We start from the raw sequence: 109,663 nt of genomic DNA, 5'->3' as shown, positions 1-109,663 counted from the left end.
TGTTCCTGGACCGCTTCTTCCGACCGAAACCCGCCCAGATCGCTGGCCGCGCGCTGTACTCGGCCGTGGTCGCCCAGTCGCGGACGCCGGCCCTCTATCTGGAGCTCGGCGCGCCGGACACGCCGGTGGGCCGGTTCGAGATCTACTCCCTGCATGTGGTCCTGCTGCTCGACCGCCTGAAGCGCAACGGCCCCCAGGCCGCGGACACGGCCCAGGCCCTGTTCGACACCTATGTCCGCTCCCTCGACGACGCCCTGCGCGAGCTGGGCGTGGGCGACCTGTCGGTGGGCAAGAAGATGCGCAAGCTGGGCGAGGCCTTCTATGGCCGGGTGAAGTCTTACCAGGACGCCTTTGCGCTCCTGCCGGCGCAGGACGAGCTGCGCGATCTGCTGGCCCGGACCGTGTACGCCGAGACAGAGGCGACGGCCGAACCCCAGCTGCGGGCCTATGTCCTGGCCCAGCGCGCCGCCCTTGAGGCCGCGCCGCTGGAGGACCTGCTGGCCGGCAAGGTGGCCTGGACCTCGGAGGTCTCGGCGTGAGCTGGTCGCATCCGCTGTCGCTGGCCGAACTCAGCCGCGGCGCCCTGAACGTCCGGCTCGAGCCGGATGAGGCCCAGCGCAAGGTCCTGGCCAAGTCGCTGGGGCTGGTCAGCATGCCGTCCATGAGCATCCAGCTGACCCTTCGGCCCTGGCTGGACGGGGCGGAGATCACGGGGCGGCTGTCCGGTGTGGTGGAGCAGGTCTGCGGGATCAGTCTCGATCGCTTTGAACAGCCTCTCGAGGCGGAGTTCGATCTGCGAGTCGTCCCGGCCGGCAGCCCGAATGCGCCGTCTGAGTCGGGGGCAGGGGAGATCGAGCTGGACCTGGACGCCCCCGATCCGCCCGATGTCCTGGAGGGCGACGTCGTCGACCTCGCCGCCGTGGCCGCCGAGCAGCTGTCCCTGGCCGTCGATCCCTTTCCCCGCAAGCCCGGGGCGACCTTCGAGTACGTGCCGGACAAGCCGGAGGAGTCACCCTTTGCGGTGCTGCGCAAACTGAAGGGTGAGGGGGAGTGATCCCCGGTTGGTTTGCAAGGCGGGACGGCGCCTGTATCGTCCCGGCGCGCACAAAGGCGGGGCTGGACGTAAGCTTGTGACCCGAACTCAGGTCCTCTCGATCGATATGATGGGCGGCGATCACGGCCCGCCGGAAACCGTCCCGGGCGTGGCCCAGGCCGCGGAGGCCCTGCCGGCGGCGCGCTTCCTGCTGCACGGGGACGAGGCCAAGATCGGCCCGGAGCTCGAACGCCATCCGGGCCTGAAGGCTCGCGCCGAGATCCGCCATACGGACAAGTCCATCGCCTCGGACGAAAAGCCCGCCGTCGCCCTGCGGCGCGGCAAGGGCTCGTCCATGTGGAACGCCATCGAGGCGGTGAAGGCCGGCGAGGCGGACGCCGCCATCTCCAGCGGCAACACCGGCGGCCTGATGGCCATTTCGAAGCTGGTGCTGCGCATGAGCATCGATTTCGACCGCCCCTGCCTGGTGGCCAGCTGGCCGGGGGCGAAGGGCCTGACCACGGTGCTCGACGTGGGCGCCAACATCGACTGCGACGCCGAACGGCTGGTGGAGTTCGCCATCATGGGCGAGGCCTTCCACCGGGCGGTCCACGGGGTGGCGCGACCGACCGTCGGCCTGATCAATGTGGGCTCCGAGGACGTGAAGGGCCACGAGGAGGTGCGCGAGGCGCACGCCATCCTCAGCTCCGGAAAGTTCGACCTGGACTATCGCGGCTTCGTCGAGGGCGACGACCTGTCGAAGAACACCGTCGACGTGGCGGTCACCGATGGCTTCACCGGCAACATCATGCTGAAGACCGCCGAGGGCACCGGGCGCTATGTGGAGCAGGCGCTGAAGGGCGCCCTGACCAGCTCGCCTATCGCCATGCTGGGGGCCATGCTGGCCCGCGGCGGCCTGCTGCAGTTCCGTGAAAAACTTAATCCGCCCCGCGCGGCGCCGCTTCTTGGCCTCAATGGCGTGGTGGTGAAGTCCCATGGCGGGGCCAAGGCGCGCGACTTCCGGGACGCTGTGCTGATGGCTTCGGGGTTCGCCCAGAGCGACTTCGCCGCCGAAATCGAGCGCAACATGAAGCGGCTCAGCGCCGCCCTGGCCGAGAGCCAGGCGTCCACCGTCGAGGAGCCCTCCTGAGTGACCCAGGTTTTGCGTAGCGTTGTCACCGGCGTCGGCGGCTATCTGCCCAGCGAGGTGGTGACCAATGACGATCTGGCCAAGGTCGTCGAGACCAGCGACGAGTGGATCCAGGAGCGCACCGGCATCCGTCAACGCCATCGCGCGTCGCCCGACCAGGCGGTCTCCGATCTGGCCGTAGAGGCCGCCCGCCAGGCCCTTGAACGTGCCGGCCGCACGGCGGCCGATGTCGACCTGATCATTGTGGCCACCACCACGGGCGACCTGACCTTCCCGGCCACCGCCACCATCGTCCAGCGCAAGCTGGGCGCGCCGGTCGGGATCGCCTTTGACGTCCAGGCGGTCTGCTCGGGCTTTGTCTACGCCCTGTCGACGGCCGACGGCTTCGTGGCCCGCGGCCGCTCCAAGTGCGCCCTGGTCATCGGCGCCGAGACCATGACCCGGCTGATGGACTGGACCGACCGCGGCACCTGCGTGCTGTTCGGCGACGGGGCCGGGGCCGTGGTGCTGGAGCCGCAGGCCGGTCAGGGCACGATCGACGACCGCGGCCTGCTGGGCTTCGCTCTGCGCGCCGACGGGACCAAGCAGGACCTGCTCTATGTGGACGGCGGGGTCTCCACCAACGGTCAGATCGGTCACCTGCGCATGCAGGGCAACCAGGTGTTCCGCCACGCCGTGGTGAACATCTCAGAGGCCGTGATCGCCGCTGCCGCCGACGCTGGGGTCGAGGTGTCCTCCGTCGACTGGTTCATCCCGCACCAGGCCAATAGCCGTATCCTCGAAGGCGTCGCCCGGCGGCTGGGGATCGACGAGGCCAAGGTGATCTCCACCGTGGCCGAACACGCCAACACTTCCGCCGCCTCCATCCCCCTGGCCATGGCCAAGGGCGTCGAGGATGGTCGGATCAAGCCGGGCCAACTCCTGCTGCTGGAAGCCATGGGCGGGGGCCTGACCTGGGGCGCCTGCGTGCTGCGGCTTTAGGCGTTCGCACAATCTAGGCCTTGAAGTCTTTGACCTGATGCGACAATCAGGTCATGAGAAGTATCCGAGACCGGACATATCGAGCCGGGCCGGATCGAGTTCCAGGTGGGGCAGGGGCAGGTATGAAGGGCGCGACGGTTACGCGGGCGGACCTTTGCGAGGCGGTTCACGAAGAGGTGGGGCTGACCCGCCAGGATTGTTCCGAGCTTGTTGAGCGCACTCTGGAGCTGGTTGCGACCGCCCTTGAGAAGGGCGAGCAGGTCAAGCTTTCCGGCTTCGGCGTCTTCCAGGTCCGCGCCAAGCGCGCCCGCATGGGGCGCAATCCCAAGACCGGCGAGCCCGCCGCGATCGAACCCCGCCGGGTGATCGGCTTTCGGGCCTCCCAGGTCATGAAGGCGCGGGTCGACCGCGCCCTGTCGCGGTGAGGCCGCTCTAGTCCGTGAGCAAGGGCCCGGACGCCTTTCGGACGATCTCGGAAGCGGCCGATGAACTGGACGTGCCTCAACACGTCCTGAGGTTCTGGGAGACCCGGTTCTCCTTTATTCGCCCCATGAAGCGGGCTGGCGGGCGTCGGTTCTATCGCCCCCAGGACATCGCGGTGCTGCGCGGGGTGAAGACCCTGCTGCACGAGGACGGCTACACCATCAAGGGCGTGCAGAAGCTGCACAAGGACCTTGGCCTGAAAGGGCTGCTGTCAGCTGGAACCGGCGAGCGGCCCAAGCCCGCGCCTGTGGCCGGCGGCTTTCCGTCCCTATCTGACGTCGCCCTCGATGAAGCGGGCCGCGCGCGCCTCGGTTCGGCCCTCGACGACCTCGTCGCCGCCAAGGCGCGGCTGGACGCCCTGCTGGGCAGATCCTGATTTTCTAGGAAATCCGCCGATGGTCGGAGCGGCGGGATTCGAACCCACGACCCCTTGACCCCCAGTCAAGTGCGCTACCAGGCTGCGCTACGCTCCGACATCGGCGGAGCGCCCTTCTAACGCCTCCCGGCGCGCGGGCAAGCGCAAATTCGCGGCGTCTACTTTCCGCGGTTCATCCAGCTCAGCAGCGGCAGGATCGGCACGCCCCAGCCCACGCCAGCGACGGCGAAGAACACCAGTTTGAGGGCCATGTTGTCGGGCAGGCGGTCGGAAATCGCCGTCGCCGCCCAGACATAGGCGGCCAGGAAGGCCATCAGTCCGATCCCACCGATCAGCTTACGAATGCGTGCGCTCATGGGCTCCGCTTACAGCCTGGGCCCCTGGGCTGTCATCCTCGGCGAACGATGGCGAGCACGGCCAGCAGGAACAGGGCGCCCAGGGTCGCCACCACAAGGCCGCCAAGCAGGCCCACAAAGCGCAGGTCCAGGGCCTCGGCCACCCAGGCCCCCAGCATGGCCCCCACCAGGCCGACCAGCAGGTTGGCGAACAGGCTCTGGCCGCGGTTCAGCACCCGCTTGGCGATCCAACCCGCCAGCAGCCCGACCAGGAGCACCCCGAACAGTCCGATGCCCAACATGGTCGAATGACAAGCCCTGTGGAATTGACGCCCTGGCGAACCTTCACCACTTCAGCCGACGCGCGCAAGCGTGGACGTTCGGCTCCAAACGGAGTAGCGGAACCTCGCGTGTGTTCTGAAGGAAATGCAGTCACCCCCATGACCTCCTTCCTCCGTTCTGACCGGTCGCAACCGGTCGCGATCTGGCTTTTCGTGGTCACGGCCCTGGTCCTGGCCATGGTGGTGGTGGGCGGCGCGACGCGCCTGACCGACTCCGGGCTTTCGATCACCCAGTGGAAGCCGGTGTCCGGCGCCCTGCCGCCGATGAACGCCCAGGACTGGGCGGACGAGTTTGCGCGTTACAAGGAGATTCCCCAGTACGCCCAGCTGAACGCCGGCATGAGCCTGGAGGCGTTCAAGGCCATCTACTGGTGGGAGTGGGGCCACCGGCTGCTCGGGCGGATCGTCGGCGCCGCCTTCTTCCTGCCCTTCGTCTACTTCCTGGTCCGTCGGGAGCTGCCGAGGCGGCTGATCGTGCGCTGCGCCGGGCTGTTCGTGCTGGGCGGCCTGCAGGGCCTCGTCGGCTGGTGGATGGTCGCCAGCGGCCTTTCGGACCGCGTCTCCGTGGCGCCGGAGCGGCTGATGACCCATCTGGGCCTGGCCTTCATCCTCCTGGCGGCCCTGGTCTGGACCGCGCTGGACGCCTGGGCCGGCGCGCCGCGGGTGACGGTGCCCAGTCCGTGGACCCGCCGGGCCTTCGCCTTCATGGGCCTGATCTACGTCCAGATCCTGCTGGGCGCCCTGGTGGCCGGCAATGACGCCGGCCTGGCCTATAACGACTGGCCGCTGATGAACGGCGCCCTGTTCCCCAAGGACTATGCGGGGGCGAGCTTCTGGGCGACCGTCGCCCACAGCCAGGCCGCCGTGCAATTCCATCACCGCATCCTGGCCTACGTCGCCCTGATCGCCGCCATCGCCATGGGCGTCGCGGCGCGGCGGTCGACCTATCTCTCGCCCCAGGCCAAGGGCCTGGCCCTGGTCATTGTCGGCGCGGTTGTCCTACAGGCCCTGCTGGGGATCGCCACCTTGATGATGCATGTTCCCATCGGCCTGGCGATGGCACACCAAGTGCTGGCCGCCATCGTGCTCGCCCTGGCCACGGCCTTCGCCTGGCGGGTTCGCCGGCCCTAAGCCCTGAACTTCGCCCAGGGGCCGGTGATCGCCAGGGTCACGCCCGGCATGTAGATGTTGACGAACAGGGTCGTGCCGTCCGGCGAGAAGCAGACGCCGGCCAATTCCGAATTGCCGCCGACATCGCCGGCGCCCGCGGCGGCGTTGCGGCCCAGGGTGTAGGTCTTGCCCTCAGGCGTCACGCCACGCAGGTAATTGATCCCGCCGACCTTGTCCTCGCACACCATCAGGTGGCCCCAGGGCGAGATCGCCAGATTGTCGCACATCTCCATGACCCTGGTGTCGGGCTGCTCCACGAACAGCTGGAGGCGACCAGGCTGGGACGCTTCATCCGACTGACCCTCGCGGGGGCTGGGGACATAGCGGAAGATCTGGCCGCCCTTCTGCAGGCCGCCGCTGGTGCAGGTGAAGTAGAGTTCCCCCTGACCGAAATGGATGCCCTCGCCGCGGGCGAACCAGGCCGCGCCCTTGGCGTGCCCCCGATAGCGCAGGTCTTCGTAAGGGTTGTCCACGCCGTCGAGATCGACCCAGTCAACATTCCGCCAGTCCCCAGGCTGCCAATAGGCCTCTTCCCAGTTGCGGGGATCGGCCTCGGCGCCCTCCGGCAGGGCCAGGGCCTGCAGGCGGCCGCCGGCCAGCAACTTGGTCCGGTCATGGGGCAGGTAGCGGTAGAACAGGCACAGGCCGTCGCCCACGTCCTCGGTCAGATAGACCACGCCCGTCCGGGGATCGATGCAGGCCGCCTCGTGGCGGAACCGACCCATGCCGGTGATCGGCAAGGGATCCGCAACGCCCTTGAGTTGGGACGGCACCTCGAACACCCAGCCATGATCCTTCTGCGCCTCCTGGCCCTTGGCCTGGGTGGTCTCCTCGCAGGACAACCAGGAGCCCCAGGGTGTCACGCCGCCGGCGCAGTTGGTGGAGGTGCCGGTCAGGCTCAGGTGCGACCGCTCCAAGGCGCGCTTGCGCAGGTCATAGACCAGGGTGGTCGTGCCTCCGGTGGCGGGCAGGTTCTCGTCGTCGAAGTCATAGACCCGGTCCGCGGGCATCTTGGCCGCCAGCTTCCGCTCCGGGCCATAGGCGGAGCGCTCCACGTCGCGCGGCTTCAACTCGTGGTTCCGCACCAGGATCACCTGGTGATCATCCAGCGGGAAACACCCCATGCCGTCGGCCTTGTAGGGGGTCACAAAGCCATCGCTCATCGGCTCTCCGGCCCGCGAAAAGGCGGTGTAGGAAAAGCCTTCCGGCAGGTCGAACAGCCGCGCCGGATCGGACCGCAGAGGTCCGTAGCCGTAGACCTCGCTGCGATAGGCGTCCGCCTCGATCTCGGCGGCGCTGGCCTGGCGCGCGCGGTCCTGGGCGCTGGCGTAGCGGGCCAGGCCGGAGAAGGCGAGGGTGGCGGAGGTCCCCTGGATGAGGCGGCGGCGGGAGGTGAACATTCTGGGAGCCTGGGGTGGGAGGAGGTCGCAGGACTTGCACCATAGTTCCGTGACGGTCCGTTGACGCGGTATCTGGATACCTATATCGACAACGCCTTATCGGATAAGGGTTTGCGAGATTTTTGGCTCGACAGTGATTGACAGTGTCTTGGGAGTGTCGTACCTGCGCGCCCTCTGATCGCGGGCGCCGCCCGTGACGACTAACGTACGGATCGTTCCTATGATGAAGACGACGGCTTCGCTGAAGCCCGCCGACGTCGAGAAGAAGTGGATCGTGATCGACGCCGAGAACGCCGTGGTCGGCCGCCTCGCTTCGTTCATCGCCATGCGTCTTCGCGGCAAGCACCGCCCTGACTACACCCCGCACGTCGATTGCGGCGACTATGTCGTCGTGATCAACGCCGACAAGGTGAAGTTCACCGGCAAGAAGCTGACGGACAAGGTGTTCTACTGGCACACCGGCCATCCGGGCGGCGTCAAGGAACGCACCGCCGGGCAGATCCTGGGCGGCAAGCATCCCGAGCGCGTCCTGCAAAAGGCCGTCGAGCGCATGCTGCCGAAGGAAAGCCCGCTGGCCCGCAAGCAGATGACGCACCTGCGCATCTACAACAGCGCCGAGCACCCGCACGAAGCGCAAGCCCCCGAGACCATCGCGTTCGCCTCGCTGAACGCCAAGAACGTGCGGAGCCTGTAAGACAGATGTCCGAACCTCAAGGCTTCGAGGCCCTGCAAAGCCTCTCCTCGAACCCGCAGTCTGAAGCTGTGGTGCGCGAGCCGAAGATCGACGCCCAAGGCCGCGCCTATGCGACCGGCAAGCGGAAGAACGCCGTCGCCCGCGTGTGGATCAAGCCCGGCAAGGGCCAGATCACCATCAACGGCCGCGACCAGGAAGTCTATTTCGCCCGTCCGGTGCTGCGCATGATGATCGCGCAGCCGCTGGAAGTGGCGGATCGCCTGGGCCAGTTCGACGTCATCGTCTCGGTGGAAGGCTCCGGCCTGTCCGGCCAGGCGGGCGCCGTGCGTCACGGCATCGCCAAGGCTCTGACCTATTACGAGCCGGGTCTGCGTCCGGTCCTGAAGCCGCACGGCTTCCTGACCCGCGACCCGCGTGTCGTCGAGCGTAAGAAGTACGGTAAGGCCAAGGCCCGCCGTAGCTTCCAGTTCTCGAAGCGCTAACCCGCGCGCGACACCTCGCGTTTGGAAGGGGCGCTTCGGGCAACCGAGGCGCCCCTTCTGCTATCTGGCTTACGAATTCAGGATCAGGACCATGACCCACAAGGTGTTCATCGATGGCGAGGCCGGCACGACGGGCCTGCAGATCCGCCAGCGCCTGGAGACCCGCACGGACCTGACCGTGGTCTCCATCGATCCGGCCCTGCGCAAGGACTCTGCCGCACGCGCCGAGCTGCTTAACAGCGTCGATGTCGCGATCCTGTGCCTGCCCGACGAGGGCGCCAAGGAAGCCGTCAGCCTGATCACCAATCCGGATGTGAAGGTGGTGGATCCCTCCACCGCCCACCGGGTCGATCCCAACTGGGTGTTCGGCTTTCCGGAATGGAAGCCGGGCCATCGCGAAGCCATCCAGGCCTCCAAGCGGGTCAGCAATCCCGGCTGCTGGTCGACGGGCTTCATCGCCCTGATGGCCCCCCTGGTGCGCGCCGGCCTTGTGCCCGCCGAACAGCCCCTGTCGGTCCACGGGGTGTCCGGCTATTCCGGCGGCGGTCGCGGCCTGATCGAAGAGTTTGAACTACAGCCCCAGCCCGCGGGCCGGCAGGACGCCTTCCGCGCCTATGGCCTGAACCTAGCGCACAAGCACCTGCCGGAGATGTCGGCCTATACGGGCCTCAGCCACGCGCCGCTGTTCTCCCCGGCGGTCGGCCGTTACGCCCAGGGCATGCTGGTCGAGATCCCGCTGCAGACCTGGACCCTGCCGGCCAAGCCGACCTCGGCCCAGCTGCGCGACGCCTTGGCCGAGGCCTATGCCGGCGAGACCTTTGTGGGCGTGGCCAGCGCCCAGGCCTGCGCCGACCTGCAGAAGGCGCGAGCCGGCGCCGGCGGCTACAATGAGGTGCTGGACCCCGAGGCGCTGAATGGCACGAACCGCATCGAACTCTATGTGTTCGGCAATGATGATCGTCAGCAGGTCCGCCTCGTCGCCCTGCTGGACAACCTGGGCAAGGGCGCTTCGGGCGCCGCAGTTCAGAACCTGAACCTGATGCTGGGCCTGCCGGAAGGCGCTGGCCTGTGATCCTGAGGCGCGCGAGCCTCGCCGACGCCGGCGAGATCGGGCGCCTGCATCACCGCACCATGCGGACCTCGCTGCCTTTCCTGCCGGACCTGCATACGGCGGCGGAGACGGAGGGCTTCATCGCCAACGTCCTCATGCCCGCCTGCGAGCTCTGGGTCGCCGAGGGACAAGGACGCATCCTGGGCTATATCGCCTTCAAGCCCGGATGGATCGATCAACTCTATGTCGCGCCGGAAGCGCAGGGCAGGGGCGTTGGGCCGGACCTGCTCGCCAAGGCGCTGGCGGACGGTTCTGAACGCAGGCTCTGGACCTTCCAGAAGAACGCCCGCGCCCGCGCCTTCTACGAGCAGCGCGGCTTCCAAATCGAGACCATGACCGATGGTCAGGACAACGAAGAGCGCGAGCCGGACGTGCTCTATGTCTGGCGCGGCGAAAATCCTGCGTCATGATGTAACCAGACGGCGGTCGGGACCGTATCTGGAGACATGAGCACGCCAAACATCGATCGCCGCCGCCTGCTGGGGGCCACCGCCTTCGCCCTGACAGCCCTGACCTCGGCCGAGGCCCTGGCCGCCGACGCCTATGCCTCATCGCCATGGCGCAGGATCGCCGACGCCGACTGGCGCAAGCGGCTGGATGGGGACAGCTATCAGGTGCTGCGCCGAGAGGCGACGGAACGCCCGGGCACGAGCCCGCTCCTGAAGGAGCATCGCAAGGGCGTCTTCGCCTGCCTTGGCTGCGGTCTGCCGCTGTTCAAGTCCGACTGGAAGTACGAGAGCGGCACCGGCTGGCCGAGCTTTTACCGCGCCATCCCCGGCGCCCTGGGCACGAAGACCGACTTCAAGATCGGCGTCCCGCGGACCGAGTATCACTGCGCCCAATGCCTGGGCCACCAGGGCCACGTGTTCAATGACGGTCCCCGGCCCACCGGCCTGCGCTACTGCAACAACGGTCTGGCGTTGAAGTTCGTCGCGGCCTGAGCGATTGCCCCACGCGGCCCCTGGCCCTAGGTTCCCCTCCGATTTCGGGGCGGAGGCCGGCTTGGGCAGGGTGCTAGGCAGAATCGCGGTCGTGCTGGGCCTGGCCCTGCTCCTGGCGGGCTGCAGCAAGCTGCAGGCCGAACCCGATGCCGACCGGCTGGGCCGCCGCTTCATCGACGCGGTCCAACGTGACGACTGGCCCGCCATCGACCCCGCGCTCAGCGCCGGCTTCATGGCCGACCCGGATCACGCGCCAAAGATCGTCCTGGTCCGCGACCTGTTCCCCAAGGAACCGCCGTGGCGGATCAAGCTGATCGAGTCGGAACGCACTCGCCCGCCGCTCCTGGGCCGTGAGACTCAAGTCGAGCTCAGCACCCTCCGCTATCTCTATGGCTTCTCCGGCCGCGAGGTGGCGGTGGATCTCACAGTGGAACTGGCCGGGACCAAGCGGGTCTATGACCGCGGCCAGAAGCTGACCGGCAAGGACCCGTTCCGCGAAGTGAAGCTCTATCGCGTGGTCGCCATCACCGCCCAGCCGGTGACCTCGGCCGCAGTCAAGGCCAATGGCTTCCTCGCGCCTGGCAAGGGTCTCGTCCATCTGGCCTTCCTGGTGGGGCTTGTTGGCTCGCCGGTGATCATGGTGCTGACCGCCGTCGCCGCGGCGCGCAGCCCGGGCCTGAAGTTCAAGTGGTGGTGGGTGCTGGGCGCCTTCGTGGGCGTCGGCACGGTCTGGATCAACTGGACGACCGGGGCGCTGGGCGCCCAGTGGCAGGCGGTCAACCTGTTCGGCGTCGCGGCGACCAAGGGCCAGTCACCCCTGGCGCCCTGGATCTTCCATTTCGCCCCCCCGATTGGGGCCCTGGTCGTCCTGCTGCGGCTCAAGACCCTGCCGCGCCAGAACCAGCCCTAGGACACCACCTTCACATAGCTGCCCGGCGCGTCTTCCAGCGGGGGCAGGGGCCCCTTGGTCGGATCGCGAGCCGGCACCATTGGACCTGACTTGGCCTTCAGCCACTCGGCCCAGTTCGGCCACCAGGAGCCGGGCGTCTCCTTGGCTCCGGCCATCCACTCTTCGACGGTCGGCGGCAGCTCGGAATTGGTCCAGTGCTGGTACTTCTGGGCGACGGGGGCGTTGATCACCCCGGCGATGTGACCCGAGCCCGCCATCATGAAGGTCACCGGGCCACCGAACAGTTTTGCGCCGCGATACACCGAGCGGGCCGGGGCGATGTGGTCTTCCTTCGAAGACTGCACATAGACCGGCGTCTTCACCTTCCCAAGGTCCAGCGGCACGTTGTCCAGAACCAGTTCGCCCTTGGCCAGGGCGTTCTCGCCGTAGAACTTGCGCAGATAGAACAGGTGCAGGGTCTTCGGCATCCGCGTCTGGTCGGAATTCCAGAACAAGAGGTCGAAGGGCTTGGGCTCCTTGCCCATCAGGTAGTTGTTCACGAAGAACGACCAGATTAGGTCGTTGGACCGGAGCACATTGAAGGTGTCGGCCATGTCCTTGCCGGGCAGCACGCCGCCGCCGGCGTCCATCCGTTGCTCCAGATCCTTCAGCCAGTCCTCGTTGGTGAACAGCAGCAGGTCCCCGGCCTCGGCGAAGTCCTGCTGGGCCGCGAAGAAGGTGGCCGAATTGATCCGGGTGTCGCCCCGGGCCGCCATGTGGGCCAGGGTCGCCGACAAAAGCGTCCCGCCAATGCAGTAGCCGACGGTGTTCACCCGATCGACGTCGGCCTGCTTCATCACCGCCGCGGAGGCCTCGTAGATGCCCTCGCGCATGTAATCTTCGAAGGTCTTGGTCGCGAGTTCGACGTCCGGATTGACCCAGGAGGCCACGAAGACCGTGATCCCCTGGTCGCACAGCCAGCGGATCATCGAGTTCTCGGGCCGCAGGTCCAGGATGTAGAACTTGTTGATCCAGGGCGGGAAGATCAGCAGCGGGATCTGGTGCACCTGGGGCGTGGTCGGATTGAACTGCAGCAGCTGCAGGACGTCGTTCTGGAAGACGACCTTGCCCGGCGCGGTGGCGACGTTCTCGCCGATCTTGAACATCTCATAGTCGGTCTGGCTGATGGCCAGCTTGCCGCCGCCGCGGTCCAGGTCTTCGGCGAAGTTCTCCATGCCGCGCAGCAGCGACTCCCCGTGGGTCGCCATGGCCTCGCGCAGGGCCGCGGGGTTGGAGACCAGGAAGTTCGACGGAGAGAAGGCGTCGGTCAGCATCTTCATGAAGAACTCGACCCGGCGCTTGGTCATCGGATCGACGTCGTTCACGTCAGCCACCAGGCCGTTCAGCCAGTTCGAGGTGACCAGGTACGACTGCTTGATCACATCGAAGACCGGGTTCTCGCTCCAGTCGGGATCGGCGAATCGCTTGTCGCCCTTGGCCGGCGTCACGACGGGATCGACGGTCTCGCCCATCGCCCGACGCGCGGCGGACTGCCAGAGCTCCATATAGCGCTGGAAAAGGTCGGCCTGGGCGCGGACCAGCCGATCGGGCTGAGCCGCCAACCGGCCCATGACGTCGGTCAGGGCGGGCCCCACATGCATCGGATCGGGGGACAAGGCGGCCGGACGGTCCGCATTGCGCAGGGCCGCCTCGGCGATGGCGCCTTGGGCGGTGAGGGCGGCGCGGGCCAGGTTGGTGGACAGCTTCTCCAGCGCGGCGCGCTGCTCGGCCGTCAGGCTCGAGGGATCAAGCCCCGGCGGGGCTTGGAACTTCGGCGCTTCCGGCTGGGGCGGCGGCGGGGCGGCGGCCTGGGGTTCAGCGATCTTGGCGGGCTTCTTCTTCGGCGCTTCAGCCTTGGCGGCGGACGTCGCGGCCGCAGGCTTCTTGGCCTTGGCCCCAGAGAGCTTGGCTTCGACGGGCTTGGCTTGGGCCTCGTCCGCCTTGGACTTGCGCCCCTTGCCGCCACGCTTCGACTTGCCGGCCGATTGATCGCTCATGGACGTGTTCTCCCATTGACGAGGCGCTTTGGTCTCCGCGCTCTTTCGCCGAAACCGATCATGGCATAAGACCTGGACGGAAATGAACGCATCGCTTCGACTTTTCGTGACGAACCGCCTGACCCGCCGCGCCCTGCGCGTCGGTGTGGCGCTCGGCTGCCTGTCCGCCGCCGCGGGCGTCGCGGGATGCGCGTCCGGCCCGTTTGCGCCGGCCAGCCTTGACAAGGCCTCGGCGGCGTCCGCCGAAATCTCCACCCTGGCCAGCGCGGCCAAGACCTATCCGACCTTCGCCGACATCCCGCCGCCGCCCGCCGACGTGCGGCCCGACCGCGCCTGGGGCAAGGCCGCGGCAGAGGTCGAGGGGGACGGCGCAGCGCTCGCCGCCGCGACGGCGCCGAGCACCTGGACGCTCTCGGCCACCGACAGCTTCGCCGCGCGGGCCCTGGCCGCCGCCGGTCCTGGGGTCGAAGGACCCGACTCGACAACGGCTGCAACGGAGGCGTTCGCCAAGCAGGCTCGGCAGCGAGCTACACCGCCTCCGCCGCCCAAGAAATAAAAGGGGCCTGCGGAGGCGCAATTTCCATTGAACCTGCTTGGCTGGTCCCCGGTCGGGGGCTATCCATGCGCGACCTCAGCTCCCGTAAAGCCGCGGACGCCGCGGCATGAGCTTAAAATGACCCCCGAATTCCACCGCATCAAACGCCTCCCGCCCTACGTCCTCGAGGAGGTGAACCGCATCAAGGCTCGCCTGCGCGGCCAAGGCATCGACATCATCGACTTCGGCATGGGCAATCCCGACATGCCGACGCCCAAGCACATCGTCGACAAGCTGATCGAGACCGCCAAGGACCCCAAGGCCGGGCGCTACTCGGCCTCCAAGGGCATTGTCGGTCTGCGCCGGGCGATGGCCGGCTACTATCAGCGCCGGTTCGGCGTGACCCTGAACCCGGACAGCGAGGTGATCGCCACCCTGGGCTCCAAGGAAGGCTTCGCTAACCTCGCCCAGGCGTTGACCGCGCCCGGTGACGTGATCCTGTGCCCGAACCCGGCCTACCCGATCCACGCCTACGGCTTCATCATGGCCGGCGGGGTGATCCGCCACGTGCCGGCCGAGAGCCCGGAGGCCTATCTGTCGGGCGTGAGCGCCGCCATGCGCCACTCCAGCCCGGCGCCGAGCGTGCTGATCGTCTCCTATCCGTCCAACCCGACCGCGCAGTGCGTGGACGTGGATTTCTACAAGGACGTGGTGGCGCTGGCGAAGAAGCACGACCTGCTGGTCATCTCCGACATCGCCTATTCCGAGATCTATTTCGACGACAACCCGCCGCCCTCGATCCTGCAGGTCGAAGGCGCCAAGGACATCGCCGTCGAGGTCAACTCGCTGTCGAAGACCTACGCCATGGCCGGCTGGCGGGTCGGCATGGTGGTCGGTAATGACCGGATCTGCGCCGCCCTGGCGCGGGTGAAGTCCTATCTGGACTACGGCGCCTACACGCCGATCCAGGTGGCCGCCGCCACCGCCCTGAACGGTCCGCAGGACTGCGTGGACGAGATCCGCGCCATCTATAAGAGCCGCCGCGACACCCTGGTGGAATCCATGAAGCGCGCCGGCTGGGATATCCCCGCGCCGCCCGCCTCCATGTTCGCCTGGGCCCCGGTGCCCGAGCAGTTCAAGGAAGCCGGCTCGCTGTTGTTCTCCAAGCTGCTGATCGAAGAGGCCGGCGTGGCCGTGGCGCCGGGCGTCGGCTTCGGCGAATACGGCGAAGGCTTCGTGCGGGTCGGGCTCGTGGAGAACGAGCACCGCATCCGCCAGGCGGCGCGCAACGTGAAGAAGTTCCTGGCCAACGCCGACGACATCCTGTCGCGGCATCACAACACCCTGGCGGCGCAATGAGTGAGAAGACCTGGCGTATCGGCGTTGCGGGCCTGGGCACGGTCGGCGCCGGCCTGCTGACCTTCCTGGCGGACCGGCCGGACTTCGCGCCGGCCGGCGGACGCGCCGTGGTGACCGGCGTCTCGGCCCGGTCGCGCTCGCGGCCGCGCCCGTTCGACATCTCGAACCTGCCGTGGTTCGACGATCCGGTGGCCCTGGCCACCTCGCCGGACAACGACGTCTTCGTCGAACTGATCGGTGGCTCCGACGGCCCGGCCAAGGCCGCGGTTGAGGCGGCGCTGAAGCTCGGCAAGCCGGTCGTCACCGCCAACAAGGCCCTCTTGGCCGAGCATGGCGCGGAGCTGGCGGTGCTGGCCGAGGCCAATGGCGCGCCGCTGGTCTTCGAAGCCGCGGTCATGGGCGGCGTGCCGGCCGTGAAGATGATGCGCGAGGCTCTGGTCGGCGACGACGTCAACAGCGTCGCGGGCATCCTCAATGGCACCTGCAACTACATCCTGACCGAGATGGAGCAGGGCGGACGGCCCTTCGCCGAGGTTCTGGCCGAGGCCCAGCGCCTGGGCTACGCCGAGGCCGATCCGACCATGGACGTCGGCGGGTTCGACGCCGCGCACAAGATCACCCTCCTGGCCGCCCTGGCCTTCGGCTGCGCGCCCAACTTCGCCGCCGCCGAGATTGAGGGCATCGACCAGATCGAGCTGCTGGACATCAAGATGGCCCGCGACCTGGGCTATCGGGTCAAGCTGGTGGCCTCGGCCGACCGGTCGGCGGACGGTGTGCTGGTGCGGGTCCATCCCTCGCTGGCTCCGCTCAGCCACCCCCTGGCCCAGGCGGGCGGGGCGCTCAACGCCCTGTTCATTGAGAGCCAGCGCATCGGCCGCATCTTCGTTCAAGGCCCGGGCGCGGGCGCCGGCCCGACCGCCGCGGCTGTGGCCGCCGACATCGCCGATGTGATGACCGGCGCCGTGCGGCCCGTGTTCCAGCGTCCGGCCACGACCCTTCGGCCCTTCACGCCGGTGGATCCGTCCAAGTCCATGAGCCGGGCCTATCTGCGCTTCCTGGTCAAGGACGAGCCCGGCGTCATCGCGGCGGTTTCGGAAACCCTGGCCGAGGCCGGCGTCTCCATTGAGAGCTTCCTTCAGAAGCCCGTGGAGAATTCCGAGGGTGTGCCGATCGTCCTGACGACGCACGCCGTTGCGGAATCCGTGCTGACAGCGGCCATAGACCGCATCGCGAATCTGTCTTCGGTTCTGGATAGGCCTCGTCTTCTGCGCATCGCGCGCATCTGAGAATCCACGGATACTGTCCGGCTAAGCCGGCCACAGGCGGGAGAGTTGCGGATGAGTTCTGAGATTCTGGATCGCGGACTGATTCTGGACGCGGGCCGGGTCACGGAAGCCGCCGCCATCGCCGCCTGGAAGCTCGTCGGCCGTGGGGACGAAATCGCCGCCGACCAGGCCGCCGTCGACGCCATGCGCACGGCCCTGAACAGCCTGGCCATCAATGGTGAGATCGTCATCGGCGAGGGCGAGCGCGACGAAGCGCCCATGCTCTACATCGGCGAGAAGGTGGGCCTGGGAAAAGGCGCCGCTATCGACATCGCCCTGGACCCGCTGGAAGGCACGACCCTGACCGCCAAGGCCATGGCCAACGCTCTGGCCGTCATGGCCTGGGCGCCGAAGGGCACCCTGCTGAACGCGCCGGACACCTATATGGACAAGATCGCCTGCGGGCCGGGCTATCCGGCCGGGGTGATCGACCTCGACAAGTCGCCCGCCGACAACGTCAAGGCTCTGGCCGAGTCCAAGGGCGTCTCGCCGGAGACCATCACCGTCTGCATCCTCGACCGGCCGCGCCATGCCGACATCATCGCCTCGGTCCGCTCGGTCGGCGCCCGGGTGCAGCTGATCACCGACGGCGACGTGGCTGGGGTGATGAACACCGCCGACCCGGCCACCGGCATTGACCTCTATATCGGCCAGGGCGGCGCGCCTGAGGGCGTGCTGGCCTGCGCGGCGCTGAAGTGCGTCGGCGGCCAGTTCCAGGGCCGCCTGGTGTTCCGCAACGCCGACGAGCGCGCCCGCGCGGCCAGGGTCGGGATCACCGACTTCGACAAGAAGTACGACCTGCACGAGATGGTCCGCGCCGACGCCATCTTCGCGGCCACCGGCGTCACCAACGGCGCCCTGCTGGACGGCGTGTCGTTCAAGGACGGCTTCGTCCACACCCACACCCTGGTGATGAATTCGTCCACCCGCGAGGTGCGCGAAGTCCGGATGAAGCGTCCGGTCTGACCCCATGGCGGATGGCTCGACACAAGCGGGCTATCTCGGCGTCTCCCGTTCCCTGACGGGACGGCCCTGGCGGGCGCGTCCGGCCGAGCCCGACCTGGTCCGCCGCCACCAGATGAGCCTCGGCCTGTCGGAGCCGCTGGCCCGCGCCCTGGCCTCCCGTGGCGTGGACGCCGAGGCCGGGGAGACCTTCCTCAACCCGACCCTGAAGGCCCTGTTTCCGAACCCTTCGAGCTTCCAGGACATGGACCGCGCGGCCTCGATCCTGATCGACGCCGTCGAGCGCGACCGGCCGATGGTGGTGTTCGCCGACTATGACGTGGATGGCGCCTCCAGCGCCGCCCAGTTGGTGCGCTGGATGCGCGCCATGGGCAAGGACCTGCCCATCTACGTCCCCGACCGCATCACCGAGGGCTATGGCCCGTCGCCCGCCGCATTCCGCCGACTGCGGGAGGAGGGGGCCGAGCTGGTGGTCACCGTCGACTGCGGCGCGGCCGCCTATGACGCGATCGCCACCGCCGCGGAGATCGGCCTGGAGGTCGTGGTGATTGACCACCACCTGATGCGCGACGGGGAGATGCCGGCCGCCTCGGCCCTGGTGAACCCCAATCGCCCGGATGACACGTCCGGTCAGGGTCGGCTGGCCGCCGCGGGCGTCACCTTCGTCCTGCTCGCCGCCCTCAATCGCGAGGCGCGCCGCCGGGGGATGTTTCAGGACCGTCCGGAGCCCGACCTGAAGCAGTGGCTCGACCTGGCCGCCATGGGTGCGATCTGTGACGTCACCGAGCTCTGCGGTTTCAACCGGGCCCTGGCCACCCTGGGCCTCAGGACCATGTCGGCCTGGCGCAACCCGGGGCTGAAGGCGCTGCTGGACGTGGCCAAGGGGCAGGGGCCGGCGACGGTGTTCCACGCCGGCTTCATCCTCGGGCCTCGAATCAACGCCGGCGGCCGGATCGGTCGCGCCGACCTCGGCGCCCGCCTGCTGTCCACCGACGATCCGCTGGAGGCCGAGGCCCTGGCGGCCGAGCTCGACGGCCTCAACGCCTCACGCAAGGAGGTGGAGCGCGAAGTGATGGAGGCGGCGATCCGCCTGATCGAGCACCAGAGCAACCAGGCCGACGCGCCCATGCTCCTCGTGGCGGCCGATGACTGGCACCCCGGCGTCATCGGTATCGTCGCCGGGCGGCTGCGCGAGCGCTACCGCAAGCCGGTGATCGTGGTGGGCGTCGACCGGCCGGGCAATATCGGCAAGGGCTCGGGCCGCTCCCAGCCGGGCGTCAACCTGGGCCGGGCGGTCCAGGCGGCCTATGAGGCGGGCCTGCTGCTGGCCGGGGGCGGACACGCCATGGCCGCGGGCCTGTCGGTCCGGCCCGACACCATCCCCGAGCTTCGCGACTTCCTCTGCGCCCAGATGGCGGAGGAGGCGCGGGAGGCGGCCGAGGCCGACGCCCTGGACATCGACGCCCTGGTGACGACCGCCGGCGCCGACCGGGCGCTGTATGAAGATTTCCAGCGGCTGGCCCCCTTTGGTCCCGGCAATGTCGAGCCGCTGTTCGCCCTGGCGGACGTGCGGGTCGAGCGCGCCATGGCGCTGCGCGGGGGCCATGTCCGGGTGACCCTGACCGATCGTTCCGGCGGCAAACTCAAGGCCGTCGCCTGGCGCGCGGAGGACACCGAGATCGGCCGTCGGCTGCTCGCCGAGGGCGGCGGACTGCATGTGGCCGGGCGGCTGAAGCCCGACGATTGGCAGGGCCGCCGGGCCGTGGAACTGGAGATCGAGGACGTCGCCGATCTTCGTCGACAAATCTCCTGATCGGCGCTTGCACACCCCGAAGGAGGCGGATATACAGCGCCTCCTTCGCCGACGCGGTCCCTTCGTCTATCGGTTAGGACGCCAGGTTTTCAACCTGGAGAGAGGGGTTCGACTCCCCTAGGGACTGCCAGGCGTGGCGCTCAAGACCTCCCCCATCTTGGCGTCATGCTCGCGAAGACTTCCCTTCCCAGGTGAAGACGCTCCACGCACCTTGATTGTCTTTGGCCCGATCTGAGCGCTGCAGCGCTCGCATGGCTAGAGAACCACACGCCTGGCGTGCGGATGGTTAAAATCCCCCATTGACGGCTCTCCTGATACGAGAACAGTGTTATAGTTGGCCAATATCCGAAAGGATCGGGGGAGACCGGGCCAGAGGGGCAAATGTCTGGTTACGAATACGAGGGAGTCGATTCGCACGGGAGCGCGGTGCGGATCAGTGGTCGAATTAAGTGGTTCGACGCCGGTAAGGGCTATGGATTCATTGTTCCGGACGATCCGGGCCAGACGGATCTGAAAGACGTTCTGTTGCATGTGACTTCACTGCGGAACGCCGGGCGCGAGAGCGCGCTCGAGGGGGCCGTGATCGTTTGTGATGTCGTGCGTCGGCCGAAGGGCTGGCAGGTCTCCGAGGTGGTCAACCTCGATGAAAGTTCCGCCTCTCCGCCCAGCGACCGTCGACGTCAGGACGAGGGCCATTTCCGCCGGGATCGCGACAGCTTCGACCGCCACGGCGGCGGGGGACACTTTGATCGCCAGGGCGGCGGATTTCAGGCCCGTGGCCCGCGCCGTCCGCCGGCGCCCCGCGGTCCCCTCGAACGCGCCAAGGTCAAGTGGTTCAACCGCGCCAAGGGCTATGGCTTCGTGGTCCGCGACGGCGAACCTGGCGACATCTTCGTCCACATCGAGACCCTGCGCCGCTCGGGCCTGGAGGATCTCCAACCGGGCGATGACGTCATGGTGCGGTTCGCCGAGGGTCCCAAGGGCCTGGTGGTGGCTGAGATCGAGTCCTCCGGCTACGCCTGAGCCTCTGTCGGGCCTTGCCTAGGCCGCAAAGCTTGCCCAAACCAGGAGCCTGCTTGCTCCGGAGACTGGCTTGCGCGCCCCGCTGATCCGCTTCTGTCTCGCCTCGCTCCTGGCTTTGGGGCTGGCCGCCTGTGGCGCGCCGGCCTCGGCCGATCCGCCGGCGGGCGCGATCCCCGTCCAGGGGGTGCAGGTGCGCGCGGCCTATCCCCATGATGTCGGCGCCTTCACCGAGGGCCTTCTCTATCTCGACGGCGACATCTACGAGAGCACCGGCCTTGAGGGCCGCTCCGATATCCGCCGGATTCGCCTGGCCGATGGCGTGGTGCTGCAGTCCCAGGCCATCGACCCGGACCTGTTCGGGGAGGGGATCGTCAACTGGGGCGATGACCTGATCAGCCTGACCTGGCGCGATGGCGTCGGCTTCCGCTGGGACCGCAAGACCCTGACCCGCAAGGGCAGCTTCCGCTATCTGGGCGAGGGCTGGTCCCTGACCCAGGACGGCAAACGTCTGATCATGAGCGACGGCACGCCTTGGCTCAGGTTCCTGGATCCCCGCACCCTGAAGGAGACTGGCCGGGTGAAGGTCACCGCCGACGGCCAGCCGGTGCGCAATCTCAACGAGCTGGAGTGGGTGAAGGACGAGGTCCTGGCCAATATCTGGCTGACCCACCGCATCGCCCGCATCGACCCGGCCACGGGTCGGGTGAAGGGCTGGATCGATCTTTCCAGCCTGCCGGAGGTCCGCATGGGCCTGGGGCCGGATGCGGTGGCCAACGGCATCGCCTATGACGCCGCCAAGGACCGCCTGTTCGTGACCGGCAAGAACTGGCCCCACCTGTATGAAATCGGCCTGACCGGCCCCAAGGAGGCCCCGTGACGGCCCAGGACGACCAGATTCCCACCCCGCCCGAGGGCTTCATCCGCTCCAGCGGCCGCGGCGCGTTTTCCACGCACAACGGTCCTTATTTTCACCGCGAGCATCCGGGCGAATTCACCGAGCAGGCCTTCTTCGCCCTGCCGCGCCACGCCAACGGCATCGGACTGGTGCATGGCGGCATGCTGACCGCCTTCATGGACGGTCTGTTGGCCAACGCCCAGTACCGCGAGACTCGCAAGACCGGCGTGACCATCCACCTGTCGGTGGACTTCCTGCACATGGCGCGGGTGGGGGAGTGGGTGATGGGCGAGGCGCGCTGCACCCGCGCCACCAAGGACATCGCCTTCGTTGAAGGCCGCGCCTATGTCGGCGGCCACGACGTCGTTCGCGCCACTGGCGTCTTCAAGCTGATGCACAAGAAGACCTGAGCCCGCAGGCTCAGCGGATCACCAGCTTGATCACCATGACGGCGACCAGCACGATCCCGCCACCGATCGCCACCAGCCGGATCTGCTCGCCATAACGGTCGAGCAATTCCGCACGTCGACGCGCCTCCATGCGCCGCCGGCGCGACGACTTGGCTTTGAATGGTGACTTCATCAACGCTTCTCCAGGGGCGGAACAATGCCCCGGAAGACTCACCATCGTCGAGGGGCCTCGCCTCTGCGGCGTAGCGGTCATTGCGGGAACGGCCAAAGCCTTATATCGCAGGCGCGATCGGCGCTCTGTCGGGGCGTAGCGCAGCCTGGTAGCGCATCTGCTTTGGGAGCAGAGGGTCGCGTGTTCGAATCACGCCGCCCCGACCACGCCGAAACGGGACCAAGAGGAAGACCATGCTCGCGCGCATCTATCGTCCGGCCAAGAACGCCATGCAGTCGGGCAGAGCCAAGATGAAGGACTGGGTGCTGGAGTTCGCCCCGGCCTCGGCCCGCCGCCCGGACGCCCTGATGGGCTGGACCCAGACGACGGACACTGACGGTCAGGTCCGCCTGTCCTTCGACACCAGCGACGAGGCCGTCGCCTACGCCCAGAAGCATGGCATCGCCTTCCAGCTGACCCAGCCGAAGGACCAGAAGCGCATCATCAAGGCCTACGCCGACAACTTCGCCTTCGGCCGCAAGCAGCCCTGGACCCACTGAGGTCCCGCAAGAGACCCCTTGGGCGCCCTTAGCTCAGATGGATAGAGCATCCGCCTTCTAAGCGGACGGTCGCAGGTTCGAATCCTGCAGGGCGCGCCAGGGTTCAGGCCCGGCCCTTCAGGTCCAGCCGACGGATCAGGGCAAGCGCCTCCGGCGGCGGCCGGCGCTCTACCCGGCGATAGACCTTGCAGTCTGGGGTGCGCTCGACGAGTCCGGTGTTGACCAGCTCGCGGCGCAGGATCGCGTGGTCCCCGAACAGGTGGGCGGTCTGGATCAGGCGGTTGATCTCCGGCTCGCTCAGCGCCACGTCGGTCGGCAGGCGCGCCCACAACACCCACAGACACAGCTGTTGATGCGAGGTCTTGGCCGGCCAGCGGACCCACCGGCCCTCGGCGTCGAAGTGGCGGGCCATGCGCTCCACCAGCACGTGATCCGCCGGCTCGGACGCGGGCAGGGGCGTCTCCAGCCGCTCGCCGGCCGCGACCTGGGCGCGGAAGTGCTGGAAGTTCCGATAGCCGGCCGCGCGGGCCAGGATGTTGAGCAGCTGGACGTGTCCGAGCTTTCGCTCAGTTTCCCCGAGCTCACGCCCCAAGGCGCGGGCCAAGGCGGAGACATCGTTCACGGCGAAGGGCAACAGGGTCTTGGACATCACTCATCCTCTGAGCGCGCCTGGGAAAATGTCGAGGGTCGCTGGCTTACGACGCGGCGCGGGACAAGTGCGGGCCGGGAACAAGACTTGGCAGGTTTAGCTCCCCTCACGGGGCAGCGACGCCTAGGTGAACTGCCGACCTTGGGCGTCGTTTTGGCCGAATTGGCCGGTTGAGGCAAGTCGGGCGGCCGGCGCGAAGCCGACCGCCCAAACCCGCATCAGGCCTTGGCCATGTTGATGACGTGCATCTGGGTGAACTCGGACAGGCCTTCCTCGCCCAGCTCCGTGCCCACGCCCGACAGCTTGGCGCCGCCGAACGGGATGTTGGGGGCCAGGTCGGCGTGCTTGTTGATCCACACCGTGCCGGTGTTCATCTGGCTGGCCAGTTCCCAGGCCTTGTCCAGGTCCTTGGACCAGACCGAGCCACCCAGGCCGTATTCGGAATTGTTGGCGCGCGCGACGGCGTCCATCCCGTCCTTGATCTTGATGACCGGCAGGACTGGGCCGAACTGCTCCTCGTCCACCAGCTTGGCGCCGTCGGTGATGTCCCGGACGATGGTCGGCTGGATGAAGTAGCCCTTCTCGGTGGCGCGGGCGCCGCCGGCGATGATCTTGCCGTCGGCCTTGGCGCTTTCGATGTAGCCCAGCACCTTCTCGAACTGGGTCTTGTTCTGGAGCGGGCCGAGGTTCACGCCCTGTTGCAGGCCGTCGCCGACCACAGCCGCCTTGGCCAGCTTGGCCAGCTCGTCGCACATCTCGTCATAGATGCTCTCGTGGACATAGGCGCGCTTGATGGCGATGCAGACCTGGCCCGAGTTCTGGAACGCGCCCTGGAAGATCTTCGGGGCGGCTTCCTTGGGATCATTGTCCGCCAGGACGATGGCGGCGTCGTTGCCGCCCAGCTCCAGGGTGACGCGCTTCAGGGCGTCGGCGGCGCCGGCCATGACCTTCTTGCCGGTCTCGGTGGAGCCGGTGAAGGAGACCTTGCGGATGTCCGGGTGGGCGGTGATCGCGCCACCCAAGTCATTGGCGTCGGCGATGACGTTCAGCACGCCGGCCGGCGCCAGGTCCTTGACCAGCTCGGCGATGCGCAGGGTGGCGAGCGGCGTGGTGGCCGCCGGCTTCAGGATCACGGTGTTGCCGGCCAGAAGGGCCGCCGGGACCTTGAAGGCCATTAGGATCAGCGGGAAGTTCCACGGCACGATGGCGCCGACCACGCCCAGCGGACGGCGGCTGGCCACCACCTTCTTGTCGGCGGAGTCCTCGATGACCTTGGTCGGCAGATCGAGGCTGGCGAAATAGCGGAAGAAGGCGGCGCAGCCGAAGACTTCGCCCATGGCGTCGCCGATCGGCTTACCCTGTTCCTGGGTTAGGATGCGGGCCAGGTTCTGCAGGTCGTTCTGGATCGCATCGGCCATGGCCAGCAGGGCGGCCCGGCGCTCGTCGATGGGCTTGGCGGACCAGGCGGGGAAGGCGGCCTTGGCGGCGGCGACGGCTTGGTCGAGTTGCGCCTTGGAGGCGCGTGGGCACTCGGAGAGCACCTCTTCATTGGCCGGATTGATCACCGACATCGTGGAATCGCCGTCGACGAGTTTGCCGTCGATCAGCAGCTTGAACGGACCCATGCCGCATCTCCCTAATTGTGGCCCCATCTGCTCACGCTGACGTAGGGCGAATCAAGGGAGATGCGGCCGGGCTCTCCAGCAGGGTCGTCGCGCCTAGGCCGGCATGCGCAGCTTGTGCAGATGCTCCTTCAGGGTGCGGGCGTCTTCGTGGGTCCGGTCGTGCGGATCGGTGAGCTCAAGCTTGGTCGCGGCCTCGGTCTTGAGCGCGTCGCGCAGCACGCCCATGGCCTTCGGCGGGGCCATCAGCACCAGCTTGTCGAAGGCCTTCTTGCGGGCGGCCGCGTCGATGGCCTTGGCCAGGTCCTGCAGGAACTCCGCCTCGGCCGCCTGCTTGGGCGTACCCGCGCCGCTGTGAGCGGCGTGACGGTGGGCGTGGGAGAGGTCCTCGCCGCCATGGGCCTCGCGCCAGGCGGGCAGCTCCTTCAGGTCCCCGTGACGCTCGCGCTCTTCGAACACGCGGGCCTTGCCCCCATCAGCGACGACGATCCAGGTGTGGTCTTGGGTGTCCATGGATTCCTCCTATCGCCCCTGACTTCGCCCACCGGATCCGCCCATGCCTTGATCGAGATCAGGCTTCGCCACTCAAGCTTGTGGACAGGCGCTTGAATTCACCGCCGACGCCGGGGAAAGTCCCCAGCCGTTCAAGCTTGCAGTCCAGGTTCCCCATGCTTCGCCCCTTCGCCGCCGCGCTCGCCGCCACCTCTGTCCTCGCCCTGGCCGCGCCGGCCGCCGCCGCGGGGCTGAACGCTCAGGAACAGAAGCTGGTCGCCGCCGCTGCGGCCGAGAACGCCCGCTCGCTGGCCCTGCTGGAAAAGCTGGTCAATGTGAACAGCGGCACCATGAACCTCGAGGGCGTCACCGAGGTCGGCAAGATGATGCGCGCCGAGCTGGAGCCCCTGGGCTTCAAGGTCGAGTGGATCCCGATGAAGGAGGTTGGCCGCGCCGGCCACATCGTCGCCACCCACAAGGGCTCGGGCAAGGGCAAGCGCATGCTGCTCATCGGCCACATGGATACGGTGTTCGAGAAGGACAGCCCGTTCCAGACCTTCGTGCGCAAGGGCGATATCGTCGAAGGTCCGGGAGTCAACGATATGAAGGGCGGCCTGGTCATCATGGTCGCCGCCCTGCGGGCCATGAAGGCGGCCGGCACGCTGAAGGACGCCGACATCAACATCGTGCTGACCGGCGACGAGGAACGCTCCGGCGATCCCGTCACCATCTCGCGTCGGGACCTGATCGCCGCCGCCACCCGCAGCGACCTGGCTCTGGAGTTCGAGGGCCTCGCCCAGGAAGACGGCAAGGACATGGGCTCCATCGCCCGTCGCTCCTCCAACACCTGGACGGTCAAGGTCATGGCCAAGCCTGGCCACTCCTCGGGCGTGTTCAGCGAACGGGCCGGCTTCGGCGCGATCTACGACCTGGCCCGCATCCTAGACGCCTTCCGCCGCGACCTGCGCGAGCCCAATGCGACCTACAATGTGGGCCTGATCCTGGGCGGCGCGTCGGCCGACCTCAACGCCGACGAGACCGGCGGGACGGCCACCGGCAAGTCCAACATCATCGCCGCCACTGCGCTCGCGCGGGGCGACCTGCGCACCCTGTCCAACGACCAGACCGAGCGCATGGCCAAGAAGATGCGCGAGATCGTCGGCCAGAACCTGAACGGCGCCAAGGCGGAGCTGGAGTTTTCGGAAGGCTATCCGGCCATGGCCCCCACCGAGGGCTCCCGCAAGCTGCTCGGCAAGCTGAACGAGGTGAACAAGGATCTGGGCCTCGCCGTCATGCCCGAGCTCGACCCGCTGAAGCGCGGCGCCGGCGACATCTCCTTTGTCGCGGACAAGGTCGACGGCCTGATCGGCCTGGGCGCGGCAGGCGAGGGTTCGCACGCCCCCGGCGAGACCATGGAAGTCGCCAGCCTGGACCGCCAGACCAAGCGAGCCGCCCTGCTGATGACCCGGCTGTCCCGCCCCTAAAGGGCGGCGAAGCCCCGCTCGAGATCGGCGATCAGATCGGCGGGGTCTTCCAGGCCGATATGCAGGCGCATGAGCGGGCCGGCATAGGTGCGGCGGTGACTGCGGCTGCGCAGCTGGTCGTCGCAGGAGATGGCCAAGCTCTCAAAGCCGCCCCAGGAGAAGCCGAGACCGAAGATCTCCAGGGCGTCCAGGAAGGCCTCGACCTTCTCAGGCGGGGTCGGCTGGAGCACGAAGCCGAAAAGGCCGCAGGTCCCGGTATAATCCCGCGCCCACAGGTCATGGCCGGAGGCGCCGGGCAGGGCGGGGTGCAGGACCTCGACGACCTCGGGGCGCGTGCGCAGCCACCGGGCGATCTTCAGGCCGTTCTCGCCGTGGCGGGCCATGCGGACCGACAGGGTCCGCAGCCCCCGGAGCATCTGGTAGGCGTCCTCGGGCGCCACGGCCCAGCCCAGATGCAGCACGCCGTCATCGAGGGCTTTGGCGATGGCCGGGTCGGACGCCGCCGCCGAGCCCATGAACACATCCGAATGACCGCCCACATACTTGGTCAGGGCCTGGACGCTGATGTCGATCCCGTGAGCCAGGGGCTTGTAGATCAGGCCCGCGCCCCAGGTGTTGTCGGCCAGGGTCAGTATGCCCCGCGCCTTGGCCAGGCGGGCGATGGCCGCCATGTCCTGCATCTCGAAGCTCAGCGAGCCCGGGCTCTCCATCACAATCAGCCGGGTGGCCGGGCCGGCGCTGGCCACCAGGTCCTGCGGTGACTGGGAGGGGTCATAATAGCGCGTGGAGACGCCGAAGCGCTTCAGCACCTGGTCGCAGAACCGCCGGGTGGGCTTGTAGATGGTGTCCACCACCAGCACCTCGTCCCCAGCTTTCAGCACCGCCAGCATGGCCCCTGATAGGGCGGAGACGCCTGAAGGATAGAGGGCTACGCCGACGGCGCCTTCCAGCTCGCAGAGGCCCGCCTTCAGGGCGTCGTGCGCGGCCAGGCCCTGGCGCCCGTAGGTCTGGAAGTGGTCGTCGTCATAGAGCGCCGCCGCATTGGGCAGCAGCACGGTCGAGCCCTTCTGGATCGGCGGGGCCACGGTCTTGACCAGGGGCTTGCCGGTCTCGCCGGTGTGGATCAGGCGGGTGTCTTCGGCCATGGCTCACGAGATCTCGATGCGGGGCGACCACTTAGGAGCGGCCGGGGGCGCGCATCAAGCCGTGTCGCGGAAGTCCAGCCGCATTGCGCACCTGTCGCTGAGGCCGCGCGCAGCTTCCCCGGCGAGGATGGAGGACAGCCGGTTGTCTGGCGCCTCCAGAATTCGATACCCCAGCCGCGCATAGAATGGCGCGTTCCAGGGAATGCTGCGAAAGGTGGTCAGGGTGGACCCGGATAGCCCGGCAGACCGGCCACGGGCCACGGCGTCGAGGACCAGGGCCGCCCCCAGGCCCCGCTTCTGCCAGTCGGCGTGAACGGACAGCTCCCAGACATGCAGGTCATCCACGGCCGGCCCGGCCTGAATGAATCCCCGGGGTGCGCCTTCGAGCTCAGCGACCCAGACGAGACCCGCCTCGATCAGCGACGGATAGGCGTCAGCCTCAGTTACGCCGTCGTCCGCGATCCTGGCCTGGGGCGTCCCCCGGAAGGCCTGGCCGGCGGATCGCTCGATCGCCGGCAGGTGCGGAATGTCTTCCTCTCGGGCCGGACGCAGGATCAAGGGCCTGCCACGACCTCGGTATCGTCCCGCCCGCCCCACTCGCTCCAGGAGCCATCATAGACCGGCACGTCCCAGCGGCCGAGGCGCGCGAGGCCCAGGGCCAGCACCGAGGCCGTGACCCCGGAACCGCAGGTGGTGACGACAGAATTCTCGAGGTTAAGGCCAGAAGCCACGAAAATATCACGCACTTCCGCCGCAGACTTCATGCACCCATCAGGACCGATCAAGCTGTCGAACGGCGTGTTCAGGGCGCCCGGCATGTGGCCGCCGCGAAGGCCTGCGCGGGGCTCGGGCGCCTCGCCCCGGAAGCGCGCCGCGCCACGGGCGTCGAGCAGTTGGGCGGCGCCCGTGGCCAACAGCTGCTTCACCGCCGCCACATCACGCACCAGTTCCGGCCGGAAGGCGGGGTCGACAACGGTGGGGGCCGGCGGAACCGAGCCCGCCTCGGTCGCACGCCCCTCGGCCAGCCAGGCCTTCAGTCCGCCGTCCAGCACCCGGACATTGTCGAAGCCCATGACTCGCAGGGTCCACCAGACGCGAGCCGCTGCGCGGACGCCCCAGCTGTCATAGGCGACAATGACGCCCTGGCGCGACAGGCCGAGTTTGCCCGCCGCCTCTGCGAAGGCCTCCGGCGTCGGCAGCATGTGCGGCAGGTCGGTGGAATGGTCGGCGATGGCGTCGATGTCGAAGAACGCCGCGCCGGGAATGTGCCGGTCCAGATACTCCGCATGCCCATTGCGCCCCTCGGCCGGCAGGAACCAGCTGGCGTCGAGGATGCGCAGGTCGGCGTCACCGAGGTGGTCGGCCAGCCAGGTGGTGGAGACGAGGGGATCGGTCATCAGCTCAGCCAGGGCGGGGTGGGCAGGCCGCGTTCGGCCAGGAAGGCGGGATTGAAGATCTTGCTCTGATACCGCGAACCCTGGTCGCACAGGATGGTCACGATGGTGTGGCCGGGCCCGAGATCCTTGGCCATGCGGATGGCCCCTGCGACATTCACCCCGGTCGAGCCGCCCATGACCAGGCCCTCGTGTTCGACCAGGTCATAGATGGCCAGCAGCATCTCTTCATCGCTGATCCGATAGGGATGGTCGACACGCAAACCCTCGAGGTTGGCGGTGATCCGCCCCTGGCCGATGCCTTCGCTGATCGAGGTCCCCTCGGCCTTCAGCTCACCCTCGGTGTAGTAGGAGAACAGCGAGGCGCCATGCGGGTCGGCGAGACCGATCTTGATGTCAGGGTTCCGGGCCCGCAACGCCTCGGCCACGCCGGCCAGGGTGCCGCCGGAGCCCACGGCGCAGATGAAGCCATCGATCTTGCCGCCGGTCTGGTCCCAGATCTCCGGCCCTGTGGTCTCTACATGGGCCTGGCGGTTGGCGACATTGTCGAACTGGTTGGCCCAGATCGCCCCGTTCGGCTCCTTGGCGGCCAGCTCTTCGGCCAGTCGGCCGGAATAGCGGACATAGTTGTCGGGGTTGGAGTAGGGGACCGCGTCCACCTCCACCAGTTCCGCGCCCAGCAGGCGGATTGCGTCCTTCTTCTCCTGGCTCTGGGTCCGAGGGATCACGATGGTGGTGCGGTAGCCCAGCGCTCCGCCGACCATGGCCAGCCCGATGCCGGTGTTGCCGGCGGTGCCCTCGACGATACGGCCGCCGGGCTTCAGCAACCCCCGCTGCTCGGCGTCACGCACGATGAACAGGGCCGCCCGGTCCTTGACCGAGGCCCCCGGGTTCATGAACTCGGCCTTGCCGAGGATTTCACAGCCCGTGGCTTCGCTGGCGCGGCGCAGGCGGATGAGCGGCGTATTGCCGATGGCGTCGAGGACGGTGGGTGCGATCGTCATCCCCGCTACTTAGGGCCGACAACGCGCCCGGACCAGAGGGGGCTCAGGCTTTGGCGAGGCCCAGTTGCACCACATCCGTCCGCCCGGTGCGGAAGCCGGCGTCGCAATAGGCCAGGTAGAACTGCCAGAGCCTGCGGAACCGCTCGTCGAAACCCAGTCGGCGGATATCGTCCCAGCCGCCTTCAAAGGCCCTGCGCCAGGCCGCCAGGGTGTCGGCGTAGTCGCGCCCGAACCGGGCGATTCCGGTCCACGCCAAGCCGGCCCGCGTGGTCTCGTCCTTCAACCGGGCCTCCGACGGCAGCATCCCGCCGGGGAAGATATAGCGCTGGATGAAGTCCGCCCGCCGCCGATAGCCCTCGAACATGCGGTCCTGGATGGTGATGATCTGCAGGCCCGCCCGCCCGCCCGGCGCCAGCACGTCGCGGATCTTGTCGAAATAGGTCGGCCAGTAACGCTCGCCCACCGCCTCGAACATCTCGATGGAGGCGACACGGTCGAACTGGCCCTCGATGTCGCGATAGTCGACCAGCCGGATCTCGACCTTCTCGTTCAGGCCCTGCTCAAACATTCGCCGCACCGCAAAGTCGTACTGTTCCTGCGAGATGGTGACGCCGGTCACCCGCGCGCCGACCTCCTTAGCCGCGAACTCGGCGAACCCGCCCCAGCCGCAGCCGATCTCCAGCACATGGTGGTCAGCCGCCAGGCCCATCTCCTCAGCCAGGCTGCGGTACTTGTTGGCCTGCGCCTCCACCAGCGGCTGGCCCGGATAGGCGAAGCGGGCCGAGGAATAGGTCATGCTGGGGTCGAGCCAGCGGGAATAGAAGGCGTTGCCCAGGTCGTAGTGGGCGTGGATGTTCTTGCGCGAGCCTTCTCGCGTGTTGGCGTTCAGGGCGTGGAAGACCCGGTTGGCCAGGCCGGCCAGGGCATTGCCCTCGGTCACCAGCTTCAGGCGTTCGAAATTCAGCGCAAAGGCCGACAAGACCGCCGTCAGGTCCGGCGTATCCCATTCCCCCGCCACATAGGCTTCGGCGAACCCGATATCGCCGGCGAACAGGGCGCGGCGGATGAAGCGATAGTCCTTGATCTGCACGATGGCGTCGGGGCCGGGCAGGGCGCCTTGCAGCGGCAGGGGCGCGCCGCGCGGCGTGACGAACGTCAGCCGGCCGGCTTCCCAGTTTCGGGCCATCGCCCGCAGGGCGGTGCGGAATAGCAGGGGGGCGTCGGCCAGTTCCGGGAGGCTGCGAAAACCGCGAGCGTCACGGGCGGCGAAAGCGAGAGACGATCGTTCGAGTGGCGACATGACCACAACCCTCGATAACTAGGACAACCTACACCCAAACGCTTCAGGCGGCGACTCGGTTGGCGGTCGCCCATGGGTTACGGCGGAGGCGGCCGTCGGGATGCGGCGGAATGGAATTGAGACTTGTGGAGCGGGCCTGCGCGCGCCACTTAGGCCCCTTCCAACACCTTGAGGAAAAGCCCATGGCCGTGCTGACGCTGGACAAGTGGAACATCGCGTTCGGCGAGGACAATCCGCTCGTCATCATCGCCGGCCTGAATGTGCTGGAAGACCTCGACCTGGCCCGCCGCGTCGCTGAGCATCTGAAGGCTGTCACGACCGAGCTCGGCCTGCCCTATGTGTTCAAGGCCAGCTTCGACAAGGCCAACCGCTCCTCGATCCATAGCTATCGCGGGCCGGGCCTGGAGAAGGGCCTGGAGATGCTTGCGGCCATCAAGGCCGAGTTCAACCTGCCCATCGCCACCGACCTGCACGAGATCGACCAGGCCGAGCCGGTCGCCGCCGTCGCCGACCTGGTGCAGATCCCGGCCTTCCTGTGCCGCCAGACCGACCTGGTGATCGCAGCCGCCCGCGCCACCCAGGCCGCCGGCGGCCTGCTGCACGTCAAGAAAGGCCAGTTCCTGGCGCCCTGGGACTGCCGCAACATCCTCGACAAGATCAAGGAAGCGGTCGGCCAGGACATGACCATCCTGTGCGAGCGGGGCAATTCCTTCGGCTACAACAACCTGGTGGTCGACATGCTGGGCATCGAGGAGATGCAGAACCTGGGCGCGCCGGTGACCATCGACGCCACCCACGCCGTTCAGCTGCCGGGCGCCAATCCGAAGTCCAACGGCGCCTCCACCGGCGGGCGGCGCAGCGGGGTGCCGATCCTGGCGAAGGCCGCGGTGGCCGCCGGCGCTGACGGGGTGTTCCTGGAATTCCACCCCGATCCGGACAAGGCGCTCTGCGACGGCCCGAGCTGCCTGCCGCTGGACGGCGCGGCGGACCTGCTGAAGACCCTGAAGGCCATTCGGGCGGTGCGCTGACCGCGGCTTGACCGGAACGTCTGCGAGCGCCAGAGGCTGATCATGGACCTGTCAAACCTTCAGACCCTGCTGGCCCGCCTGAGCGGCGCCCGCGTGCTGTGCGTCGGCGACGTGATGGTCGACCGCTTCGTCTATGGCGATGTCACCCGCGTGTCGCCCGAAGCGCCGATCCCGGTGCTGGCCCGCTCGCGTGAGATCGTCATGCTGGGCGCGGCCGGCAATGTGGCGCGCAATGTCGCCGCCCTGGGGGGCGAGGTCTCGCTGATCGGCCTGGTCGGGGGTGACGCCGAGGGCCACGAGGCCATGCGCCTGGTGGGCGCCGACACCGGGGTCGAAGGCTTCCTGCTCACCGACCCGTCGCGGCCGACAACGCTCAAGACCCGCTTCGTCTCCGGCGGCCAGCAGCTGCTGCGCGTCGACCTCGAAGAGAGCCGCCCGGCCGAGGGCGAGGTCGAGCAGCGTCTGATCCGCACCATCCGTGACGTGGCGACCGGGTGCGGCGTCATCCTGTTGTCCGACTACGGCAAGGGCGTCGTCACCGACGCCGTGATCGCCGCGGTCCGCGAGGCCGGCATCCCTGTGATCGTGGATTCCAAGGCCCGCAGCTTCCGGCGCTATGGCGCGGTCGACATGATCAAGCCGAACGCCGCCGAGCTCGCCTACGCTACAGGCCTGCCGACCAGCACGAACGCCGAGATCGAGATCGCCCTCGAACACGCCCTGTCCCTCTGCGAGGCCAAGGCGATCCTGGTCACCCGCGCGGCCAAGGGCATCTCGCTCGGCGTCCGCGGCGAACCGGTCCGGCATTTCCCCGGCGTGCCGCGCGAGGTGTTCGACGCCTCCGGCGCCGGCGACACCACCATCGCCGCCCTGGGCCTGGCGCTCGCCTCGGGCGCGCGGATCGAGGACGCCATCGGCTTCGCCATGCTGGCCTCGGGCGTGGCGGTGACCAAGGCCGGCACCGCCGTCGTGACGCCGGAAGAGCTGACCGAAGCCTCCATCACCGCCCACCTGGCCCCGGCCGAGGCCAAGATCGCCACGCCCCAGCGGCTGGCCGACGAGGTCGCGCGCTGGCGGGCCAAGGGCCTGCGAGTCGGCTTCACCAATGGCTGCTTCGACATCCTGCACCGCGGGCACGTGGCCTATCTCAACCAGGCCCGAACCTGGTGCGACCGTCTGATCGTCGGGCTCAACTCCGACCGCTCGGTCAAGGCGCTGAAGGGCGAGGGCCGACCGGTCAACGACCTGGAGAGCCGCGCCCTGGTGCTGGCCGGCCTGGCCTGCGTCGACCTGGTCGCGCCCTTCGACGAGGACACCCCGCTGAAGCTGATCGAGGCCGCGCGGCCCGACGTACTGATCAAGGGCGCGGACTACACTGAGGACGAGGTCGTCGGTGCGCGCGAGGTGCGCGGCTGGGGCGGGGAGGTGAAGCTCGCCCAACTCATCGACGGCTATTCCACGACCGCGGCCATCGCGCGGATGACGGCAAAGGACGACCAATGACCCGTCGGATCATCTTCGTCACCGGCGGCGCCGGCTTCATCGGCTCCAACATTGTCGCCAAGCTGGCGCAGGACCAGGACCTGGACGTGGTGGTCTGCGACTGGCTGTTCGAGGCCGACCTCGGCAAGTGGCGCAACATCGCCAAGCACCCCATCGGCGACTTCGTGGCGCCGGAGGCGATGTTCGAGTGGCTGGAGAAGCGCTGGCGCGACATCGAATGCGTCGTCCACATGGGCGCGGTGTCGTCAACGACCGAGCCGGACGCCGACAAGATCATCCACTCCAACTTCACCCTCAGTCGCGACCTGTTCCGCTGGTGCGCCGACCGGCAGCGCCGGCTGATCTACGCGTCCTCGGCGGCCACATATGGCGACGGCGCCCTGGGCTTCGAGGACAAGGACGACTTCGCCTCGCTATCGGCCCTGCGCCCCCTGAACACCTATGGCTGGTCCAAGGCCCTGTTCGACGTCTTCGCCGCCCGCCAGGCCGCCCGCGGCTACGCGCCGCCGCAATGGACGGGGCTGAAGTTCTTCAACGTCTATGGGCCGAACGAAGAGCACAAGGACTCCATGAAGTCCGTCGCCGCCCAGATCTGGCCCAAGGTGCGCGACGGTCTGGACATCCAGCTCTTCAAGTCGCACCGCCCGGACTACGCCGACGGCGGCCAGCTGCGCGACTTCGTCTATGTCCGCGACGTGGCCGACATCGTCGCCTGGCTGGTCAACTCGCCGGACGTGAGCGGGGTCTACAACCTGGGCTCCGGCAAGGCCCGGTCCTTCGCCGACATGGCCAAGGCGGTGTTCGCCGCGGCGGGCAAGCCGGCCAAGATCGACTACATCCCCATGCCGCCCGCCATTCGCGACAAGTACCAGTACTTCACTGAGGCCCGAATGGAGCGCTTGGCCGCCGCCGGCTACAATCAGCCGATGACCTCGCTGGAAGATGGCATCACCGACTACGTCCAGACCTATCTCTCATCGCCGGACCCGTATCGCTAGGCGAACCCTGGCGGTGCGGGCCAGGGTCCTATAGCTAGGGGATATGGCGGATCGTCCCTTGAAGCGGTGGATCTTCTTGCTCGCGGCCGTGCTGACGGCCGTGCTGGCGCTCTCGGCCTATGTCTGGCGCATCGACATCCTGCGCACCGGGCTCGACCCCAAGCAGCCGTTCCAGATCTACAGCCCGCCCGCCGCCCCGGACTACAGCCGTCCAGACGCCTGGGCGCTTCTGCCACCTCATCCCGAGACCGGGACCGCCGTCGATCCGCCGGCCGACATCTTTTTCCTGGGCCCCACGGCCTATAACGGCGGGGCGCACTGGAACGCCCCCATCGATGACCGCAAGGTGGATCGCCAGTTCCGCCAGGTCTTCGCCCCCAACTACGCCGGGCCGTTCCAGCGCACCGGGCGGCTGTTCGCCCCACGCTATCGCCAGGCCAGCCTCTACACCCTGATGACCCTGCGCGAGGACGCGCGCGAGGCGCGCCGCTTCGCCTATGCCGACGTCGCCGAGGCCTTCCGTCGCTACATCGCCGCCTACAACTCCGGCCGCCCCTTCATCGTCGTCGGGGTGGAGCAGGGGGGCACCCTGGCCGCCCGCCTGCTGGCCGAGGAGATCGCCGCCAAGCCTGAGATCAAGGCTCGGCTGGCCGGCGCCTACCTGATCGAGACGGCCACCCCGGCCGACGCCCCGCCGATCACCCCGTGCCTGCGTCGCCAGGAGGCTGGCTGCCTGGCGGCCTGGGTCTCGGCCTATAGCGATGATCCCCAGCGCGCCAAGGACGCGGTGGACCGGGCCCTGGTCTGGGGCGACGGCGCTCAGTTGGAAAACCTGCATGGTCGCCTGCCCCTGTGCTTCAACCCGCTGATCGGCGGCACGACCACGGCGCTGGCCCCGGCCAAGCTCGGCCTTGGGGCCGCCAACGCCACGGGGCTGGAGTGGGGCGCACGCCCGCCCTTCCTGACCCGTCAGGTCCAGGCCCAGTGCAAGGACGGGGTGCTGCGCATCTCCCGCCCCAAGGCCAGCATGCTGAAGCGACAGGGCGATTGGATGGACCGGCAAAAGGCGCCGGGATTCAATTTGTTCTACGCTGATCTTGAAGAAGATTCGAAGGCCCGGGTCGCCGCGCTCCTGGCGGCGCCCAGCAAGGTCACCCCGCATCCTTGAGCGGTGAGGCCGGCCGCCAGTCGAACAGTTCCTGCAGGACCGACACCGCCTGGCCGCGCGGGCTCTTGAGCTGCGGATCGCGCGCCAGGATCAGCCTCGCATCGTCGCCGGCCACCGCGATCAGGTCCCGGTGCGCGAAGGGATCGGCGAACACATAGGCCGGAAAGCCGGACTGCTTCAGCCCCAAGGCGTCGCCGCCGCCGCGCAGCTCCAGGTCGGTCTCGGCGATCTGGAAGCCGTCATCAGTGCGCCGCAGGATATCCAGCCGCTTCTGGGCGGTCTCTGACAGCGGCGGATCGTAGAGCAGCACGCACGAACTCTCCCGCCGCCCGCGGCCGACGCGGCCCCGCAGTTGGTGCAGCTGCGCCAGGCCGAAGCGCTCCGCCTGCTCGATGACCATGATGGTGGCGTTGGGGACGTTCACCCCGACCTCGACCACGGTCGTCGCCACCAGCACGCCGATCTTGCCGTCGGCGAAGTCGGCCATCACCGCGTCCTTCTCCGCCCCGGTCATCTTGCCGTGCACCAGACCCACGGTCGGCCCGATCCGGTGGCGGAGTTCCTCGGCCCGCTTCTCCGCCGCCTTCAGGTCGACGAGCTCGCTTTCCGACACCAGCGGGCAGATCCAGAAGGCCTGCGCCCCCTCGGCGACGACGGCGCGCAGGCGCGCCTCGACCTCCTCGACCCGGCCCATGGGTACGGCCCGGGTGGCCACCGGCGTGCGCCCCGGCGGCTTCTCGTCGATCCGGCTGACGTCCAGGTCGCCATAGAGGGTCAGTTCCAGGGTGCGCGGGATCGGCGTCGCCGACATGGCCAGCAGGTGCGTCGCCTCGCCCTTGGCCTGCAGCCGCTGACGCTCGGCCACGCCGAACCGGTGCTGCTCGTCGATCACCGCGAACTGCAGCCGATGGAACGCCACCTCATCCTGGAACAAGGCGTGGGTGCCGACTGCGACCTGGACCTCGCCGCCGGCCAGGGCGCGCAGCTTCTCGGCCCGGCCGGCGCCCTTGTCCCGGCCGGTCAGCAGCACCGCCTTGATCCCCTGGGCCGCCAGGGGTCCGCTCAGGGTCTCGAAGTGTTGGCGGGCCAGGATCTCCGTCGGGGCCATCAGGGCGCTCTGGCCGCCGCCCGCCGCCACATCGGCCATGGCCAGCATGGCCACCACGGTCTTGCCGGAGCCCACATCCCCCTGGACCAGCCGGCTCATCCGCTCGCCGCTCGCCAGGTCGCCACGGATCTCCGACAGCGCCCGGCGCTGGGCGTTGGTCAGCTTGAAGGGCAGGGCGGCCTCGACCCCGTCGGCCAGGGGCGCGGCCGCGATCTTCGCTGCAGGCTCGCGCCGGCGGTCGGCCTTGCGCTGGGCCATGGCCAGTTGGTGGGCCAGCAGTTCGTCATAGGCCAGGCGACGCACATGCAGCGCGGTGGGCTGCAGGTCGGCCTCGGTCGCCGGGCTGTGCAGCCGGATCAGCGCCTCCTTCCACGACGGCCAGCCCTGGCGCTCCAGCCAGGCCGGGTCCTGCCATTCGGTCAGGTCCGGGGCGCGATCCAGGGCTTCGTGAGCGAAGCGCCGCACCGTGCGCGCCGGCAGCCCCGCTGTCGCCGGATAGACCGCCTCCAACTCCGGGATCTCCGCCGCCCGCTCGGGCGCGACGATGTAGTCAGGATGCGGCATCTGCAGTTCGGCCCCGAACCGCTCGACCTTGCCCGACACCAGCCGCTTGGCGCCCACCGGGTTCTTCTCGGCCACCGATCCGCCGAAGCCGCCGAAGAACACCAGGGTCAGGAACCCCGTGCCGTCGAAGGCGCGCAGCTTCCAGGGCTGCTGGGGGCCCCGCGGCTTCTGATGCTCGTCGATCTCCACCTGGAAGGTCTGGACCTCGCCCTCGACCGCCGAGGCCACCGTCGCCGGCCGGCGGCGCACAACCGAATGCGGGGCCAGAAACAGCACGTCGCGGACGATCGGCCCGGCCAGTTTTTCGAGCAGCGGCGCCACGCGCGGTCCGACGCCTTTCAGCGTCTTCACCGGGGCATAAAGGGGGAACAGAATCTCGGGCCGCATCGGGCCATCATAGCGATCTGGCTGGACCTTGGCCCGCGTCCATGATGGGGTTCGCGCCGCAACCGGGGGAGCGACATGCGAAACATCTCGACCATGGCGGGCCTCGCGGCCCTGCTGGCCGCCTGCAGCCCGCAAAAGACCGACCAGGCTCCGGCCGCGCCCGCACCCGCCCCGGCGGCGGCCCCGGTCCAGTCCGCAGCGCCGCCCGTCCTGTCCGGCTTCTCCCACGTGAAGGGCGAAGACCTGTTCGGCTACTACATGCCGACCCAGGAGGTGAAGATCGGCGCCTACACCCTGCAGAACCTCTCGATCCTGCCCGAAGAAGACTTCGTGAAGTGGGAGGCGGGGGAGCGCACCGCCACCTCCAGCCCGATCATGCTGGACTTCGCCGACGAGAGCTCCCAGCAGGGCGAGACCGAGCTCGGCCAGCCCAACTACACTCGCACCATTCGCGTCCTGGCCAGGGCCTACAAGGTCGGCGGCGGCGACTTCCGGTTCGTCGGCGTGGATCCCGTCCTGGGTGACATCCAGATCGACGGGACCTTCAACCTCGACAAGCTGAAGGCCAATCAGGCCCAGGGGCCCAACGGCTCGGATGAACCGGTGCTGATGACCGGCGCCCGATTTGGCGCCCAGGTGTTCAAGACCCTGTCCTTCTCCTGGTTCGGCGGCGACTGAGGCCCCGGTCTCTCATCCTCTGGCGTCGGGGAGCGCGCCGCTCTATATCCCGCCTCTCCGATGACCCAAGATGACATCCGACTGAAGCGGTTGAAGTACCGCGCCTGGCACCGCGGCTTTCGCGAGGCGGACCTGATCCTCGGTCCGTTCGCGGATCGTTATGCCGAGACCTTCACGGCCGAGCAGCTCGACAGCCTCGAAGCCTTGCTGGAACACCCGGACCAGGACCTCTACGAATGGATCGTCGAGCGCACGCCCACGCCACCTGAGGTGGACGGCGAAATGATGCGCCTGATCAAGCAGTTCCGCTTTGATGCTTTCGAGTCCCGCGGGGGGCCGCATGGCGGCTGACGGCTTTCGGGCGCCCACCCAGGCCGAGACCCGCCGCATCGCCCAGGACCCGGGCCGCCTCGACCTGATCGGCGCGCCGGAGGGCTTCGACGCCCTAGTCATGGCCGACATTCTCAAGGCCCGGGGCGGCCTGGCGGTGTTCGTGGCCCGGGACGGCTCGCGCCTGTCGGCCTTCATCGACGCCTTCCGATTCTTCGCCAGCGGGGTGGATATCCTGCAGTTCCCGTCCTGGGACTGCCTGCCCTATGACCGCACCGGCCCGTCGCCGGGCGTCGCCGCCCAGCGCATGACCACCCTGGCGCGCCTAGCCCAGGGCCTGGACGCCAAGAAGCCCGTTCTGCTGGTGGCCTCCGTCGCCGCCATGATCCAGCGCGTGCCGCCCAAGGCGTCCGTGACCGGCGCCACCTGGTCCGCCCGGGTCGGCAATGTGGTCGAGATCGCCGACCTGGAGCGCTACTTCGCGGTCAACGGCTACCAGCGCGCCTCCACCGTCTCGGAGAAGGGCGAATTCGCCATCCGCGGCGGCGTGATCGACGTCTATCCGCCCAGCGCCGACGAGCCCGTCCGCCTGGACCTGTTCGGCGACACCCTGGAATCCATCCGCGCCTTCGATCCCGAGACCCAGCGCTCCACCAAGCAGCTCAAGGACGTCACCCTGCTGCCGGTGAGCGAGGCCCTGCTGGACAAGGACGCCATCGCCCGCTTCCGCCGCGGCTATGTCGAGGCCTTCGGCGCCCCCGGCGGCGATCCGCTCTACGAGACCGTCAGCGAAGGCGGCCGCCGCGCGGGCATGGAGCACTGGCTGCCCCTGTTCTATCCGGACATGGCGACCCTGTTCGACTACCTGCCGGACAACGCCCTGATCGGGGTCGACCACCTGGCCGCCGAGGCCCGCGACGAGCGGATGGCGATGATCGCCGACGCCTTCGACGCCCGCGCCCAGGCCGACCGCAAGGTGCACTATCACCCGCTTGAGCCCAGCCGCCTCTATCTCGATGACGAGGAATGGCGCGCCCGCCTGGCGGAACGCCCGACCCGCCGGTTCTCCGCCTTCAACGAGGCCGAGGGCGACACGGTGATCGACATGGGCGCCCGCCTGGGCCGCGCCTTCGTCGCCGAGCGACAGCAGGACTCGGTCAACCTGTTCGAGGCCACCGCCGATCACGCCCGCCGTCTGATCAGCGGCGGCAAGCGCGTGCTGTTCGCCTCCTGGTCCGAAGGTTCGTCCGAGCGCCTTGGCGTGATGCTGTCGGACCACGGCCTGAAGGACGCCGCCTTCGCCCCCTACTGGGACGCCGCCAAGGCAGCTGATCCGAAAAAGCCCCAGCGGGTGGTGCTGCCGCTGGACTCCGGTTTCGAGACCGAGACGCTCGCCGTCATCTCCGAAACCGACATCCTGGGCGACCGCCTGGCCCGGCCGCGCCGCCGTCGGCGCGCGTCAAACTTCCTGGCTGAGGCCTCGTCGCTCACGCCCGGCGACCTGGTGGTCCACATCGACCACGGCATCGGCCGGTATGAGGGCCTGAAGACTCTCGAGGTTCAGGGCGCGCCCCACGACTGCCTGGAGCTGCAGTACGGTGGCGAGGCCAAGCTCTACCTGCCGGTCGAGAACATCGACCTGCTGACCCGCTATGGCGCCGAAGGCGAGGGGGTCCAGCTCGACCGTCTCGGCGGCGCCGCCTGGCAGGCCCGCAAGGCCCGCGCCAAGGAACGGCTGCGCGAAATGGCGATGGGCCTGATCCGCATCGCCGCGGAGCGGGAGCTCAAGTCTACGGACCCGGTGGATCCGCCGCATGGCGTGTTCGACGAGTTCTGCGCCCGCTTCCCCTACGAGGAGACCGAGGACCAGCTGGCGGCCATCCACGAGATCCTGGAGGACCTCACCGGCGGCAAGCCGATGGATCGCCTCATCTGCGGCGACGTGGGCTTCGGCAAGACCGAGGTCGCCCTGCGCGCCGCCTTCGTCGTGGCCATGAGCGGCCAGCAGGTGGCCGTGGTCGCGCCCACGACCCTGCTCGCCCGTCAGCACTACAAGACCTTCTCCGAGCGCTTCCAGGGCTGGCCGGTGAAGGTGCGTCGCCTGTCCCGGATGGTGCCCGCCAAGGAAGCCGCCGAGACGCGCGAGGGCCTGAAGAAGGGCGAGATCGAGGTGGTGATCGGCACCCACGCGGTGTTGAGCAAGCAGGTCGAGTTCAACAATCTCGGCCTGGTCATCGTCGACGAGGAGCAGCACTTCGGGGTCAAGCACAAGGAGAAGCTCAAGGAGCTTCGCGCCGACGTGCACATGCTGACCCTGACCGCCACGCCGATTCCGCGGACCCTGCAGATGGCCCTGTCCGGCATCCGCGAGATGTCGATCATCGCCACCCCGCCGGTCGATCGCCTGGCGGTGCGCACCTACATCACCCCATTCGACGCCGTGGTCATCCGCGAGGCCCTGCTGCGCGAGAAGTATCGTGGCGGCCAGGCCTACTACGTCACCCCGCGCATTTCCGACCTGCCGGAGCTTGAGCGGTTCCTGCGCGAACAGGTGCCGGAAGTCCGCTTCGTGGTCGGTCACGGCCAGATGGCGCCGACCCAGCTCGAGGAGGTGATGACCGCCTTCTACGACGGCCAGTACGACGTGCTCCTGTCGACCACGATCGTCGAGAGCGGCCTGGATATCCCCACCGCCAACACCATGGTCATCCACCGGGCCGACATGTTCGGCCTGGCCCAGCTCTATCAGCTGCGCGGCCGGGTCGGCCGGGCCAAGGCCCGCGCCTACGCCTACATGACCACCCCGGCCGAGAAGCAGATCACCTTGTCGGCCGAGCGTCGCCTGAAGGTGCTGCAGTCCCTGGATAGCCTGGGCGCCGGCTTCCAGCTGGCCAGCCACGACCTGGACCAACGCGGCGGCGGCAACCTGCTGGGCGAGGAACAGTCCGGCCACATCCGCGAGATCGGGGTCGAGCTCTATCAGCAGATGCTGGAGGACGCGGTCGCCGAGCTGAAGATCCTGGCTGGCAAGGAAGGCCTGGTCGAGGACCGCGGCTGGTCGCCCCAGATCAACACCGGCGCGGCCGTGCTGATCCCGGAAGAGTACGTGCCGGATCTCAATGTCCGCCTGGCCCTCTATCGCCGCCTGTCCGAGGCCGAACAGTCGGGCGAGCGCGAAGCCCTCGCCGCCGAACTGATCGACCGCTTCGGGCCGCTGCCGCCCGAGGCCGGCCAGCTGCTCAAGGTCGTCGCCATCAAGGGTCTGTGCCGCGAAGCCAACGTCGCCAAGATCGACGTGGGGCCGAAGGGCGCCGTGGTCACCTTCCGCAACGACGACTTCAAGAACCCCGTCGGCCTCGTTCAGTTCGTCGCCAAGAACCAGGTCGCCTGGAAGGTCCGCCCGGACAACAAGGTGGTCGTGAAGGGCGAATGGGAGACACCTGTCCAGCGGCTCGACGCGGCTGAGAAGGTGTTGACCGAACTGGCCAAGCTGGCGGCGGCCTAGTCGCGATAGGCGCTTATGGTGTCATCCCGGAAAGCGCGCCGCGCTTGTCCGGGATCCAGACGCGCGGGGCTGTCCGGAGAGATGGGTGTCTATGGGTCCCGCACTTCCGTGGCTCCGCCACTCCATGCGGGATGACACCCGGTGTGCGGCTACAGAGCCGGTGAGTTACTTGGCCCGGGCTTCCGCGATCAACGCCCGGGCCCGGATCCAGACCTCCAGCCGCTGGGCGCAGACCAGGCCCACGGCGATCAGCAGCATAGCGTCTGTGATGTCAGCGACGGAGGCGTGCAGGGCGCCGGGGTTCTTCATCGCATAGGCCCGCAGGCCGAAGCGTAGCAGGAAGATGCCGCCTAGCAGGGCCAGGCCTACAGGCGAGACCTGGGACGTCACGGTATGGGTCTCAGGATCCACCGACAGCCGGGTCAGCCGACCACGCCACCAGCCGAGACCCGCGCCCGCGATCAGGGCCAGGGGCAACAGCACCATCCCCATCGGGCTCGGCGCGCCTTGGATGAACACAACCAGTCCGCCCAGCACCATCAGCATCAGCGGTTGAATCCACAACCGCTCAACCACCAGGGTGCGCGGCTTGGTTCCGCGCAGCATGATGATCGCCAGGACCACCAGAGGCAGGATGTAGGGCAGGGCGGCCAGGGGGCCCGAGGGCTGTGTCTCGGGCATTCTGCGTCAGACCGCTTGTTGCTGGGCCCGGGCGGCGGCCTGTTCCAGCGCCTTGCCAACCCCGTCGACGCTGCCGACCTCGGCGACGCCGATGTCAAACTCGACCACAAAGGGCGGCTTGCCGTCTCCGGCCTCGAAGGCGGTGCAGCCGATCACAGCGGCGATCCGCTCCCCCGCCGCCCGGGCCGAGGCCTGGGGGGTGGCAGGCAGGGCCAAGGCGAACACCTCCGGCCCCAGGCGGGCGGCGGTGTCCTCGACCCTGACCAGGCGGCTCACCATGGAGCCGATCTGCGGGATCGCCCGGTCGAGCCAGCCGGAACGGCGGGCCAGGGTCACTTCCTGCCGTTCCGCCACCTTGAGGACGCAGACCGAAAGGGGCCGGTTACGCTTGCGCGAGGCCTGGGCGAGCCGGCCCAAATGGGCGGCGAACAGGTCGCGCGTGAAGAGGCCGGTCGCCGCATCCATCAGGCCGGAGCTGCGGGCGCGCTCCAGGGCGCGGCGGATGGCGGTCTGGCGGCGATGGCTGCGGGCGAGCTCGATGACCCGCTTGGCGGTCTCGACCTCGGGCGTCTCGGGCGAGGCCACGTCGGACACGCCGCGATGATAGGCCTCCGACATCGTCACATAGCTTTCCTGCCGCATGTAGAGCAGGGCGGGCGTGTGATAGAGCCGGGTGTTACGGCGCATCCCCGCGGCGATGGACAGGGCTTCCTGGGAATTGTCGCCGGCCCACAGCACCACGGCGTCGAACGGCCGCTCGTGCAGATAGTCGAAAGCCGTATAGGCGGTGAACGCGCCCACCACCTCTGCGCCCGACCGGGTCAGGGCGTTGGACAGAGCCAGGAACTGCGGCGCGGGCTCGCCGATGGCCAGGATATGGAACGGGGTCGGATCCGGCTCCGGCATCTCCAGCCGACGGCCGCGCTCGGCGAAGGTCTCCAGCCGCAGCTCGAACTCCTCCTCGGCGACAGCCATCCGCACCAGGGTCTCCAGGCGCAGGACCAGTTGCGCCGGGTGAACCGGTGGGGCCAGGGTCAGGTCGAAACCGAAGGCGTCCAGTTCGGGACCCGGATCGCCGATGGCGATCACCGGCAAACGCCGCGGCGCGCAGGCGGCCCGCAGACGCCGCGCCAAGGTCAGGGCTTCCTGGCCGCTGCTGCGCAGATCAACAATGGCGGCCTCGACCGCCAGATCGCCCAGGGCCGCAATGGCCGCATAGGGCCCGCGAGCCGTGACCGTGCGCCAGCCGAGCCGATCCAGGCCCTCGGCGAGGGGACCCGCCAGGGCGTCGTCACGCGCAACAATCAACACCCGCGCATGGACGCCGACGGCCATTCCCTGCAATCCCTGACTCGACTAGACCCTGCGACCCGACCTCAGACTGAATCGCAACCGGTCTAGATTATACAGTGCCGGGCCTTGGCGCGAGGGCGCGCTGACGATGGCCGCTACGGGAGTTGGACATGGAACGCATTCTGGACGGGCAGACCGCCATCGTGACCGGCGCCTCGGGCGGCCTGGGCGCGCACTTCGCCCGTGTCCTCGCCCGTGCGGGAGCCAAGGTGGCGGTCACCGCGCGGCGGATCGAGTTGGTCGAAGCCCTGGCTGGCGAGATCGCCGCTGAGGGCGGCCAGGCCATGGCCCTGCGTCTGGATGTCGCGGACGCCCACGCCATCGCCCCAGCCTTCGCCGAGATTGAAGCCGCGCTCGGCCCGCTCTCCATCCTGGTCAACAACGCCGGCGTCGGGGGCGAGGGCCTGGCCATGGACCTCAGCATCGAGGACTGGGACCGCACCTTCGACGTCAATGTCCGCGGGGTGTTCTTCGCCGCCCAGGCCGCCGCCCGGATGATGCGCGCCAACGGAACCGCGGACGCGGGTCTCTCCCGGATCATCAACATCGCCTCGGTGGCCAGCTTCACCGTCCTGCCCGGCCTGTCGGCCTACAACGCCTCGAAGTCCGCCGCCGCCATGCTGACCAAGAGCCTGGCGCGCGAATGGTCGCGCTATGGCATCGCGGTGAACGCCATCTGCCCCGGCTATATCGAGACCGACATCAACGCCGACTGGTTCAAGACCGAGGGCGGGCAGAAGCAGGTCAAGGGTTTCCCGCGCCGGCGGCTGATGGACGCCACCGACCTCGACGCGCCGCTCCTGATGCTCGCCGGTCCCGCCGCGCGGGCCATTTCCGGCTCGCTGTTCACCATCGACGACGGCCAGTCGCTGCCCGGTGGCGGCTGAGGCTTGGCTGACCGGACGGAAGCGGGGCTAGATCAGCCCAAACCCCAAGGGAGAGAGACATGCGCCAGGGACCGCTGACAGGCCTGAAGATCGTGGAATTCGCCGGCATCGGGCCTGGGCCCTTCTGCGGCATGCTGCTGTCCGACCTCGGGGCGGACGTGGTCCGCATCGACCGCAAGGGCCAGGGCCGCGCCTCGCCGGCCGACATCACCTCGCGCGGCCGCCGCTCAATCGGCCTGGACCTGAAGAACCCGGCCTCCATCGAGACCTGCCTGAAGCTGTTCGAGACCGCCGACGTGGTGTTCGAGGGCTTCCGCCCCGGCGTGATGGAGCGCCTGGGCCTCGGCCCGGACGTCGCCCTGAAGCGCAATCCGAAGCTGGTCTATGGCCGCATGACCGGCTGGGGCCAGTTCGGGCCCTACGCCCAGGCCGCCGGCCACGACATGAACTACATCGCCATCACCGGCGCCCTGCACGCCATCGGCACCAAGGACAAGCCGGTCCCGCCGCTGAACCTGGTCGGCGACTTCGGCGGCGGCGCCCTCTATCTCGCCTTCGGCATCCTGGCCGGGGTGATCCAGGCCCGCGAAACCGGCAAGGGCCAGGTCATCGACTGCGCCATGAGCGACGGCGCGGCCTCGCTGATGGCCATGTTCTACGGCTTCAAGGCCGGCGGCGGCTGGACCGAGGAGCGTCGCTCCAACCTGCTCGACGGCGGCGCGCACTTCTACGACACCTACCAGTGCGCCGACGGCAAGTGGATCTCCATCGGCTCCATCGAGCCCCAGTTCTACGCGCTGCTTCTGGAAAAGACCGGGATCACCGACCCGGCCTTTGCGGCCCAGATGAACCGCGGTGAATGGGACAACCTGCGCGCCAAGCTGGCCGAGGTGATCGCCACCAAGACCCAGAGCCAGTGGTGCGAGATCATGGACGGCACCGACGTCTGTTTCGCCCCGGTCCTCGACCTGGATGAGGCGCCCAAGCACAAGCACAACGTCGCCCGCCAGACCTTCGTCGAACTGGGCGGTGTGGTTCAGCCGGCGCCCGCGCCGCGCTTCTCTGAAACCCCCGGCGCGATCCAGGGTCCGCCGCCGGCCATCGGCGCCCATGACGTGGAAGCGCTCAGCGACTGGGGCTTCAGCAAGTACGCCATCGACGCCCTGAAATCCGCCGGCGCCCTGAACGCCTAGGATCTAGCGCCCATGAAAAAGGCCGCTCCGGATCGCTCCGGGGCGGCCTTCGTCATATCTGGGCCTGAACCGTGATCAGGACTTCGGCGCGCTGATCACCGGCAGGCTTTCCAGCGCCTTCTTCTGAGCCTCATGCTCGTCGGCGGGCAGGGGGATCAGGCCGCGTTCCTGCAGGTAGCCGCCCTTACCGGTCGCCGCGTCGGAGACGAAGGCCTGGACGAATTCCTTCAGGCCCGGCGTCACGCCGATATTGGCCTTCTTCACGTAGATATAGAGCGAGCGGGACAGGGGATATTCGCCGCTGGAGATGGTGGCGAAGGTGGGCGCGACGCCGTGAACCTTGGCGCCCTTCACCTTGTCCATGTTGTTCTCGAGGAACGAGTAGCCGAACACGCCCAGCGAATGCGGGGTCTTCTCCAGGGTCTGGACGATGGCGTTGTCGTTCTCGCCGGCGTCAACCCAGGCGCCGTCGCTGCGCACGGTGTGGCTCTTGGACTTGAAGCCGTCCTCGTCGGAGGCCTTCAGGGCGGCCAGCAGCTTGCCCGCGCCCTTTTCCAGGGCCAGCTCGCTGAAAGCGTCGCGGGTGCCGGAGGTCGGCGGCGGGCCATAGACCAGGATGGGCTCGTTCGGCAGGGCCGGATCGACCTGGTTCCAGGTCTTGTTCGCATTGGCCTTGAACCCAGCGCCGTCCGGCAGCTCGGCGGCGAGACCCTTATAAAGCGCCTCCTGGGTTAGGTCGTAGTTCGGACCCGACTTGGCGCTGGCCACGACGATACCGTCAAAGCCGATCTTGACCTCGACGATCTCGGTGACGCCGTTGGCGGCGCACTTCTCGAACTCCGACTTCTTGATGGCGCGCGAGGCCGTGGCGATGTCCGGATAGGCCTGGCCCGTACCGCCGCAGAACAGCTTGAAGCCGCCGCCGGTGCCCAGGGATTCGACCTTGGCGGGCCGGCCGCCCGTCGTGCGGGCGACGTTTTCCGCCACGCGGGTGGCGAACGGGAAGACGGTGGAAGAGCCCGCGGCCCAGACGGCGCTGCGGCCACTGGCGGACTTGGGCGCGGAGTTGGAGCCGCCGGATTGCCCGCAGGCAGCCACCAGCAGCGCCGCGCTGACGGACAGGAGAAGGGTTGGCTTCATGGATCGGTCCCTGACTTGCGGCGCGCGTCAACGCGCCCGGTTTGTTCCCGACGCCCCCCGGAGTCGGCCACAGGGCCGGGTGTATTGAAACCGGCTGGTCCCGCCAAGTCCCGTGAACCTTCCAAGACAGTCCCATTCAGCCTGGGTTCAGGCGCAAAGGCCGACGGTGTCCCCAGGTTGGTCGCCGCACATTCCCGTCCCTCACGTGGCGGCCGACCCCGATGGAAGACACGCCCATCGACGGCGCGCCGCCCCTCCCGGCGGCGCGCCGTAATCATTCTGGCCCTTGCCATAGGCGCGCGGCTTGCCCAGGGTCCGCGCATGTCGCTTCGGACGAGCTTGCAGCGCCTGCGCGCGGTGAATTGGGACCCCGTGCACTGGCTGCGGCTGACGGCGTCCACCCTGGCCAAGTCCCTGACCCGCCTTTGGGGCAGGGATGTCATGCTCTATGTGGGCGGGGTCTCGTTCTTCGCCATGCTGGCGGTGTTCCCGGGCCTGTCGATCATTGTCGGGGTCTACAGCCTTGTGGCCGATCCCGCCGCGGCGACCCACCAGGCCGAGGTCATGTCCCGCCTCATGCCCGCCGGCGCCCGCGGCCTGTTCGCCGAGGAACTGGCGCGGCTGGCCCATACGCCCCTACGCGCCATCTCCACCCAATCGGGCATCGCCCTGATCATCGGCGGCTACGCCTCGCACCGCGGGTTCAAGGCCCTGCTGGCCGGCCTGTCCTTCATCCATGACGAGGACGCGCCTCGCGGCTTCCTGGGCTTCAACATCATGGCCCTGCTGGTGCTGATCGCGGCCATCGTGCTGCTGGCCTTCCTGTCTGGCGTGTTCCTCTACCTGCGCTTCATCGCCGCGGCCTTTGACCTGACGCCCCTGCGCGGCGTGCCCTGGCTGTTCAGCGAATGGACCTGGGCCAGCTTCGGCATCACCCTGGCCATGAGCCTGATCTATCGCTTCGCCATGTCGTCCAAGCCCGTGGCCTGGGCGGCCTCGATCATCGGCGGCGGCTCAGCCGCCATCCTCAGCATGTTCATGTCCTGGGCCAGCGCCTTCTATGTGGAGCAGATCGCGCACCTGGGCGCGACCTACGGCTCGGTGGCGGCCGTCGTGGTGTTCCTGATCTGGCTGTCCTGGAACGTGAACGCGGTCTTTTTCGGCGGCGCCCTGGCGACAGAGATCGAACTGGCCATGGACGCCCACAGCGCCAAGGCCTAGCCGCCGGTTGGCGCCCGCCCAACGCGGAAGCTCAGCACGCCGTCGGCCTCCGCCTTCTCCAGCACCACAAATCCGGCCCCGGCGGCGAAGTGGGGCACGTCAATACGCGCCAGGGGGTCGTCGGCCAGCAACCGAACCACGGCGCCGTCGGGCGCGGTCTCCAGGGCGCGGCGCAGCCTCAGGGTCGGGACAGGGCACCTGTGCCCCCGCGCGTCGACCAGGATGTCGTCTTGGCTCATGCCTCGCCATACCCCGCCCCGCGAGGGGTGCGCACCCCAATTCTACCCGCTCCGCTTAGTGGACGGGCCGTAAACCCCCGCGCAACCTGTCCAGCCTAGGTTGTGGAATCAACACTGGCCGACTGCGATGCGATCCCTCTCAAGACGATTCCTGATCAGCGTCGGGCTGATGTCGGCGGTCGTGACCATTCTGGGCGCGACGGCGGCCTTCTTCGTGTTTCAGCAAGACCTGACGCGCCGCCAGATCGCCTTCCTGGGCGACTACGTGCGCGAACGCAGCAGCAATGTGGAGCGCCGGTTCAACAAGCTCTCCAGCCTGCAGGCCGCCGCAGGCGTGGAGCTCGCCACCCGCTACCGTCACATGACGCATGCTGAGGCTGAGCGCTTGGCCGAGGAGTATTTCCCGCGCCGCCCCGATGGGACCGGCCGCAGCACCGACGAGTATTTCGACGGCCACAAGACCTTCTCCGGACGCTGGATCTACGGCATGGGGGCCTACATCTCGCGTCGGGACCAGATGACGCCGGAGGAGCTCCGGGTCATGGCCGCCGCCTTCTCGGTCGTGTCGGACTTCGGCCAGGCGGCGCACATCGACTACGACAACTTCTACTTCTTCACCCCGGCCACCCGGGTGGCGATCTTCGGGCCCGACCGTCCGGACCGGCTGATGTTCTATCGTCGCCAGGCGCCGGCGACCCTGGACATCAGCAAGGAGGAGATGGCCCAGATCACCTTGCCGGGCTCCGATCCCACCCACGCGACCCGCTGCACCAATCTTCAGCGCCTGATCCAGGACACCAAGGGCCAGCGTCTGGCCACCGGCTGCATCACGCCGATCTATGTGGACGGCCGTTATGTCGGCTCCTTCGGCTCGACCCTTGAGCTCACGGGGTTCTTCCTCAACGCTGTCCGCACGACCCTGCCAGGCGCCTCAAACCTGGTGGTGACCAGCAAGGGCGAATTGATCGCCTCGCCCGGCTTTGACCGCCCCGGGATGGCGTCGGAAGCCACAGTGCGAACCTATGAGAAGTCCCTGGGCCTGAACGCGCTGGTCGCCGCCATCCGCAAGGATGGGCGGGCCCACGGGGTGATCTCCAGCCCGGATGGCCGCCAGATCGTCGCCTATGGCCGCCTGGACGGGCCGGACTGGTACCTGATGATGACCTATCCGAAGGCCGCGGTGGCCCAGTCGGCGGCCCGGTCAGCGTCGTGGGTGCTGGTGCTCGGCGCCCTGGCGTCCCTTGCCCAGACCATACTGGTGGTGGTGCTGGCGCGCAGGACCATTGTGCGGCCCCTGCAGGACCTGGCCCAGAGCTGCGCGCCCGACCAGGCCGACGCCGCCCAGACCGACGCCATCGAGATCCGCAATGATGAGCTCGGCCTGCTGGCCCGCGCCCTGCGGGCCGAGCGGGAGAAGACCGAGAGCGTGCTGGCCTCGCTGGAGGACCGGGTCCAGGCCCGCACGGCCGAGCTTGAGCGCGCCAACGCCGAGAAGTCGCGGTTCCTGGCCAATATGAGCCACGAGCTGCGCACCCCGCTCAATGGCGTCATCGCCCTGTCGGAGACCCTGGCCGGGGAGCAACGGACCAACCGGGGCCGCGAGCTAGCCAGCCTGATCGCCTCGTCAGGCCGCCTGCTGGAACAGGTGCTGACCGACATCCTGGACTTCTCCAAGATCGAGACCGGCGAGATCCAGCTGGCCGACGAGCCCTTCCAGATGGAGGTCGTGGTCAAGCGGATCGCCGAACTGCATCGCGCCGCGGCCGAAGCCAAGGGTCTGACCTTCAGCTGGCATGTGGCCCCCGAGGCCCAGGGCGGCTTCCGCGGCGACGAGGTGCGCCTCACCCAGGTGCTGTCGAACCTGCTGTCCAACGCGGTGAAATTCACGGTCGCGGGCTCGGTGGAGCTCAAGGTCTCCATGGCCGGGGATCAGGTGCGGTTCGCGGTCGCGGACACCGGAATCGGATTTGACGAGGATGTCCGGGCCCGTCTGTTCCGGCGCTTCGAACAGGCCGACGCCTCCATCCGCCGCCGGTTCGGCGGCACGGGCCTGGGCCTGGCGATCAGCCGGTCGCTGGTCGAGCTGATGGGCGGCGGCATCGACGTGGTCAGCGTACCGGGGGAGGGCTCGACCTTCGCCTTCCTGCTGCCGCTGGCGCGGACCTCAGGCGCCGCGGCCTCGGAGCCCGCCGGCCCGCAAGTGCGCCTGGATATCGCCGGCGCCCGCGTCCTGTTGGCTGAGGATCACCCCACCAACCAGAAGGTCGTGCAACTGATCCTGCAGTCGGTCGGCATTGACCCGGTCATCGTCGAGAACGGCGCGTTGGCCCTGGCGGAGCTGCGGGAACAGACCTTCGACATCGTGCTGATGGACATGCAGATGCCGGAACTGGACGGCCTCAGCGCCACCGCTCAACTTCGGGAGTACGAGCGGGCGAAGGGGCTTGCGCCGACCCCTGTGGTGATGCTCACCGCCAACGCTCTGGATGAGCATGTCCGGGCCAGTCATGACGCCGGCGCCGACCGCCACCTGGCCAAACCGATCCGCGCGGCGGTCCTGCTGGACACCATCGTCGAACTTATGGCCACCCGATCTGCTGCACCGGACCAGCCCCTGGCCCAGGCCGACCAAGCTTAGGGCTGAGCCAGGCTCTCGATATAGGCGGTCAGGCTGCGGATATCCTCGCGGCTGATCGGCTGGGGCGGCATCTCATAGTGGCCCTGCTTGGCGATCTCGCTCAGACGGTCTTCAAGGCTGATCTCATTGTAGCGCCCGGCGATGACGACAAAGCGCGGCGCCCCGGCGTTGCGGCTGTCCTCGCCGGTCGCCACGCCGTGGCAGCGGGCGCAGGTGTCATGCGCAATGGCCTGGCCCCGCTGCAGGGCAGGGTCCGGCGGTCCGGCCAGGGCGGGAAGGGCGCACCCCGCGGCGAGGGCGAAGACGAGAACGGTCAGGCGAGAGCGCATGGGCGCCTCCAGGCTGCAAGACAACAAAACTACACCCCGCACCTTGCGCGGGGCATGACCCACATCAACCGGCCTATCGCTTCGCCGCCAGGATATCGCCCAGCCGATCCGGCGCGCCGGCCACCCGCTCGAAGCGCGGATAGCGCAGGCCGTCATGGTACGGGATGGCTGTGACACGGTAGCGATCCCCCGACTTGATGATCAGCTCCAGGGGCGCGGCGGAGCCCTTGGCCGCCGTGACCGCCGCCTTCAGGCGATCCCCGTCAAAGGCGACGCCATTCACAGCGACGATCTTCTCGCCATCGACCAGCCCGGCCTTGAACGCCGGTCCGTCCCATTGCACCGCCGTGACCTCGCCCTCCCGATTGACGCTCACCCCTAAGGAGAAGGTCAGGTCCGTGATCTTGCGGCGCGTCTCATTGCCGATGAAGTAGGCGGTGGGCTTTTCGGCATAGACCAGCCGGTAGCCGCCCCGCGCCACCCCATCCAGCGGCGCGCCGGGACCGTGGCTGGCCAGGCGGGTCTTCAGGAATCCGCTCCAGTCATAGGGCTGCACTGCATTCAGGGTCGCGACCACGTCCTCGAACCGATAGGTCAGCTGGCCCCAATCCCCATCATTCACCCCGAAGAAGGCACGGGCGAAATCGTCCAGGGACTTCTTCCCCCCCGACAGCTCGCGGATCAGGGTGTCGGCGTCCAGCCAGATCAGCAGGCCTTCCGAGTAATAGTCCTCGCTGCGCTGCCAGCTGGTCCAGGGCAGGGGACGGCGCGCGGCGATGATCGGGTCATTGGTGGTGTCGCTCATCTGGCGCCAGGCGCGCCCGACCCGGTAGTCATAGGTGGCCGCCGTCAGGGCCAGGCCATCGAGCGCATCCTGGCGCGACAAGAGTCCGGAGCGGGCCGACAGCACCTGGCCCCAATACTGGGTCTGGCCCTCATAGACCCACAGCAGGCTGTCCCGCATCGGCGTCGTGAAGTCCGGAGTCCATAGGTCGGCCGGTCGACGGTACTTGCCGTTCCAGGAGTGGGTGTATTCGTGCGGCAGCAGTTCCCTGGCCGACGGGACCCGATCCCAATCCAGGAAGTAGCGGGGCAGGGTGCCGTTCTCGCTCGACCTCTGGTGCTCGACGCCGATGCCGCCCAGACGGTCGCTCAGGGCGAGCAGGAAATCGTAATGGTCATAATGTCGCGCCCCGAACAGCCGGTCGGCCTGGGCCACCACGGCCCGGTGCAGGGCGATCTGCTGCGGTGAAGCCTCCAACAGCTCCGGATCATCGGCGAAGACGTTCAGGGTCACGCGCGACCGGCCGCCCGGATCGAGGTCGATCTTGCGCCCCCACCGGCCGGCGAACATCGGCGAATCCACCAGAGTGTCGAAGCCGACGGGCTTGAAGGTGACCACGCCGTCCTTGACGCTCTCGGTCTCCAGGGCCACGCCGTAGGTCCAATTCTCCGGCAGGCGAATGCTCGGCTGGATCCGGATCTGGCGCGTGAAATAGCCGGCCGGGTACAAGGCCATGTTGTTCCACTGCACATTCATCATCTCCGGCGTGACGACGATGCGGCCCTGGTCCCCGGCGGTCGGCGAAAGATACTGGAACTCCAGGTCCAGGCGCTCAGCGCCCGCGGGGACGACCACGTGGAAGGCGCCCATCTCCACCGGATCGCGGCTCCACTCCAGCCGCTGACCGCCGGCCGTGATGATCAGCCCCGCCAGGGCGTGCAGTTCCCCGGCCGCCCAGTGCTTGCCCGGCAGCCAACGGGGAAACAGCAGCGTCATGGGGCCCGGCCCCGACACCGGAATCTGTTGTCGGACCTTGAAGATCCGACGATCGAGGTCCGTGGCGTCCACCGACAAGGTCAGCAGACCCGGATAGGGCGTATCCCGCGCCGCCGGGATATGAGCCGGGAAGGGGAGCGGGCTGGGGGCGGACTGTATGGAGGCAGACTGGGCGAAAGCAGAATGGGCCAGGGCGAGACTGGACGACAGGCAGATCGCCGCCGCGAGCAGGACGCGTTTCAATTGAGCGTTTCCCGAATGGAGCGACATTAATGCGTCGCGATTTTGTTACAGGAATTACGCGGGCCTCGTTCAGGTGTCGATCAAAGGTTCAACAAACCTAGTTCTTCGTCATGCTCTTGGCGTAGCTTGAGCTTTCCGCGTAGGGTCGGTTTGGCTATGTGCGGAGCGATTCACGCGGGTTTGCGTTTCGCTGTGCGCTTTGAGTGGCTTGGGGCAGGAGAGAACATATGAGTGGCCTTGCCGCCGCCGGTCCTGAGGACATGGCGCGCCTCCTGGCTCTGGGTGAACTTCTCGGCCGCCCAGCGATTGCTTTCGATGAGTTCCCGTTGCGGAAGTTGGTGCGTAACCGTCGGATCCTGGTCACGGGCGCCGGCGGGTCGATCGGTTCGGAACTGGTGCGTCAGATCGCGGCCCTGGGTCCGGGTCACCTGACCCTGATCGAAAACTCCGAGTTCAACCTCTACGCCATCGACCAGTACCTGCGGGAACATCGGCCGGAGGTTTCGCGGACCTCGGTGTTCTGCGACATTCGGGACCGCAACGTCCTGGATGACTGGTTCACCCGCGAGCAGCCGGACGTGGTCTTCCACGCCGCGGCGCTGAAGCACGTCCCGATGGCGGAAGACCATCCGCTGGAATCCATCCGCACGAACCTGTTGGGTGCGCGCCACGTGGCCGACGCCTGCCAGTCGCACAATGTGGGCGTCATGGTCTTTGTCTCCACCGACAAGGCCGTGAACCCGAGCAGCGTCATGGGCGCCGCCAAACGCGCCGCCGAAGCCTATTGCCAGGCCATGGACCTGGAAGCCGGCCCGACCCGGTTTGTCTCCGTCCGGTTCGGCAATGTGCTGGGCTCGTCCGGCTCGGTCGCGCCGCTGTTCCAGCGCCAGATCGCCGAGGGCGGCCCGATCACCCTGACCCACCCCGACGTCAGCCGCTATTTCATGACGCTGGGCGAGGCGGTGTCCCTGCTGCTGCAGGCCGCGACCCTGCGCGAAATGCCCAGTGAAGTGCGCGGCGGCGTCTATGTGATGGATATCGGCGACCCGATCCGTATCGCCGACCTGGCCCGGCTGATGATCCGCATGTCCGGTCGCCGACCGGAACAAGACATCGAAGTCCGTGTGATCGGCCTGCGCCCCGGCGAAAAGCTCGACGAGGAACTGATCCACCCCGACGAGGACCGCATCCTGCGCACCGCCTCAGGCCTCAGCCTGGTCGGTCCCCGCACCATGGCCCTGGACGCCCTGCGCGCCTGCTTCGACCGGATGCAGGACGCCGTGACCCGGCTGGACCGCGAGGCCGCCATCACGCACCTGCGCGAGATCGTCCCGGAGTTCGAGCCCATCGGATCGGAAACGGGCCTGCCGTCAGCCGTAAACAGCTGATTCAATAGAGATTTATGAAATTTTCTCGGCCTAGCCGGGCGCCAGGAAACCGTTCGTCCATGTTGACGTCAAACATGGCGCAGGCGGGCGAGGCTTGGCGGAGGGGGTGGGATTCGAACCCACGGTAGGCTTCCACCTACGGCGGTTTTCAAGACCGCTGCCTTAAACCACTCGGCCACCCCTCCGGAGCGCGCCGCTATAGCAGAACCTTCAGGCCGGGGGCGAGCCCCAAGACGGCCGCGCGGACAGACTTAACGAATTAACCACGCCGCTTAACCCTGGTTCAAACCTCTTGGCCCATCCTGCTGGATGAAAAACCGCCTGTGAGGGAGGGGCTGAGATGGCGTTGAACAGCTTTGCGATGCGGACGCGGACCCTGGTGGTCCTGGTCCCGGCCGTGGCGACCCTGGCCGCCTGCGCCACGCCCCAGCCGAGGCTTGCGGCGCGCCTGCCGGCGGCCAAGGGCGACCTGCCGACGGGAGTGGGCGGCCGCTACAAGGTTGGCGATCCCTACCAGGTGGCCGGCGTCTGGTACGTGCCGAAGGAGCAGCCGAACTACGACGAGACCGGCATGGCCTCCTGGTACGGCGATGAGTTCAACATGAAGGCCACCGCCAATGGTGAGATCTTCGACATGACGGCCCTGTCGGCGGCGCACACGACCCTGCCACTGCCGTCCATTGTCGAGGTCACGAACCTGGACAACGGCCGAAAGCTCCAGGTGCGGGTGAACGACCGCGGACCCTTTGTCGGCGGCCGGTTGATCGACCTCAGCCACGCGGCGGCCCGCGAACTGGGTTACGACCAGAAGGGCTTGGCGCGGGTTCGCGTCCGCTATGTGGGACCGGCGCCCCTGGGCGGCTCGGACGTCCGCTACGCCGCTAATTCGGGCCGTCCCGCCTATCCCACGACCGCGCCGCTCGCGCCCGCGGCCCCGGTAGCGGTCGCGGCGATGCCGGCCTTTGTTCCGCCCCAGCCCATGGCGGTCGCGGCTGCGCCCCTGGCCCCCGCGACACCGGCGGCCCAGCCACAAGGCGCCTCGTCCCCCTCAGCTCCCGTCTTTGCAGCCGGCGGCGCCTCGGGCCTTTATCGCGTCCAGGCCGGCGCCTTCAGCGACGCAGGCAACGCCCAGCGCGTGGCCGGCCAGCTGGGCGGCGGCGCCGTGGTTGAGCCGATCCAGCGTAATGGGACCACGCTCTATCGCGTCGTCCTGCAGAGCACCGCCGACGAGGGCGAGGCCTGGGCGCTGCGGGATCGCGTGGCCGCCTCCGGCTATGGCGACGCCCGGGTTCTGCGGCCCTAGTCTTCCCTGGACAAACCGCGCAAAGCGGCCATCTTGCGCCAGTGTCGCAGGGTCGTTTCATCACCTTCGAAGGCGGGGAGGGCGTGGGCAAGTCCACCCAGATCCGCCGCCTGGCCGCGCGCCTGACCGAGGCGGGCCGCGAGGTCGTGGCCACCCGCGAACCCGGCGGCTCCCCCGGCGCGGAGGCGATCCGCGACCTGCTGGTCAAAGGCGCGGCCGACCGCTGGAGCCCGGTCACCGAAACGCTGCTGATGTACGCCGCCCGGCGCGACCACATCGAGCGGGTGATCCGGCCGGCCCTGGCGCGCGGCGCCTGGGTGGTCTGTGACCGCTACGCCGACTCCACCCGCGCCTATCAGGGCGCCGCCGGCGGGACCGATCCGGGCCTGATCGCGGCCATGGAGACTTTCGTGCTCGAAGAGGTCCGGCCCGACCTGACCCTGGTGTTCGACATGGCGCCCGAGGCTGGCCTCGCCCGCGCCGCAGACCGGACCCACGCCGAGACCCGGTTCGAATCCAAGGGCGCGGCCTTCCACGCCCGTCTGAGACAGGCTTTCCTCGACATCGCCAAGGCCGAGCCCGAGCGCTGCGAGGTGGTGGACGCGACCCAGGACATGGACGCGGTGGAGGCGGCCGTCTGGCGCGCCGTGGGCCAGCGCCTGGGTCATGGCTGATCCCGTTCCGCATCCCCGCGACGCCTGGCGCCTGTTCGGGCACGAGCGCGCCGAAGCCGCCTTCGAGGCCGCCCGGGCCCGGGGCCGCCTGCATCACGCCTGGCTGCTCACCGGGACAGAGGGCGTCGGCAAGGCGACCTTCGCCTATCGGGCGGCGCGCCGGCTGCTCGGTGCGCCGGCGGATGACCGCTATGGCGTGCTGGGCGCGGACCCGGACCACACGGTCAGCCGGCAGATCGCCGTGCGCTCTCACCCTGACCTCTTGACCCTTGAGCGCATCGGCGAGGACGGCAAACCGCGCAAGACCATTCCGGTCGACGAGGCGCGGCGCCTGTCGGAGTTCTTTTCCAAGTCCCCGGCCTCGGCGCCGCATCGGGTGGCGATCATCGACGCCGCCGACGACCTCAACGTCAACGCTGCCAATGCGGTGCTCAAGACCCTGGAAGAGCCGCCCCCGCGCGGGGTGCTGCTGCTGATCTCGCACTCGCCTGGACGCCTGCTGCCGACCATCCGGTCCCGCTGTCGCCGCCTAGGCTTCGACGCCCTGCCGGAGGACGAGGTGGCCGACTTCGTGCGCCAGCGCACGGACGTCAATCCCGAGGACGCCCTGCGTCTGGCCCGCATGGCCCATGGGGCGCCGGGCAAGGCCTGGACCCTGTCGGCGACCGGGGCCTTGGCCATGGACGACGCGGCCCGCGAACTGCTGCACGACCTGCCCCAGGTGGACGAGGCCATGGCCCTGTCCCTGGCCGACCGGTTCCGGGGCGGGGAGGGGGCGGCCCAGTTCGCCCTGTTGTTCGAACGCCTCTCCGAGCGTGTGCACCAGATGGCGCGACGCCACGCCGCCGAGGGCCGTGGCGGGCTTGATCGGTGGGCCGCGGCGTGGGAGACGCTGCAGCGCCTGCCGCGCGAGGTCGAGGCCGTGAATCTGGACCGCGCGGACGCCCTCTTCGCCGCCCTTTCCGACCTGCGCGACGCCGCGCGCGCCTGACCCTCGACCGCATGCTCATCGACAGCCACGTCAACCTTCACGCCCCCCAGTTCGACGCCGACCGGGACGAGGTGATCGCCCGCGCCCGCGCCGCCGGCATCCGGCTGATGGTCAATATCAGCGACAAGCTGTCCGGTTTCGACAAGGTCCGCGCCGTCGCCGACGCCCCGGACATCTGGTGCACCGTCGGCACCCATCCGCACGAGGCCAAGGAAAAGCCGGATCTGACCGCCGCTGACCTGACGGCCCATTGCAGCGATCCGAAGGTGGTGGGGATCGGCGAGACGGGCCTGGACTTCCACTACGACCTCAGCCCCCGCGACATCCAGGCCCAGGTGTTCCGCGCCCATGTGGCCGCGGCGCGCGAGACCGGCCTGCCGCTGGTTGTGCACACCCGCGAGGCCGACGACCTGATGGGCGACATCCTCGAAGAGGAACACGCCGCCGGCCCCTTCAAGATGCTGCTGCACTGCTACACCTCGGGGGCGGAGCTGGCCCGACGAGCCGCGGCCCTTGGGGCCTGGTTCTCGGTGTCTGGCATCGCCACCTTCAAGGCCGCCGAGGACGTGCGTGCGGTGATCCTGGATATGCCGGAAGACCGGATCATCGTGGAGACCGACTGCCCGTATCTCGCGCCCGTCCCGCACCGCGGACGGCGCAACGAGCCGGCCTATCTGCCCGAAGTGCTGTGGAAGCTGGCCGAGCTTCGCGGCTGGAGCCGGGAGGAGGCGGAGCGCCGTAACGAGGACGCCTTCTTCGCCCTGTTTGATCGGATCCCCCGGCCATGAGCGGCGAGCTTGAGATCACCATCCTGGGCTCCGGCTCCTCCGGCGGCGTGCCGCGGGCGGACGGCGACTGGGGGGACTGCGACCCGCATGAGCCCAAGAACCAGCGCTCGCGCTGCTCCCTCCTGGTCCGTCGCCTGGGCGAGGGGGCTGAGCACGAGACGACCGTCCTGGTGGACACCTCGCCCGACCTGCGCAGCCAGACCGCGGCGGCCGGGGCGAAGCGCCTGGACGCCGTCCTGCTGACCCACGATCACGCCGACCAGACCCACGGCATCGACGATATCCGCGCCTTCTTCATCCGCCAGCGTGCCCGCATCCCCACCTATATGGACGAGGTGACGACCGCCTCGATGATGCGCCGGTTCGGCTATGTGTTCGACGGCGAGGGCGGCTATCCCGGCATCGCTGAGCGCCACGTCCTGCCGGCCCATGGCGAGGCCTGGCATATCGACGGCCCCTCCGGCGCCATTCCTGTCGTCACCTTCGACCAGGATCACGGCGGCATCCGATCGGTGGGCTACCGGTTCGGCGACGTCGCCTATTCCAGTGACGTGGTGCACCTGGATGATCACGCCTTCGCCGCCCTGCACGGCCTGGACGTCTGGATCGTCGATGCTTTGCGCTGGCGTCCGCACCCGACCCACGCCCACGTCGAACGCGCCCTGGAGTGGATCGAGCGGGTCAGGCCGCGCCGGGCGATCCTGACCAACATGCACATCGACCTCGACTACAACGACCTCAAGCGCAAGCTGCCCAAGGGGGTGGAGCCGGCCTTCGATGGCCTTCGCCTGAAACATCAACTTCGGGCGATATTTCCTTGAAATCCCAGCATCTTAAGCTTGGTTTTCTCGCATCCAGAAACGGCTCGAGCATGCGCGCCATCCTGGAGGCGATTCGCATCGGGATCCTCGACGCTGAGGCCCGGCTGGTGGTCAGCAACAATCGCTCGGCGCCGGCCCTGGAGGCCGCAACCGCCGCAGGCGTCCAGACCCTCCACCTGCCGACCCAGGCGGATCCGGACGCCGCGGACGCGGCCCTGGCCAAGGCCATGGTCGAGGCCGGGGTCGAGTGGATCGTGCTGTCCGGATACCTGCGTCGGCTGGGACCTAAGACCCTGGCGGCCTATCGCGACCGGATCCTGAATATTCACCCCGGCCCGATCCCGGCTTTCGGTGGCGAGGGCATGTATGGGCGCCGCGTGCATGAGGCCGTGGTCGCCGCCGGCGTCGCAGCCAGCGCCATCACCATCCACCTGGTGGACGAGGAATACGACCATGGCGCGGTGCTGGCCGTGCGCGAAGTCCCCCTGGAGCCCGGCGAGACCGCTGAGAGCCTCGAGGCCCGGCTGACCCGCCTGGAACCTGAAGTGTTCGTCGAGACCCTGCAGCGCCTCGCCTCGGGTCAGCTGGCCCTTTCCTAGGACCGCGGCGCATCGCAATCTGGCCGCCACGGCGGCGCTGAAGACCGCCCGTCGCGTCCAAGGAGGATCCCCAATGAGCCGCAGCCGTCACCTGGTCGATCCCGAACTCCTGCCCCTGCTGGACAGCATGCCGAAGCGGACCGTCTCCGCCGAGACCCTGGCCACGATGCGCGCCTCGGCGATCAGCTTTCCGGTCGATCCGGCGGATCTTGCGGTCACCGATATGACGACCCGGCATGTCCCTGGGCCAGAGGGCGCGCCGGACGTGCCGGTGCTGGTCTATCGGCCCAAGGACGCGGCGGATCCGCTGCCCTGCATCTTCCACATCCACGGCGGCGGCTATGTTTCCGGCTCGGCCGAGGCCCTGGAGGCCGGGCATCGTCGGCTGACCAACAAGCTCGGCTGCACCATCATCTCGGTGAACTACCGCCTGGCCCCCGAGACGACCTTCCCGGGTCCGGTCGAAGACTGCTACGCGGCCCTGGCCTGGGTGTTCGCCAACGCCGGCGAGCTGGGCGTCGATACGGCCCGCATCGGCGTGATGGGTGAGAGCGCGGGCGGCGGACTGGCCGCGGCCCTGGCCCTGTTGGTCCGCGATCGGGGGGAGTACCGCTTCGCCTTCCAGCACCTGATCTATCCGATGATCGACGATCGCACCTGTGTGACGCCGGATCCCCATCCGTACGTCGGTGAGTTCGTCTGGACGCCGGAGGCCAATCTCTTCGGCTGGACCTCGCTGCTTGGCCACGCGCCGGGCGGGGAGGGCGTGTCGCCCTACGCCGCGGCCGCCCGCGCCGAGAACCTGTCCGGCCTGCCGCCGACCTTCCTGGCCACCGGCGCCCTCGACCTGTTCCTGGACGAGAACCTTGACTACGCCAGCCGCCTGGTCCGGGCCGGCGTGCCGGTGGAAATGCACGTCTATCCCGGCGCCTTTCACGCCTTCCAGTGGTCGCCCGGCGCCCGGGTGAGCCGCGATGCGGCCCGGGACAGCCGCGAGGCTCTGGCGCGGGCGCTCACCTAGCAGAATCGGCTTCGGTGACGACGCGGAAACTGGGTCACAGTCCCGCTCCAATCGTTACGGAGGACATCGCATGGCGCTCAAGACCCACAAGGCCGTCGCCGAGGAGTATCTCGCCGGCGCCACCGCCAAGGTCAGCCACAGCTTCGGCGTGCCGGCCGCCGCGGTCTGGGCCGCCCTGCTGGACGCCCAGGCCTGGACCCAATGGCTGCCGATCACCAAGGTCACCTGGACCAGTCCGCAACCCTTCGGCGTCGGCACGACCCGCACCGTCGAGATCGGCGACGCCAAGGTGGAGGAGTATTTCTTCGCCTGGGAGGAGGGCAAGCGCATGGCCTTCCGGTTCGCCGCCTCGCCCCTGCCGATCTCGGCCGCCGTCGAGGACTACCGCGTGGTCGAGACGGCGGGCGGCTGCGAGCTGCACTGGGCCGGCCGGGCCAGCGCGATCTTCCCGCTGAACATCCTGGTCAACAAGCAGCTGGCCGGCGGCCTGAAGTCGGGCATGCCCAAGCTGGAAGCGATCATCCGGGCCGAGCCCGCACGGTTCGGCCTGTCATGAGCGAGACCGGCCTGCGCGTCTCCGTCTTGCACGGGGTGCTGATGATCCTGGCCGGCATGGTCCTGGCCGGCTTTCCCCTGACCTTCCACATCGCCGAACAGGTCTATGGCCAGCCCATGCCCATGCCGGTGGGCGGTGACGCCCGCGGCTGGATGATGGCGCACCTGGAGGGGCTGATGAACGGCCTCCTGGTCATCGCGCTCGCCTTCGCCACCCGGATCGGCGGCGAGCTCAAGGCCGGGCGCGAGCGCTGGCTCGTTCCGGCCCTGCTGGTCGCCGGCTGGGGCAATGTGGCGGCATCGATCCTGGCCCCGATCCTGGGCGTTCGCGGCATGGCCTTCGACAGCCACGCCGCCAACAACCTGGTCACGGGCCTGTTCACCGTGGCCCTGGTCGCCTCATTCGCGGCCTTCTACGGGGTGATCGCTCACCTCGCGCGAAGGCCGCAGGGCTGATGGCTCAAGCCGGCTCGGTCGCCCGGGCCGGCACCGGCAGCTTGTTGCCGGCCGCCTTGGCGCGCTTCTCGCCCTTGGCGATCTCCTTCATCAGGTCAGCGACATAGACGCCGAAATCGACCTGAATGGTGTGCCGCTTGGCCGAATAGTACTGGCCCAGGTGCGTCTCCTCGTCCTTCGCCGTCACCTGGCGCATCTCGGCCGGGGAGGGGGGGAGGTACTCGCCGACCAGGTACTTGGCCACCAGCTTGGACTGCTGCTCGGCGAAGTTCACCAGGGTCGGCAGGGGCTGGGCCAGGGCCATGTAGAACAGGTTCGGGATATCCGGGTTCATCATCCGCTTGAACAGCGGCAGGCGATGGTCGGCGTCCGGGAGCAGGTCGGGCTCGCTGAAGAACGGGAACTTCATGTCATAGCCGGTGGCGAAGACGATCGCGTCCACGTCCTCGACGCTGCCGTCAGCGAAGCGGACCTGTTTACCCTCGAGCGACTGGATCGCCGGCTTGAACTTCACGTCGCCGCAGCCAGCCCGGGTCAGGAATTCGCCGGACACCGACGGGTGCGCCTCCAGCGGCTCGTGGTCGGGCTTGGGCAGGCCATAGTCTTCCATATTGCCCAGGGCCTTCTTGATGCCCTTGCGCGCCAAGGCCAGGCCCAGCTTGCGCGGCATCCAGGCCGGCATGGCGGCCTTATCCGCAGGGCGGCCGTTCATGTACTTCGGCATCACCCAGACGCCACGGCGCGCCGAGACCCAAAGGTTCTTGGCGATGGGCCGCTGGGACAGTTCGGAGGCGATATCCATCGCCGAATTACCCATGCCAACCACGACGATGTTCTTGCCGCGCATATCGACCGGATCGAAGGGATCCCGATAGGCGTGGGAATGGATGGCGACGCCGTCGAACTGGCCCGGATACTCCGGCACCCGCGGGCTCCAGTGGTGGCCGTTGCAGACCAGGACGACGTCATAGACCCGCGTCTCGCCGGTGGTCAGCTTCACCTCCCACAGGCCGTCAGCGCTGCGCTTGGCGCTCTCAACGCCTGTGTTGAAGGTGATGGTCTCGCGCAGTCCAAAATGGTCTACGTAGTTCTTGAAATACTGGAACAATTGGCTGTGGTGCGGAAAGTCCGGCCAGTCCGCCGGCACCGGGAAATCCTCGAAGGCCAGGCGCCATTTCGAGGTGTCGATGTGCAGGCTGTCATAGCAGGCGGACAGGCCATTGGGGTTCTTGTAGTACCAGGTGCCGCCGATATCGTCGGACAGCTCGAAGCAGTCGTACGGAATCCCGTAGTCTTTCAGGCGCTTGGCGGTCGAGAAACCTGTCGGCCCGGCGCCGATGATGCAAACCTTTGGAAGCTTGGCCTGGCTCACGTCCGGGTCCCCCTGACTGGATTATCGTTGTTCAGGTGGATGCTAGCAGGGCGCGGACGGCCGGCAAGCCGTGACCCGGCGTCACCTGAGAGGAATTCTCAGGCGCCAGTCGAAGCTAGATTTTACACTATAAAACAAAGGCCTGTGCGCGGACGTTGCGGTAGACGGCTAGCCGACCGGACGTTCGGTGGCGTCATAGAGGGCCATCTGGGGCGGCGCCGACGCCAGGGCGGCCATGCGGCGGACGAATTCACCGGAGGCCGGAACCGTGAAATGGGTGCGGACCGCGGCCATGTCGGCCCAGCGTTCCACGAAGACCAGCTTGTCGGGATCAGCGGCGTCGACGTGGCAGTCATGCGAGAGGCAGCCAGGCTCAGCCCGGGAGCGCGCGCAATGCTCAAGGCCGACGGCGATGGCGGCGTCACGCTGGCCCGGAGCCATCTGAACCGAGCCGAGGATGATGATCATGAGGGAAGCTCTGGGAATCACGACAAAAACAGAGCTGAAAGCCTAAAGCCGCAAAGCCCATGCGGCCAGCCTGGGCTAGCTTTCAATTTCCGATAATCTTCCTTAGGCGACGAACGTATTCGCCGATGACTGGACCCTATTGGACCCGTGTGAACGACCAACCATTCGCCCGGCTGCCGTCCAGCATGGAGATCTCCGCCTTCAGCAGCTCCCCCTCGCGCCAATAGCGGATGCGCTGCGGGTAGTCGTGGTTGGGGTTCTCGAAGGTCATGCTGGTCGCTGTGCGCGCCGTCTCAGCGAACGGGATCGGCGGGCGGCCGTTGATGGCCACCTGGACCTGGGCCTTAGGCCCGCTGATGTCGATGGTGACCAGTTCGATCTCGACGGTCTTGCCGTCCTTCACCGCCTGCGAGGTCCCAACCTTCAGACCGGCCATGGGCGGACCCCAGCGCTCACAGATCTGCCTAGGGCCCACCGGCGTGCACCAGGTCCCATCGTACCAGGCCAGCGGATCAGTGGGCTCGGCCGCCCATCCGGTGGACGCCGCCAAGGAAAGCGCCGCGGCGCCGGCCAACAGGAATCGCATGCATAGCCCCCAACTCAGGGTTGGGATTGTGAAGCCCGTCCGGCGCGACTGCAAGGACGGGACCGCCTCACGGCCCCGCCCCCTTCCCGTTCACTCAGGGCTTCATCCGGTCCGCCGCCATCCAGCAGGCGTGGAAGCCCAGCGGGATACGGTGTGGGATCAGCACCTGGGCCACCGGGCCGGCCGAGATGTCCCGGGCGTCGAACACGTCCAGGGTCTCGCGGCGCAGCTTGTCGTTCCACTGGAAGGTGATGACATAGCCGTGGTCCTCGCTCTCAGGATTGTCGGCGGCCGCGAACCAGGGCTCCGAATAGAAGCAGCTGCTGGGATCGTCCGACCACTCGCCCAGGCTCTCGCCGGTGTCGAGGTCGTACTTGCGGATGCCGTACCACTGCAGGGTCCGGGTCTCCGAATGGTCCACGAAGTAGCCGTAGCGAGTCCGGCGGCCGGACAGACGGCTGTTGTAGGTGGGGAATTCCACATTGCGGTCGGGATCGAGGCAGCGCTCCTCGGTCTCGCCAGTCTTCACGTTCATGCGCCAGACCCACAGGCGGGCCTTCATCACCAGCTCAGCGACGTTCTTGGCGGTGCGCTCGGCGTCGACGCTGCCGTCGGCGCGGGTCTCGGGCATGTAGCGGGAGCCGACCATCACCACCCAGTCGCCCTCCTCCCAGGAATTGGCCACGTGGTAGATGTAGCAGGGCGAGAACTCGAACCACTTGATGCTGTCGCGCGCGCCATAACGCGGGATCACGCCGAACCGGGCCGGGATGTCCGGATAGTACTTCACCTTGTGCCGGCCGAGCTTCAGCGCCTCAGGGTCATGGAACAGCGGCAGGTCGTGCAGCACCGAGTAATGCTCAGTGATCGCCATGTCGTGCGGCAGGCGCGGCCCCGGCAGGTCGATGGGGGTGAAGTGCTTCAGCGCTCCATCCGGCCCCACGACGCCATAGGACATGTAGGGCGCGTCCAGCCCGTAGTCGAAGAAGATCAGCTCGTCGGTGACCTCGTCGACCTTGGCGTGAGCGGAAATGCGACCACCAGACGCCAGAATCCCCTGTGACTTGCCCAGCGTCTCCAGGGTGACCGGATCGATCTCATAAGCGTCGCCAGACATGTACCAGAGGGCCAGAACCTTGCCGCCCTGGGCCACCAGATCGGTGTTGGCGGTGTCTTTCAGGCGCTTGTCCTCGCGGCCCTTGAGCGTCTCACGGATGCCGTGGAACAGCCCCTCCCCGGCCGCGTCGTCTTCCTTCCAGCCGTCCGTGCGGACCCAACGGTTGCGATAGGTCAGCCTGCCGTTCTGAAAGTGCGCGGCGTGGATCATCCCGTCGCCGTCGAACGGGTGATAGCGCCCGTTGGGCGCGTAGCGGATGTTGGGGCCGGCGCGCAGATAGACCCCGTTCAGGTCCGCAGGAATCGCCCCCTTCAGGAGCGGCAGGTCGGAGAGCGTGGTCTCCGTCCGGGTCGGCCCGTAGATCCCCATGAGGGTCGGGCCATAGGCGTCGCCAAACGGGGCGAGGTCGTCAGGGGGCACATGGGTGTTCATGGGTCGTCTCCTCCAGCCACAGTCTTGTCGTGACTTTTATAAAGAGACTTACCCCATGCGCCCCTTGATCTGGATCAATCCGTGGTGTCGTCCACCGGCGCGTCAGGACCGTTCTTCTTGATCGACTCGATGGCGTTCTTGGCGCTGGCCTTGGAGGCGTAGCCCTCGGTCGAGAAGATGGTCTCGCTGTTGTACTTGAACCGGACCCGGAACTCCCCGGCCTTGTCCTTGTAGATCTCGAACTTGTGCGCCATGAGCGGTCTCCTTCGGTCTGGCTTGCATCGCGAGGGTTCGCCAGCGCCGGGTGCAGCGTCAACCGCCTGTCCGGCCCAGCCTGGGCAAGTCACGGTAGAATGGTTGTGATCATCGCCCCGAAAGCGTCCGCGACCGGCGCCACCAGCTCTCCGGACGAACAGCGCAGGTCGTCCCCTGTGGTGTGGAACCAGCGGTGCCCGCCATAAAGCCCGACGGCGGCGCCGTAGCCGGCCGCGATCACATTGACCAGTTCACCCCCGGCGTTAGCGCGGTCGGCGGGATAGACCGCCTCCAGGCCGGAGATCCCCTTGAAGGCGGCGCGGGCCTGGTCGATGAACTGAGGCGTGGCGGTCAGCACCCGCTGGGGATCGGCGCTGGGCAGGGGCCGCAGGATCCCCAGCTCATGCCAGTCGCGGGCCGCGGCGCTGGCGCCGATATGGACCCAGGCGTGGGTGTCCGCCGGCTTCGGCGCCTTGTGCGCCAGGTACTCCTCGCCGCCCAGATAGATGTATTCGTGGCCGCTGGTGACCACGAATTCCAGGTTCACCTTGGGCTTGGCCGCGGCCAGCCGCTGGGCCAGCGTCAGCCAGACAGCGAGCCCTGAGCCGCGCTCGGCCACACAGTCGAACCAGCCGGACCGGGGGGTGGTGACGATCAGGGTCTTGGCCGCCCCGCGATCCATCCGGCAGATGAGATTGTAGGCCGGCCGGCGCCCGACGGTGGCGTCGACCGTCAGGGTCGCCCCCTGCCCCGCCCTGGCCGCTTCCAGGAAGGGCTCGGCGTCCTTGGGCGCCAGCACCGCCACCGGCTTCTGGAAGCCGGGCTTGGTGGCGCTGACATTCAGGGCGATAGCCTCGCCGGTGGGGCCCGTGGTGACCAGCACCGCCGCCGCCGCGCCGCGGGCCAAGGCGTCGGCCACAGGCTTGCTGGCCGTCGGATCCGCGAGGCTCACCCAACGCCGGAACGGCAGGACCACCACAGCGATGGCGCCGTCCAGGCCTGCTTCCGAGGACGCCAGCCGCAGCGGACCGCTCAAGCCCCCCGGACCGGTGGGAACCACGACGCCCTGGGGCAGCACCTGAGCCTGCACCCCACCAGTGGTCAGGGTGGCGGTGCGCACCTCGGCGAAGGGCACGTCAAAGGTCTGGCGCTCGCAGGCATAGCCCTGGGCGGAGAGTAGGCCCTCCAGCCAATCACCGCAGGCGTTGTCGCCCGCGCCGCCAGAGGCCTTAACTCCAAAGCCCGCGAACCGCTCAAGCACAGCCTGCAGCTCCACCGCGCTCGCCCCGGTCCCAGCTACCGCCTGGCCCGCTGATGCGCCGCCCGCCGCCATCATACCCGCGCCCATCAGAACTCCTCGCCGCGACGCCCGCATGCCGCTCTCCCGCAAACCCAGGGGCGAGTCGCCGCCCTACCGATCGTTAGGTTCGACTTATAGCGGCGAACGTCCCGCGCGCCATTGTCCCGCCATAAGTCCGGCGTGCAATTCTCAAATCACCTGATCTAAGGAGTCCCCATGCGTCTGCTCCTTGTGTCCCTGTTGGCCGCCGGCGCCGCCACCAGCGCCGTGGCCGCGCCGCCCACCGTCACCGTGAACCTGTCCCCCGCCGTGCGGAAGGCGGCGGCGGAAACCTATGGGGTCGCCGAGGTCGACCGGGTGGCCGAATCCCTGCGCCAGACCGTGGCGCGCAAGCTCGACCGGACCGGCGCGCTCCAGGGCGCCCAGGTCGACCTGACCCTGGATGACGTGAAGCCCAATCGGCCGACCTTCAAGCAACTGGGCGACAAGCCCGGCCTCTCCTACCAAAGCTTCAGCGTGGGCGGCGCGCGAGTCACCGGATCTGCGACCGCCGCGGACGGTTCGGTGACGCCTGTCAGCTATCAGTGGTATGAGACCGACATCCGAAACGCCTGGTATCAGCCCACCTGGGGCGACGCGGACCGGGCTTTTGGCCGGCTTGCGGACCGCCTGTCGCGCGGAGACGCGGGACCGGACCGCTAACCGCTTGCCTCCTGGGGCCGGCCGGGGTCTCATCCGCGCCTAAGCCGGCGAGGGCGACCGGCGACAGGGGGCGAAAGACATGGCGAAGGCCGAGCGGCGATCAAGTTGGACCCTGGCGGCCTATGCCGCACCCTGCCTGCCCTTGGCGGGCCTGGGCCTGCCCCTCGTCGTCTACCTGCCGGAATTCTACGCCAGCGAGATCGGGCTGAACCTCAGCCAGGTGGGCTTCGCCTTCATGATGGTGCGCCTGTTGGACATGGCGTTCGACCCGTTCATCGGCGGCGTCATGGACCGGACCCGTACGAGGTTCGGTCGCTTCCGGCCCTGGTTCGCCCTGTCGGCGCCGATCCTGATGCTGGCCACCTACATGCTGTTCATGGCCAAGCCGGGAGTGAACACCTTCTACCTCTGGGCCTGGCTGCTGGTGCTCTACGCCGGGGTCTCGATCTCCAGCCTGTCTCAGTTGGCCTGGGGCGCGGCCATGTCCGGCGCCTATGACCAGCGCTCGCGCATCTATGCCTGGTGGCAGGGCGCCAATGTGGTGGGGATGATCCTCGTCCTGACCCTGCCTGCCCTGCTGCCGAGCCTGGGGGTCAAGGGTCACGCCGCCGCGGTGGGCGCCATGGGGTGGTTCGTGATTCTGCTGCTGCCCATCACCGTCGCCCTGGCCATCTGGCGCGCGCCGGAGCCGCTGGTCGCCTCCAAGCCGGACCATGCGGGCCTGGGCGAATACTTCAAGCTCCTGAAGCGGCCGGCGGTGGCGCGGCTGCTGATCGTGGACTTCCTGGTCGGCACCGGTCCGGCCATCACCGGCGCCCTGTTCTTCTTCTTTTTCACGCGGGTGAAGGCGTTCGACAAGACGACCGCCAGCGCCCTGCTGCTCGCCTACTTCATCGGCGGTCTGGTGGGCGCGCCCATCTGGACCCGAATGGCCTACAAGATCGGCAAGCACCGCGCCCTGGCCGTCTCGGGTCTGTTCTACGCCCTGATCGCCGTCAGCGTGATCGCGATCCCGCCGGGCATGGCGCTGATCGCCGGCGTCATGATGTTCGTGGCCGGCCTGCCCTATTCCGCCGGCGCCTTCCTGCTGCGGGCCATGATGGCCGACGTCAGCGACGAGGTGCGCCTCGAGACCCGCATCGACCGCACGGGCCTGCTCTACGCCCTGCTCACCGGCACGGTGAAGATCGGCTCGGCCGTGGCCGTCGGGGTCAGCTTCAAGCTGCTGAGCCTGTTCGGCTTCGATCCAAAGACCCACGGGCAGGAAGGGCTGACGGCCCTGGCCTGGATGTTCACCGTCGCCCCCGCGGCCCTGGCGGTGCTCGCCAGCGCCCTGATCTCCCGCTACAGCCTGACCGCCGAGCGGCATGCGGAAATCCGCGCGGCCCTGGACGAGCATGACCTGGCCATGGCCGCCCCGGAGATGGCCTCGGACCCCAAGTTCGCCGAAGAGATCCACCCCATCGGCCGGCCTGCAGAATAGGCCATGACCGAACGGCCGATCGACCGCCTGCTGGAGATCATGGCGCGGCTGCGCGCCCCTGAGGGCGGCTGCCCCTGGGATCTGGAGCAGACCTTCGCCACCATCGCGCCCTACACGGTGGAGGAAGCCTATGAGGTCGCAGACGCCATCGAGCGAGGCGACCTGAAGGACCTGCGCGAGGAGCTGGGCGACCTGTTGTTCCAGGTGGTCTTCCATTCGCGGATGGCCGAGGAACAGGGCGCCTTCGCCTTTGACGACGTGGTCGAGGCCATCGTCGCCAAGATGATCCGCCGGCACCCGCATGTGTTCGGCGAGGCTGACCATCGAACCAGCGCCGAGCAGACCGACGCCTGGGAGGTGATCAAGGCCCAGGAGCGGGCGGAAAAGGGCAAGACCGCCAGCCTGCTGGACGACGTGCCCGTGGGCCTGCCGGCCCTGACCCGGGCCACGAAGCTGTCCAAGCGCGCCGCCCGCGTCGGCTTCGTCTGGCCCAGCATCACTAAGGTGCTGGAAAAGCTGCACGAGGAGGTCGGCGAACTCGAGGTCGAGATCGCGGCCGGCGACATGGACAAGGCCCGCGCCGAGCTGGGCGATGTGCTGTTCGTGGTGGCCAACATCGCCCGCACCCTGGACATCGAGCCCGAGGACGCCCTGCGCGCCACCAACGCCAAGTTCACCCGGCGCTTCCAGTACATCGAAGCGGCCCTGCGCGAGCGGGGCAAGACGCCGGAACAGTCGGACCTGGCCGAGATGGACGCCCTGTGGAACGCGGCCAAGGCGGCCGAATAGCCCGCTTCAGTGGCGCAGCTCGGCCTGCGGGAAGAGCTGCTCGAACTGGCCCAGCGCCTGCGGGCTGAGACTGACCTCCAGCCGAACGCCGCCGTCGTCATGGGTCTCGCGGGCGATCACCCGGCCGTGACGATACAGCCAGGCGATGGCCGCGCCCTCCCCGGCCGGCGCATGCACCTCCACCGGCGGCGCTTCGTCCACCAGGCCGGCGACCGTTTCCAGCAGCAGGTCCAGGCCTTCGCCGGTGACGGCGGAGACCGCGACCGCGCGCGGAAAGCGGCGGCGCGCGTCCCCCAGCACCTCGGCCTTGGCCTCGCCGTCCAGGAGGTCGATCTTGTTCCAGACCTCGATCAGCCGGCGCTCATCGAGCTCGACATCGAGGCGGGACAGCACGGTGCGCACATCCTTGGCCTGGGCCTCAGTGTCTGGATTGGCGAGGTCGCGGACATGCAGGATGACGTCAGCCTCCTTCACCTCCTCCAGGGTCGCCCGGAACGCCTCGACCAACTCGTGCGGCAGGTCAGAGATGAAGCCCACGGTGTCGGACAGGATGCAGGGCCGCCCATCGGGCAGCTTCAGGGTCCGCAAGGTGGGATCCAAGGTCGCGAACAGCATGTCCTGGGCGACCACGTCCGACGCGGTCAGCCGGTTGAACAGGGTCGACTTGCCGGCGTTGGTGTAGCCGACCAGGGCGACCGATGGCACGGGCGCGCGCTGGCGCGCCGAGCGCTGCAGGGTCCGGGTGCGGCGCACCTCGGTCAGGTCGCGCTTCAGCTTGCCGATCTTCTCGGCGATGAGCCGGCGGTCCGTCTCAATCTGGGTTTCACCCGGCCCGCCCATGACCCCGAAGCCGCCGCGCTGGCGCTCCAGGTGGGTCCAGGTGCGAACCAGCCGCGAGCGCTCATAACTCAGCCGCGCGAGCTCAACCTGCAGCCGACCTTCGCGGGTCCGGGCGCGACGGGCGAAGATCTCCAGAATCAGGCCGGTCCGGTCGATGACCTTGACCCCCCAGGCCTTCTCCAGATTGCGCTGCTGGACCGGCGTCAGGCTGTCGTCGACCACGGCGACGCTGACGTCCGCGGCCTCGCACAGGGCGTGGATCTCCTCGACCTTGCCGCTGCCGAACAGGGTCGCAGGCGTGAGTTTTCGCAAGGGCGCGACAATCGCTTCGCGCACCTCGAGATCCAGCGCCAGGGCTAGGCCGATGGCTTCCTCCAGACGTGCTTCACCGCTGCGATCCGCGCCGCGGTCGTCACGTTCGGGATGGATGACGATGGCGCCCTGGACGGGCGCCGACCGGTCTATGGATTTTGAACTCAATCCGACTCGTCTTCCGCCGGCTCATACAGCTGAACGGGCTGGGCCGGCATGATGGTGGAGATCGCGTGCTTGTAGACCAGCTGGGACTGGCCATCGCGACGCAGAAGAACGCAGAAATTATCGAACCAGCTCACCACACCCTGAAGCTTTACGCCGTTCACCAGGAAGATGGTCAGCGGCGTCTTCGACTTCCGCACGCTGTTCAGGAACGTGTCCTGGAGGTTTTGCTTCTTCTCGTTCGACATGGCTTGTCGCCCTTTTTTTTGGGTTCGGGAGCGACATCGCTCCCACACACGCAAGGTCACGCTAGCGCGCCGGCTGTAACCGGCGCAATCGCGCAGTGAGGTTCTAGATCGCGGTCGCCCGCGCGCGCTCGATATAGAGGCTGCGCAGCCGCTTCGCCACCGGCCCGACCTTTCCATCGCCAACCGGTTTGCCGTCGACCGCCACGACCGGCAGCACGAGAGAGCCCGCGCCCGTGATGAAGGCTTCGGAGGCCGCCAGGGCCTCGGCCGGCGTGAACGGACGCTCGTCCACCTTCAGCCCCTGATCGCGGATCAGGTCCAACAGGGTGTGACGGGTGACGCCGCGCAGGATGTTGGCGTTGGTGTCCCGCGTCCGCAGGGTCCCGTCGCGATCCACAATCCAGGCGTTGGACGACGCGCCTTCGGTGACGAAGCCCAGCTCATCGACGAACCAGGCCTCGGCCGCCCCCTTCTCCCGCGCCGCCTGCTTGGCCAGCGCGTTGGGCAGAAGGCCGACCGTCTTGATGTCGCACCGCCCCCAGCGGTTCTCCTGGGTGGTGATCACCGAGACGCCCTTGGCGGCCTTGGCCTCGGTCGCCGCGCGGTCCACGCCCTTAACGGTGATGACCACGCTGGGCGGGGTCGGATCGGTGGGGAACGCGTGGTCGCGGGGCGCGACGCCACGGCTGACCTGCAGATAGACCAGGCCCTCCTTCACGCGATTGCGGCGCACCGCCTCGCGCAGCACCACGGTCAGGGCCGCCCGCGACATGGGCATGTCGATCCGCAGTTCCGACAGGCTGCGTTCCAGCCGCGCGAAATGCCCCTCCGGATCGGCCAGCTTGCCGTCGAACAGCGCCCAGACCTCGTAGACCGCATCGGCCAACTGGTAGCCCCGGTCCTCAATATGGACCACGGCGTCGCCATGACGCTCGAAGGCTCCGTTCACATAGGCGATGCGGCCCATCAGGCGTCCTCTTCTTCCAGGGGGCGGGCTCCGGAGAGCCCCAGGGATTTCAGCTTCCGGTGCAGGGCCGAGCGCTCCATGCCGATGAAGGCGGCGGTGCGCGAGATGTTGCCGGAGAAGCGCAGCATCTGAGCGTTCAGGTATTCCCGCTCGAACACCTCGCGGGCCTCGCGCAGCGGGAGGGAGATGATCCGTTCGGCTCCCATGCTGGAGTTGCTGTCCGACTGAACCGAGTCGCTGGGCAGCATGTCGGCGGTGATCGGCTCGGACGGGTCGCCCGAGGCCAGGATCAGCATCCGCTCGATATTGTTCCGCAGCTGGCTGAGATTGCCCGGCCAGGAGCGCACCTGCAGGGTCGCCAGGGCGTCATCGGCCAGCCGCCGCTTGGCCATGCCGGTGGCCTCGCAGATCCGCTGGATGAAGTAGTCCACCAGCTCCGGGATATCCTCACGGCGCTCGGACAGCCCCGGCACCGACACCGGCACGACGTTCAGGCGATGGAACAGGTCCTCGCGGAACCGGCCCACCGCGATCTCCTCGCGCAGGTCGCGGCAGGTAGAGGACACCACCCGCACGTCCACCTGGACATCCGCCGCCCCGCCGACCCGGCGGAACCGCTGCTCCACCAGCACCCGCAGGATACGGCTCTGGGTCTCGCGCGGCATGTCGGCCACTTCGTCGAGATAGAGGGTGCCGCCATGGGCGCGTTCGAACACGCCGATCTTGGCAGGCCGGCCGCCCTCGGCCTCCTCGCCGAACAGCTCGCTGTCCACCCGCTCCGGCGTCATGCCGGCGGCGCTGATCACCACGAACTCGTTACGGGCCCGAGGGCTCGCCCCGTGGATCAGCCGAGCCACGGTCTCCTTGCCTGCGCCCGGCGGGCCCGAGATCATCACCCGGCTGTTGGCGCCGGCCAGCTTGCCGATCAGGCCGCGGAGCTGCTGGGTCGCCATCGACTTGCCGATCAGGCCATCGGGCGTGATCGTCTGGGCGCGCAGCCGCCGGTTCTCCCGCTTCAGGTTGGCGGCCTCCAGGGCGCGCTCCACCACCAGCAGCAGCCGGTCCGACTTGAACGGCTTTTCGAGGAACTCATAGGCGCCGCGCTTGATGGCGCTGACCGCCGTCTCGATGTTGCCGTGCCCGGAAATCATGATCACCGGCAGGTCGCCATCCAGTGTCTTGACGAGGTCGAGCAGTTCCAGCCCGTCCATCCCGCCGCCCTGCATCCAGATATCGAGGACGATCAGGGCGGGCTTGCGGGCGGTGATCGCCGCCAGCGCGCTTTCGGAGTCATTGGCCGTGCGGACGGCGTAACCCTCATCCGTCAGGATGCCGGCCACCAACTCGCGGATGTCGGCTTCATCATCGACCACCAGTACATCAGCCGCCATCAGTCCACCTCCACGCTGGTCTCGACCGCCTCCGACGCCGATCCGGTCCGGATCACCGCCATGGAGGGGAGTTGCAGGATCGCCCGGGCCCCTCGCCCGCGCGTCGCGTCCGTCAGAATCAGTTCGCCGCCATGGTCTTCGAGGATGCGCTTGACGATGGCCAGACCGAGGCCTGTGCCCTTCTCGCGCGTCGTCACATAGGGCTCGGTCAGCCGGTCCCGATCCTTGTCAGGCAGGCCGACGCCGTTGTCCTCCACGATCACCGCCGCGCCCTCGGCGTCCACCATCAGCTCCGCGACAATGCGGCCGCGGGGCTCGGGATCACCGGCGACCCGCGCGGCGACGGCCTCGGAGGCGTTCTTCAGGACGTTGGTCAGGGCCTGGGCGATCATCCGACCGTCAGCCAGCACCGTCACCTCGGGCAGCGGCTCGACCAGTTCCACATCGATGTCCGGGGTCGCCACCCGCTGGGCGAAAACCCCGGCGCGCAGAAGCTCGGCGGCGTCGTGGCGGGCGAACTTCGGCGCCGGCATCCGGGCGAAGGAGGAGAACTCGTCGACCATTCGGCCTATATCGCCGACCTGGCGCACGATGGTGTCCGTGCAGCGGTCGAAGGTCTCCAGGTCCTCCGCCGGCACGCCTTTGCGGAACTTGCGTTGCAGGCGCTCGGCAGACAGCTGGATCGGCGTCAGCGGGTTCTTGATCTCGTGGGCGATCCGCCGCGCCACGTCGCGCCAGGCGGCGTTCCGCTGGGCCGAGACCAGTCGGGTGATGTCGTCAAAGGTGAGCACCAGGCCGTCCGACGTGCGGCTCGCCCGCACCCTCAGGCGGTGGGTGATGTCGCGGGCGCGCGCCACATCGACCTCCTCCTCGGCCAGGCCGGCGATCCGGGCGTTCTCGGCCACGGCGGAGAATTCCGGCGCCACCTCGTCCAGGCTGCGGCCATGACCGTGGTCTCCAGGCAGATCCAGCAGGGTCACCGCCTGGCGGTTGGCGGCCGAGATCCGCCCCTCGCCGTCGGTGGCGATGACGCCCGCGGACACCTCTGACAGCACGGTCTCGATGAACTGGCTGCGCTGCTTGGCTTCGTTGGAGGCCGAATGCAGCGCCGCCTGCTGACGCTCAAGATCTCCCGTCATGCTGTTGAAAGCCCGAGACAAGACGGCGATCTCTTCAGGATCCTGATCAGTGTCGACCCGTGCGGTCAGGTCACCAGCCGCCACCCGGCCCGCTGCGTGCACCAGGCGCGCCACAGGCCCGGAAATGCCGTTGGCGGCCGCCATGCCCAGCCACACCGCCCCGACCAGCACCAGCAGCGCCGTCTCGCCGTAGGACAGGGCGAACACGGTCTGGATCCGCGCCCGGCTCTGGGCCGCTTCGCGATAGGACACGACCGAGGTCTCGGCGTCGCGCAGCTGGCTGATCATCCCCTTGGCCAGGGGCCGCATCACATAGAGATAGGCGTCAGGAAAGGCCCGCAGACGGTACAGGGCCCGCACCATGTCGTTGGGATCAAATGAGGCGGAGATGGTGTCGCCTTCATCCGCCGCCTTGAACCGCGAGGGCGGCGGGATGACGAAGGGCGGCGCGTCATCGGCCTCGGCGCGGGCCAGGATGCGCCCGTCGCGGTCGACCACGTAGGCGGCCTGGAAGGCATGGTAGGACGCCTGCTGGGCCAGGAAGTGGCTGAAGGTGACGGGGCTGGCCTCAAGGCCGGGCGCCGCGCGATTGAGGTCCGCCGACATCAGGGCCACGTGGTCGCTGATGTAGCGCTGCTGATCCTCAAGGTAAGAGCGCGAGATGGTGGCCGAGTTCTCCACCACGGTCTGCACCCGGCTGGAGAACCAGTTGTCCACGCCGCGATTGACCAGCACCCCGTAGAACAGGGCCACGACCACGGCCGGCGCCACCGCGGCCAGGGCGAACAGGGTGACAAACCGCAGGTGCAGCCGGGCGCCGGCGTCGCTGGACTGCGCATCCAGCAGGGCCAGCAGCCGCAGACCCACAATGCCGGCCAGACCCAGGATCAGGACCAGGTTGAAGCCCAGGATCACAAGGATATTGCGGCTGGCCGGCGCCAGGGGACCGGTCTCCGGCGGCGACGCCGCCAGGAGCACCGCCACACCGGTCAGAACGGCCGCGAGGGCGTAGCCCCCGCCGAGCAGATACCGGGACTGCAGTAGCCGACCCACGCGCTCGGCGCGTGGCGAGTTCGGCTCTACATCGTGACCCAGGACCGCCATGACTTGCGACCCTAGGCGGAACTGTGCCCCAAACTCAACAGGTATGTTGCTGCAAAGCTTCTGTCCCTAGCGGCGGCCGCGGTTCATCTCCACGCCCAGGTCCTGGATCTTCTTGCGCAAGGTGTTGCGGTTGAGGCCGAGGATCTCCGCCGCCCGCACCTGATTGCCGCGCGTCGCCGCCAGGGTCAGCTGGATCAGCGGACGCTCCACCTCTTCCAACACCCGGTCGTACAGGCCGATAGGCGGAATGCCGTCCGGCTGCTCGGCGAAGTAGCCGCCTAGGTGCCGCTCGACGAGGGTCGCCAGGGTGACCGGGCCCTCCTGTCCAGGGGTCACAGGCTGTTGGTCAGCGAGCTCACGCTCGACGATGCGGGCGCTGATCAGCTCCTCGCCATAGAGGGCGCAGATCCGACGGACCAGGTTCTCCAGCTCGCGCACATTGCCCGGCCAGGCGTGCAGCTTCAGCCGCTCCAGAGCGCCGGCGTCGATCGTCTTGGCCGGTAGGCCCTCGCGGTTGGCGCGCAGCAGGAAGGCGCGCGCCAGGTCCGGAATGTCTTCCACGCGGTCCCGCAGCGGCGGGATGCGTAGGGGCGCGACGTTGAGGCGGAAGAACAGGTCCTCCCGGAACAGCCCCTGCTGGATCAAGGCGCGCAGGTCGCGGTTGGTGGCCGCGATGATCCGCACATTCGGCCTGCGGCCGGTCTTGGGATTGAGGGTGGTCTCCGAGCCGTCGATGACCCGCAGCAGCCGGGTCTGGGCGTCCAGCGGCATGTCGCCGATCTCGTCCAGGAACAGGGTGCCGCCGTCGGCCTCGACCAGCTTGCCCAGGTCGCCGTCATCGCGCCCGAACAGCTCGGCCTCGACCCGCTCGCGCGGCACGGCGGCCAGGTTGATGACGACGAACCTGCCATCCTTGCGCCGCCCCATATCGTGCAGGGCGCGGGCCACCAGCTCCTTGCCCGTCCCGGACTCGCCCAGGATCAGCACCGTCAGGTCCGCCCCGACCAGGCGGGCGATGGTGCGATAGACATCCTGCATCGGCCCGGACCGGCCGATCAACGGCAAGCGCTCATCGCGGACCGCGCGCGCCTGGGCCTTGGAGGCCTCGGAGTCCGCCGGCCGCGACAGGGCGCGGCGGGCGACCGAGGTCATGTCGTCCAGATCGAAGGGCTTGGAGACATAGTCGAACGCCCCGCCCTCCGTCGCGCTCACCGCGGTCAGCAGGGTGTTCTGGGCGCTCATCACGATGACCGGCAGCTTCGGCCGTTCCTTGCGGATGCGCGGCAGGACGTCGAACAGGTTCTCGTCCGGCATCATCACGTCGGTGACGACGAGGTCCCCCTCCCCGTCCGACACCCACTTCAGCAGGGTGGTGGCGTTGCCGGTGGCGCGCACTTGGTAGCCCAGCCGGGTGAAGGCCTGGCTCAGCACCAGCCGGATCGAGCTGTCGTCGTCCGCGATCAGGATCTTCTTGTTGGCGTTGGCCACGGCGTTCATGCCGAGAACTCCTCTTCGGATGCGATGGGCAACAGCACGCGGAAGGTGGTGCGGCCCGGCTCGGAGTCGAAATCGATCAGGCCGCCATGGTTGGCGACCAGCTTGGACACCAGGGCGAGGCCCAGGCCGGCCCCATTGGCCTTGGTGGTGACGAAGGGCTGGAACAGGCTCTCGCGCAGATGGGTCGGCACGCCGGGGCCGTTGTCGGTGACCCGCACCTCCAGCGGCGCGCCCCGCAGTTCCTGGCCCTTGGCGGCCCGCACGCGGACGCCATGACGGTAGGCGGTGCGGATGGTGATCTCGCCGCGACCGTCGCCCCTGGAATGGGCCGCCTCGGCGGCGTTCTTCACCAGGTTCAGGAAGATCTGGATCAGCTGGTCCTCGTCGCCGAGGGTCGGCGGCAGCGAGGGGTCGTAGTGCTCCTTCAAGCCCAGACCATCGGCGACGCCGTTGGCGGCCAGGGCCCGCACCCGGTCCAGCACCTGGTGGATATTGACGGGCTTGCAGTCCGGCAGGGCGTCGTCGGAGAAGGCCTCCATCCGGTCCACGAGCCGGCGAACCCGGTCGGTCTCGTCGACGATCAGCTGGGCCAGGGGCGTATCCTCGGCCTTGGCCCCGGACTTCAGCAGCTGCGCCGCGCCGCGGATGCCCGCCAGCGGGTTCTTGATCTCGTGGGCCAGCATGCGACCGAGGCCGACGATGGTGCGCAGGCCGGCCGCTTCCGGCCCGCCGCCCCGCTCCACCCCAAAGGCGCCGCCCCGCACATGCAGGGTGAGCAGCACCGAACCATCGCCCAGGGGGGCCGCCGCGCCGTCCGCCTCAAAGCTCGGATGGCCGAACAGGGAGATCTCCACCCCGCGCTCGCGGACCGCCGCATCTTCTTCCAGCGCCCGATTGAGCAGGGACACCAGGGCCGAGCCCGGCGGCAGGGCCGCCTGGAACCGCCCGCGGGTCAGGAGCCCGAGCCCCTGGCCGAACAGACGCTCGGCCGCCTCGTTCACCGCCACCAAGGCCCCGTCTCGGCTCACCACCAGGGCCGGTTCAGGCGAAAGCTCGAAGGCCGCCGCCTTCAGCGCCTCCATGTTGATGCCGCTGCTTGCGGTCTGGGTTCGCCCCGTCATGCCGCCAAACTCCTGTCTGGATCGCGCCACAACGCGATCAGGCCTTGCTCGACCCGGGCCGGCTCCTCCTCGCGGCAAAGCGCCTGCCGGGCGCTCCGCCTGGCCTCGGCCTGCGTGGGCCAAGGCGCGTTATCAACGTAGGACGCCAGGTGCTTGCGGAAGATCCGCAAACCCAGGCGGTCGCCATAGAACTTCAGACTGTCGCGGAAGTGATCGAGGGCGATCGCCAGCCGCGTGTCCGCGTCGGGCTCGCCGAAAGCGCGACCGGCAAGACCGGCCTCCACCTGGGTTGCGACCCAGGGGCGGCCATAGACCCCGCGCCCGATCATCACCCCGTCGGCGCCGGACTGGGCCAGGGCCTCTCGCGCCGTGGCGCCGTCGACAATGTCGCCATTGACGATCACGGGGACGGACACCTCGTCCTTCACCGCGCGCACCGCAGACCAGTTGGCGGCGCCCTTGTAGAACTGGCAGCGGGTCCGGCCGTGGACCGTGATGGCCCGCGCGCCCCGCGCAACGGCGCGGCTGGCGATCTCCGGGGCGTTCTTCGAGGCGTCGTCCCAGCCCAGACGCATCTTGACGGTGACGGGCACATCCACCGCATCCACTGCGGACGCCACCAGGGCCTCGGCGAGGTCAGGCTCGCGCATCAGGGCCGAGCCCGACAGCGCACCGCCGGTCACTTCCTTGGCAGGGCATCCGAAGTTGAGGTCGATGATCTGAGCCCCGGCCTCGGCGGCCAGGCGCGCACCCTGGGCCATGAGTTCGGGGTCGCGGCCGACAAGCTGGACCACCATCAGGGGCAGGCCCTCGCCTACGGCCGCGCGGCGAACGACGTCAGGCCGGCCGCGCGCGAACTCCGCGCAGGCCACCATCTCCGTCGCCACATAGGACGCGCCGAGCCGGCTGGCCGCCCGCCGGAAAGGTAGGTCCGACACGCCGGTCATGGGCGCGATCCACGCCCGCCCCGGCACTTCGACACCCCCGACTTCGAGCAATGTGCTCATTTTATAGTCATCCCCATCGCCCCCTTTTTAGGCAACTTGTGCGGCGCCGTAAAGCCCAGTTTCGCATCATCGGCCAAGGGTGTGCTGGACAAGCCGCGGCGCCGCCCTAAACAGACCGCCCATGGACTTCTCCGTCGTGATCGTCGCCGCCGGGGCCAGCACCCGGGCCGGGCCGGGGGCGCCGAAACCCTGGCGCGCATTGGGCGGCCGCCCCATCCTCAGATGGTCGGTCGAGGCCTTCGTCGCCGCCGGGGCTCGCGAAGTCGTCGTGGTCACCGCCGCTGACCGGCTCAGCGAAGCCGACGAGGTGCTCGCGGGCCTGCCCCGCTGGCGCGCGGTGGCGGGCGGCGCCCAGCGCGCGGATTCCGTACAGGCCGGGCTCAAGGCCCTGGCAGGTCCTCTCGACGAGCCCGTCCTTGTCCATGATGCGGCCCGGCCGCTGGTCACGCCCGCGCATGTCGCGGCCGTGCTGGCGGCGCTGAGCGGCACGGACGGGGCCATTCTCGCCCTCCCCGTGGCCGACACCCTGAAGCGGGGCGCGGCCATGATCGAAGCCACCGTGCCCCGCGACGGCCTGTGGCGCGCCCAGACGCCCCAGGCCTTTCGACGCCAAGCCCTGCTGGACGCCTACGCCCGCTGGCCCGGCGATGCGGAGCCGACCGACGACGCGGCGATCATGGAACGCGCCGGCGGCCGCGTGGCCCTGGTCCCCGGCGATCCCCTGCTGATGAAGCTCACCTATCCGGAGGACTTCGCCATGGCTGAGCGCCTGGCGGGCGCGGCCCGCGTCACCTGCATCGGCCAAGGGGTCGATGCGCACCGCTGGGGTCCGGGCGACGCCGTCTGGCTCTGCGGGGTCCGGATCGACCATGACCAGACCCTGATCGGCCACTCCGACGCCGACGCCGGCCTGCACGCCCTGACCGACGCCATCCTCGGCGCCATTGGCGACGGCGACATCGGCGAGCACTTCCCGCCCACCGATCCCCAGTGGAAGGGCGCGTCCTCGGACCGTTTCCTGACCCACGCCGTTGACCGGGTCGCCGCGGCCGGCGGTCGGCTGCTCAATGTCGATGTCACGCTCGTCTGCGAGCGCCCCCGCATCCGCCCGCATCGCGACGCCATGCGACAGCGCCTGGCCGACCTGCTTGGCCTGCCCCTCGCCCGCGTCAGCGTGAAGGCCACGACGACCGAGGGCATGGGCTTCACTGGCCGTCAGGAGGGTCTGCTGGCCCAGGCCATCGCCACGGTCGAACTGCCCGCCTGATCGTTTCTCGGTCCCGGCTCTTGTGCGGAGCCGCCGGCCGGTGCTCACCTCTGCCCCCACCTCGCTTCGGAATCGCCCATGTTCAATCTCGAGATCGAAACCCTGGCCCGGCTGCTGATCGATGAAGCGCGCCAGCGCAACCTGCGCATCGTCACTGCGGAAAGCTGCACCGGCGGCCTGGTGGCGGGCGCGATCTGCGCGATCCCGGGAGCCTCGGACGTCTTCGAGCGCGGCTTCATCACCTACAACAACCGCGCCAAGCAGGAGCTGCTGGGGGTGCCGGGCGAACTGATCGCCGATCTCGGGGCGGTGTCAGAACCCGTGGCCCGCATGATGGCCGAAGGCGCCCTGGAAAACTCCAACGCCCACCTTGCGGTCGCCATCACCGGCGTCGCTGGCCCGGGCGGCGGCACGCGGATGAAGCCGGTCGGCACCGTGCATATCGCCACCGCGCGCACGAACCACGGCCTGATGCACAGCCAGGAGTTCTTCCAGTACGAGACCCGCTCGGAGATCCAGCTCGCCGCGGTCCAGGCCGCCCTGCAGCAGATGCGCGACCGTCTGGTTCCCTAGCCGTAGAGCTGCTTCGCCCGGTCGTCGAAGCAGGCCATCAGCTTGCTGACTGCGCTCTCGAAGTTCCGCGCCAGCAGAGCTTCGAGCAGCCGGGTCTTGAACGCGAAGTCGATATCGAACTCCACCCGAACCCCGGCCGGGTCCTCGTGGAACTCCCAGCGATTGCGCAGGGTGTTGAAGGGACCAGACAACAGGTTCACGTCGATGGTGCGCGCCTGCGGATCCCGACGGACCCGGGTCGCGAACTTCTCACGCAGGAACGAGAACCCCACCCGGGCCTCAGCGTCCACCCAGCTGACGCCCTCAGCGTCCACCCGGGCGTTCCAGGTGCGCATGGCGGTCAGCCACGGCACGAACTGCGGATAGTACTCCACATCGCCGACCAGGGCGTACAGCTGGTCCGGCGCATAGGGCAGCACGCGGGTCAGATGGTGACGCAAGGCCCTAGAGCGCCGCGTCCTTGGCCCGGCTGTCCTGGGCCAATCGTGCAGCCTTCAGCCGCGCGAAATCCTCGCCGGCATGATGCGACGAGCGGGTCAGCGGGCTGGCCGAGACCATCAGGAAGCCCTTCGCCCGGGCGATCTCCTCATAGGCCTTGAACTCGTCGGGGGTGACGAACCGGTCGATCGCGGCATGCTTGCGGGTGGGCTGCAGGTACTGGCCGATGGTCAGGAAATCCACGCCGGCCGAGCGCATGTCGTCCATCACCTGCATGACCTCTTCCTTGGTCTCGCCCAGACCGACCATCAGGCCGGACTTGGTGAACTGGTTGGGGTCCCGCTCCTTCACCCGCTCCAGCAAGCGCAGGGAATGGTAGTAGCGCGCGCCGGGCCGGATCGAGAGATAGAGCCGCGGCACGGTCTCCAGGTTGTGATTGAAGACGTCGGGCTTGGCGTCGATGATCAGCTCGGCGGCCGAGACCGGCTTGCGCAGGAAGTCCGGCGTCAGGATCTCAACGGTGGTCGCAGGAGCCGCCGCCCGGATCGCCCGGACGACTTCGGCGAAGTGCGCCGCGCCGCCGTCGGCCAGGTCGTCGCGGTCTACCGAGGTGATGACCACGTGCTTCAGCCCCATCTTGGCCACGGCGTCGGCGACGCGCGCCGGCTCGGTGGGATCAAGGGCGTCCGGCTTGCCGGTGGTGACATTGCAGAAGGCGCAGGCGCGGGTGCAGACCTCGCCCATGATCATCATGGTGGCGTGGTTCTGGGTCCAGCACTCGCCGATGTTGGGACAGGCCGCCTCCTCGCAGACCGTGGTCAGGCCATGCGCCTTCACGATTTCCCGCGTCGCGCTGTAGCCCGGCGAGCCTGGGGCGCGCACGCGCAGCCACTCGGGTTTGCGCAGGATGGGCGTGTCGGGCCGGGACTGCTTTTCGGGATGGCGCGGTCGCGCGCCGGTGCGGGTGTCGATCACCGTAGCCATGCCGCCTAGATCGTCCCTCGGGGGCTTTCGATCAAGCCGCGATTGAGTGCGGTTGCGCAAACTGCGGCAAACAGGCTCAAACAGGGGCGATGGTTCGCACCCTGCTCGCCGCCCTGCTCCTGCTGACGCTCGCGGCCTGCGGCCAGGGCGAGCTTGCGGGCCCGTTCGCGGACAGCCGCACGCCGCCGGTGCTGGGGCCGCGCTTCTTCAAGCCGGAAGGCTGGGCCTGGGGCTATGTCCAGGCCGGCAAGCGCCCAGTCCAGCGCTATGGCGTCGTCACCACCTGGCGCGGGCCCCGCGCCACGGTCGTGGTCCTGCCGGGCTACGGCGAAAGCGCCGAGGTCTGGTATGAGACCGCCGCCGCCCTGACGCGCCGCGGCTATTCGGTTTGGGTGCTGGATCGCGCCGGCCAGGGGGGCTCCGGTCGCTACACCCTGCCCCGCGACCTCGGCTATGTGCCGAGCTTTGATGACGATGTCGCCACCCTGAAGGGCCTGGTGCGCGTCGTGATCCGTCGGCCGCCCGGCCATCCGCTGATCCTGCTTGGGCACGGCGACGGCGCCGTCGTCGCGGCCCGCGCCGTGGAAAGCGGGCTTCAGGTGGAGGGCCTGGTCCTGTCCTCGCCGGATCTCGCCGCGACGCCGGTGAGCGTTGAGAAAGCCAAGGGCTGGGTTGGCAAGATCATGCTGGTCGACCGTCTGCCCGGCCCCGGCTGGCGGCCCTGGAGCCGCAGCGGGCCCGACGCGCGCCAGGCCGGCCAGACCCACGACGTCTGGCGCGGCGGGGTGGGCAAGGCCTGGCAACTGGCCAATCCCGATTTGCGGATGTCCGGCCCCAGCCTGGGATGGCGGGCGGCGCACCAGACCGCAGCCAAGGCGGCGCAGGCTGATGCGGCCCGCATCCAGGCGCCCGTCCTGATGACGACGCCCGGCCCGACCGCGCCGGAGGCCGCGCGCCTGTGCAAGGCGATCCGCGCCTGCACCGGGTTCGAAGTCCCCGGCGCCCGCCCGGCCCTTCATCTGGAATCCGACACCTGGCGGACGCCCTGGTTCGAGGCCGTCACCGGATTTATCGCCACCCGCGCCCAGGAAGCCCGCGAGGTCAAACTCCCCGGCGAGCCGCGCGGCCCGGCTGACAACAGCGATGTCGGCGAACCCAGGACGGGCGCCTGACCCGGCGGCCGTCGGACTCACGGAATGTAACAAGTCTTTTCAAGGCCAGGGGGCGCGGCTACCCTGCTCCTCCAACAAAATACCGGCGAAACAGTCGGGGAGGTTTTCGCCCTTGTCGCGTCAATATGATCCGCGTGAAAACGAGAAGACGGTCTTTCAGGCCCTGCTCGACGCCCGCGCCAAGTACGGCGCCAAGAAGCCGATCCTCGAGGATCAGGACCGCAACCCCCTAAGCTATACCGATCTGGTCCGGGCCGCGTTTGCGCTCGGCCGCAAGATCGCGGCCTTCACAAAGCGAGGCGAACGGGTGGGCGTCATGCTGCCCGCCAGTTCCGGCGCGGTGGTGACCTTTTTCGCCCTGCACGCCTTCGGCCGGGTGCCGACCATGCTGAACTTCACGGCCGGGATCCGGAACCTGAAGGGCGCCTGCGAACTGGCCGGGGTGAAGCACGTGCTCACCGCCAACAAGTTCATCGAGCAGGGCCAGCTGCACGACCTGGTCGACGCCCTCGAGAGCATCTCCAAGGTCGTCTATCTCGAAGACGTCCGGGAAAAGGTCGGCCTCGCCGACAAGGTGTTCGCGGCCACCGCCGCCGCCATGCCCGCCCCGTTCGTCACCGCGACCAAGCCCAGCGATCCCGGGGTGATTCTCTTCACCTCCGGCAGCTTCGGCGTGCCCAAGGGCGTGGTGCTGACCCAGGAAAACCTGGTCGCCAACGTCAACCAGATCGCCGCCCACATCGACCTCGATCCCGACTGGGTGATGTTCAACCCGCTGCCGACCTTCCACTGCTTCGGTCTGACCGGCGGCGTGCTGCTGCCGATCCTGACCGGCATGAAGGCGTTCGAGTATCCCTCGCCGCTGCACGTGAAGATGATCCCGCCGCTGCTGAAGGACGCCAAGGCCTCCATCCTGCTGGCCACCGACACCTTCGTGAACCAGTACGCCCGCGTGGCCGAGAAGGACGAGATGTCCGGCCTGAAGTTCATTGTCTGCGGCGCTGAAAAGGTTCGGGAAGAGACCCACACCCTGATCAATGACAAGTTCGGCGGCGTGCCTGTTCTGGAAGGCTATGGCGCCACCGAGGCCGCGCCGGTGATCGCGGTCAACAAGCCCACCGACAACCGTCGCGGCACCGTCGGCGGCCTGCTGCCCGGCATGGAAACGCGCCTGGACTCGGTGGAAGGCATTCCCGATGGCGGCCGCCTCTATGTGCGCGGGCCGAACGTCATGGCCGGCTATCTCAATCCGGACGGCTCGGTAGAGGCCCCGACAGACGGCTGGCATGACACCGGCGATGTCGTCGACGTCACCAAGGATCACTGGATCAAGATCCTCGGCCGGGTGAAGCGCTTCGCCAAGGTCGGCGGCGAGATGGTGTCCCTCACCGCCGCTGAGGACCTGGCCTCGGCCGTCTGGCCCGACAACCGCCATGCGGTGATCGCCATGCCGGACCCCAAGAAGGGCGAGCGCCTGATCCTGGTCACCGACCGTATCGACGCGGACGCCAGCCCGCTGGTCGCCTACGCCCAATCGATCGGCGCGCCGGAACTGGCCGTACCGCGCAAGATTATCAAGGTGGCCGAGATCCCGGTGCTGGGCACCGGCAAGACTGACTATGTCGCCATCCAGCGCACGGTCGAGGCCGACAGCCGCCGCGCCGCCTGATCAGGCGGGCGGCGACGCCGTCTCCCGGATCAGGCCTGGAAGAAAGGCCATCGGCCAGACTACCAAGGCGAGGTTGGGCAGAAACCACGACGGATTGAATTCCCCCAGCAGGGTCCAGTACCCGATCGCCATGCCGCCGGCGGCCACTGTGAACGCCAAGGAGATCAGGGCCAAGGGCCGCCAAATGGGGCTTCCTCGCCGGGCCGCCCGGACCGCGAGCAGGCCAGAGACCGAAAAGGCCAGGTCCAGTGGCAGAAAAGACCAGTTCCAGGCGATGACACGAGGCTGGTCATAGCCCGCATACATTGCGTCGGGGGAAACATGGACCACTCCGGCCAGGGCCAGCAGGGATGTGCTCCAATAGGCCAGGAACAACAAGTCCGTGACCGCAAGACTGATCGCGAGGGCGCGCCTCATCGTCCGGCCGCCAGCAGACGGCCCAGGAGCGCCTCAAGCCTGGCCATCGCGTGGTCCGCAGACCTCCCGCCCTGCCCCCGCAAAATGAGGTCAAGGCCCAACCCATCGACGGCCGCCACCAGGAGATCGACGGTCTCGTCGGGCGCATCAGACAGGGGCGTCACCAACTGCAGGAGCCGGTCGCGCCATATTCGGTAGCGCGTTCGGTTGTCTTCAGCGAGGATCGGATCGCTTGTTGAGGCGGCCCAGAAGGCCAGCCATACCAGCCACTCCCTGCGACGCAGCGCGTCCAGCGGCAGCGCCTCGTGCAACACCGTGCGCAACCTGGACATGGGGTCCGGGACTTGCATCGCCGCAGCCTCCATGCGGGCCTGGGCGGCGTCATGCGCCTGCCGCAACACCGCGGCCAGCAGGACATCTCGGCTGCCGAAATAATGGGTCACCGCTCCAGTAGTGCAGCCGGCGGCGGCAGCCACCCGCCGAAGACTGGCGCCCTCCAATCCCTCGGCCGCGATCAGATCAGCGGCGACCTCAACAAAGGCGTCACGGCGCGCAGCCGCGTCAACGATCCTGGGCACTCGAACCTCCGCGTAACGCTCGTTATATAACGACCGTTACGCAAAGACTCAATGTGCCCGAAACTAGACGTGAAGCACCAGGCCGAACGCATCCAGCGAGGCCTCGTGCATGGCCTCACTCATGGTCGGGTGCGGGAAGACGGTAGCGTGCAGCTCGGCTTCCGTGGCCTCCAGGGTGATCGCCACGGTGAAGCCCTGGATCATCTCCGTGACCTCGGTGCCGATCATGTGGGCCCCGATCAGGGCGCCGGTCTTGGCGTCGAACACCGTCTTGACGAAACCCTCGGTCTCCCCCGCCGCAATGGCCTTGCCGTTCACCCGGAACGGGAAGCGGCCGACCTTGACCGCGATCCCCTTCTCCTTGGCCGCGGCCTCGGTCAGGCCCACTGACGCGATCTGCGGCGTGGAATAGGTGCAGCCCGGGATCGGGGAGTTCAGATTGGACGACGGCACGCCGGCGATGTGCTCGATGCAGTGCACGCCCTCGTGGCTCGCCTTGTGCGCCAGCCAGGGCGGCCCCGCCACGTCGCCGATGGCGTAGAGACCGGGCACGCCGGTGGCGCAATGGCTGTCGGTCACGACGTGGGTACGGTCGATCTTCACACCCAGGGCTTCGAGCCCCAGGTTCTCGACATTGCCGACGATGCCGACCGCGACGATCGCCACCTCGGCGTCCAGGCTCTCGGCCTTGCCGGCGACCTCGATCTCGACGGAGACGCCAGCCTTGAGCTTGGACAGCTTCTTGACGCTCGCGCCCGCCCGGAACGTCAGACCGCGCTTCTCATAGGCCTTCTGGGCGGCCTTGGAGACCTCTTCGTCCTCCACCGGCAGGATGCGCGGCAGGGCCTCGATGACCGTCACGTCGGCGCCGAGCGCCCGGTAGAAGCTGGCGAACTCGATGCCGATGGCGCCGGAGCCGATGACAATCAGCGACTTCGGGCAGGTCTTGGGGGTCAGGGCCTCGCGGTAGGTCCAGACTCGCTCGCCGTCCGGCTCCAGGCCGATGGCGGGGATGGTGCGGGCGCGCGCGCCGGTCGCCAGGATCACGTGCTTGGCCTGCACCGTGCGCGTTCCGCCGGCCTTGAGGGCCACCACGACCTTGGGCGCAGGCGAACCCTTCTCCAGCTTGGCCGTACCTTCGATAACCTCGATCTTGTGCTTCTTCATCAGGAAGCCGACGCCGGAATTGAGCTGGGCCGCGACCTTGCGCGACCGCTGCACCACACCGGCGAAGTCGAAGCTCGCCTTCTCGACCTTCAGGCCATACTCGCCCAGGTGGCCGAGCTGCTCATAGACCTCGCCGGACTTCAGCAGCGCCTTGGTCGGGATGCAGCCCCAGTTCAGGCAGATCCCGCCAAGGTTCTCGCGCTCAACGATGGCGACCTTCATGCCGAGCTGGCTGGCGCGGATTGCGGTCACATAGCCGCCGGGGCCCGAGCCGATGATGATGACGTCGAAATCCATCTTCGGCTCCTCAGGCGATCATCGTGATGGGGTCTTCGATCAGCGTCTTGAACGCCTGCAGCCAGCGGGCCCCCACCGCGCCGTCCACGACCCGGTGGTCGCAGGTGAGCGTGACGGTCATCACCGTGGCCACGGCCAGCTGGCCGTTCTTCACGACCGGGCGCTGCTCGCCCGCGCCCACCGACAGGATACAGCCCTGAGGCTCGTTGATGATCGAGGCGAAGGCCTTGATGCCGAACATGCCGAGGTTCGAGATCGAGAAGGTCCCGCCCTGGAACTCATCGGGCTTCAGCTTGCGGCTGCGGGCCCGCTCGGCCAGGTCCTTGGCCTCCAGCGCGATCTGGGCCAGGCCCTTGGTCTCCGCCGCGCGGATGATCGGGGTGATCAGCCCGCCCTCGATGGCCACCGCCATCGCGATATCCGCATGGTGGTGCATGGCGATGCCTTCCGGCGAATAGGAGGCGTTGGCCTCCGGCACCTGCTTCAGGGCGATGGCGGCGGCCTTGATCACCAGGTCGTTGACGCTGACCTTCACGCCCCGCTTCTCCAGCATGGCGTTGATCTTGGTCCGGCCCGCCAGCAGGGCGTCGATCTCCAGGTCGATGGTCAGGGGGAAGTGCGGGACGTCGCGGAAGCTGTCGCTCATCCGCCGGGCGACCGTCTTCTTCATGCCGTCCAGCGGGATCAGGTCGTAGGTCCCGTCCGGAATGCCCATCTGGGCCAGGGACTGGACCGGACGGCTGACCGGCGCGGGCGCAGCGCCCTTGGCGGCCGGGGCCGAAGCCGGACGCGCGGCGCCAGGCTGGGCGGCGTCCACGTCACGCTTGATGATCCGGCCATGCGGGCCGGAGCCCTGGATGGTCGACAGGTCGAGGTTCTTCTGCGCCGCGATCCGGCGCGCCAGGGGCGAGGCGAACACACGGTCGCCGGACTTCGCCACCGGGGCGGCCGGCGCCGCGACGGGCGCTGGCGCCTCGACCTTGGCCGGCGCAGGCTGTTCCGCCTTGGCCGGGGCGGCGGCAAGCGCGGGGGCCGGACTTGCAGCTTCCCCCTCCCCGCTCAGCCGCGCGATCGGCGTATTGACCTTCACGCCCTCCGTGCCCTCCGGCACCAGGACCAGCTCGACGACGCCCTCGTCGACGGCCTCCACCTCCATGGTGGCCTTGTCCGTCTCGATCTCGGCGATAACGTCGCCGGAGCGGACCTTGTCGCCGGGCTTCACGTGCCACTTCGCAAGCGTGCCCTCCTCCATGGTGGGCGACAGGGCGGGCATCAGAACATCAATGGGCATCTCGGCGCCTCACGCGCGGGGGATGGTTTGGGCTGGAAGCCGGCTCACGACGGCTCCAGGGACAGGTGGGCCAGTTGGTCGGCGTTAGCCTCCCAGTTCTGGCCGTCGAAGGCGGTCAGGTCGAGCTTCACCGCCTCGTCCAGGCAGCGGGCGTTGACCGACCAGCCATCCGGGTTCGACCGGGGACGATAGAAACTCTTGATCCCGCACTCGGCGCAGAACAGGTGCTTCGCCACCCGGGTGTTGAAAGTGTACTCGACCAGTCGCTCCGCGCCCTTGGTCAGGCGGAAGCGGCTCTCCGGCACGATCAGGTGGATGAAGCCGGTCTTGGCGCACATGGAGCAGTTGCAGGTCTGCGCAGGCGCGACCTCCGGCAAGGCCACCTCGAACCGGACACCGCCGCAATGGCAGCCTCCGGCATGCCAGGTGAAGCCGTCCTCGCTCACTTGTAGGCCACGGCCTTGGCCGCCTTCACGATCTTGTCGACCGACGGCAGGGACAGGGCCTCGAGATTGGCCGCGTAGGGCAGCGGCACGTCTTCCTGGCAGACCCGCGCGGGCGGGGCGTCCAGATAGTCGAAGGCGTGCTCGAGCACCCGCGCGATGACCTCGGCGCCGACGCCCATCGGACCCCAGCCTTCCTCGACCGTCACCAGACGGTTGGTCTTCTTCACGCTCTCGACGATGGTCTCGTGGTCAAGCGGACGCAGGGTGCGCAGGTCGATGACCTCCGCCTCGATCCCGGCGCCGGCCAACTCCTCGGCCGCCTGGAGAGCCAAACCCACCATCCGCGAGTGGGCGGTGATGGTGACGTCGGTCCCCTCACGGCGGACGCGGGCCTTACCGATTGGCACGACCCAGTCGATCCCTTCCGGAATCTCGAACTCCTGGCCGTACATCATCTCGTGCTCGAGGAAGACGACCGGGTTCGGATCGCGGATCGCAGCCTTCAACAGGCCCTTGGCGTCGGCGGCGTCATAGGGCGCGACGACCTTCAGACCCGGCACCTGGGCGTACCAGGCCGAATAGTCCTGGCTGTGTTGGGCGCCGACACGGGCCGCGGCGCCGTTCGGCCCGCGGAACACGATGGAGGCCTTGATCTGGCCGCCCGACATGTAGAGCGTCTTGGCCGCCGAATTGATGATGTGGTCGATGGCCTGCATCGCGAAGTTCCAGGTCATGAACTCCACGATGGGCTTCAGGCCGGCCATGGCCGCGCCGACGCCCAGGCCCGCGAACCCGTGCTCGGTGATCGGGGTGTCGATCACCCGGCGGTCGCCAAACTCCTGCAGCAGGTCGCGGCTGACCTTGTAGGCGCCCTGGTACTGGGCGACTTCCTCGCCCATCAGGAACACCGCGTCGTCGCGACGCATCTCCTCGGCCATGGCGTCGCGCAGGGCGTCGCGGATGGTGATCTTGACCATCTTGGCGTCGGCCGGAAGTTCCGGATCGCGCAGCTCAGTCTTGGCCGGGACTGGCGTCGCCGCCTCGCCCTCGGGCTGCGGCTGGGCGGCTTCGGGCGGCTGCTTCCCAGGCTCGCCGGAAGAGGTGGGCGGAGGCGGCGGCGAGGCCGTAGCGCTGCCGCCGGACAGGCGGGCGATGGGCGTATTGACCTTCACCTCCTCGGTCCCTTCCTGAACCAGGATTTCCTCGATCACGCCCTCATCGACGGCTTCGACCTCCATGGTCGCCTTGTCGGTCTCGATCTCGGCGATCACGTCGCCGCTGCGCACAGTGTCGCCCTTCTTCACGTGCCATTTGGCCAGGGTGCCCTCTTCCATGGTGGGCGACAGGGCGGGCATCAGGACGTCGGTCACTGGGCGGCCTCCAGATAGACGTCGGTGTAGAGTTCGGACGGTTCGGGCTCCGGGGAGGTGCGGGCGAACTCGGCGGCGTCGGCGACAATGCGCTTCACCTCGGCGTCGATGGCCTTCAGCGCGGCCTCGTCGGCCCAGCCGTTCTTCTCCAGCAGCTCCTGCAGGTGGTCGATGGGGTCACGGGTCTTGCGGACCTCGTCGACCTCCTCCCGCGTCCGGTACTTCGCCGGGTCGCTCATGGAGTGGCCACGATAGCGGTAGGTCTTCATTTCCAGGATGTAGGGGCCCTGGCCGGAGCGCGCATGCTCGGCGGCGCGGGCCGCAGCGTCGCGGACGGCCAGCACGTCCATGCCGTCAACCTCTTCGCCGGGGATCCTGAAGGACTGGCCGCGCTTGTAGAGGTGGGTCTCCGACGAGGCGCGCTCGATGGAGGTGCCCATGGCGTACTGGTTGTTCTCGATCACATAGACGATCGGCAGCGACCAGAGCTCGGCCATGTTGAAGCTCTCATAGACTTGGCCCTGGTTGGCCGCGCCGTCGCCGAAATAGGCGAAGGCGACCTTGCCGTTAGCCCGGTACTTGTTGGCCAGCGCCAGGCCGGTGCCGAGGCTGACCTGGGCGCCCACGATCCCGTGGCCGCCGTAGAAGTCCGCCGCCGTCGAGAACATGTGCATCGACCCGCCCTTGCCCTTGGACGAACCGCCGGCCCGGCCGGTCAGCTCGGCCATGACTTCCTTGGGGTCCATGCCGCAGGCCAGCATGTGGCCGTGGTCGCGATAGCCGGTGATCACCTGGTCGCCCGGCGTCTTGATGGCCTGGACGCCGACGGCGATGGCCTCTTGGCCGATATAGAGGTGACAGAAGCCGCCAATCAGGCCCATGCCGTACAGCTGGCCGGCGCGCTCCTCGAAGCGGCGGATCATCAGCATATCGCGATAGAAGGAAAGCAGGGTGTCCTTGTCCATGCCGCCTTCTACCCCACCATTGACACCGGTGTCATTCTTCTTCCGCTTCACAGCCGAGCCGGATTGCCCACGCGCCATGCGTTTCTCCGTGGAATGCGCCACCGCGGTCTCGTCTCCGCGTCAAAACCAAGGTTCTCCCCAAGGAGGTGTCCGTAGGGGAATACGAATCCAATCCTAGGGCTTCGTCCGGATCACATAATCCCTGGGATCGGCGAAACCTAGCAGGGAACGCGCTCGCTCCTCCAGAAGGTCCGCTGAAAGGCTGGAATCGCGCAACAGCCGCGCGCGAGCCTCAAGGTCCTGTCTCTGGACACGCAGCTTGTCGAGTTCCTGCATCTTAGCCGCCAAGGTGGCGTCGCGCTGGTTTGAGGACAAGAGGCCGCGCTCGCCGGTCAGGGCGTGGAAAGAGAAATAGAAGATCAGGAACGCCAGGGCCGCGGTCGGCAGGTAGGGGCGAATTCGGGCGAGCACGGCGCTGGAATCACTTTGGATTTCGAGAGCGCCAGTCTCGCCCGATATGCTTAACTTTGGTTTACAGCCGCCCTAGAGGCGCTTCAGGGCCTTGCGGCCGAGATAGATGGCCTGGTCGCCCAGCTCTTCCTCGATGCGCAGCAGCTGATTGTACTTGGCGGTCCGGTCCGAACGGGCCAGCGAGCCGGTCTTGATCTGACCGCAGTTGGTGGCGACGGCCAGGTCGGCGATGGTGGAGTCCTCGGTCTCGCCCGAGCGGTGGCTCATCACGGCGGTGTAGCCGGCGCGATGGGCCATATCGACCGCATCCATGGTCTCGGACAGGGTGCCGATCTGGTTGACCTTCACCAGGATCGAGTTGGCCAGGCCCTTGTCGATGCCGACGGACAGGCGCGCCGGGTTGGTGACGAACAGGTCGTCGCCGACCAGCTGGACCTTCCCGCCCAGCTTATCGGTCAGGATCTTCCAGCCTTCGAAGTCGTCCTCGGCGCAGCCGTCCTCGATGGTGACGATGGGGAACTTGGCGACCAAGCCAGCCAGATAGTCGACCATGGCGCAGGGCTCGAGGGTCTTGCCCTCCCCGTCCATGACGTACTTGCCGCCCTTGAAGAACTCGGTGGATGCCACGTCCAGGCCGAGCTGGAAGTCGTCGCCGGCCTTGTAGCCCGCCGCTTCACCGGCCTTCACGATGAAAGCCAGGGCGTCTTCGGCCGTGGCGATGTTGGGGGCGAAGCCGCCTTCGTCGCCAACATTGGTGTTGTGGCCGGCGGCCTTCAGGGCGGCCTTCAGGCCGTGGAAGATCTCGGCGCCCATGCGCAGGCCTTCAGCGAAGGTGGCCGCGCCGGTCGGCAGGATCATGAATTCCTGGATGTCGATCGGATTGTCGGCGTGGGCGCCGCCATTGATGATGTTCATCATCGGCACCGGCAGCACGCGGGCGCCGACGCCGCCGACGTACTTGTAGAGCGGCAGGTTGGCGCTGCCCGCCGCGGCCTTGGCCACCGCCAGGCTGACGCCCAGGATCGCATTAGCGCCCAGCCGCGACTTGTTCGGCGTGCCGTCCAGCTCGATCAGCACCTGGTCGATCCGGCGCTGGTCCTCGGCCTCAAATCCCGACAGGGCGTCATAGATCTCGCCGTTGACGGCTTCGACCGCCTGCAGCACGCCCTTGCCAAGGTAACGGGACTTGTCGCCGTCGCGCTTTTCCACCGCCTCGTGGGCGCCGGTCGAAGCACCCGACGGCACCGCCGCGCGGCCCATGGAGCCGTCTTCCAGAACCACGTCCACCTCGACCGTCGGGTTGCCCCGGCTGTCCAGGATCTCACGGGCGGTGATGTCGACGATCTCGGTCACGGTGGCCTCCGGCGGCTCATCAATTTTCGGTGCGCAGCCCATACAAAGCTTCGAGCCCCCAAGCAATCGCAACCGCCTGTCCCGCCTTGACTTCCGTCACGGCTCGGGGCGCTGGATCGCCAGACATCAGGGAGGAAATCATGCTGCTCGTGGACATCAAGGACGGGGTCGCCCTCGTCACCCTCAACCGGCCCGAGGCCATGAACGCCCTCTCGCGGGCCCTGCGCGCCGAGTTGCCCAAGGCCCTGGCCAAGCTGGACGCCGACCCCGAGGTCAAGGTGATCGTGCTCACCGGGGCCGGCGACCGCGCCTTCACCGCCGGCCTGGACCTGAAGGAACTGGGCAGCGATCCGGAGGGCCTGAAGGCCGCCAACTCCACCGAGCCTTCGGACAGCCCGGCCTGGGCCGTCATCGCCTGCAAGAAGCCGGTGATCGGGGCGATCAACGGGGTGGCCATCACCGGCGGCTTCGAGCTGGCCCTGGCCTGCGACGTGCTGATCTGCTCGACCCGCGCCCGGTTCGCCGACACCCACGCCCGGGTGGGCATCACGCCGGGCTGGGGCCTGTCCCAGAAGCTGTCGCGGACCATCGGCCCCTATCGCGCCAAGGAGCTGTCGCTCAGCGGCAACTTCCTGGACGCCCAGACCGCCTATGACTGGGGCCTGGCCAACCGCGTGGTCGAACCCGACCAGTTGCTGCCGACCGCCCTGAAGCTGGCCGCCGATATGGCCCAGGTCGAGACCGACATGCTGATCACCTACAAGGCGATGATCGACGACGGCTACGAGACGACCCTGCGTGACGGCCTGGAGCTGGAACAGAGCGTCAGCCGGGCCCACAACGCCCATGTCACGCCCGAAGGCGTCGAGGCCCGCCGCCAGGGCGTGCTGGCCCGAGGCCGCAGCCAGTAGGGCTGTAAACGCAAAGCCACCCGCCCCGGAGGTCCGGAGCGGGTGGCTTCAAAGCTCTTACTCACCCGGCCGCGCGCAGCGGCCAGAGGAAGACGACTAGTCTTCCTTCGGGGTGATGACCTGGCGGCCCTTGTACATGCCGGTCTTCAGGTCGATGTGGTGCGGGCGCTTCAGCTCGCCGGTTTCCTTGTCTTCGACATAGGAATTGGCGCCGAGGGCGTGGTGCGAACGACGCATGTTGCGACGCGACGGGGAGACTTTGCGCTTAGGAACGGCCACGGGAGAATCTCTCAGGCGTGTAAATGGAAGCGGCGGCCGCACGGGGCCGCCGACGTGAGCGGGGGTGTATGCATGAAAGCCCACGCGGTTTCAAGGGTCACAATAGGCGGAATTCCAGACCTGTTCAGCGTCAACATAGACGAAGGGGGTTTGGGGCGTGGCGCAACCGACTGAAAGCCCGCCTCGACGCCGGTCAGCCCGGACACATCGAGGCCATCGGCCAATCTGATTCGGCCTAGACGAGCTTCGCGCCCGCGGCGGTGGCCGCGTCGCAGGCCTCGCCCAGGCCCACAGCGTCCAGCAGCATCATGCCGTCGATCGCCGCCAGCAGCAGGGCGGCGAGCTCCCGACCATCCTGGCCAGCCGGCGGCTCGAGGTGGCCCTCCACCCAGGCCAGGAAGCCCGCGGCCACCGCGCCACTGACCGCCAGATGCGGTTGGACGCCTCGGGTCGCACCGGCGGCCAGCTCGACCCACAAGCTCATAAAGGGCGCCAGATCAGGGCCTTTGAGCCCCTGCCGCAGGGCGACCAGCAGCTGGCCGAACGGCAGGCGGACGCCCGGCGCCAGAGCCGCGTCCATCCGCGCGGTCATACGCTCCGCGATATGGGTCAGGACCGCCGTCAGCAGCCCCTCCTTGGTCTCGAAGTAATAGACCAGCATCCGGTCGCTGGTGCCGGCCGAGGCGGCCAGGGCCTTCAGGCTGGACCCGGCCAGACCGTTCGCCAGCACATGGTCGGCCAGGACGTCGAGGGTCGCCTGCCGGCGGTCGTCACGCGGGGTCATCAGATATCTGTAGCGCGCGCTACACTCCAGGTATATGTAGTGAACACTACAAGATTCGAGCCAACAGGCCGCTGGAGGGACGCACTACCATGATTTCAAGCTTCTGGAGCCGATGGCTGATCGGCGTCACCCTCGGGGTCATCGGGTTCGGCGCCCTGCTGATGGGCGCGGCCTTTCCGGGCCTCGACGGCCCGACCCTCGCCCTGCTGACCTTGCTGAACGGCCAGACGCCCCAACTCAACGACACGCTCAGGTTCTCGACCGGGCTGATGGGCGCCGTCACGTTCGGCTGGGGCGTGACCCTCTTCGTGGTGGTCCGCGCCGCCCTGGCCAACCCGGAGCTGGGCGCGCGCCTGTGGCGCCCTCTGACCCTGGGCCTGGTCGCCTGGTTCATCCCCGACTGCATCATCTCGGTCTCGACCGGGTTCGCCCTGAACGTCTTGACCAACCTCGTGGTCCTGACAGCGTGGGTCATTCCCCTGCAGGCCTGCGGCCTGCTTCGCCGCCAAGCTTGAAAGGATCTCCCATGACCGAATCTGCAGGCCCGATGGCCACGATCGAAGCCTTCCTCAAGGCCGCCGGCGAGAAGGACTGGGAGACCGCCCTGCCCTTCATCAGCGACGACTGCGAGTACGTGAACATTCCGATGAGCCGGGTGAAGGGACCTGCAGGCGTGCGCGCCGTGCTGGAGCCCTTCTTCGCCCCCACGATCGAGAACGACCTGAAGGTCGTGCAGACCATCATCCAGGGCGACTGGGTGTTCACCGAGCGCCTGGACCGCCATCGCTTGCCGGACAAGTGGGTCGAGCTGCCGGTCGCAGGCATGTTCCAGGTCCGTGACGGCAAGATCACCGCCTGGCGCGAGTACTTCGACCTCGCGACCATCATGAAGGAGTGGCCCTCGGCCTAGTTCTTCTTCACGAACTCGGCGCGCAGCACGAGGCCCTTGATGCCCTCGTAGCGGCAATCGATCTCCTGGTCGTCGCCGGTCAGCTTGATGGAGCGGATCACCGTGCCGCGCTTCAAGGTCTGGCCGGCGCCCTTGACCTTCAGGTCCTTGACCAGGACCACGCTGTCGCCGTCGGCCAGCAGATTGCCGACGGAATCGCGCACCTCGACCGAGCTCGGACCTGCCCGCGCGGCGAGTTCACTGGCCGCCACCCATTCCCCGGTCGCTTCGTCATAGACGAACTCGTCTTCGCCGCTCATGCGCCACACCCCTATTGTCCGGGCGCAGGGCTAGCCCCTCGCCGGCTGTATAGCCACCCTTCCCTGCGAAATTGTCAGGGTCGAGGTATGCGCTTCGGCGCAACGCCGTCCCAAGCCAGGCGAAGCAGGGTCTTCACCTGCGCCTCATCCGCCGCCGGCAGATGTACGCGGGTCCAGCCTTTGCGACCCCAATACCCCGGGACCGCCTCGATCACGCCCTCGTCCAGCAGGTTGTGCTGATCCTCCGCAGGCAATCGGACGACCGCGGCCTCGTCGCTGAGGGTGCAGAAGATCTTCTTGCCCACCATGAAAGCCGGCTTGCCGTGGTCATCCCCCTCCTGAGATTCGGGCAGGAGCAGGGCAAGGCGGCGGAGGTTGTCTGGGGTCACCATGACGACAGGCTAGCAGACAGCGCGCAGCTTGGCCTCGCACGGCGTGCGCATGGCATTATGCCGTCAAGATTCCCAGGAGCTCCCCATGACCGTCCATCCCGCCCTCACCCCCGGCAAGATCGCCGTCATCACCGGCGGCGCCAGCGGGATTGGCCTCGCCGCCGCCAAGCGCTTTGCGACCCTGGGCTTGAAGGTCTGCATCGCCGACGCCAATCCTGACGCCCTGGACAAGGCCAGCGCCGAACTCGGCGACGCGGGCCTGGCGGTGCGGGTAGACGTCTCGGACCGCGCCTCGGTCGAGGCCTTGGCGGACCGGGTGGAGGCCGAACTGGGCCCGGTCGCCGTACTGATGAACAACGCCGGCGTCGGCGGCGGGGGCGACGCCCTGTCCAACCCGGACGGCTGGTTGCGGGTCCTGGGCGTCAATCTGATGGGGGTCGTCAATGGAACCCAGGTGTTCGGCCCCGCCATGGCTGGGGGCGGCGCGCCCGGCCTGATCATCAACACCGGCTCCAAGCAGGGCGTCACCTGCCCGCCCGGCGACACGGCCTACAATGTGTCCAAGGCCGGGGTGAAGGCCCTGACCGAGGGCCTGGCCCACACCCTGCGCAACCGGGAAGGCTGCCAGGTCAGCGCCCACCTGCTGGTCCCCGGCTTCACCTATACCGGCATGATCGCGGCCCGCGTGCCGCAGCAGCCGCCCGGCGCCTGGACGCCGGACCAGGTGGTGGACCGCCTGCTGGACGGGATCGGCCGGGGCGAGTTCTACATCTGGTGCGAGGACAATGAGACGCCGCGCGCCCTGGATGAGAAGCGGGTGCTCTGGAACGCAAACGATATCGTCGAGAACCGTCCGGCCCTGTCCCGCTGGCACCCCGACTGGAAGGACCGGTTCGAGGCCTTCGTGAGGGGCTAGGCCATGTCGGCCGGTGACACCGCGTCGAACGCCGGCCGACGCCGAAGCCGTGCGAGATAGGCGGTGAGGTTCGGCGTCGGCGGATGGCTGATGGGCGTCGAACGCCAACGATGGACGCTGAGACCGAGAACAATGTCGGCCAGGGTGAAGCTGTCACCCGCCGCATAGGGCCGCGCCGCCAGTTCGTCCTCCAGCACCAGCATCAACCTGTTCCAGCGCGCGGCGCTGGCGGCGATGGCGTCCTGCCGTCCCACATAGGCCTCGGGACGACGCACCAGACCCAGGAAGGCGTCGCCCCACACAGGGTTCAGGGTGGCGGACTGCCATTCCATCCACTGGTCGACCCGGGCGCGGGCGCCGGGATCGGCGGGCCAGATCGCGCCGTCGCCATAGCGGTCCGCCAGATAGCGGCAAACAGCGTTGGACTCGAACAGCACCACGTCGCCATCGATCAGCACCGGCATCTGGGCGCTGGGGTTCAGGGCCAGGAATTCAGGCTCGGACAGCTCTCGGGTGGTCCCCCAACTCTGATCCAGCTCATAGGCGAGGCCCAGTTCGGCGGCCGTCCACAGCACCTTGCGGACATTTATCGAGGTCTGGCGGCCGAGAACCTTGAGCATGGGACGTCTCTAGACGCCGGCGAGGCGTCGAATTTCCAGGACCGCCGCATCCTGACTGCCGGGACTCAGGTCTGGCAACGCCAGCGCCCCCAGACGCGGCCGCTCGTCCTTGCGCGACGAGCGGTCATAGGCCGGGTCGTAGTGCGACTCCATCAGGGCGACGGCCAGGTCCTCGAACGCCCCCTCCGCCGCAAGCGCGCGCCAGTCCTCCAGGCGCTTGCGTCCAGGATAGGTCGGCAGGCGCGCGAAGGCGGCCTCCATCTCGGCGGGGTTCTCGATCACATCGCGATAGGCGCTGACCAGATAGCTCGCCCGCGCCTCCCGGCCGGCGGAGATCTCGATGCGGGGCGCGGCCTGCATGGCGCGCCACAGGAGCGGCGGCGTCATTCGGTCGCCGATCTTGCTGGATTCCGCCTCGACCACGATGGGCCGGGACGGATCCAGCCGGTCCAGGGCCTGGAGCAGGCGGCTTTCAAACAACTTCTGACTGGGCTGGGGCCGACCAGCGATCGCACCGAACAGCGAGCCCCGATGCGCCGCCAGGCCCTCCAAGTCCAGGGTCTGGACACCCCGGGCGGCGAGGCGGTGTAGGATCTCGGTCTTGGCGACGCCGGTGTGACCATCCAGCAGGATCAGGTTCAGGTCCTGGCTCTCGTCATACAACCGCGCCGTCACCCGGCGCCGATAGGTCTTGTAGCCGCCGGTCAGCAAGGTCACCGGCCAGCCGACCTGGGACAGGATGGTGGCCATGGCGTTCGAGCGTTGCCCGCCGCGCCAGCAATAGATCAACGGCCGGAAACTGGCCGGGCGGTCGGTCAGGGCTGTCTCCAGATGACGAGCGATGTTGCGGGCCACATGGGCGGCGCCGATCCGGCGGGCGAGAAAGCGGGACTCCTGGACATAGATGGTCCCCACTTCCGCCCGCTCGGCGTTGTCCAGCACCGGCAGGTTCTCGGCCCCCGGAATGTGGTCCTCGTCGAACTCGCCAGGGCTACGCACGTCCAGGATGGCGTCGTATTTGGACAGGGACTGGGCGTCGACCGCCTCGGTGTACTGGATGGCCATGACCAAGTTCTAGTGCGCACGGCCGGCCTCGCCTATGACCGATGTCAGACTTGATCGGAGCCCGCCTTGACCGACACCCCTCGCCTCACCTCGCTGGCCCATGGGGGCGGCTGCGGCTGCAAAATCGCGCCGGCGGTGCTGCAGGAGATCCTGGCCAAGACCCCAGCGGCGGCGGCCTTTCCCGACCTGCTGGTGGGCACGGAGACCAGCGACGACGCCGCCGTCTGGCGGCTGAACGACAGCCAGGCCCTGGTGGCGACCACGGACTTCTTCATGCCGGTGGTCGACGACCCCTTCGATTTCGGCCGGATCGCCGCGACCAACGCCCTGTCCGACATCTACGCCATGGGGGGAAAGCCGATCCTGGCCCTGGCCATCGTCGGCATGCCGATCGGCAAGCTGTCGCCGGAGACCATCGCGGCCATTCTGTCGGGCGGCGCCTCGGTCTGCGCCGCGGCGGGCATCCCTGTGGCCGGGGGCCACTCCATCGACAGCGTCGAGCCGATCTATGGCCTGGTGGCCCTGGGTCTCGTCCACCCCGACCGCGTGCTGACCAACGCCGGGGCCAGGGACGGCGACATCCTGATCCTGACCAAGGGCCTGGGCGTCGGCGTCCTGTCCGCGGCCTTCAAGCAGGAGAAGATTGCGCCGGAGGGCTATGAGGCCCTGATCGCCTCGACCACCCAGCTGAACATCCTGGGCCAGAGGCTCGCTGAACATCCCGGCGTCCACGCCATGACCGATGTGACCGGCTTCGGCGTGCTGGGCCACGCCCGGGAGATGGCCAAGGGGTCGGGCCTGACCGCCGAGATCTCGGCCACCGCGCCAGTGCTGTTGCCGACCGTGCAGGCCCTGGCCGACGCCGGCGTGCGGACCGGCGCTTCGGTGCGCAACTGGGCGAGCTATGGCGACGAGGTGACGGGCGTGGAGCCTTTCGGAGAGGCGGTCCGGGACATCCTGTGCGACCCTCAGACCAGCGGCGGCCTGCTGATCGCTGTCGCCCCTGAGGCTGCCGACGAGATCCTGGCTCTGGCGCAGGCCGACGGCTTTCCCCTGGCGCGCAAGGTGGGACGGATGTCCAAGGCCGGCGAGCGGCCCGTGCGGGTGGTCAGCTAACTCAGCACCAGCTGGCCTGGTCGGGCTTCGGCTCGCGCAGCAGTTCCTGGATGTTGGCCTCGATGATCCGGAAGCCGACATTGCCGTAGAGCTTCTGGCGGCCGTCATTGAGCACGAAGGTGGGGCTGCCCTGGACGCGCATGGCCTCGGCGTCCTGCAGGTCTGAAGCGAGGGCGGCGAAGGCCCGGCCGTCGTCGATGAGCGCCTGCAGCCGGGCCGGATCGGCGCCGGCGGCTTTCAGGACTTCAAGCTGCACGGTTCGGCTCGAGATGTCGCGGGCGTTACGGAAGAAGGCGGCGCGCATGGCCCGGATCGCGGCGTCAGCGGCTCCAGGGGCGCAGCCGCCCGCCACCTCGTCCAACTGGGCGGCCTTCAGCCACAGGTGCGCGCCCCAGGACGAGGTCGGCCGCACGCTGCGCCACAGGTCCGGATGGATCACGGTCTCGGGGAACTGTTCGCCGGTGTGCCGCAGATGGGCGTTGAAGCCGTCATAGCCGCCGCGGTCCGCCCAGGTGGTGGGGATCTTGCGCGCCGTATCGCCGAACACCGTGCAGAACCGGTGCTGGATCGAGACCTGGTCTCCGAACGCCCGCTTCACCTCATCCAGGCGCAGCTCGGCCACATAGGCCCAGACGCAAAGGACGTCCGAGAAGGCGACGATGGGGATAGACATGGCGGGGCTCATCCTAACGTCATGGCCGGGCCTGTCCCGGCCACCCATACGCACTGATAGCTCATGGTCCGCACCGCCGGATCAGAGATCATGGGTGGCCGGGACAAGCCCGGCCATGACAATCCGGAGAGGCGGCGGGACCTAGACCAGCCGGCTGCGTTCCTTGGCGGCGCCGATGAAGCTGGCGAACAACGGATGCGGGTCGAAGGGCCGGCTCTTGAGCTCGGGGTGATACTGGACGCCCACGAACCAGGGGTGGTCGCTGCGCTCGCAGATCTCCGGCAGGACGCCGTCCGGCGACAGGCCCGAGAAGTTCAGGCCGGTGCCCTCGATCGCCTCGCGATAGCCGATATTGACCTCGTAGCGGTGGCGGTGGCGCTCCTGGATGGCGCTGGAGCCATAGATCTCGGCGACCTTGGAGCCTGGCGTCAGGATCGCCTCATAGGCGCCCAGGCGCATGGAGCCGCCCAGATCGTCGCCTTCCTTGCGGACCTGGCGCTCGTTGCCCTGGACCCACTCGGTCATCAGGCCGACCACCGGCTCGTCCGTGGGGCCGAACTCTGTGGACGAGGCCTTGGTCAGGCCGGCCAGGTTCCGGGCCGCCTCGATCATCGCCATCTGCATGCCGAAGCAGATGCCGAAATAGGGAATCTCGTGCTCGCGGGCGAACTGGACGGCGCGGATCATGCCGGCCGAGCCCCGCTCCCCGAACGCGCCTGGGACCAGCACGCCATGCACCTCGGTCAGGCGCTCGGCGATCAGGCTTTCCTCGCGCTCGAAGGCCTCGCCCTCGATCCAGTCCAGCTTGACCTTGACGTTGTTGGCGACGCCGCCGTGGATCAGGGCCTCGACCAGGGACTTATAGGCGTCGGTCAGGCCGGTGTATTTGCCGACGATGGCGATGTTCACCGCCCCGTCCGGATTGGCCAGCCGGTTGGAGATGCCTTCCCAGCGCGACAGGTTCGGGGCCGGGGCATCGGTGATGCCGAACACGTCCAGCACTTCGCGGTCCAGGCCCTGGGCGTGATAGTCCAGGGGCACGGCGTAGATATTGGCGCTGTCCATCGCCTGGATCACGGCGCTTTCGCGGACATTACAGAACTGGCCGATCTTGCGGCGCTCGCCGGCCGGGATCTCCTGCTCGCAGCGGCACAGCAGAATGTCCGGCTGGATGCCGATGGAGCGCAGCTCCTTGACCGAGTGCTGGGTCGGCTTGGTCTTCATCTCGCCGGCCGTCTTGATGTACGGCAAGAGGGTCAGGTGGATGTAGCAGGCGTGGCCGCGGGGCAGTTCCTGGCCCAGCTGACGGATGGCCTCGAAGAACGGCAGACCCTCGATGTCGCCCACCGTGCCGCCCACCTCGACCAGCACAAAGTCGACGCCCTCGCCCGGATCGGACAGGACGAACTCCTTGATCTCGCCGGTGACGTGCGGAATCACCTGGACGGTCGCGCCCAGATAGTCGCCGCGACGCTCCTTCTCGATGATCTTCTTGTAGATCTGACCGGTGGTGATGTTGTCGGCCCGGGTGGCGTTCACGCCGGTGAAGCGCTCGTAGTGGCCGAGGTCCAGGTCGGTCTCGGCGCCGTCGTCGGTGACGAAGACTTCCCCGTGCTGATAGGGGCTCATCGTACCGGGATCGACGTTCAGATAGGGGTCGAGCTTACGGAGGCGGACCTTGTAGCCACGCGCTTGCAGAAGCGCGCCAAGGGCGGCGGACGCGAGACCTTTTCCCAGGGAGGAGACCACGCCGCCGGTGATGAAAATGTACCGGGCCATGGGCGTTCAGAGTAGCCGTGATTCGGCGCCCGCGCCCTGTGGCGAATGGCGCGAAACTGTGGACGACACGCACAAACGGGTCGGGAGCCGCCGAAGCGGCTTTTGGAACGCCTGGATTGTCATGACCTGGTTTAGGGCTTGGGCGCGGCCGGCTGGGCGGGTTGCTCCGCCGGCTCGGTGAAGGGATTGCGCACGGTGGGGGTCGGGGCCTGGATCGGCGCGGGCGCGCTGTCCGAGGTGGTCGGCGCCGATTGGGCGGGCGCCGACGGCGGCGGGGCCAGCTTGCTGGCGTCCAGATTGTCGATCTTGATGCGGTCGACCACCGAGCCCGAGCCGCTCTGACGGCCGGTCAGCAGGGTCAGGGCCAGACTGAGGATGAAGAACAGGGTCCCCAGGATCCAGGTCGTGCGGGTGAGCAGGTCCCCCGCCCCGCGCGCCGTCATCATCCCGTTGGGGCCGCCGCCCATGCCGAGCGCGCCGCCCTCGGAGCGCTGCAGCAGCACGACGCCGATGAGGCAGACGCAGACGATGATGTGGATGGCGAGCAGGATGCCGAGCAGCATATCTTGATCCGATAAGTCCGGGCGGACGGGCCGCGCCGAAATGAAGCGCGCGCTCTACCATCAAGGCGCGCGCATGACCATAGCTAGGTCATGGCGCGCGGATGACAAGGCTTAGTGGCCGCCGCCCATCGCCGCGCCGGGGCGCGGACGCGGGGCCAGCCAGATGAAGCAGGCCGCGAAGATGAACACCGCGGCGGCGGCCCAGAACATGGCCGTCGTCGACAGCATGGTCCCCTGCTGCTGGACCATCCGCTCCAGGCTGGCGAGGGCCTGGGTGTGGGTGAAGCCCGCCGCCTCCATCTTGGCGACGGTCCCGGCGGGATCGTTGAGCTCGCCGGCCAGCATGGCCCGCTTGGCGCTGGCGGTGTTCTCCCAGGAGGTCGTCATGATCGAGGTGGCGAAGGCCGCCCCCGTGGTGCGCAGGAAGTTGGACAGGCCAGAGGCCGCCGCTGTCTCCTCAGGGTTCACGCTCCCCATGGCGATGGTGTTGGTGGCGATGAAGAAGAACGGCATGCCGAAGCCCAGGGCCAGCTGCGGCGCGGCGATGAACCAGAAGCCGACATCGGTGGTGTAGAAGGTCCGCCACAGGGAGATCAGCCCCATCCAGGTGACCCCGAAGAAGGTCAGGTAGCGGGGGTCGAACCTCTGGGCGAGGCCCGCCACCACCGGCGACATGACCACCGCCAGGACCCCGGTGAAGCAGCCGGCGTAGCCCGCCCAGGTGGCCGTGTAGCCCATGGAGGTCTGCAGCCACAGCGGCAGCACCACCACGCTGGAGAAGAAGGCCCCGAAGCTGAGACTGATGGTCACCACCGCGACCGAGAAGCCGCGGTGCCGGAAGACCCGCAGGTTCACGATGGGGTTCTTCTCGGTCAGCTCCCAGATCAGGAAGGCGCAGAAGCCGATCGCGGCGGTGACCGCCAGGGTGACGATGACCGGCGAGGCGAACCACTCCAGCTCCTTGCCCTTATCGAGCATGATCTGCAGGGCGCCGACCCAGACCACCAGCAGGGCCAAGCCCACGCCGTCGACCTTGATCCGCCGGGTCGGGGTGTCATGGGCGATCAGCGCCCGGTAGCCGAAGATCCCGACGAAGGCCGCCACCGGGATGTTGATGAAGAAGATCCAGCTCCAGTGGATATTGTCAGAGATCAGCCCGCCCAGGATCGGCCCGGCGATGGGGGCGACCACCGTGGTCATGCTCCACAGGCCCATGGCCTGGGGCGCCCGATTGCGCGGGAAGATGTGCAAGAGCAGGGTCTGGCTCATCGGCATGATCGGGCCGCCGCAGAAGCCCTGGGCGACCCGGAAGGCCACCAGCATGGCGAAGCTGGGCGCCAGGCCGCAGAGCATCGAGAACACCCCGAAGCCGGCCATGGCGAAGGCGAACACCCGCACCGGCCCGAACCGCTGGGCCAGCCAGCCAGTCAGGGGCACGGTGATGGCCTCGGCCACATTGTACGAGGTGATGACCCAGGTGCCCTGGCTGGGCGACACCGCCAGCGAGCCGGCGATATGCGGCACCGAGACGTTGGCGATGGTGGAATCCAGCACCACCATGAAGTTGGCGAGCCCCAGGAGCAGGGTCGCCATCAGGAGCTGTGCGCCCCTTAGCGGCTGAACGTCAGTGTCGGCGGTCACGGCGGCCTCTCCTACTTTTCGGAGATGTCGATCGCGGCCTTCATGGACAGACCCACCCGCAGGGGATGATCCGCCAGTTCCTTGGGATCCAGAGCGATCCGCACGGGCACCCGCTGGACCACCTTGATCCAGTTGCCGGTGGCGTTCTGGGCCGGGATCAGGGCGAAGGCCGCCCCGGTTCCGCCCGCCAGACCAACGACCTTGCCGTGGAATTTCACCTTGGAGCCGTAGATGTCGGAGACCAGTTCGACCTCCTGACCGGGCCGCACCTTACGCAGCTGGCCCTCCTTGAAGTTGGCCTCCACATAGGCGCGCTGGACCGGGACGATCTTCATCAGCGGAGCGCCGGTGGCGACCTTCTGGCCGATCTCCACTGAGTTGCCGGTGACCACGCCGTCGACCGGGGCCTTGACCACCGTGCGGCCCAGATCGAGCTCGGCCTGGGCCAGGCGCGCGCGGGCGGCGGCCACTTCCGGATTGTCTGAGACCCCAGCCCCGGCGATCAGGCTGTTGGCGGCCTTCTGTTGTTCGCCGGCGGCGACAGCCTGGGCCTGGGCCTGGGCGAAGGCGGAGCGGGCCGAGGCGAGCGCGGTCTCCGCCGCGGTCAGTTCGTCGCCGGACACCGCGCCGGCGCCGGCCAGGGCCTTGCGGCGATTGTATTCCACCTCGGCCCGGCGGAGTTCGGCCTGGGCGCGGGCGATGTCGGAGGCGCGGGCCTCAGCCTGGGCGGCCAGGGCCTTGTCGTTGGCGAAGTACTGCCGCACCCGACGCTCGGTCTGGTCCAGGTCCGCCCGGGCCCGGGCCAGGGCGTAGCGATAGTCCGCCGGCTCGATGACCGCCAAGACGTCGCCCTTCTTCACCACCTGGGTCTCATGCACGGGCACGGAGACCAGGGCCCCGCTGACCAGGGCGGTGACCTGGGCAGTGCTGGCCTGGACGTAGGCGTCCTCGGTCTCGACGTGCTTGGAGCCGACGAACAGCCAGTAGATCAGCCAGATGACGCCCACCGTGCCGACCACCATGGCCAGGACAGTGAACAGGCGACGACGGCGGTCATTGGCCGAGGCGGGAGCGATTTCTTGGGACATGGGAAGTCCTTCCGGGGAGGAATTCAGGCGCGGAAGCCGCCGCCGAGGGCGCGGACCAGGCTGGCGTCAAGGGTGAGCGCGCGGGCCTCAAGCTGGGCCACGGCGCGGCGTTGGGCGATGACGGCGTCTTCCGCCGACAGCAGCGCGATGTAGGTGGACAGGCCGCCCTCGTAGCGAAGGCGGGCGACCTTGTAGGCCGCCTCCCCCGCCTCCAGCGCCTCGCGGGCGGCGGACAGGCGGGTCTGGAGGGCGCGTTCGCCGGCGGCGGCGTCGGCCACCTCCTGCAGGGCCTGAACCAGGGTCTGGTCATAGGCGGCGACGGCGGCGTCGTATTCCGCCCGCGCGCCGCGATAGCCGGCCCGGATCGCTCCACCCTCGAAGATCGGCAGGCTGAAGGCGAGGCCGACCTGACCGATGTCCGAGCCGGACCGGGTCAGCATGTCGAGGCCCAGGGCGTTGACCCCGGTGAAGGCCGCCAGGTTGAGGTTTGGATAGAAGCCGGCCCGGGCCACATCGATGCGGCGGGCGGCGGACTCGGCGCGCAGCCGTGCTGCGGTGAGGTCCGGACGCCGGCCCACGAGGTCCGCGGCCAGGTTGGCCGGCAGGCCCGTCTGGGCGGCGGCGTTCACAGTCGGCCGGGTCAGGGCGAGGCCGCGGTCCGGACCGGCGCCCAGGATGGCCGCGATGCGGTTGCGGGCGACCGCCAGTTGTTCGTCCAGCGCCGCGAGGTCCTGGCGG

The 109,663-nt window shown here is 68.3% G+C and carries 113 protein-coding genes and 5 tRNA genes (1 of these 118 cut by a window edge); 59 read left to right on the top strand and 59 right to left on the bottom strand.

The annotated features are described in order from the left end of the window. The 6 genes from ACFQ27_RS02150 to ACFQ27_RS02125 all read left to right on the top strand — a co-directional run. Positions 1–539, top strand: partial view of a ubiquinol-cytochrome C chaperone family protein gene (locus ACFQ27_RS02150; protein ID WP_374346596.1) — the 3' portion only. Its footprint begins 1 nt before the window's first position; 539 of the gene's 540 nt are visible here — the last part of the coding sequence; its start codon straddles the left edge of the window (only 2 of its three bases are visible, at positions 1–2); it ends in the stop codon at positions 537–539. Further along, positions 536–1,054 carry a YceD family protein gene (locus ACFQ27_RS02145; protein WP_377352226.1) on the top strand — a complete coding sequence of 173 codons (519 nt, stop codon included), beginning with the start codon at positions 536–538 and terminating at the stop codon, positions 1,052–1,054. Before ACFQ27_RS02150 ends, ACFQ27_RS02145 begins: the two co-directional genes overlap by 4 nt. Positions 1,055–1,130: 76 nt before the next feature. Further along, complete coding sequence (gene plsX, locus ACFQ27_RS02140; protein WP_374346598.1) at positions 1,131–2,183, top strand: phosphate acyltransferase PlsX; 1,053 nt, start codon at positions 1,131–1,133, stop codon at positions 2,181–2,183. Then, the gene (locus tag ACFQ27_RS02135; RefSeq protein WP_374346599.1) at positions 2,184–3,164 is read left to right on the top strand and encodes a beta-ketoacyl-ACP synthase III; all 981 of its coding nucleotides are present in this window, start codon (positions 2,184–2,186) and stop codon (positions 3,162–3,164) included. 122 nt (positions 3,165–3,286) lie between these two features. Beyond that, positions 3,287–3,589 (top strand): integration host factor subunit alpha, encoded by a 303-nt coding sequence (locus ACFQ27_RS02130; protein WP_374346600.1) that lies wholly within the window; start codon positions 3,287–3,289, stop codon positions 3,587–3,589. Positions 3,590–3,603: 14 nt separating this feature from the next. Continuing rightward, complete coding sequence (locus ACFQ27_RS02125) at positions 3,604–4,023, top strand: MerR family transcriptional regulator (protein WP_377352224.1); 420 nt, start codon at positions 3,604–3,606, stop codon at positions 4,021–4,023. Between the two features lie 20 nt (positions 4,024–4,043). On the opposite strand, the gene ACFQ27_RS02120 is transcribed toward ACFQ27_RS02125, so the two are convergent. The 3 genes from ACFQ27_RS02120 to ACFQ27_RS02110 all read right to left on the bottom strand — a co-directional run bounded on the left by ACFQ27_RS02120 (position 4,044) and on the right by ACFQ27_RS02110 (position 4,660). Next, positions 4,044–4,120: transfer RNA gene (locus ACFQ27_RS02120), tRNA-Pro, on the bottom strand. A gap of 61 nt (positions 4,121–4,181) precedes the next feature. Beyond that, the gene (locus ACFQ27_RS02115) at positions 4,182–4,379 is read right to left on the bottom strand and encodes a DUF2842 domain-containing protein (protein WP_377352223.1); all 198 of its coding nucleotides are present in this window, start codon (positions 4,377–4,379) and stop codon (positions 4,182–4,184) included. A gap of 32 nt (positions 4,380–4,411) precedes the next feature. After that, entirely contained in the window at positions 4,412–4,660 is a 249-nt protein-coding gene (locus ACFQ27_RS02110; RefSeq protein ID WP_374346603.1) for a GlsB/YeaQ/YmgE family stress response membrane protein, read from the bottom strand. A 138-nt stretch (positions 4,661–4,798) separates the two neighbouring features. Here ACFQ27_RS02110 and ACFQ27_RS02105 point away from each other — a divergent pair, with 138 nt between their 5' ends. Further along, positions 4,799–5,830, top strand: a complete 1,032-nt coding sequence (locus ACFQ27_RS02105) for a COX15/CtaA family protein (RefSeq protein WP_377352222.1) — start codon at positions 4,799–4,801, stop codon at positions 5,828–5,830. Here ACFQ27_RS02105 and ACFQ27_RS02100 read toward each other — a convergent pair. After that, a complete protein-coding gene (locus ACFQ27_RS02100) occupies positions 5,827–7,269 on the bottom strand; it encodes an alkaline phosphatase PhoX (RefSeq protein ID WP_377352221.1) in 1,443 nt (480 codons plus the stop codon). The two genes, ACFQ27_RS02105 and ACFQ27_RS02100, sit on opposite strands and share 4 nt — an antisense overlap. A gap of 220 nt (positions 7,270–7,489) precedes the next feature. Here ACFQ27_RS02100 and rplM point away from each other — a divergent pair, with 220 nt between their 5' ends. The 6 genes from rplM to ACFQ27_RS02070 all read left to right on the top strand — a co-directional run bounded on the left by rplM (position 7,490) and on the right by ACFQ27_RS02070 (position 11,407). Next, on the top strand, positions 7,490–7,963 hold the full coding sequence (rplM, locus tag ACFQ27_RS02095) for a 50S ribosomal protein L13 (RefSeq protein ID WP_377352220.1): 474 nt from the start codon (positions 7,490–7,492) through the stop codon (positions 7,961–7,963). A gap of 5 nt (positions 7,964–7,968) precedes the next feature. Beyond that, entirely contained in the window at positions 7,969–8,445 is a 477-nt protein-coding gene (gene rpsI, locus ACFQ27_RS02090; protein ID WP_374346607.1) for a 30S ribosomal protein S9, read from the top strand. A gap of 91 nt (positions 8,446–8,536) precedes the next feature. Continuing rightward, complete coding sequence (argC, locus tag ACFQ27_RS02085; protein WP_374346608.1) at positions 8,537–9,517, top strand: N-acetyl-gamma-glutamyl-phosphate reductase; 981 nt, start codon at positions 8,537–8,539, stop codon at positions 9,515–9,517. Further along, positions 9,514–9,966, top strand: coding sequence for a GNAT family N-acetyltransferase (locus ACFQ27_RS02080; RefSeq protein WP_377352218.1), 453 nt, complete (start codon positions 9,514–9,516; stop codon positions 9,964–9,966). Before argC ends, ACFQ27_RS02080 begins: the two co-directional genes overlap by 4 nt. 36 nt (positions 9,967–10,002) lie before the next feature. Next, positions 10,003–10,497, top strand: a complete 495-nt coding sequence (gene msrB, locus ACFQ27_RS02075) for a peptide-methionine (R)-S-oxide reductase MsrB (RefSeq protein WP_374346610.1) — start codon at positions 10,003–10,005, stop codon at positions 10,495–10,497. A gap of 61 nt (positions 10,498–10,558) precedes the next feature. Continuing rightward, on the top strand, positions 10,559–11,407 hold the full coding sequence (locus tag ACFQ27_RS02070) for a hypothetical protein (RefSeq protein WP_377352216.1): 849 nt from the start codon (positions 10,559–10,561) through the stop codon (positions 11,405–11,407). Here ACFQ27_RS02070 and phaC read toward each other — a convergent pair. Continuing rightward, positions 11,404–13,443 carry a class I poly(R)-hydroxyalkanoic acid synthase gene (gene phaC, locus ACFQ27_RS02065; protein ID WP_377352215.1) on the bottom strand — a complete coding sequence of 680 codons (2,040 nt, stop codon included), beginning with the start codon at positions 13,441–13,443 and terminating at the stop codon, positions 11,404–11,406. The genes ACFQ27_RS02070 and phaC overlap by 4 nt on opposite strands. A gap of 82 nt (positions 13,444–13,525) precedes the next feature. Between phaC and ACFQ27_RS02060 the strand changes: the two genes are divergently transcribed. The 9 genes from ACFQ27_RS02060 to ACFQ27_RS02020 all read left to right on the top strand — a co-directional run bounded on the left by ACFQ27_RS02060 (position 13,526) and on the right by ACFQ27_RS02020 (position 21,766). Continuing rightward, positions 13,526–13,999 carry a hypothetical protein gene (locus tag ACFQ27_RS02060; RefSeq protein WP_377352213.1) on the top strand — a complete coding sequence of 158 codons (474 nt, stop codon included), beginning with the start codon at positions 13,526–13,528 and terminating at the stop codon, positions 13,997–13,999. A gap of 117 nt (positions 14,000–14,116) precedes the next feature. Beyond that, the gene (locus ACFQ27_RS02055; protein WP_377352211.1) at positions 14,117–15,337 is read left to right on the top strand and encodes an LL-diaminopimelate aminotransferase; all 1,221 of its coding nucleotides are present in this window, start codon (positions 14,117–14,119) and stop codon (positions 15,335–15,337) included. Continuing rightward, the gene (locus ACFQ27_RS02050; protein WP_377352209.1) at positions 15,334–16,623 is read left to right on the top strand and encodes a homoserine dehydrogenase; all 1,290 of its coding nucleotides are present in this window, start codon (positions 15,334–15,336) and stop codon (positions 16,621–16,623) included. The genes ACFQ27_RS02055 and ACFQ27_RS02050 overlap by 4 nt, the downstream gene beginning before the upstream one ends. 51 nt (positions 16,624–16,674) lie before the next feature. Then, the gene (glpX, locus tag ACFQ27_RS02045) at positions 16,675–17,628 is read left to right on the top strand and encodes a class II fructose-bisphosphatase (protein WP_374346616.1); all 954 of its coding nucleotides are present in this window, start codon (positions 16,675–16,677) and stop codon (positions 17,626–17,628) included. Positions 17,629–17,632: 4 nt separating this feature from the next. Continuing rightward, positions 17,633–19,438, top strand: a complete 1,806-nt coding sequence (gene recJ, locus ACFQ27_RS02040) for a single-stranded-DNA-specific exonuclease RecJ (RefSeq protein ID WP_377352208.1) — start codon at positions 17,633–17,635, stop codon at positions 19,436–19,438. A gap of 55 nt (positions 19,439–19,493) precedes the next feature. After that, positions 19,494–19,568: transfer RNA gene (locus ACFQ27_RS02035), tRNA-Glu, on the top strand. Positions 19,569–19,819: 251 nt separating this feature from the next. Continuing rightward, a complete protein-coding gene (locus ACFQ27_RS02030; protein ID WP_377352206.1) occupies positions 19,820–20,461 on the top strand; it encodes a cold-shock protein in 642 nt (213 codons plus the stop codon). A 70-nt stretch (positions 20,462–20,531) separates the two neighbouring features. After that, positions 20,532–21,338, top strand: coding sequence for a glutaminyl-peptide cyclotransferase (locus ACFQ27_RS02025; protein ID WP_377352204.1), 807 nt, complete (start codon positions 20,532–20,534; stop codon positions 21,336–21,338). Next, entirely contained in the window at positions 21,335–21,766 is a 432-nt protein-coding gene (locus tag ACFQ27_RS02020; protein ID WP_374346620.1) for a PaaI family thioesterase, read from the top strand. Before ACFQ27_RS02025 ends, ACFQ27_RS02020 begins: the two co-directional genes overlap by 4 nt. 10 nt (positions 21,767–21,776) lie before the next feature. On the opposite strand, the gene ACFQ27_RS02015 is transcribed toward ACFQ27_RS02020, so the two are convergent. Beyond that, complete coding sequence (locus ACFQ27_RS02015; protein WP_374346621.1) at positions 21,777–21,938, bottom strand: hypothetical protein; 162 nt, start codon at positions 21,936–21,938, stop codon at positions 21,777–21,779. 129 nt (positions 21,939–22,067) lie between these two features. On the opposite strand from ACFQ27_RS02015, the gene ACFQ27_RS02010 reads away from it, so the two are divergent. The 3 genes from ACFQ27_RS02010 to ACFQ27_RS02000 all read left to right on the top strand — a co-directional run bounded on the left by ACFQ27_RS02010 (position 22,068) and on the right by ACFQ27_RS02000 (position 22,576). Beyond that, positions 22,068–22,144: transfer RNA gene (locus tag ACFQ27_RS02010), tRNA-Pro, on the top strand. A gap of 27 nt (positions 22,145–22,171) precedes the next feature. Beyond that, positions 22,172–22,477 (top strand): ETC complex I subunit, encoded by a 306-nt coding sequence (locus tag ACFQ27_RS02005; RefSeq protein ID WP_377352202.1) that lies wholly within the window; start codon positions 22,172–22,174, stop codon positions 22,475–22,477. A 22-nt stretch (positions 22,478–22,499) separates the two neighbouring features. After that, positions 22,500–22,576 (top strand) — tRNA-Arg (locus tag ACFQ27_RS02000). A gap of 4 nt (positions 22,577–22,580) precedes the next feature. Here ACFQ27_RS02000 and ACFQ27_RS01995 read toward each other — a convergent pair. The 3 genes from ACFQ27_RS01995 to ACFQ27_RS01985 all read right to left on the bottom strand — a co-directional run bounded on the left by ACFQ27_RS01995 (position 22,581) and on the right by ACFQ27_RS01985 (position 25,261). Further along, positions 22,581–23,126 (bottom strand): DUF2087 domain-containing protein, encoded by a 546-nt coding sequence (locus ACFQ27_RS01995; RefSeq protein ID WP_377352200.1) that lies wholly within the window; start codon positions 23,124–23,126, stop codon positions 22,581–22,583. Between the two features lie 218 nt (positions 23,127–23,344). Next, entirely contained in the window at positions 23,345–24,751 is a 1,407-nt protein-coding gene (locus ACFQ27_RS01990; protein ID WP_374346624.1) for an aldehyde dehydrogenase family protein, read from the bottom strand. Between the two features lie 93 nt (positions 24,752–24,844). Further along, positions 24,845–25,261 (bottom strand): host attachment protein, encoded by a 417-nt coding sequence (locus ACFQ27_RS01985; protein ID WP_377352199.1) that lies wholly within the window; start codon positions 25,259–25,261, stop codon positions 24,845–24,847. A gap of 155 nt (positions 25,262–25,416) precedes the next feature. Here ACFQ27_RS01985 and ACFQ27_RS01980 point away from each other — a divergent pair, with 155 nt between their 5' ends. Next, a complete protein-coding gene (locus ACFQ27_RS01980; protein ID WP_377352197.1) occupies positions 25,417–26,724 on the top strand; it encodes a M20/M25/M40 family metallo-hydrolase in 1,308 nt (435 codons plus the stop codon). On the opposite strand, the gene metC is transcribed toward ACFQ27_RS01980, so the two are convergent. The 5 genes from metC to ACFQ27_RS01955 are packed head-to-tail and all read right to left on the bottom strand — an operon-like array spanning position 26,721 to position 31,567. Further along, on the bottom strand, positions 26,721–27,869 hold the full coding sequence (metC, locus tag ACFQ27_RS01975; protein ID WP_377352195.1) for a cystathionine beta-lyase: 1,149 nt from the start codon (positions 27,867–27,869) through the stop codon (positions 26,721–26,723). The two genes, ACFQ27_RS01980 and metC, sit on opposite strands and share 4 nt — an antisense overlap. A gap of 54 nt (positions 27,870–27,923) precedes the next feature. Next, the gene (locus ACFQ27_RS01970; protein ID WP_377352194.1) at positions 27,924–28,427 is read right to left on the bottom strand and encodes a GNAT family N-acetyltransferase; all 504 of its coding nucleotides are present in this window, start codon (positions 28,425–28,427) and stop codon (positions 27,924–27,926) included. Then, positions 28,424–29,266, bottom strand: coding sequence for a 3-mercaptopyruvate sulfurtransferase (sseA, locus tag ACFQ27_RS01965; protein ID WP_377352191.1), 843 nt, complete (start codon positions 29,264–29,266; stop codon positions 28,424–28,426). The genes ACFQ27_RS01970 and sseA overlap by 4 nt, the downstream gene beginning before the upstream one ends. Continuing rightward, the gene (locus tag ACFQ27_RS01960) at positions 29,266–30,267 is read right to left on the bottom strand and encodes a cysteine synthase A (RefSeq protein ID WP_374346630.1); all 1,002 of its coding nucleotides are present in this window, start codon (positions 30,265–30,267) and stop codon (positions 29,266–29,268) included. The genes sseA and ACFQ27_RS01960 overlap by 1 nt, the downstream gene beginning before the upstream one ends. 43 nt (positions 30,268–30,310) lie before the next feature. Next, a complete protein-coding gene (locus tag ACFQ27_RS01955; protein ID WP_377352189.1) occupies positions 30,311–31,567 on the bottom strand; it encodes a class I SAM-dependent methyltransferase in 1,257 nt (418 codons plus the stop codon). Positions 31,568–31,749: 182 nt separating this feature from the next. Between ACFQ27_RS01955 and kdsA the strand changes: the two genes are divergently transcribed. The 4 genes from kdsA to ACFQ27_RS01935 are packed head-to-tail and all read left to right on the top strand — an operon-like array spanning position 31,750 to position 36,264. Continuing rightward, positions 31,750–32,595: a 3-deoxy-8-phosphooctulonate synthase gene (gene kdsA, locus ACFQ27_RS01950; protein WP_377352188.1), complete on the top strand. Its 846-nt coding sequence runs from the start codon at positions 31,750–31,752 to the stop codon at positions 32,593–32,595. Positions 32,596–32,637: 42 nt separating this feature from the next. Next, entirely contained in the window at positions 32,638–34,098 is a 1,461-nt protein-coding gene (gene rfaE2, locus ACFQ27_RS01945) for a D-glycero-beta-D-manno-heptose 1-phosphate adenylyltransferase (RefSeq protein ID WP_377352186.1), read from the top strand. Next, a complete protein-coding gene (gene rfaD, locus ACFQ27_RS01940) occupies positions 34,095–35,096 on the top strand; it encodes an ADP-glyceromanno-heptose 6-epimerase (RefSeq protein ID WP_377352184.1) in 1,002 nt (333 codons plus the stop codon). Before rfaE2 ends, rfaD begins: the two co-directional genes overlap by 4 nt. A gap of 58 nt (positions 35,097–35,154) precedes the next feature. After that, positions 35,155–36,264 (top strand): DUF3089 domain-containing protein, encoded by a 1,110-nt coding sequence (locus tag ACFQ27_RS01935; protein WP_377352183.1) that lies wholly within the window; start codon positions 35,155–35,157, stop codon positions 36,262–36,264. Here the strand turns inward: ACFQ27_RS01935 and recG are convergent. Next, positions 36,248–38,323, bottom strand: a complete 2,076-nt coding sequence (recG, locus tag ACFQ27_RS01930) for an ATP-dependent DNA helicase RecG (RefSeq protein ID WP_377352181.1) — start codon at positions 38,321–38,323, stop codon at positions 36,248–36,250. The two genes, ACFQ27_RS01935 and recG, sit on opposite strands and share 17 nt — an antisense overlap. 75 nt (positions 38,324–38,398) lie before the next feature. Here recG and ACFQ27_RS01925 point away from each other — a divergent pair, with 75 nt between their 5' ends. The 3 genes from ACFQ27_RS01925 to mfd are packed head-to-tail and all read left to right on the top strand — an operon-like array spanning position 38,399 to position 42,836. Then, positions 38,399–39,001, top strand: a complete 603-nt coding sequence (locus ACFQ27_RS01925; RefSeq protein ID WP_377352180.1) for a hypothetical protein — start codon at positions 38,399–38,401, stop codon at positions 38,999–39,001. 60 nt (positions 39,002–39,061) lie between these two features. Beyond that, positions 39,062–39,352 (top strand): FAD assembly factor SdhE, encoded by a 291-nt coding sequence (locus ACFQ27_RS01920; RefSeq protein ID WP_374576461.1) that lies wholly within the window; start codon positions 39,062–39,064, stop codon positions 39,350–39,352. Next, entirely contained in the window at positions 39,342–42,836 is a 3,495-nt protein-coding gene (gene mfd / locus ACFQ27_RS01915) for a transcription-repair coupling factor (protein ID WP_377352179.1), read from the top strand. Before ACFQ27_RS01920 ends, mfd begins: the two co-directional genes overlap by 11 nt. A gap of 165 nt (positions 42,837–43,001) precedes the next feature. Here the strand turns inward: mfd and ACFQ27_RS01910 are convergent, their stop codons facing one another. Beyond that, positions 43,002–43,517, bottom strand: coding sequence for a hypothetical protein (locus ACFQ27_RS01910; RefSeq protein ID WP_377352178.1), 516 nt, complete (start codon positions 43,515–43,517; stop codon positions 43,002–43,004). Positions 43,518–43,523: 6 nt separating this feature from the next. Next, positions 43,524–44,852: a diguanylate cyclase domain-containing protein gene (locus ACFQ27_RS01905; RefSeq protein ID WP_374346641.1), complete on the bottom strand. Its 1,329-nt coding sequence runs from the start codon at positions 44,850–44,852 to the stop codon at positions 43,524–43,526. 128 nt (positions 44,853–44,980) lie between these two features. On the opposite strand from ACFQ27_RS01905, the gene ACFQ27_RS01900 reads away from it, so the two are divergent. Together ACFQ27_RS01900 and ACFQ27_RS01895 are read left to right on the top strand one after the other, a co-directional pair. Next, a complete protein-coding gene (locus tag ACFQ27_RS01900; protein ID WP_374346642.1) occupies positions 44,981–45,757 on the top strand; it encodes an SDR family NAD(P)-dependent oxidoreductase in 777 nt (258 codons plus the stop codon). Positions 45,758–45,816: 59 nt separating this feature from the next. Continuing rightward, complete coding sequence (locus ACFQ27_RS01895; RefSeq protein ID WP_377352177.1) at positions 45,817–46,950, top strand: CaiB/BaiF CoA transferase family protein; 1,134 nt, start codon at positions 45,817–45,819, stop codon at positions 46,948–46,950. Positions 46,951–47,025: 75 nt separating this feature from the next. On the opposite strand, the gene ACFQ27_RS01890 is transcribed toward ACFQ27_RS01895, so the two are convergent. Next, positions 47,026–48,090 carry a substrate-binding domain-containing protein gene (locus ACFQ27_RS01890; RefSeq protein WP_377352176.1) on the bottom strand — a complete coding sequence of 355 codons (1,065 nt, stop codon included), beginning with the start codon at positions 48,088–48,090 and terminating at the stop codon, positions 47,026–47,028. A gap of 321 nt (positions 48,091–48,411) precedes the next feature. On the opposite strand from ACFQ27_RS01890, the gene ACFQ27_RS01885 reads away from it, so the two are divergent. Continuing rightward, positions 48,412–49,311: a YihY/virulence factor BrkB family protein gene (locus ACFQ27_RS01885; RefSeq protein ID WP_374346645.1), complete on the top strand. Its 900-nt coding sequence runs from the start codon at positions 48,412–48,414 to the stop codon at positions 49,309–49,311. Here the strand turns inward: ACFQ27_RS01885 and ACFQ27_RS01880 are convergent. Beyond that, positions 49,308–49,550 carry a sulfurtransferase TusA family protein gene (locus ACFQ27_RS01880; RefSeq protein WP_377352175.1) on the bottom strand — a complete coding sequence of 81 codons (243 nt, stop codon included), beginning with the start codon at positions 49,548–49,550 and terminating at the stop codon, positions 49,308–49,310. The genes ACFQ27_RS01885 and ACFQ27_RS01880 overlap by 4 nt on opposite strands. Positions 49,551–49,719: 169 nt before the next feature. On the opposite strand from ACFQ27_RS01880, the gene ACFQ27_RS01875 reads away from it, so the two are divergent. After that, complete coding sequence (locus tag ACFQ27_RS01875) at positions 49,720–52,188, top strand: ATP-binding protein (RefSeq protein ID WP_374346647.1); 2,469 nt, start codon at positions 49,720–49,722, stop codon at positions 52,186–52,188. On the opposite strand, the gene ACFQ27_RS01870 is transcribed toward ACFQ27_RS01875, so the two are convergent. Together ACFQ27_RS01870 and ACFQ27_RS01865 are read right to left on the bottom strand one after the other, a co-directional pair. After that, a complete protein-coding gene (locus ACFQ27_RS01870; protein WP_374346648.1) occupies positions 52,185–52,517 on the bottom strand; it encodes a c-type cytochrome in 333 nt (110 codons plus the stop codon). The genes ACFQ27_RS01875 and ACFQ27_RS01870 overlap by 4 nt on opposite strands. Before the next feature lie 73 nt (positions 52,518–52,590). After that, a complete protein-coding gene (locus tag ACFQ27_RS01865; RefSeq protein WP_377352174.1) occupies positions 52,591–54,567 on the bottom strand; it encodes a M61 family metallopeptidase in 1,977 nt (658 codons plus the stop codon). Positions 54,568–54,767: 200 nt separating this feature from the next. Here ACFQ27_RS01865 and ACFQ27_RS01860 point away from each other — a divergent pair, with 200 nt between their 5' ends. Beyond that, on the top strand, positions 54,768–55,928 hold the full coding sequence (locus ACFQ27_RS01860; protein ID WP_374346650.1) for an SDR family NAD(P)-dependent oxidoreductase: 1,161 nt from the start codon (positions 54,768–54,770) through the stop codon (positions 55,926–55,928). 95 nt (positions 55,929–56,023) lie between these two features. On the opposite strand, the gene ACFQ27_RS01855 is transcribed toward ACFQ27_RS01860, so the two are convergent. After that, positions 56,024–56,113 (bottom strand) — tRNA-Ser (locus ACFQ27_RS01855). 155 nt (positions 56,114–56,268) lie between these two features. Between ACFQ27_RS01855 and ACFQ27_RS01850 the strand changes: the two genes are divergently transcribed. From ACFQ27_RS01850 to ACFQ27_RS01810, 9 genes are all read left to right on the top strand, one after another. Beyond that, a complete protein-coding gene (locus tag ACFQ27_RS01850; RefSeq protein ID WP_374346651.1) occupies positions 56,269–57,231 on the top strand; it encodes a septal ring lytic transglycosylase RlpA family protein in 963 nt (320 codons plus the stop codon). 41 nt (positions 57,232–57,272) lie between these two features. Continuing rightward, on the top strand, positions 57,273–57,905 hold the full coding sequence (gene tmk / locus ACFQ27_RS01845) for a dTMP kinase (protein WP_377352172.1): 633 nt from the start codon (positions 57,273–57,275) through the stop codon (positions 57,903–57,905). After that, complete coding sequence (locus tag ACFQ27_RS01840; RefSeq protein ID WP_377352170.1) at positions 57,898–58,896, top strand: DNA polymerase III subunit delta'; 999 nt, start codon at positions 57,898–57,900, stop codon at positions 58,894–58,896. Before tmk ends, ACFQ27_RS01840 begins: the two co-directional genes overlap by 8 nt. A gap of 11 nt (positions 58,897–58,907) precedes the next feature. Further along, positions 58,908–59,684 (top strand): TatD family hydrolase, encoded by a 777-nt coding sequence (locus ACFQ27_RS01835; protein WP_374346654.1) that lies wholly within the window; start codon positions 58,908–58,910, stop codon positions 59,682–59,684. Continuing rightward, complete coding sequence (locus ACFQ27_RS01830; protein WP_377352168.1) at positions 59,681–60,505, top strand: MBL fold metallo-hydrolase; 825 nt, start codon at positions 59,681–59,683, stop codon at positions 60,503–60,505. The genes ACFQ27_RS01835 and ACFQ27_RS01830 overlap by 4 nt, the downstream gene beginning before the upstream one ends. Continuing rightward, complete coding sequence (locus ACFQ27_RS01825) at positions 60,502–61,104, top strand: formyltransferase family protein (RefSeq protein ID WP_377352167.1); 603 nt, start codon at positions 60,502–60,504, stop codon at positions 61,102–61,104. The genes ACFQ27_RS01830 and ACFQ27_RS01825 overlap by 4 nt, the downstream gene beginning before the upstream one ends. 73 nt (positions 61,105–61,177) lie before the next feature. Continuing rightward, on the top strand, positions 61,178–62,125 hold the full coding sequence (locus tag ACFQ27_RS01820; RefSeq protein ID WP_374346657.1) for an alpha/beta hydrolase: 948 nt from the start codon (positions 61,178–61,180) through the stop codon (positions 62,123–62,125). Positions 62,126–62,195: 70 nt separating this feature from the next. After that, positions 62,196–62,681 (top strand): SRPBCC family protein, encoded by a 486-nt coding sequence (locus ACFQ27_RS01815; protein ID WP_374346658.1) that lies wholly within the window; start codon positions 62,196–62,198, stop codon positions 62,679–62,681. Beyond that, positions 62,678–63,136, top strand: a complete 459-nt coding sequence (locus tag ACFQ27_RS01810) for a hypothetical protein (RefSeq protein WP_374346659.1) — start codon at positions 62,678–62,680, stop codon at positions 63,134–63,136. The genes ACFQ27_RS01815 and ACFQ27_RS01810 overlap by 4 nt, the downstream gene beginning before the upstream one ends. Before the next feature lie 4 nt (positions 63,137–63,140). On the opposite strand, the gene ACFQ27_RS01805 is transcribed toward ACFQ27_RS01810, so the two are convergent. From ACFQ27_RS01805 to ACFQ27_RS01780, 6 genes are all read right to left on the bottom strand, one after another. Beyond that, positions 63,141–64,508 carry a flavin-containing monooxygenase gene (locus tag ACFQ27_RS01805; protein ID WP_374346660.1) on the bottom strand — a complete coding sequence of 456 codons (1,368 nt, stop codon included), beginning with the start codon at positions 64,506–64,508 and terminating at the stop codon, positions 63,141–63,143. 168 nt (positions 64,509–64,676) lie between these two features. Further along, positions 64,677–64,976: a putative quinol monooxygenase gene (locus ACFQ27_RS01800; protein WP_377352165.1), complete on the bottom strand. Its 300-nt coding sequence runs from the start codon at positions 64,974–64,976 to the stop codon at positions 64,677–64,679. A gap of 136 nt (positions 64,977–65,112) precedes the next feature. Then, positions 65,113–65,562 carry a DUF6265 family protein gene (locus tag ACFQ27_RS01795; protein WP_377352164.1) on the bottom strand — a complete coding sequence of 150 codons (450 nt, stop codon included), beginning with the start codon at positions 65,560–65,562 and terminating at the stop codon, positions 65,113–65,115. Between the two features lie 94 nt (positions 65,563–65,656). Then, complete coding sequence (locus ACFQ27_RS01790) at positions 65,657–67,111, bottom strand: carotenoid oxygenase family protein (RefSeq protein WP_377352162.1); 1,455 nt, start codon at positions 67,109–67,111, stop codon at positions 65,657–65,659. A 74-nt stretch (positions 67,112–67,185) separates the two neighbouring features. After that, the gene (locus tag ACFQ27_RS01785) at positions 67,186–67,365 is read right to left on the bottom strand and encodes a YegP family protein (protein WP_374346664.1); all 180 of its coding nucleotides are present in this window, start codon (positions 67,363–67,365) and stop codon (positions 67,186–67,188) included. 89 nt (positions 67,366–67,454) lie between these two features. Next, a complete protein-coding gene (locus ACFQ27_RS01780; RefSeq protein WP_377352160.1) occupies positions 67,455–68,714 on the bottom strand; it encodes a hypothetical protein in 1,260 nt (419 codons plus the stop codon). A 168-nt stretch (positions 68,715–68,882) separates the two neighbouring features. Here ACFQ27_RS01780 and ACFQ27_RS01775 point away from each other — a divergent pair, with 168 nt between their 5' ends. From ACFQ27_RS01775 to mazG, 3 genes are all read left to right on the top strand, one after another. Beyond that, complete coding sequence (locus ACFQ27_RS01775; RefSeq protein ID WP_377352158.1) at positions 68,883–69,368, top strand: hypothetical protein; 486 nt, start codon at positions 68,883–68,885, stop codon at positions 69,366–69,368. Between the two features lie 79 nt (positions 69,369–69,447). After that, the gene (locus tag ACFQ27_RS01770) at positions 69,448–70,851 is read left to right on the top strand and encodes an MFS transporter (RefSeq protein WP_374346667.1); all 1,404 of its coding nucleotides are present in this window, start codon (positions 69,448–69,450) and stop codon (positions 70,849–70,851) included. A gap of 3 nt (positions 70,852–70,854) precedes the next feature. After that, a complete protein-coding gene (gene mazG / locus ACFQ27_RS01765; protein WP_377352156.1) occupies positions 70,855–71,640 on the top strand; it encodes a nucleoside triphosphate pyrophosphohydrolase in 786 nt (261 codons plus the stop codon). A gap of 6 nt (positions 71,641–71,646) precedes the next feature. Here the strand turns inward: mazG and hflX are convergent, their stop codons facing one another. The 8 genes from hflX to dusB form a co-directional block, all read right to left on the bottom strand. Next, the gene (gene hflX, locus ACFQ27_RS01760) at positions 71,647–72,960 is read right to left on the bottom strand and encodes a GTPase HflX (protein ID WP_377352154.1); all 1,314 of its coding nucleotides are present in this window, start codon (positions 72,958–72,960) and stop codon (positions 71,647–71,649) included. Beyond that, positions 72,957–73,205, bottom strand: a complete 249-nt coding sequence (hfq, locus tag ACFQ27_RS01755; protein ID WP_374346670.1) for an RNA chaperone Hfq — start codon at positions 73,203–73,205, stop codon at positions 72,957–72,959. The genes hflX and hfq overlap by 4 nt, the downstream gene beginning before the upstream one ends. Positions 73,206–73,308: 103 nt before the next feature. Further along, entirely contained in the window at positions 73,309–74,172 is an 864-nt protein-coding gene (locus ACFQ27_RS01750) for a D-amino-acid transaminase (RefSeq protein WP_377352153.1), read from the bottom strand. After that, positions 74,172–75,563: a nitrogen assimilation response regulator NtrX gene (ntrX, locus tag ACFQ27_RS01745; RefSeq protein WP_374346672.1), complete on the bottom strand. Its 1,392-nt coding sequence runs from the start codon at positions 75,561–75,563 to the stop codon at positions 74,172–74,174. Before ntrX ends, ACFQ27_RS01750 begins: the two co-directional genes overlap by 1 nt. Further along, a complete protein-coding gene (locus tag ACFQ27_RS01740) occupies positions 75,563–77,806 on the bottom strand; it encodes a sensor histidine kinase NtrY-like (RefSeq protein WP_374346673.1) in 2,244 nt (747 codons plus the stop codon). The genes ntrX and ACFQ27_RS01740 overlap by 1 nt, the downstream gene beginning before the upstream one ends. 66 nt (positions 77,807–77,872) lie before the next feature. Then, on the bottom strand, positions 77,873–79,303 hold the full coding sequence (locus ACFQ27_RS01735; protein ID WP_374346674.1) for a sigma 54-interacting transcriptional regulator: 1,431 nt from the start codon (positions 79,301–79,303) through the stop codon (positions 77,873–77,875). Next, complete coding sequence (locus ACFQ27_RS01730) at positions 79,300–80,424, bottom strand: two-component system sensor histidine kinase NtrB (protein WP_374346675.1); 1,125 nt, start codon at positions 80,422–80,424, stop codon at positions 79,300–79,302. Before ACFQ27_RS01730 ends, ACFQ27_RS01735 begins: the two co-directional genes overlap by 4 nt. After that, positions 80,421–81,431, bottom strand: a complete 1,011-nt coding sequence (gene dusB / locus ACFQ27_RS01725) for a tRNA dihydrouridine synthase DusB (protein WP_377352150.1) — start codon at positions 81,429–81,431, stop codon at positions 80,421–80,423. The genes ACFQ27_RS01730 and dusB overlap by 4 nt, the downstream gene beginning before the upstream one ends. A 121-nt stretch (positions 81,432–81,552) precedes the next feature. Between dusB and ACFQ27_RS01720 the strand changes: the two genes are divergently transcribed. Both ACFQ27_RS01720 and ACFQ27_RS01715 read left to right on the top strand, forming a co-directional pair. Continuing rightward, complete coding sequence (locus tag ACFQ27_RS01720; protein ID WP_377352148.1) at positions 81,553–82,698, top strand: bifunctional 2-C-methyl-D-erythritol 4-phosphate cytidylyltransferase/2-C-methyl-D-erythritol 2,4-cyclodiphosphate synthase; 1,146 nt, start codon at positions 81,553–81,555, stop codon at positions 82,696–82,698. A gap of 78 nt (positions 82,699–82,776) precedes the next feature. Continuing rightward, positions 82,777–83,271 carry a CinA family protein gene (locus tag ACFQ27_RS01715; protein WP_374346678.1) on the top strand — a complete coding sequence of 165 codons (495 nt, stop codon included), beginning with the start codon at positions 82,777–82,779 and terminating at the stop codon, positions 83,269–83,271. On the opposite strand, the gene ACFQ27_RS01710 is transcribed toward ACFQ27_RS01715, so the two are convergent. Next, entirely contained in the window at positions 83,268–83,711 is a 444-nt protein-coding gene (locus tag ACFQ27_RS01710; protein ID WP_377352146.1) for a type II toxin-antitoxin system RatA family toxin, read from the bottom strand. The genes ACFQ27_RS01715 and ACFQ27_RS01710 overlap by 4 nt on opposite strands. 4 nt (positions 83,712–83,715) lie before the next feature. Next, positions 83,716–84,693 (bottom strand): lipoyl synthase, encoded by a 978-nt coding sequence (gene lipA / locus ACFQ27_RS01705; RefSeq protein WP_374346680.1) that lies wholly within the window; start codon positions 84,691–84,693, stop codon positions 83,716–83,718. Positions 84,694–84,782: 89 nt separating this feature from the next. On the opposite strand from lipA, the gene ACFQ27_RS01700 reads away from it, so the two are divergent. Both ACFQ27_RS01700 and ACFQ27_RS01695 read left to right on the top strand, forming a co-directional pair. After that, positions 84,783–85,865: an alpha/beta hydrolase gene (locus tag ACFQ27_RS01700; RefSeq protein WP_377352145.1), complete on the top strand. Its 1,083-nt coding sequence runs from the start codon at positions 84,783–84,785 to the stop codon at positions 85,863–85,865. A gap of 112 nt (positions 85,866–85,977) precedes the next feature. Next, positions 85,978–87,534, top strand: a complete 1,557-nt coding sequence (locus ACFQ27_RS01695) for an AMP-binding protein (protein WP_377352144.1) — start codon at positions 85,978–85,980, stop codon at positions 87,532–87,534. On the opposite strand, the gene ACFQ27_RS01690 is transcribed toward ACFQ27_RS01695, so the two are convergent. The 9 genes from ACFQ27_RS01690 to eno form a co-directional block, all read right to left on the bottom strand. Beyond that, positions 87,535–87,951 (bottom strand): DUF5360 family protein, encoded by a 417-nt coding sequence (locus ACFQ27_RS01690; protein ID WP_374346683.1) that lies wholly within the window; start codon positions 87,949–87,951, stop codon positions 87,535–87,537. Continuing rightward, positions 87,948–88,529, bottom strand: a complete 582-nt coding sequence (locus tag ACFQ27_RS01685) for a TetR/AcrR family transcriptional regulator (protein WP_377352143.1) — start codon at positions 88,527–88,529, stop codon at positions 87,948–87,950. Before ACFQ27_RS01685 ends, ACFQ27_RS01690 begins: the two co-directional genes overlap by 4 nt. Before the next feature lie 63 nt (positions 88,530–88,592). Beyond that, the gene (gene lpdA, locus ACFQ27_RS01680; RefSeq protein ID WP_377352142.1) at positions 88,593–89,993 is read right to left on the bottom strand and encodes a dihydrolipoyl dehydrogenase; all 1,401 of its coding nucleotides are present in this window, start codon (positions 89,991–89,993) and stop codon (positions 88,593–88,595) included. Positions 89,994–90,003: 10 nt separating this feature from the next. Continuing rightward, positions 90,004–91,284: a pyruvate dehydrogenase complex dihydrolipoamide acetyltransferase gene (locus tag ACFQ27_RS01675; RefSeq protein ID WP_377352141.1), complete on the bottom strand. Its 1,281-nt coding sequence runs from the start codon at positions 91,282–91,284 to the stop codon at positions 90,004–90,006. A 44-nt stretch (positions 91,285–91,328) separates the two neighbouring features. Continuing rightward, entirely contained in the window at positions 91,329–91,730 is a 402-nt protein-coding gene (locus ACFQ27_RS01670; protein WP_374346687.1) for a GFA family protein, read from the bottom strand. Then, positions 91,727–93,100 (bottom strand): pyruvate dehydrogenase complex E1 component subunit beta, encoded by a 1,374-nt coding sequence (locus ACFQ27_RS01665; protein ID WP_377352140.1) that lies wholly within the window; start codon positions 93,098–93,100, stop codon positions 91,727–91,729. The genes ACFQ27_RS01670 and ACFQ27_RS01665 overlap by 4 nt, the downstream gene beginning before the upstream one ends. Then, on the bottom strand, positions 93,097–94,143 hold the full coding sequence (pdhA, locus tag ACFQ27_RS01660; RefSeq protein ID WP_377352139.1) for a pyruvate dehydrogenase (acetyl-transferring) E1 component subunit alpha: 1,047 nt from the start codon (positions 94,141–94,143) through the stop codon (positions 93,097–93,099). The genes ACFQ27_RS01665 and pdhA overlap by 4 nt, the downstream gene beginning before the upstream one ends. Positions 94,144–94,239: 96 nt before the next feature. After that, positions 94,240–94,536, bottom strand: coding sequence for an FtsB family cell division protein (locus ACFQ27_RS01655; protein ID WP_374346690.1), 297 nt, complete (start codon positions 94,534–94,536; stop codon positions 94,240–94,242). 72 nt (positions 94,537–94,608) lie between these two features. Continuing rightward, entirely contained in the window at positions 94,609–95,889 is a 1,281-nt protein-coding gene (gene eno / locus ACFQ27_RS01650; RefSeq protein ID WP_377352137.1) for a phosphopyruvate hydratase, read from the bottom strand. A 140-nt stretch (positions 95,890–96,029) separates the two neighbouring features. Here eno and ACFQ27_RS01645 point away from each other — a divergent pair, with 140 nt between their 5' ends. Beyond that, positions 96,030–96,800 (top strand): enoyl-CoA hydratase, encoded by a 771-nt coding sequence (locus ACFQ27_RS01645; RefSeq protein ID WP_374346692.1) that lies wholly within the window; start codon positions 96,030–96,032, stop codon positions 96,798–96,800. 96 nt (positions 96,801–96,896) lie between these two features. Here the strand turns inward: ACFQ27_RS01645 and rpmF are convergent, their stop codons facing one another. Both rpmF and ACFQ27_RS01635 read right to left on the bottom strand, forming a co-directional pair. Further along, entirely contained in the window at positions 96,897–97,079 is a 183-nt protein-coding gene (gene rpmF, locus ACFQ27_RS01640; protein WP_374346693.1) for a 50S ribosomal protein L32, read from the bottom strand. A gap of 235 nt (positions 97,080–97,314) precedes the next feature. After that, the gene (locus tag ACFQ27_RS01635) at positions 97,315–97,863 is read right to left on the bottom strand and encodes a TetR/AcrR family transcriptional regulator (RefSeq protein WP_374346694.1); all 549 of its coding nucleotides are present in this window, start codon (positions 97,861–97,863) and stop codon (positions 97,315–97,317) included. An 89-nt stretch (positions 97,864–97,952) separates the two neighbouring features. Here ACFQ27_RS01635 and ACFQ27_RS01630 point away from each other — a divergent pair, with 89 nt between their 5' ends. Continuing rightward, entirely contained in the window at positions 97,953–98,378 is a 426-nt protein-coding gene (locus ACFQ27_RS01630) for a hypothetical protein (protein WP_377352135.1), read from the top strand. 11 nt (positions 98,379–98,389) lie between these two features. Then, entirely contained in the window at positions 98,390–98,773 is a 384-nt protein-coding gene (locus ACFQ27_RS01625) for a limonene-1,2-epoxide hydrolase family protein (RefSeq protein WP_374346696.1), read from the top strand. Here the strand turns inward: ACFQ27_RS01625 and ACFQ27_RS01620 are convergent. Both ACFQ27_RS01620 and ACFQ27_RS01615 read right to left on the bottom strand, forming a co-directional pair. Further along, positions 98,770–99,024, bottom strand: a complete 255-nt coding sequence (locus ACFQ27_RS01620; protein WP_377352269.1) for an alkylphosphonate utilization protein — start codon at positions 99,022–99,024, stop codon at positions 98,770–98,772. The two genes, ACFQ27_RS01625 and ACFQ27_RS01620, sit on opposite strands and share 4 nt — an antisense overlap. Before the next feature lie 122 nt (positions 99,025–99,146). Then, positions 99,147–99,464: an MmcQ/YjbR family DNA-binding protein gene (locus tag ACFQ27_RS01615; protein WP_377352133.1), complete on the bottom strand. Its 318-nt coding sequence runs from the start codon at positions 99,462–99,464 to the stop codon at positions 99,147–99,149. Positions 99,465–99,549: 85 nt separating this feature from the next. Here ACFQ27_RS01615 and ACFQ27_RS01610 point away from each other — a divergent pair, with 85 nt between their 5' ends. Continuing rightward, positions 99,550–100,380 (top strand): SDR family NAD(P)-dependent oxidoreductase, encoded by an 831-nt coding sequence (locus ACFQ27_RS01610; RefSeq protein ID WP_377352132.1) that lies wholly within the window; start codon positions 99,550–99,552, stop codon positions 100,378–100,380. On the opposite strand, the gene ACFQ27_RS01605 is transcribed toward ACFQ27_RS01610, so the two are convergent. Continuing rightward, a complete protein-coding gene (locus ACFQ27_RS01605) occupies positions 100,377–101,000 on the bottom strand; it encodes a glutathione S-transferase family protein (RefSeq protein WP_377352131.1) in 624 nt (207 codons plus the stop codon). The genes ACFQ27_RS01610 and ACFQ27_RS01605 overlap by 4 nt on opposite strands. 9 nt (positions 101,001–101,009) lie before the next feature. Further along, on the bottom strand, positions 101,010–102,065 hold the full coding sequence (gene mnmH, locus ACFQ27_RS01600; RefSeq protein ID WP_377352129.1) for a tRNA 2-selenouridine(34) synthase MnmH: 1,056 nt from the start codon (positions 102,063–102,065) through the stop codon (positions 101,010–101,012). A gap of 66 nt (positions 102,066–102,131) precedes the next feature. On the opposite strand from mnmH, the gene selD reads away from it, so the two are divergent. Beyond that, complete coding sequence (gene selD, locus ACFQ27_RS01595) at positions 102,132–103,181, top strand: selenide, water dikinase SelD (protein ID WP_377352127.1); 1,050 nt, start codon at positions 102,132–102,134, stop codon at positions 103,179–103,181. 1 nt (position 103,182) lies between these two features. Here the strand turns inward: selD and ACFQ27_RS01590 are convergent, their stop codons facing one another. From ACFQ27_RS01590 to ACFQ27_RS01565, 6 genes are all read right to left on the bottom strand, one after another. Beyond that, positions 103,183–103,854 (bottom strand): DsbA family oxidoreductase, encoded by a 672-nt coding sequence (locus tag ACFQ27_RS01590; protein WP_377352126.1) that lies wholly within the window; start codon positions 103,852–103,854, stop codon positions 103,183–103,185. A 141-nt stretch (positions 103,855–103,995) separates the two neighbouring features. Next, a complete protein-coding gene (locus ACFQ27_RS01585) occupies positions 103,996–105,633 on the bottom strand; it encodes a CTP synthase (protein ID WP_374346703.1) in 1,638 nt (545 codons plus the stop codon). A 131-nt stretch (positions 105,634–105,764) separates the two neighbouring features. Then, entirely contained in the window at positions 105,765–106,196 is a 432-nt protein-coding gene (gene secG, locus ACFQ27_RS01580) for a preprotein translocase subunit SecG (protein ID WP_374346704.1), read from the bottom strand. A gap of 111 nt (positions 106,197–106,307) precedes the next feature. After that, positions 106,308–107,837, bottom strand: coding sequence for a DHA2 family efflux MFS transporter permease subunit (locus ACFQ27_RS01575; RefSeq protein WP_377352124.1), 1,530 nt, complete (start codon positions 107,835–107,837; stop codon positions 106,308–106,310). 11 nt (positions 107,838–107,848) lie between these two features. After that, on the bottom strand, positions 107,849–108,925 hold the full coding sequence (locus ACFQ27_RS01570) for an HlyD family secretion protein (RefSeq protein ID WP_377352123.1): 1,077 nt from the start codon (positions 108,923–108,925) through the stop codon (positions 107,849–107,851). Positions 108,926–108,948: 23 nt separating this feature from the next. Next, on the bottom strand, positions 108,949–109,663 hold a 715-nt coding region (locus tag ACFQ27_RS01565; RefSeq protein WP_377352121.1), incomplete at its 5' end, for an efflux transporter outer membrane subunit.

Source organism: Phenylobacterium conjunctum (assembly GCF_042679085.1).
Classification (GTDB): Bacteria; Pseudomonadota; Alphaproteobacteria; order Caulobacterales; family Caulobacteraceae; genus Phenylobacterium; species Phenylobacterium conjunctum.
The sequence above is the reverse complement of the archived record's forward strand: the minus strand, read 5'-3'. Positions and strand labels throughout refer to the sequence as shown.

Coding starts and splice junctions, on each gene's coding strand:
- ACFQ27_RS02130 (WP_374346600.1), top strand. CDS start 3,287: ATGAAGGGCGCGACGGTTACGCGGGCGGACCTTTGCGAGGCGGTTCAC.
- ACFQ27_RS02115 (WP_377352223.1), bottom strand. CDS start 4,379: ATGAGCGCACGCATTCGTAAGCTGATCGGTGGGATCGGACTGATGGCC.
- ACFQ27_RS02110 (WP_374346603.1), bottom strand. CDS start 4,660: ATGTTGGGCATCGGACTGTTCGGGGTGCTCCTGGTCGGGCTGCTGGCG.
- ACFQ27_RS02105 (WP_377352222.1), top strand. CDS start 4,799: ATGACCTCCTTCCTCCGTTCTGACCGGTCGCAACCGGTCGCGATCTGG.
- ACFQ27_RS02100 (WP_377352221.1), bottom strand. CDS start 7,269: ATGTTCACCTCCCGCCGCCGCCTCATCCAGGGGACCTCCGCCACCCTC.
- rplM (WP_377352220.1), top strand. CDS start 7,490: ATGATGAAGACGACGGCTTCGCTGAAGCCCGCCGACGTCGAGAAGAAG.
- rpsI (WP_374346607.1), top strand. CDS start 7,969: ATGTCCGAACCTCAAGGCTTCGAGGCCCTGCAAAGCCTCTCCTCGAAC.
- argC (WP_374346608.1), top strand. CDS start 8,537: ATGACCCACAAGGTGTTCATCGATGGCGAGGCCGGCACGACGGGCCTG.
- msrB (WP_374346610.1), top strand. CDS start 10,003: ATGAGCACGCCAAACATCGATCGCCGCCGCCTGCTGGGGGCCACCGCC.
- phaC (WP_377352215.1), bottom strand. CDS start 13,443: ATGAGCGATCAATCGGCCGGCAAGTCGAAGCGTGGCGGCAAGGGGCGC.
- ACFQ27_RS02060 (WP_377352213.1), top strand. CDS start 13,526: ATGAACGCATCGCTTCGACTTTTCGTGACGAACCGCCTGACCCGCCGC.
- ACFQ27_RS02055 (WP_377352211.1), top strand. CDS start 14,117: ATGACCCCCGAATTCCACCGCATCAAACGCCTCCCGCCCTACGTCCTC.
- ACFQ27_RS02050 (WP_377352209.1), top strand. CDS start 15,334: ATGAGTGAGAAGACCTGGCGTATCGGCGTTGCGGGCCTGGGCACGGTC.
- glpX (WP_374346616.1), top strand. CDS start 16,675: ATGAGTTCTGAGATTCTGGATCGCGGACTGATTCTGGACGCGGGCCGG.
- recJ (WP_377352208.1), top strand. CDS start 17,633: ATGGCGGATGGCTCGACACAAGCGGGCTATCTCGGCGTCTCCCGTTCC.
- ACFQ27_RS02030 (WP_377352206.1), top strand. CDS start 19,820: ATGTCTGGTTACGAATACGAGGGAGTCGATTCGCACGGGAGCGCGGTG.
- ACFQ27_RS02015 (WP_374346621.1), bottom strand. CDS start 21,938: ATGAAGTCACCATTCAAAGCCAAGTCGTCGCGCCGGCGGCGCATGGAG.
- ACFQ27_RS02005 (WP_377352202.1), top strand. CDS start 22,172: ATGCTCGCGCGCATCTATCGTCCGGCCAAGAACGCCATGCAGTCGGGC.
- ACFQ27_RS01995 (WP_377352200.1), bottom strand. CDS start 23,126: ATGTCCAAGACCCTGTTGCCCTTCGCCGTGAACGATGTCTCCGCCTTG.
- ACFQ27_RS01990 (WP_374346624.1), bottom strand. CDS start 24,751: ATGGGTCCGTTCAAGCTGCTGATCGACGGCAAACTCGTCGACGGCGAT.
- ACFQ27_RS01985 (WP_377352199.1), bottom strand. CDS start 25,261: ATGGACACCCAAGACCACACCTGGATCGTCGTCGCTGATGGGGGCAAG.
- ACFQ27_RS01980 (WP_377352197.1), top strand. CDS start 25,417: ATGCTTCGCCCCTTCGCCGCCGCGCTCGCCGCCACCTCTGTCCTCGCC.
- metC (WP_377352195.1), bottom strand. CDS start 27,869: ATGGCCGAAGACACCCGCCTGATCCACACCGGCGAGACCGGCAAGCCC.
- sseA (WP_377352191.1), bottom strand. CDS start 29,266: ATGACCGATCCCCTCGTCTCCACCACCTGGCTGGCCGACCACCTCGGT.
- ACFQ27_RS01960 (WP_374346630.1), bottom strand. CDS start 30,267: ATGACGATCGCACCCACCGTCCTCGACGCCATCGGCAATACGCCGCTC.
- ACFQ27_RS01955 (WP_377352189.1), bottom strand. CDS start 31,567: ATGTCGCCACTCGAACGATCGTCTCTCGCTTTCGCCGCCCGTGACGCT.
- kdsA (WP_377352188.1), top strand. CDS start 31,750: ATGGCCGTGCTGACGCTGGACAAGTGGAACATCGCGTTCGGCGAGGAC.
- rfaE2 (WP_377352186.1), top strand. CDS start 32,638: ATGGACCTGTCAAACCTTCAGACCCTGCTGGCCCGCCTGAGCGGCGCC.
- rfaD (WP_377352184.1), top strand. CDS start 34,095: ATGACCCGTCGGATCATCTTCGTCACCGGCGGCGCCGGCTTCATCGGC.
- recG (WP_377352181.1), bottom strand. CDS start 38,323: ATGCGGCCCGAGATTCTGTTCCCCCTTTATGCCCCGGTGAAGACGCTG.
- ACFQ27_RS01925 (WP_377352180.1), top strand. CDS start 38,399: ATGCGAAACATCTCGACCATGGCGGGCCTCGCGGCCCTGCTGGCCGCC.
- ACFQ27_RS01920 (WP_374576461.1), top strand. CDS start 39,062: ATGACCCAAGATGACATCCGACTGAAGCGGTTGAAGTACCGCGCCTGG.
- mfd (WP_377352179.1), top strand. CDS start 39,342: ATGGCGGCTGACGGCTTTCGGGCGCCCACCCAGGCCGAGACCCGCCGC.
- ACFQ27_RS01910 (WP_377352178.1), bottom strand. CDS start 43,517: ATGCCCGAGACACAGCCCTCGGGCCCCCTGGCCGCCCTGCCCTACATC.
- ACFQ27_RS01905 (WP_374346641.1), bottom strand. CDS start 44,852: ATGGCCGTCGGCGTCCATGCGCGGGTGTTGATTGTTGCGCGTGACGAC.
- ACFQ27_RS01900 (WP_374346642.1), top strand. CDS start 44,981: ATGGAACGCATTCTGGACGGGCAGACCGCCATCGTGACCGGCGCCTCG.
- ACFQ27_RS01895 (WP_377352177.1), top strand. CDS start 45,817: ATGCGCCAGGGACCGCTGACAGGCCTGAAGATCGTGGAATTCGCCGGC.
- ACFQ27_RS01890 (WP_377352176.1), bottom strand. CDS start 48,090: ATGAAGCCAACCCTTCTCCTGTCCGTCAGCGCGGCGCTGCTGGTGGCT.
- ACFQ27_RS01885 (WP_374346645.1), top strand. CDS start 48,412: ATGTCGCTTCGGACGAGCTTGCAGCGCCTGCGCGCGGTGAATTGGGAC.
- ACFQ27_RS01880 (WP_377352175.1), bottom strand. CDS start 49,550: ATGAGCCAAGACGACATCCTGGTCGACGCGCGGGGGCACAGGTGCCCT.
- ACFQ27_RS01875 (WP_374346647.1), top strand. CDS start 49,720: ATGTCGGCGGTCGTGACCATTCTGGGCGCGACGGCGGCCTTCTTCGTG.
- ACFQ27_RS01870 (WP_374346648.1), bottom strand. CDS start 52,517: ATGCGCTCTCGCCTGACCGTTCTCGTCTTCGCCCTCGCCGCGGGGTGC.
- ACFQ27_RS01865 (WP_377352174.1), bottom strand. CDS start 54,567: ATGTCGCTCCATTCGGGAAACGCTCAATTGAAACGCGTCCTGCTCGCG.
- ACFQ27_RS01860 (WP_374346650.1), top strand. CDS start 54,768: ATGAGTGGCCTTGCCGCCGCCGGTCCTGAGGACATGGCGCGCCTCCTG.
- ACFQ27_RS01850 (WP_374346651.1), top strand. CDS start 56,269: ATGGCGTTGAACAGCTTTGCGATGCGGACGCGGACCCTGGTGGTCCTG.
- ACFQ27_RS01840 (WP_377352170.1), top strand. CDS start 57,898: ATGGCTGATCCCGTTCCGCATCCCCGCGACGCCTGGCGCCTGTTCGGG.
- ACFQ27_RS01835 (WP_374346654.1), top strand. CDS start 58,908: ATGCTCATCGACAGCCACGTCAACCTTCACGCCCCCCAGTTCGACGCC.
- ACFQ27_RS01830 (WP_377352168.1), top strand. CDS start 59,681: ATGAGCGGCGAGCTTGAGATCACCATCCTGGGCTCCGGCTCCTCCGGC.
- ACFQ27_RS01820 (WP_374346657.1), top strand. CDS start 61,178: ATGAGCCGCAGCCGTCACCTGGTCGATCCCGAACTCCTGCCCCTGCTG.
- ACFQ27_RS01815 (WP_374346658.1), top strand. CDS start 62,196: ATGGCGCTCAAGACCCACAAGGCCGTCGCCGAGGAGTATCTCGCCGGC.
- ACFQ27_RS01810 (WP_374346659.1), top strand. CDS start 62,678: ATGAGCGAGACCGGCCTGCGCGTCTCCGTCTTGCACGGGGTGCTGATG.
- ACFQ27_RS01800 (WP_377352165.1), bottom strand. CDS start 64,976: ATGATCATCATCCTCGGCTCGGTTCAGATGGCTCCGGGCCAGCGTGAC.
- ACFQ27_RS01795 (WP_377352164.1), bottom strand. CDS start 65,562: ATGCGATTCCTGTTGGCCGGCGCCGCGGCGCTTTCCTTGGCGGCGTCC.
- ACFQ27_RS01790 (WP_377352162.1), bottom strand. CDS start 67,111: ATGAACACCCATGTGCCCCCTGACGACCTCGCCCCGTTTGGCGACGCC.
- ACFQ27_RS01785 (WP_374346664.1), bottom strand. CDS start 67,365: ATGGCGCACAAGTTCGAGATCTACAAGGACAAGGCCGGGGAGTTCCGG.
- ACFQ27_RS01780 (WP_377352160.1), bottom strand. CDS start 68,714: ATGGGCGCGGGTATGATGGCGGCGGGCGGCGCATCAGCGGGCCAGGCG.
- ACFQ27_RS01775 (WP_377352158.1), top strand. CDS start 68,883: ATGCGTCTGCTCCTTGTGTCCCTGTTGGCCGCCGGCGCCGCCACCAGC.
- ACFQ27_RS01770 (WP_374346667.1), top strand. CDS start 69,448: ATGGCGAAGGCCGAGCGGCGATCAAGTTGGACCCTGGCGGCCTATGCC.
- mazG (WP_377352156.1), top strand. CDS start 70,855: ATGACCGAACGGCCGATCGACCGCCTGCTGGAGATCATGGCGCGGCTG.
- hfq (WP_374346670.1), bottom strand. CDS start 73,205: ATGTCGAACGAGAAGAAGCAAAACCTCCAGGACACGTTCCTGAACAGC.
- ACFQ27_RS01750 (WP_377352153.1), bottom strand. CDS start 74,172: ATGGGCCGCATCGCCTATGTGAACGGAGCCTTCGAGCGTCATGGCGAC.
- ntrX (WP_374346672.1), bottom strand. CDS start 75,563: ATGGCGGCTGATGTACTGGTGGTCGATGATGAAGCCGACATCCGCGAG.
- ACFQ27_RS01740 (WP_374346673.1), bottom strand. CDS start 77,806: ATGGCGGTCCTGGGTCACGATGTAGAGCCGAACTCGCCACGCGCCGAG.
- ACFQ27_RS01735 (WP_374346674.1), bottom strand. CDS start 79,303: ATGAACGCCGTGGCCAACGCCAACAAGAAGATCCTGATCGCGGACGAC.
- ACFQ27_RS01730 (WP_374346675.1), bottom strand. CDS start 80,424: ATGACGGGGCGAACCCAGACCGCAAGCAGCGGCATCAACATGGAGGCG.
- dusB (WP_377352150.1), bottom strand. CDS start 81,431: ATGAGCACATTGCTCGAAGTCGGGGGTGTCGAAGTGCCGGGGCGGGCG.
- ACFQ27_RS01720 (WP_377352148.1), top strand. CDS start 81,553: ATGGACTTCTCCGTCGTGATCGTCGCCGCCGGGGCCAGCACCCGGGCC.
- ACFQ27_RS01715 (WP_374346678.1), top strand. CDS start 82,777: ATGTTCAATCTCGAGATCGAAACCCTGGCCCGGCTGCTGATCGATGAA.
- lipA (WP_374346680.1), bottom strand. CDS start 84,693: ATGGCTACGGTGATCGACACCCGCACCGGCGCGCGACCGCGCCATCCC.
- ACFQ27_RS01700 (WP_377352145.1), top strand. CDS start 84,783: ATGGTTCGCACCCTGCTCGCCGCCCTGCTCCTGCTGACGCTCGCGGCC.
- ACFQ27_RS01690 (WP_374346683.1), bottom strand. CDS start 87,951: ATGAGGCGCGCCCTCGCGATCAGTCTTGCGGTCACGGACTTGTTGTTC.
- lpdA (WP_377352142.1), bottom strand. CDS start 89,993: ATGGATTTCGACGTCATCATCATCGGCTCGGGCCCCGGCGGCTATGTG.
- ACFQ27_RS01675 (WP_377352141.1), bottom strand. CDS start 91,284: ATGCCCATTGATGTTCTGATGCCCGCCCTGTCGCCCACCATGGAGGAG.
- pdhA (WP_377352139.1), bottom strand. CDS start 94,143: ATGGCGCGTGGGCAATCCGGCTCGGCTGTGAAGCGGAAGAAGAATGAC.
- ACFQ27_RS01645 (WP_374346692.1), top strand. CDS start 96,030: ATGCTGCTCGTGGACATCAAGGACGGGGTCGCCCTCGTCACCCTCAAC.
- ACFQ27_RS01635 (WP_374346694.1), bottom strand. CDS start 97,863: ATGACCCCGCGTGACGACCGCCGGCAGGCGACCCTCGACGTCCTGGCC.
- ACFQ27_RS01630 (WP_377352135.1), top strand. CDS start 97,953: ATGATTTCAAGCTTCTGGAGCCGATGGCTGATCGGCGTCACCCTCGGG.
- ACFQ27_RS01625 (WP_374346696.1), top strand. CDS start 98,390: ATGACCGAATCTGCAGGCCCGATGGCCACGATCGAAGCCTTCCTCAAG.
- ACFQ27_RS01615 (WP_377352133.1), bottom strand. CDS start 99,464: ATGGTGACCCCAGACAACCTCCGCCGCCTTGCCCTGCTCCTGCCCGAA.
- ACFQ27_RS01610 (WP_377352132.1), top strand. CDS start 99,550: ATGACCGTCCATCCCGCCCTCACCCCCGGCAAGATCGCCGTCATCACC.
- ACFQ27_RS01605 (WP_377352131.1), bottom strand. CDS start 101,000: ATGCTCAAGGTTCTCGGCCGCCAGACCTCGATAAATGTCCGCAAGGTG.
- mnmH (WP_377352129.1), bottom strand. CDS start 102,065: ATGGCCATCCAGTACACCGAGGCGGTCGACGCCCAGTCCCTGTCCAAA.
- ACFQ27_RS01590 (WP_377352126.1), bottom strand. CDS start 103,854: ATGTCTATCCCCATCGTCGCCTTCTCGGACGTCCTTTGCGTCTGGGCC.
- ACFQ27_RS01585 (WP_374346703.1), bottom strand. CDS start 105,633: ATGGCCCGGTACATTTTCATCACCGGCGGCGTGGTCTCCTCCCTGGGA.
- secG (WP_374346704.1), bottom strand. CDS start 106,196: ATGCTGCTCGGCATCCTGCTCGCCATCCACATCATCGTCTGCGTCTGC.
- ACFQ27_RS01570 (WP_377352123.1), bottom strand. CDS start 108,925: ATGTCCCAAGAAATCGCTCCCGCCTCGGCCAATGACCGCCGTCGTCGC.